We start from the raw sequence: 115,343 nt of genomic DNA on the forward strand, positions 1-115,343 counted from the left end.
TGACTTCAGGATTGCCTTCACCTCAGCTATGTTGATCACAGGTAAGAACTTAGCAAACAAGAAGAAACAAGTAAAGAAGAATCCGAATGTATACAGATAATCCAGTACGTCAACTTTTGTAGGAGCAAACATAGCCCAGCTTGAAGGCAGATAATCACGGTGCAGAGATGTCACGATGATTACAAAACGTTCAAACCACATACCGATATTTACTACTATAGACAGGATAAAAGTAGCAACAACACTTGTACGAATTTTCTTAATCCAGAATAACTGAGGTGAAATTACGTTACAACTCATCATTGACCAGTATGCCCACCAGTAAGGCCCCATCATACGGTTAATAAATGCATAACGCTCATATTGTACACCTGAATACCAGGCAATAACGAACTCAGTAATATAAGCAACACCTACAATCGAACCTGTCAACATAATGATTTTGTTCATTGACTCGATGTGTCCGATTGTGATATAATCTTTCAGACCGAATACTTCTCTGGTAATTAACATCAGCGTTAATACCATCGCAAATCCGGAGAAGATCGCACCGGCAACGAAATATGGAGGGAAGATAGTAGTGTGCCAGCCTGGAATAACTGAAGTCGCAAAGTCAAAACTCACAATGGTGTGTACAGAAAGTACAAGTGGGGTAGACAAACCAGCAAGAACTAAACTCACGTTCTCATAATGTTGCCATGTCTTAGCAGCACCATCCCACCCAAAACTCAAAATACCATATACAACTTTAGATACTTTATTTTTAGCGCGGTCACGGATAGTACCTAGATCAGGAATCAAACCGATATACCAGAATACTAAGGATACAGTCAGATATGTACTGATCGCAAATACGTCCCATACCAGTGGAGAATTAAAGTTTACCCACAGAGGGCCAAATGTATTAGGAAGAGGCAATGCCCAGTATGCTAACCAGGTTCTTCCCATGTGCATCAGAATGTAACTACCTGCACAAAGAACGGCAAAGATAGTCATCGCTTCCGCAGCACGGTTAATAGATGTTCTCCATTTCTGACGGAAAAGCAAAAGGATAGCAGAGATCAATGTACCTGCGTGACCAATACCTACCCACCATACGAAGTTGGTAATATCCCATGCCCAACCTACTGTTTTATTTAAACCCCACTCTCCAATACCGAACCAAAAAACCCGATACAAGCCGTAACCTCCAATACCTAAGACAATCAACGAAATCAGGAAGGCGATATTCCATAACGTCGTAGGCTTGCCTTCTACCTGGCGGCAGATGTCTTCAGTAACATCGCCGTAGGTTTTACCACCGGTTACTAGAGGCGGTCTTACGGATGAAGTAACATGACTCATAGTATATATTTTGAAAATTATAATTACAGTGAAAAATAGTCAACTATCAAGAAACCTCCATATAATGGAGTTTATGCTTTATTTCTGATTTTTGTCAGATAAGAAATCTGAGGACGAGTATTGATTTCTTCCAATACCTGGAACATACGTCCTTCTGTCTCTTCAGCAATCAGCTTACTGATACGGCTTTCAGGATCATTCATATCTCCAAAAAGAATCGCACCAGTAGAACATGCGCTTTCGCAAGCCATAGCAATCTCTCCATCTACCGGACGGCGGCGTTCTTTTTTAGCATTTAATTTTCCTTCCTGAATGCGTTGCACACACATTGAACATTTTTCCATTACACCACGTGTACGAACTGTTACATCTGGATTCAATACCATTTTACCCAGATCAGTTTGTGACATATAGTTTACATCAGAGAAACGCTCATCGTTAGTGTAATTAAACCAGTTGAAACGACGCACTTTATATGGACAGTTGTTTGCACAGTAACGTGTACCGAAACAACGGTTATATGTCATCTGGTTTAAGCCTTCAGAACTATGTGTTGTTGCCAGTACCGGACATACTGTCTCACATGGCGCATTATTACAATGCTGGCAAAGCATTGGTTGGAATACAACTTCAGGATTTGCAGAAGCTTCTTCCAATGCTTTCACATCGTCTTTAGGAGCATCGCTGCTGTAGTAACGGTCAATACGTAACCAGTGCATTTCGCGACGATTGATTACTTCCTGACGACCTACAACAGGAACGTTATTTTCAACTGTACATGCTACTACACAAGATCCACAACCTGTACAGGAATTAAGGTCAATAACCATACCCCATGAATGGTTTTGGTATTTATGACCATGCCATAATGAAATATCTGTTGCTTTTTTCTTTCCTTCAGAAGTTGCCACTTTAGGCATAAATCTTCCGGCATTAGCTTTCTTCTGGTATTCAGAAAGTTTGGCCTCCTGCACAATAGGACGAGCCATAATTGTATGGTGCGTCTGAACCTGAGCAATTTTTCTTTTCTCTCCAGCCTTAGTTACTTTTACTCCATTCACTACATATCCTACACCTAAAGCACTTACAGAAGCGAATGGATACGCATTTACACCTACATTGTTAGCAGCTTTGCCAGCCTTTTCACGTCCATAACCCAATGCCAGACCCACTGTACCTTCAGCCTGACCAGGTTGAATTAATGCAGGCAATGTAATCGCAGGCTTTCCAGGAATTTCAATAGTAACCAGATCGTTACCATCTTCTTCACTTTGGGTCAGACCTAATTCTGAAGCCATTTTATGGCTAACAGTCAGGTAGTTATCCCAACAAGCACGGCTGATAGGGTCAGGTAATTCCTGTAACCATGGGTTGTTAGCCATAGCACCATTACCGATACCGATTTTTTGGTAAAGAACCAATTCGATACCATTGTTACCTGTTTTACCAACAGCCGCTGCAGCAGCATTTACATCTCCTGCAAAACTGACAGCTGCAACAGGTGCATTTTTAGGTTCAAAAACGCCATCATGCAATACATGTATCCAAAACTCTTTGAAAGAAGAATACTTAGATTGCAAAGAGAACAGATTTGTACGCCAGTAGCTTTGAATAAATTTATCGTATTCAACAGTATTTCCAGCCCAAGCCAGCAAGCTTTGCTGAGCAGCACGAGTTTGGAAGATAGGGTTGATAGTTGGCTGACCTAAGCTGAAATAACCTGTACGAGGCTCAGCATCATTCCATGCTTCGAGGAAGTTATGGTCAGGACAAACGTAATCACATAGAGAAGTTGTTTCATCCATTCGGTCAGAGAATGAAACTTTCAGAGAAGCTTTCTTCAAATCTTCACCAAATTGCTTTCCTGTAGGATAATCATATACAGGGTTTGCATTGTAGAAGAAAACAGCACCAACTTGTCCCTGAGATAGCTCTTTTGCAAAGTTAGCCATTGCTGTATCATCGCCGGCTTTCAATGTAAGAGGAGCATTTAGATCAATGATAGTACTATAGGACCCTAACAGATTATTAATTGCATTGACAATAGTCTGTACATTCGGATCGTTAGAACCTGCTACTACCACACCAGCAGATTTTGCACTTGCTAATTCATTGGCAGCATCATCTAATCCTTTCACATCCAAAGCAGGAGCACTTACAGGAGCCGCGCCTAATTTCTTAGCAATTTTATTATATAGATTAGCAGCTACTAATCCCTCCTGAGAAGATTTGATTGGAGTACGGTAGTCTGCATTTGCACCAGTTGAAGATAAAGTACTCTCAAACTGATAGTGACGAGACATTTTTTTCTTATCCTTACCCAGTTTACGAGTTTTTGCATACAAAGCGCTGTACGTTGTACTTCCAGGAGAAGTACCCAGGAAATCGGCATTACCAATACCTACAATAACTTCTGCTTTATCAAAATTATAGAATGGAAGTACAGCTTTACCAAATGATGTCTGGTTTGCGTTTAATATTCCAGCAGAAGAGTTTGCATCATACGTTACATGTTGAGCTGTTGGATATTTTGCAATAAACTCTCTGATAGCAGCCTTTGTAGAAGGACTAATAATAGTAGAAGAAACAATACGGATTGCTTTTCCGGAAGAAGCTACCTGCTGTAATTGCTGACCAATAGCAGCATCTACACTTTTCCAGTCTGTCGCCTTTTTCTCTTTTCCGTTGAATGGCCCTTTCAAACGCTCCAGATCGTACAAACTCAATAGAGAAGCTTGTGCACGTGCACTTGTACCAGCAGGAGTTACACCAGAAAGAGGATTGGGTTCAATTTTTATAGGACGACCTTCACGTGTCTTTACCAGAACACTATTGTAATCACCATCTGTATCTACATAAGTAGATGCATAATAATTTGCAATAGACGCTTCAATTTCTTCAGGTTTATTCAGATATGGAATAGCTTTTTTTACCGGAGCTTCACAGGCAGCCAATGTCACAGCAGCCATCCCAAAACCCATCACCTTCAGAAAGTCACGACGCGAAGCAGGCATAATGTCGGCATTAGCAGCAGCCTCAGTACCTGGCAGTGGCGTTCCTTCCGGAAATTCTCTCTCTGCGTTTTTGACAAAATGAATATCGTTACTTAGCTCTTCAAGACCTTTCCAATATACTTTGTTATTGCCTTCCATAATATATATAGAAACGGATATATTTACGTATGTGAATAATATGAATGAAAGGCAGAGTGACCTGCCTTATATATTGTTAAATTAATAGTGACATTTAGAACACTCGATACCACCAATAGTAGCCACTTTCATAGGCTCCTTGCTGGCATGAATAGCCACTAATTTATCATAATAAGCATTACCTTTGGTATTAACCTCAGTTTTACGGTGGCAATCGATACACCATCCCATAGTCAGAGGAGCAACTTGCTCAACTACTTCCATCTTCTCAATATCTCCATGACAGTTCTGACAGGCTAATCCACCCACATTGGTATGTTGAGAGTGATTGAAATACGCATGATCAGGAAGGTTGTGAACACGAATCCACTCGATCGGCTGATTATTTTCAATAGCAGTGTAGAGTTTCTTAATTTCCGGAGAGGAGTTTTTAATGACACTATGGCAATTCATACAAATATTAGCGGAAGGAATACTTGCATTTTTACCTTTATATACAGAAGTATGACAATATGCACAGTTAATTTTATATTCTCCGGCATGCAATTTGTGAGAATATGCAATAGGCTGCTTTGGAGCATAACCTTGTGCTATACCAATACGCATTACACTATCCAACCCTATTTTACCTAATAATAATACAGCTATGATCAATACTGCGCCTTTTACTACAGCACTTTGCAGTATTTTACCAATGTCAGTACGTTGCTCCAGCAATTCACGATCATCATCAGATAAATCTTTGCGATTGCTTAAGAACTTAGTCAACAATGTAATAATCATTATTAATACAAGCAGCACTAAGGCCAGAACAACCAGCAACGCAACCAGGATGATAGTAAAATATTGTGTTGACAAACCGCTTTCTGCCGGAGCAGCAGTTGCACCACCTTGTCCGTCAGCTTTTGCCTGATCAGCAGTAGGTGCAGCAGTAGCAGCAGATTCCACGTAAGCCAGAATATTGTCAATATCTGCATTTTGCAAATCCGGAAAGGATTGCATTTGCAGCTTATTATATTTGTTAAAAATCTGGTTTCCGTACGCATCTCCACTTGCTATAACAGCAGAAGAATTTTTCACCCACTTGTAAACCCAGTCTTTATTAGGAACTCTTGTCATTACTCCTTTTAATCCTGGACCTACAACTACTTCATCACTGGCAGCATGACATGCAGCACAGTTATTTTTAAAAAGGGCCTCGCCAGCGGCAGCGTCTCCACCCCCAGATGCAGCAGGTGCAGCACCTTGCGCCCATACTGTGCTACAAGTAAGTGCAGCCAGCAATAGTACCATGGAACAACCACGCCAAATAGGGCGTAAATACTTGACTATGTGCATATTAAATTTACTTGGTCTAAGAAGTTTCACTATGAGGTCTTATAATAGGCGTACAAAGGTAGTATCGGTTTTTTTTTTAGCAAATATATTTTTATTACAAAAACAGGTAGATATTACCTCCTTATTACACACCCGCCAAATGTATCTAATAATCAACTACTTGTAAATTATTTTTTCATATAAAATCAATAATTTAGAATCATTTTAAATAAATTCCTACCCAATTAACTACCTAGAATCTACTCCTTTTTTTCATTATTTACCTTCCATACATTAAAAGTGAATATTTATATAATATAAAAGATCTTTTCAGTTGAAAAATCCTTAAAATCTGCTTAGATTTTCAAAGTCTGTAACAAATTCTCTTCCTCTTTAAATAATCCTATTTTTACTAAAATAAAACCAGAAATGCGGTATATACTCGGCATTTGGTGAGGTATACCTATTTTATTTCGTATGTAAGATTTATACACATACTACTCAGTTTTCGGAGGTTACCAATAGGGTTCAATTTCGGATGTAGAGTAACTAAAATCCAGATTGACTATGAATCCGTTTACTGATACATTCAAAACTATGTTTGCAACTGGCAATGCATATGTAAATAAGTCCCAACCCAGTAACGATACAACTAAAGTGAGAACGAATAAAGGTACTTATAATCAGAGAGTAAGCTCTACTACTGTGCGTGTAACGCTGGGAAATGAGATTACTGACTATCATTTGGACTATCGCGAAGGAGAGAAACTGGCTGAGATGGATTTCAATGGATGGACACCACTACATAAGTATTTCGGACGTTTTCAGGAAGAGGTATTCACAGGGATCAAATACAATTACGGAATTACACTAGGCAAAGAGAAGGTAGGAAAATATGTCGAATCTATTATTGAGTACCGGAATGGGAAAATGGTAGGAGAACAAATTTATTTTAATACAGAGGGAGATGTTGTCCGAAAAATATATATTGAGGATATACAGATTAAATTAGAATCTAAAATAGCGGGATAGCCCCCGTTTACAAGATAACGAGTATAATATTGAGCAACCCATAAGTGTCTGAGCAAAAGTAAACTCTCTTCAGCATCCTCTTTGAAGTAATTCAAAGGGGATTTTTTATTTTCAAATCATCCGGTTGATTATAATTTCTGAAAGCAGGATAAGAATCGGATGTAATAGGCAGAAAACAGGGATGACTTTTCTCTATAAAATATTTCATGCTTTGAGAAGGTAATTGGCCTTGTTTTGCTAATATAAGGAACTTCTCCAGAGCTATCTTTGTATAAATTGCACACAGAGGCTCCCATTTTCCTTCCTGCTCAAAAACGAAACAATCATATTTCTCTGAATATTGATAGGCGTCTATTACTTGTTTCAACACAGATTGAGTCATATCAATCATATCACAGGCTACTACAAGCCAATCTCGCTCAGGAAAGCATTGATGGGCAGTAAGTAACCCAGCCAAAGGTCCTTGAACAGATACTGCATCTGTAAGAAGTTTGTCGGAAGAGAGTATAGAGCTGTAGATAGTTTGTTGTTCCTCCCGAACAGAGACCCATACAGAAAATCCCAGAGATTCCAGCTTATCAATGGCTTTCTGTACCCAATACCCATCCGTATGCAACAAAAGTCCTTTGTCAGAGCCCATCCGGGAACTGTATCCTCCACATAATATTAATCCAGCCAGATCTCTGTTTATCATATAGTTACACTATAATATAATTCTAACAATACTGTTACACAAAAATCATACTTCGCTCTTTTCTGATAAATTCTGTTTTTCCAGCTTCACATAGTGGACAACAGTAGGATTCTGGTAATGTGTCAAATGACGTTAAAGCCAGGATGTTAGACTCTGGTTCACCAACCAACGGATCATATACAGAATAACAATGCTTACACTGATACACAAAATCTGGTATAGAAGTTTCACCTGACAGCATGGTTTCTTCAACAGGTTGTGCAAATAAATCTTCGTTTTGCTGGCCGATACGGGTACGTAAATAGGTTTTGCAAAATCGTCTTACCTGTTCTCCAAGGTAAGATTTTAAAAGATTTTTCTCAAAAACGTATAATTTTCGACTATTGGGATTAAAATCATCTGTGTAGAGAATATCATACAAACTTAGTATTGTATAATCGCCAAAACGTAATACCGGCTTTTTACGAATAATTACACAGCCAAACAATTCCGACTTAGGCCGTGTCTGAATAGCAAAACTCAGTCCGAAAGTACGCAGATCATTTGCATCCAGATGTTTTACTAGTTGCTGCTTCAACTCTAATCCTTCTATACTTTCATCTTCTATTTGCCAGTTGAGTTCATTGGCAGCATGACGTACATTAATCTGATGTCGGGTTAGTACTTTATCCCAAACCAATCGGTATTTGGCTTCAATCCCTTTAATAATTAGCGACTTCCAGCTTGTTACACATACCTGCCCTATCTTTGTCTGGTTACAGGCTTTGCATATATCCATCAGAAAGTTTACTGGAAACGATTCATCTCTCCGGTAAATTCCCAACCAGGTTTTATCACCATAGCGATTAAATCCCTCATAATAAGGCAATCGGAATGGTGATAATTCTAAAGGTTCTTTTGCAGGTTTGGCAATGTATTCACATTGTTGTTTTACCAATATGGCTAATTTATCTCCTTCAGCCTGATCGTTTGCATAGAAAGCCACTTTATCCTCCCAGATTATTTTTTCAATTGTTTTGGATACTTGCGGAATATCATTGCTGTAAATCAACTCTTTCCAGGCAAAAATAGAATTGGTTTTAGGAAATCGGACATACAGGTACCAGAAGTGAGCATGAGAAGAGGCTATCCAGTTTATATTACCTGTAAAGAAAGGAGAGAAACTCTGGTTGTTATCTGAGATATTGATTTTTAACTGAGGTCTATAGTCAAATAAATCAAAAATGTCTTTATAGATACCTTCACCCAGCCAGTTATCTGCGCTAAAAATTTCCTCAGCAGGATAAGAACTCACAATATTAGGATACTGTCCGGTGTCAAACTCATAGACAATGTTGTGTTGCTTTAATAAAGTATCAAGCGTCTCATATTCTTCAGCAACAACTTCTATTAATAATTGCTGGCGCAAACCAAAACGGACATGACGCACCCGGGCATGCTCCAGAATCCCCAGAATCTGCTGCAATTGTCCGGCAGGTACGATACCTCCTGTAAAATTGATTTTTACAATATAGGAATGGCGCATAATTTCTTTTCCATTAAAATTTACAATATCAAACTTCCGCTGCTACCTGTAGATGCTTCTCCAGAATAGCCTGTACTTCCGGTCGGCAGGAACCACAACCAAGCCCAGCTCCGGAAGCCTGACACAACTGCTTGAGTTCTGTACATCCTTCCCGAATCTTATTCTGAATATTTCCCTCTCCTACTCCACCACAGGAACAAACGAGTTTTCCCTGAATAGGCTCCGCCTTTTTCCCTGAACGCAATAGCTCCAGTCTCTTTTCGGATAGCTCCATCTTTTTCTGTATGAGATCCTTGAACTCCATAAACTCTGTTTTATCTCCAATCAGAATAGCACCTACCAGCCGATCATTGAGAATGATGCATTTTTTATAATACCGCTTGGCTTTATCAATAAATACGACTTCTTCGTATTCCGGATTATCTGCAGGAGCTTCTGCCATACCCAGGGAACAGAGGTCCGTACCCTGCATTTTCAGAATATTCATCAATAATGATCCTTCATAGTAGGAGGCAATATCTCCATTCAGATAGCGGGCTACCACCTCTGCCTGTTGTTCAGCGGCTGAGGTAACACCATATAAATTCCCTTGAAATTCAGCTATCTCGCCAATGGCATATATAGAAGGATCAGAAGTTTGCAGGTATTCGTTTACCACTACACCTCGTTTACAATGAAGCTCTGCAGCTTTGGCTATCTCAATATTTGGAGAAGTTCCAATTGCAGCCACTAACGCCTGGCATTGAATAACGCGACCACTTTTCATCCGTAATCCTTCAATGGTATCTCTCCCCAAAAACGCCTGAATCTCATCGTTGTAGTAGACATCAATCCCTTTATCTACTAGTTCTTCATGTAATAACTGACTTCCCAAGACATCCAGTTGTTTGCCCATTAACCTGGAGACACGATGCACAACAGTTACAGAGAAATTGATCTCCCGTAAAGAAGCAGCCAGTTCAATTCCTAGTAGCCCACCTCCTACTATTACTACATGTGAACCAGGTTGAAGATGCTTCTTAAAGCTATCAGCATCATACCGGCTTCGCATAGTAAAGATACCTTTCAGCGGAGGTACATCTCGTAATGTAGCAGCTCTGCTACCTGTTGCCAGAATTAACAGATCATAGGAATGCCAGTTTCCATTACTATCCAATACTCTTTTACTACTCCTGTCAATCTGTTCAATGCTTACACCCCGATGCAGCCGGATACGGAGATCATCTTCTTCCTCATCTTTCATCTTTACCAGTTGTTCCCATTTCTGGTGTCCACTGATATAATCCGGAAGCATTACCCGGTTATAAAACGGAAAATTTTCTTTGCTGAAAGTCGTGATCTCATCTTCAGTATTCAAGGCCCTGTACGATTTCACAAATCCAAAGGAACCGGCTCCTGCGCCGACTACGATAATCTTCTGTCTGATTTTCTGGTATTTCTCTACCTGAACGGCACAAAATTTAAAATCAGGCTCTTTGGATTTCGGATCAACCAGATTGTTTGTGAGATTATTGGCTCGATTCAGATCACTATTCAGGACTTTTCCCCAATGCATGGGTAGAAATACAACACCTCTTTTAATATCTTCCGAAAACTTTGCTTTTACACGTACTTGTCCTCTTCTGGTAGTGACATCCACCAGATTTCCATCTTCGATTCCTCTCAGAGCTGCATCGTCCGGATGAATTTCCAGAAATGCTTCTGCAATATGCTGATTCAGTTTATTTACCTTTCCTGTTTTACTACGGGTATGCCATTGATCGCGGATTCTTCCTGTGGTAAGTATCAGAGGAAAATCAGCATCCGGGAGTTCTGATTGATTCTCATCGGGAACTGTATGAATGACAGCCTTTTGGGTAGCTGTGTAAAATTTTTTATCTGTAAATAGTCCAGTCCCTTTTGTCTCATTTATGGAAGTCAAAGGCCACTGAACCGTTTTTTCTTTCAGAATAGTGTAATTTAGCCCATGAATGTCAATGTGTGTACCTTTGGTAAGGGCACAATGCTCCAGATAGATTTCCTCTGCATTTTTATAGTCAAATCCTTTGTAGCCCATTTTGCGGGCAAACCGACAGATAATTTCAGCATCTGGTAGTGCTTCTCCCGGGGCTTCTGTTAGTTTATGCAGATAGGAAATACGACGCTCTGCATTGGTCATTGTGCCTTCTTTTTCTGTCCAGGCAGCAGCAGGAAACACTACATCGGCATATTTGAGTGTTTCGACCTTGTTGGAAATGTCCTGTACTACAACAAATTTTGCCTTTTTAAGTGCTTCTTCTGCTATTCGTACATCCGGCAAACTAATCAATGGATTGGTACATATAATCCAGACAGCTTTTAGCTTGCCTTCGTTAAGAGCCGAAAACATTTCAGTAGCTGTTAGGCCGGGTTTGGGAGAGATCTGCGTTCCGCCCCAGAACTTCTGCACTTCTTCCCGATGAGCAGGATTTAGTAAATCCCGGTGAGCAGGCAACAGATTTGATAGCCCACCTACTTCCCGGCCTCCCATTGCATTGGGTTGACCAGTTAGTGAAAAAGGTCCGGAACCAGGCTCTCCAATGTGTCCGGTGATCAGGTTAAGGTTGATCAGACTCAGGTTTTTATTCACGCCAATCACACTCTGATTCAGTCCCATTGTCCACATAGTCAGAAAGCCTTTGGCATCTCCTATATAGCCTGCTGCTTTACGAAGCTCTTCTTCTTCTATTCCACATAATTCTGCTGCTTCTTGAATACTACGACGCATCACTGACTCCCTATACACCTCATAGCCTTCGGTATGGTTTTTCACAAAATCAGCATCAATATCTCCCTGTTCGATCAGGAGTCGTCCCAGAGCATGATTCAGAATTACATCTGTGCCCGGATTGATTTGCAGATGCACATCCGCAATGGCACATGTTTGAGTCCGACGAGGGTCAGCAACAATAATCTTTACATGTGGATTAGCTGCTTTATGGGCTTCTACCCTACGCCAGATAATCGGGTGACACCAGGCAGGGTTAGCTCCTGTTACATAAATACAATCTGATAACTCAATATCATCATAGCAAACCGGAACACTATCTTCACCCAATGACATTTTATAACCTACCACAGCCGAACTCATACACAAACGGGAGTTTGTATCAATATTATTGCTCCCGATAAATCCCTTGATCAGCTTATTGATTACATAGTATTCCTCTGTAAGACATTGTCCGGAAGCATAAAAGGCAACAGAATCAGGTCCATATTTGTCAATCAACGTACGAAATACCGCTGCGGTACGTTCCATAGCATCGTCCCAGCTTACCCGCTGACGTGGCATATTTTTGTTAAACCGCATTTCCGGATAGAACAGTCTGTCTGACTTATCCATCACGGTATAATGCAGATTCATCCCTTTGGAACATAACATCCCACGGTTTACCGGATGGTCAGGATCTCCCTCTACAGTTAGCTTGCCCATTTTGTCTTTCCGGACAATGACGCCACACCCTGTACCACAATAACAGCACGTCGATTTGTATTCCATGTATATAGGGATTTTGCTCGTAGAATCTATAAAGTCAGAAAAACCTGCGAGAAAAGTAAGTCAAACCTTTGGGAGGCACGACTTACTCTCACAGAAACAGCTTCATGAATGGCTATACATAGAGTTATAGCGTTGGCATCATATAGCACCAGCCGTTTGTGCGGCAGTTTCGGGCTGAGCTACTTTATCAAAACGGGTAAGAAAAACAATTAATGCAACTACGGTTACAATGGCACCTATATACATAAATGCCTGAGCATAGGTAATGGATTCAGCCTTGAACAGGAAACCAAATAACATCCCTCCTACATTTCCTCCTGCTCCTACTATTCCAGCTACAGTACCAACATGCTTTTGATTAATAAAAGGGACAATCGCATAGGTGGTTCCGTTAGCCATTTTCAGAAACATAGCAAATGTCAGCATGGCTACAATAGCGAAGCCTAATGTATTGGCTTGTGAAAATAATACCAGTCCCAAACCTTCCAGAGCCAGCACAATCCCCAATAACCAACCTTTGCCTTTCATACCATATTTATTTCCTACTTTATCAGCAATGATACCTCCTACAGCTCTGGCAAACAGGTTCATGCCACCAAATACACCAGCCCAGAAACCGGCAGAGGACTGATCCAACTTAAATGAATCGACAAAATGCAGTGTGGCGACTCCATCAAATGTAATTTCCATACCAAAGCAAACAGCATACGCAAAAGCCAGTGCCCATACCCTCCAGTCAGCCAACACTGCCCATGAGAACTTCTTACTTTCCCGTTTACGGTTGATTTCTGAAAAATTTCCGGCAGGAGTATCTTGTGTAAAGAAATAGTAAATCACTGCCATAACCAGCAACATCACTCCCGGAACAATCATAGCATATCGCCAGGCATCATGTTTGGTATAGCCTGCCCCTACAATGGCAGCAAAAATCAACGGCATTACCATCAACGTCACACCACCACCCAGATTGCCCCATCCACCAGCAACAGCATTGGCAGTTCCTTTTATCTTAGGGGCAAACATGGTGGTTGTATGGTACTGAGTAATAACAAACGAGGCTCCGATGATGCCAATGGCTAACCGAAACAACAGAAAAGAAGTATAGTCATTGGCAAGTCCAACCAGCATGACCGGAATGGATCCTATCACCAGTAAAGCTGTATAGGTTTTTCGGGGCCCCCAGATATCACACAAACGTCCGATAAGAAGCCGGGCAAAAATAGTAGCAGAAACAGCGGCAATTACGGTGTTTCCAACTTGTGCTTTGGTTAAACCTAAATCTTCGCGAATAGTGGGCATCAATGGCGCCAATCCAAACCATCCGAAAAAACAGGCAAAGAATGTAAGCCATGTAATGTGGAAGGTACGCATCTGTACCCCTTTAAAGCTGAGGACATTTAGTTTCTCCAGAGGTTTATTACTTAAATTCATCATAGTTTTGTTTTAGCTTATTAAGTATTTTATACTATTCAAAAACGACTCTATATTTAAACCTACATTTTCAAAACATATCTACTTTTTAAAAAATACATAGCAAAAACAAACGATATTAGACTAAAAAATTATATTTTCTCAAATAATGGCTTTATTTTTTAACCTAACCAAATTTAAAAACATACTTTATTTGCACAAAATTTTATTGAGTATTTTTAACTAAAATTTTGCACTTTATTTAAAACACACAATCGAAAATCAGTTTTATTATATTTATCAAAATAAAACACTATGAACCTGTATTTGATTAGAATATTATATGCCAGAAAAAGCAAATCTCTCTGCAGGCATTTCAGTGTCTGAAACAAATGAAAGAGGCCACACAAAGAGATTTTTCACTTATTATTTTAAGAAGATATGAGCAGTAGATTGGCATGATAGCCTTATTCCACCTCATCCTCAATCGAAAACTTATCCAGCAATAAGCTTAGCAGCTTGTCATGTGTCTCCATATAGAGAGGATAATGTACAATTTCTTTCTTATTTCGGGGACGCTCCAGAGGCACATCGACAATTTCTTTGATAGTAGCTGCAGGTCCATTGTTCATCACTACTACACGATCTGCCAGGAATATCGCTTCCTCAATATCATGTGTTACCATAATAATGGTCTTGTTGCGATTATCCAGATTCCATAATTTTAATAGTTCTACATGCATATTGCTTTTGGTCAGTGCATCCAACGCACCAAAAGGCTCATCCAGCAACAGAATACTCGGATTTATGGCAAATGCCCGTGCAATAGCCACTCGTTGTTTCATACCACCTGAAAGCTGACCTGGCAACTTGTCTTTATGCTCATAGAGGTGAACCATCTTCAGATTTTGCTCTACATGGTCCTTCTTTTCGGCACTGGACATATCTTTCATTACCGAGTCAACTGCTTCATAGATATTCCGATATACAGATAGCCAGGGCAACAAGGAATAGTTCTGAAAAACAATGCCTCTGTCAGGACCGGGTCCTGTTACCCGTTTGCCATTGGCAATTACTTCCCCATTGCTTGGTTTTACCATACCACTGATCGTATTCATCAGGGTAGATTTACCACAGCCTGAATGCCCGATCAGAGCCACAATCTCTCCTTTCCGGATATCCAGGTCTATACTTTTAACAGCTGTATAGATTCCTTTGGGCGTTTTGAATGATACAGTAACATCTTTAATGGAGACACTGGTTTGTGGTTGTGCCACCACTTTATGAAAGGCACTGGCAGAATCAACCATCTTTGCTAATACCTGTTTGTCTGAGTTATCCATAGAAGAACCGGCTTGAGGGGTTGCATAGTTATTTTGCATCATAAGAGAAAGCCTTTTGAAGTGAAGAGAAAAATTTATCGAGTATGAATCCTACAATACCGATGATCAGGATAGCCACAATAATATGTGTTGTCTTGCCTGCATTAAAGCCCTCTTCCCAGACAAAGAACCCTAGTCCATCTCCACCGGAGAGCATTTCCCCAGCCACAATGACCATCCAGGCTACTCCAATACTTAGTTTTAATCCTGTCACAATATGGGGCAGACTATAAGGCAGCAAAATGCGGGTAATATATTTCCAGACAGAAAAGCCAAACGCCTTGCCTACATTCTTGTGATCCTGAGGGATAGAAGCTACTCCAAAGGCAGTATTGATAAGTGTAGGCCACAAAGAGCAGATGAAAATCATAAAAATAGCAGCCTTTGAGGAAGGATTCATCAGTCCGTCGCCGCCTCCGGTAGCAGAAAACACGGCTAGTCCTAATGGATACCATGCCAGAGGAGATACCGGACGCAGAATCTGTACAATAGGATTGATCAGGCTCATCATAAACTTGCTGGAACCTAATAATAATCCCAATGGAATAGCGATTAAACTACCTAATCCGAAGCCAATCCCTACCCGCATCAGCGAACCAATCAGCTTTGTTCCAATACCTTTTACATCCGGATCATTCTGAAAAGGATTAGCAAAAATTTCACTCAATACATCCAGTGTCATCAATGGAGTGGGTAATGGATACCTCTCCACCAGATCGGTTGCTTCGGGATTGCGGTTACACCAGGCTATCAATGTCCATATTCCCAGCAGCAACAATATACTTCCTACAAAATAGAGCACAGGCATCCAGATGCGTAAAGAGAATAATTTGGTCATACAGCAGTCTCCCTCCTGCCTCCCTGATTGGGGAGGGCTTACCGGGAGAATAGTAAGTTTTTTGGTACGTATAGTGAGTTGAATAAAGGATCAGGCTACCTATTTTTTAGCCAGCGACACATACTGTTCCGGATTATTAGGATCAAAAGGTGTAGGATCGATGGTGATCTTAAACGGTTTCATATCATCACCAGGCAAAGTCACATTCATACTTTTTGCTACTTCATTATACAGGTCATCCAGTACCAGCTTTTCGGCAATAGCCTTATATTCAGGATCGGACTTCAGGTAGCCAAAACGTACATATTGTGCCATAAACCAGATGCCATGCGATTTACGGGGGGCATTCACAAAACCATTGTTAAAGAATGTCATGTAGTCATCTTTGTATTTTTGCACACCCAGATCACATCCCAGATCGTTAGATCCTAGCAAACGGGCTTCAATGACAGCCAGAGGTGCATTGACATAATTGGGTTTGGTCAACCATCCGGCAGCTTTTTTGCGGTTACTCATATTGTCTAGCCATTTACAGGCTTCCAGAATTGCTTTCATTACGTTTTTCAGATCTTCTTTGCTGGCTTCTGCAAATTCTTTGTTTACCACCAATGCCTTTTCAGGATGGTGCTTCCAGATATCCTGACTGGCAACATGGGTAAATCCGATATTCTGAGTAGCAGCTACTCCATTCCAGGGTTCACCTACACAAAAACCTTCCATATTGTCGACCTTCATATTGGAAACCATTTGAGGAGGAGGAATTGTGATGATGCCAACTGATTTTTGATTAACTCCACAGGCAGCAAGCCAGTTACGAAGCCAGATATCATGTGTACCACCCGGGAACGTCATGGCAAAAGTCACTTCTTTCTTAGCCTGAACAGCTTTTACTGCCGGGGCTACTTTTTTGTATTCTTTAAAACCAGCTAGTCCGCAAAACTCTTTGGAGAGAGTGATACCCTGACCATTGTTATTCAACACCATAGCGATTTTCATTTCAGCACCCGGCTTTCCTCCTACGCCTGTATAGACTGAAAATGGCATACTAAACAGACAATGCGCTCCCTGTAATTCTCCATTTAGGATTTTGTCACGCACATTGGCCCAGGAAGCCTCTTTGCTTAACTGTACTTCTACTCCATATTTCTGAAAAAATCCCATTTCTTTGGCAACTACCAGTGGGGCACAATCGGTAAGCGGTATAAAACCCAGCTTAATTACCTTTTTAGGCGCATTTGGACCTGCGGCAGAAGAAAGCATCAATACTACCAGAGCAAATACTACTGTTTGGACAACTGTCTTTATTTTTTTCATGATCAGATTCAGTTAAGGTTGAAAAGTTCAGGCAATAGAGTGGTCGGAAAGGTAGAATCTACCCTTAGGCACTACTCAGTATGTAATGAAAGAATAACTTATTGCTTAATGGCAACAGGTTTGGCAAAGAAGAAATCCGGACGGATATTGATCATCAGATAGGCCCATTGCGGACTTTGGTCAGCCTTATCTACAGATCCCAGTTTGGCATACTCCAGTGTGTTAGTTGCTTTCATAAAGCAATATCCCAGCTCCAGATTAGTAAACTTACTGAGGTTATAGTTTACAATCAGATCCACTTCGCTTCCCATACCATTGCTAAAGCGGGTGCTGGCTTTGCCATCTGTTCCTTTCAGGTATTGGGACTTAACCAGCGAAAAATGATGGTAGTCTAATGCGATAAAGAAATCTTTGGCAGTATACTTTGTTTTGAAGTAGATGTTATTCAGGCCACCAACTGCAGAACCTGTTCCTACATAGAAATAATCCATATATCCCCAGAACTTGTGTGGTGTACCATACAGCGGATCAAAACGATTGTCAGTAGTAGATATAGAAGCAGCACCTGTACCTCCTCCAACAGCTTCATTGCCGGACAGATAATCCCAACCAGGGCCAAAGCTGAATTTACCTCTCTGGAATGTCAGCGCTACTGTATAGTGACTGGCTTTCAGATTTCTTCCATCTTTATTCTTTCCACTTTGCCAGTAGGCAGCCGCTGTTATATTGGTTTTAAAGCCAGAAGCATTGCCAATAGTCTTATTAATCATCAGTCCATAGGTGATACGGCTGTTTACACCTGTCTGATCATATCGGCGTCCATATACATAGCCTGTATCAGCTCCGGAAATATTGCGGATAGAGTCAGAACGATACTTACTAAAATCATCTTTGAAGAGCAGTCCGGAAACTTTTGTCTGACCAAACTTACGACTCACATACAGAAACTGCATGGACTTGTACATCTGATTCATGCCATTGGTACTAGGATTGTTAGCCAGACGCAGGCTCCCTCCTTTTCCATTAGTAGGGATAAAGCCACCAGGCACAGCGACAAGATTTCCTTTGGTATCTGTAGTGTAAGCAGGTACATTGGCCGCTACATAGTTTGTCCCCGTAACGCCAAAAGCATCGGTATTCTGATTAAAACCAGCCCCCAGATCAACCTGCCAGCCTTTGTGTTGCGCTTTGAGTAAGGCAGCATCATGGCGACGAGCCTGCTGCAACCAGTCCAGGTCACCGAGCAACCGCACATCATCATAGATAAGCGTCTGACGGCCAATTTTAAAAGAGAGATTTTCTACCAGTTTAAATTTAATGGTAGTATCAGCACTATTAGCCAGTGTTACTTCTCCCCAGGCTTCATGAACCATAAAGCGGCTCCCATCCGCATTACTAATAGAAGAGGCATCCTGTCCCCATACCCGCACATCCTGTACAGAAAAATTGAACAGCAGCCGATCCCATTTATAGCCAAATGCCAGACGAGCGCGTTGAGAGGTAAAAAATGCAGGTTTTGCACCTTTCAGATTCAGGGTACCTAACCCATCCCGTAACTCAGTGCGAGTACGTAATTGCCCTGAAAGTGTAAACTGCGCCGAAGCCTGACTGAGTGAGCAGAACGTTACAAAAAGGGCAATCAAGCCTTGAAAATGTAACTTTTTTGACATACCTTTGTGTGGTTTTAAGTTAGAACTAATTTTAAAACTATCGTTTGCCTTGTAGAGACCGCCATCCCTGCAAGGCTTTTTTATTTTTACCTATCAGGCCGCCACCTGATAGACAAAACATAGCCGTTACCATTTTTCTATATGGAAAAATGAGTCCAATACTATTTTACAAAGACACAGAAAATCTTCCTCTCCAGGAGAGTTACTTTTGACAACTTTCAGCTGCGGCTCTAGCTTATGTTGTCGATTTCAAAGGGGCTAAAGTATACTAAGTAATACTACCTACTATCTGCGATTAAAAATACGGCATTTCATATATAACACAAAATTTTAACACTGTTTTTTTAACAAAAAACACATAAAAAATAAGTATAAAGACTTAAATCAATATTAAATTGTGATTAACCATAGTTAAATATAACTATTTTCATATTTTTAAAAAATAGGTTTGTTTTTAACCCATTAATTACCAAAATTTTAGTTAACAATCATTTTACACTATTAAAACTAAAGTGCAAGATCAATATAAAACAGTATATCTTACTTTTAACGTTCATTTTTTAACCTTGTCACAACATAAAATACATTATCTATAGCTTTCTGACATAAGTATATATTACAACTCCTTTCACATACCTAGCACATACACTTATGATAGTAAGTAATTATCGCTATTCTCCTTTATCAGTCATCTGAAAACAGCATGTCCCACTCGGTCCTTCTGAAAGAATCTCTCTCACCGTTGTCGGGACACGTGTGTCCCATAGAGCCTTCTTTGGTTTATAAGAGAAAAACACTCCAATCGGAAAGGTCGCCGGTCTTGCCACGAGGTTCTTTCAGAAGGACAGGAAGGGAAAGTTGATTTGAGGAGGACAGGAAAAGAATTTCAGAATCGCAGATTAAAAAGATTACTCGAATTTCACGAATTGAGCACTCTCCTAGGTTGTGTATTACTCCTAACCTAAATGAAGGGAAACAGGTCATTGGTAAGCACACAATGACAGAAAAAACACTTTATCCATGAAAATCCTATAATCTGTGTCATTTATGATTTAAGACAACAGTTTACATGATAAAGGATTGATAGTGAGCTCTGTTACAGTTGTTACAGTATGTTACAGTATGCGTTACAGTTGTAAGCACCTGTAAATGAAGCATGTTACAGTTGTTACAGTAAACTCTCACGTGTATATTATATTATATAGTAATATATAAGAGAAAAGGGCTTTTGTGTTCTTCTAGAAAGTTTGACAATGTATAAAATACCGTAACAACTGTAACATCGTTGATTATCAAACAATTGAACTGTAATTTTCAACTGTAACAACTTGCAACAACTGTAACAGCACAATGGCTTCATTCATTAAAAAGAAAAGACCATCAATTCTGCTGACTCTTAAAATGACTTTTACATATACCTGCTTCGATGTATAGTAAGAGTATGACTTGAATTATACGTACGAGACTTTTTGCATTGAATTCTGCTCAAAGAGATCTCTTGCGGTTTATTCTATGCAAAAACTTTTCTGCGGTTTATTCGACGCATCAGCAATTTTGCGGTGAATTCCAGGCAAAACTATTTTCTTACAAGCAAATCGGACAGACTTTTCACTAAATGTCTTGCGTTAAATTCACCGCAAGACGTCGAACTGCATATTATTCCGCTCAAGGAACTGATATGCCTCTAATTATGCGCACAATAAAATAATGAATAAGGGTTTAACTCTTCATAGTAAAGTAGTTCTCTCAATAGTAAAGTAGCAGCCAATTACACAACGGGAGTTACAGGGGTAGTTGACCGGATTTCATCCAATCCCCACAGTACCATCACTTCATTGGTAAACAAACGCATGCTTTCCGGGTCTTGCATCAGCGTATTACGTGCCTGTATCCAGTTGTCAATCTTTTCCTCGCCATACATATTCCGGATTCGTGTGTGATCCAGACGCAATACTTTTCCCCAATGAAATGAGTGAGGTATATGCTGTCGCTCTAATTCATCCCATACCTTGTTATAAAACCGATATGTCTCATCTGACATAACACTGTCCAGCTCTACTACACAGGTAATAGTAAAATGAGTAAAACCCAGTGTAGCCTGTGTACCTTTCACAAAACGGAAAGCCAGCACTCCGGCAAAAGGCCCATAGTGAGTATTTAGGTCAATGAGTAGCTCCCTTACCTGATTCAGAGCAGAAAGAGGTATGCCAATGGCAGCACTTAATACTTTACCATGTAGGTCAGTATTACTAAACATTTCCGCATGGGTGCCAAATACCTTACTATAGGGCTTATAAGATCCTCCAATGACCGCATTCACCAAAATAGGTACCACAGCAGGCAATGCCTGAGAGATTGTTCCTATAAATGAAGGTGCATCATCTCCAGGGCCTATACCCGGCACTGCCATGGATGGTGGAATATAATTGTCCTCATAGTCTCGCTTATACATAACCGTCACATAGGCTTTGTGGTTGGGGTCATACTGGTTGACAAGTACCTGAAAATGATACGGACGTTCACTCCCGTATGGCAAAAAGGAATTGGCAAAAGAGAGCGACTCCATCAAGGTGTACAGTGTATTATCCATGGGTACGCTGAGCCGATAGGATTCATACAGAAAGAGTGGCACGGTCTCTATCATTACTCCATGAATAAATCCAAAACAGCCGAAGCTAACCAGAGCTGCATTGAATAAGGCATCGTCTTGTACTCTCTCAGCATGCAGATTTGCCACAAAAGCATCTGACACAACCGGATACGAACGTCTTTCCAGCCAGATATGCCGTGTAGGGCTTACAATCAGATGCAGGCCAACAACATAGTCTGCCACCCCACCTATATCAATAGCCGACCCATGTGTCCCTGTAGATAAGGCTCCGGCAATGGTTTGGCCATTACTGGCTCCGGATGTTTTCAGTGACCGTTTTCGTCGTCGGAGGCGTGTACTTAACTCCTGTATTGAAACCCCACATTGCGCAAAATAGAGGTCATCCGGTGATTTGGCATAGGCAGATGATACATTGTTAAGGCTGATTCGAAAGGTCAGGTTCAGCGGTTTGGTATTCAATAAAATGCCATCACTGGCCGCAATTTTGGTCCATGACCATTCTCCACCCAGCACACGGGTTCGTTTGCCATTTGCAATAAACTGCTTCATCAGTTGCTGTATACCTGCTGTTACATCATTGTAATCAGCCAGTATATCCATAGTACTTTCATCAGCCAGATCATAGAGATCCTCTATATTCTGGGTAAAGGTTTCGTGCCGGTTTACCCATTTCCTGGCACCTGTGCGACTGATAATCATAGATTGGAATAAGTTAAGTTAGGGAACGTCTCCTTCGCGGGGACAGGGTTTGGCACACTTCCATTCAATCTTCACCGGAGACCATATCCCCAGCGAAGCAACCGTAATCAGCGAATACCCAAAACTGGTAGTAACCCGGACCTCGTCCAGGCTATGAATAGTGAGGCTATCACAATTAGTGGCCACTACATCAATGCCGTTAGTGCGTTTCTGTACAGCTCCCCAAAAGAAGGAATGAACCGTTTTGTGATGGTAATTGGTAGCAGGATCATAATGAGCAGAGGCTATCCGATAGTGATAGCAACTTTGCAGGGAATAGCAAAGCAGTACACATAGTGCTATTCGCACTACGTAAGAGGTGATTTTTTTCATATCTGGTTAGATTAAAAATCCCTATACTACACCCGCCCAGGTATGTATAACCTAAGGCTGGGTATTTCCGAAAGTCTGCTCCATAGCATCGTTAATGGCGAGTAAGTCAAATACTTTGGCAGGATTAGATGCCTTACGTAACTGTACATGTGGTATATCCGGAAAACTTTTCCAGAAATACCCAGCATCCAGCCCCAGCTTTTTAGCTTCGCCAGCATAGATCATATATCCATTGATACCATTGACTACCTCTGTGGCACTCCATACAGCCTCATTGTTCACTACCCAGAAGCAATCCATCGCTTCCCCCCACTGATGCCACGACAAACCTGGAATAGCATTGGTTACATGATCCCCATGCTGAGGTCCAACGACCTCCAGGCAATGTGCCAGAAACAAGGCATTTTTCTGCTTTAACTCGTTTATTTTTTTTCGGATTTCTTCGATGGTTCGGGACTGTCTCCAATATCTTGCCTGCACAAAAGGAGAACGCAGGGTTTCATTGGGACGCATGACTACTCCGCGAAGTTTACAGTTCTCAAGTAGTGCCTGCGCTTTTTCTTTAAACTCAGGAGTGAGCACATCCAGACTGGCTGCCATAAAAATTGTTGCTTAGATCAAAAACGGTGTTACAAATATTCTCTTTACTCTTAGCAAACCTAGCACAAAGACTGACTACCTGAAAGGTAACAATAAATAAATACAATACACACATTTACAGGAAGTTATTTAAGAGAACATACAAGCATTAGATAGAATCCATCAACATAACACAACTAGTAGCACATATCAAAGCCTTTCAAACAAAACTTCTGGGGTAAGCGGGGATTAATGGGGTCAGATATGGGGTATGTTTAACTAGTTGATACAGAGACGGGGTAAGAGGGGTGCCATTTTCTGACAAAAACTCTCCCGGACAAACGGGAATAGAGGGGTATGTATATACTATATATAGTGTTTTTTATATTATTCTCTATATACATATATAAGGGAATCCTACCCCGCTTACCCCCGCCTCTGTATCAACTAGTTAAATATACCCCAAATTCTACCCCTATCCTACCCCATCTTACCCCACTTACCTAAAATACAGCACATCGTATAAAGTATTACAAAGCCTTACGCATATATGGTCATTCGTTTTTTATTTCTGATAATACTCATTAGTACAACTATACAATGTACATCTCATACAGAAACCCAGTCTCAGGTTGCCATTCCAGAAACGAAGCAAACTACTGACACAATAGCAACACCAAAAAAGAAAGTAAGACCGATAACACCTCTCAAACAAATAGAGATACCAAGACAAGATACACTAGCATTCTTCAAAAACTTATTTCCAGAAATTCCCCTGCCCTACTCGTTAGATCAGCAACAGATTGAAAATTCGATATCTTATACAAATGCTATTGATACATTTCTAGTTAAGAAATATTTCATAGACTCAGTAGCTGATAACGACAATGGTCTATTTATCAGGTATAGATACTATCCTGTAGGATTATTCAATCTAAAAAATGGCAAATTTGCGGTGATTATCCTAAGCAGAGGTGGAGCTGGAGGGCAAGAAGATCGTTATTACTTTTTGTCATTCCTTTCTACAGGCAAAAAAACAGATCAGTTACTGATTGGTCAAGCAATAGCTGATTGTTCTTTTGAAGACCTAATTACAAGTCGGATAGATACCAATGCAAACATATATCTCCTGCATCAGAGATACACTATAAACTGTGAAACAGAAAAGGCTAAACTGACTTTGTCTCAAAATGAATCCGTAATTCCAAAAATCATTTCTTCAGACTAACAAATACATTTCATCAAAGTGCTTTAAACCCCCACAGGCTTTTTATTACCTACAGTATTTATATTAGAAATACTCTTTATCTGATACAAGTGTAAGAAATAGCAGAAACACGGGATTTTTTTACTGTACAAACCCACTACCTTTACTGCACAGTTTATTTTTCAGGTATTCTCAGAAAAATTAACAGAATAACCGGCTCTGAGCCTCCTATTCGACCCGTTACTGCCAAATCAAATCATAGGACCAGATTACTGTATTACATATTTTGTTTATTCATGAGATTCTATTCCCTACTTCTGTATATAGCAATTACAACTCTCTGCATTGGCAATTCATTTGCTCAAAAGTCTGAGAAAGAAGACCCTAAGTTAGGCCCTAACCCTGTATATTTCCTGGATAATGCAGAAGTGATGCCAGATACGTTGAGTTTGCCTAGCCTGGGTAATATTATCAATGTTTTTGTATATTATGATCATGATGCAATAAAACGCGCAGGAGCAAAGGCAAAAGATGGTGTGGTGTATATTGAAACAATGGCGTATGTGCGAAACCGGTTTGTAAAGCTGCTTCGTAACTATTCCAGTGCTTATGACAAATTATATGCACAATCAGGTAGCGATAGCTCATTTCAGTACATACTGAATGGAAAGGCGCTGAAAAAATATGATGAAGGGGATCTGGACATTAAAAACAAACACCTGATTCAAAGTTTAGAGGTTATTACAGCAGATCAGCTACGTACCAGATATAATATCACAGATAAACAGGCGGGTGTTGTCCTTACAACTCAGAAAGACAAACCTGTCCGCTCTGGCCATAAAAAAAAGTAAAAGACCCAATTTACCCTTCATAAAAAACTCCTTCCCATACAGGAAGGAGTTTTCTTTTAACCAGTAAGTTCTTCTCTAAAATACAGCCTCTTCCAGTTAGTTGCCAACAGGGCTAATTATCTCTATTGCTTTCTCCAAAATTTCATCTCTACCTGTTCTTATTCCTTGAATTGTCGGTTTAATTTCCATATCAGGTACAATTCCAATCCTTTGAGTTTCCTTTCCGTCAGGATAATACACCCCAATGCCACTAATCATTGTACTTATTCCACCAGGCAAGTAGAATTGTGACACATTACCGTCTGCCCCTGCTGTTGTCGAACCAATAACGGTTGCATTTGGATGAACCCGATAAGCCATGGCATGAAACTCTGCAGAGCTTTGTGAAACTTCATTGAGGAGAATAACTACCTTCCCTTTGTAAGGAGTTTTGTTTTTCGTTCCTGTATTTAACGGCTTGGCAAAAGTAAAAAGACCTGGACTTTCACTACTCCCATGTGTAAATTTAACAAACGGAGTACTTTTTGACAGCAAATAACCGCTTAAATCATGAATAGGGAAATCTGAAGGATAATTTCTCAGGTCGATAATTAACCCTTTGGTATTTTCTATTTGCTTCCAGATTTCAGGAAGATATTTTCTTTTAAGAGAGCCGTTGTTTATATATGAGATATCCTTATTTATGAGCTTAAAACAAGTGTCTGTAACCTGATATTTACTGTAAATGTTAATATCCTTCAAAGTATAGGTTTTTACTATTTTGGACTCTGTTTTTCCATCTCTTATAAATTCTATGCTAATAATAGAGTCATTAGTCCTTAGTAGTTTTGAGGCAATATCTCTTAACTTGGTTGGGTAATTTGAAGCAGGGGAATAGTTTACCCTCTCTTTTACTAGTTGCTCAACAGGTCTATTATTTATAGCTAAAATCACATCACCAGGTAGTAATTGTGTTTCTTTTCCTAGTTTCTCATCATAAAAGCCTGTAACAACAGGTTTACTTTCAACAAAGGTTAGTTCAGCAGCAGCATAACGAAGCCCGAAATAATGATTTAATGCTTCATTGCGACCCCAAACATTTGCATGAGTGTCATGAACCCGACCGATCAGTTCCAGAACAGTAAGCGTGTAGTGTGTTTCTTCTTTTGCTTCAAGAAATTTAGGTATAAATTCTTCTAATACATTTTTCCAATCTTCTTCGATTAAATTTCTATAAGGGAAATAATAGTGAATAATATTCCAATATCTATACAAAGCCAAAAGACGAAAACCTGCATCAGGGTACTTTATTGATGAATAAGCATTCTCATGCGTAAAGTCAGGATTACCCACTTGCGTTTGTAAATCTATATAGTAATGTTCCTTCGTTCTATTCGCATTTTTAACTTTTACCAGTAAGGAAGTAAGGTCATCTGAAAAACTGGAATTCCTAATCCAAGCTAAATCAGGTGCAATTTTTACTTCTGATAACTTACCTATTGTTTCTTTGCCTTGTGAAAACTCACCCAAACTTTCTATCCATTTTACCAGGATGTCATCACGAGTATGTTCGTTGTCAGAATTCAGAACTTTCGGAAGAATTCTAAAAAGTTCATAATCCCAATTGTATTCTCCTTTTGCAATAGCAGGATGATAGTATTTTAAAAAGCCCCAAATTAAACCAAGGGTCTTTAGATTCTTGATTTGGCCTTTCTCAACAGAAATGTTTGTAATCGGCGATCCCTTGTCAAACTCTTTATCTTTTTCGGCACGAAACACTTTTCTTTCAAAGGGTTTGAGGTCGTTGACATCTTTCCCATCAATAGTTATACTCAGATTATCTAACCACATTTTGCCTTTTCCTACTAATAATCCCCCAACAACAATTTGTTTTGTTTTTTCAGGATTCATATCAAGGGTTATTTCATATTTTTTCCAGTCAGTTGTTCCTTTTACACCATTTTTTTTCATATTGTCAAAAGCAATAGAGGGATCAATTCTCATCCAAAGACCAGCATATCCATCTGTCACATTCTCGGTTTTAATATACCCCGTAAGGGTTATTTTCTTACCTGGGTAGTTATCGGGAAGTGTAAAAGCCCAAGCCTTGAAGTCTTTATCTCCGTCTTTAAACTCAATAGAGACAGCATATTTTCCGCTTTTTAGAGTAAGGGAATCGAGGGAAATAGTATAATTTGGACTCCCAAAATTGTTCCAGCCGATGGGAATTCCATTTTTAATACCTTCAAAGTCAAAATTAAATTTTGAAGAAATTTCTTTCGTCTGGCAATACGAAGCTATTGAAACTAATAAGATTAAAAATGTCAGGGATGTTTTTTTCATTGTTGTCCATGTTTTAAACTGTTAACTTATGTTTCATTTCGATGTGTATAATCATGTCTTTATAAAGCCACAATCTATAGTAGAATATACTTACATCTTGAAGAGGGACCAGTTACATACTTTACAAACAACCAGACCTAATAAAAGACGCTAAACATATTTTACAGAAGTAACTAATCGAAAGAGCTATCCAGACAAGTAGCAATTCACCCAATAAATTTTAAAGAAAATACTCATAAAAATAGCACTCTCTTCTACTAATTAACGGTTTGTAATTTATTTTTATACAGAATCCCAGAACAATAATCTAGCAGAATGATTAAATACTACATTTAACAAGCATGAGTGGAGAGGATAAGTAACAAAAGATGTACACCAGTGTACAGTAATAGCCAATTAACTAAATCTGCTTCTTTGTACAATCAAACAAAGTCATTGATGGAAACAAAGAATAAATGGAGGAAAAGACTTACCAGCCAATACACTGCCTGATGTGTCGAAGCCAATGCAACTGGTTTATAAGTAGAAATAGCCTCTAGTAGGCTAATAGAACAAGATTTGTATCTATCAAGTGGAGATGAATCAATGAATGCACTTTTAGCTGGGTCAATTTCTTTCGAAATCATTCAAGAGATTATGAGAAAACAACTAAAAGTGCACAAGCCTGAAGTGTATGGACTAACCATCAAAGTAGTCTTAATCGTTTCCAATTTTTAGCGAATGTAATTTTCAAAGATATCCTTCATTAAAAACACACGCCGTCAGACCAACAACCTATTTCCCCGTAATTTTCTTCCGGTGTGCAATCCCCCATTCGGTAAGATTAGTAATAATAGTCTGCAATGACTTTCCGTGTTCAGTGAGTTCATACTGAACTGTTATAGGCTGTGTATCTAAAACTGTTCTCTTAATCAATTCGTTGAGTTCCAATTCTTTCAACTCCTTGCTTAACATTTTATTAGAAATACCAGCTACATCATTCAGGATATCAGAAAACCGCCTTTTGTTGTAATAACAAATAGAGGATATAATCGCTATTTTCCACTTCCCATTCAGCACATCCATAGAATCCTGAACAGCCATCATTTCCTTTTTGTGTTGCTGTTCTTCTCGTACTTTACATTCCATCATAGGTTACTTGGTTACTTCAAGGTTACAGTTACTTTTCGTAACAAAGTTACCAAAATAAATTCGCATGTGCTAACATTGCAGCTCAATCATTCAATACTAAACACATGAGCAAATTAAAAAACAAGGTAGCTATAGTTACAGGTGCGTCAAAGGGTATAGGTGCTTCTATTGCCGAATACTTTGCAGCAGAAGGTGCAAAAGTCGTGGTAAACTATGCATCAAGCAAAGAAGGTGCAGATAAGGTTGTAAAAGCCATAACTGATAATGGAGGAACGGCAGTTTCCATACAAGGTGACGTATCGAAAGAGGCAGATGTAGCCCGATTGTTTGAAGAAACCAAAAATACGTTTGGCACATTGGATATTCTGGTAAACAATGCAGGCATTTATCTGTACGAGCCTATTGAACAAATCTCAGAAGAGACTTTTCATCAGCAGTTCAACATTAACGTTCTAGGCTCTTTGCTTACCATTCAGGCAGCAGTAAAACTGTTTGGCGATAAAAAAGGCAACATTATAAACATCAGTTCAGAAGCTGGTAAAATGCCTTTGCCAACGGGTTCAATCTATTCTGCGACCAAAGCAGCCCTGGATGCTGTTACCATTTCTCTCTCAAAAGAGTTTAGTGGACGAAACATTCGCATCAACTCTATTTTACCAGGCGTTGTAGAAACCGAAGGTTCACGTAGTGCAGGTTTTATCGGTAGTGAAGCAGAAACAAAATTAGTTGCCAATACCCCACTTGGTCGCTCTGGTAAACCGGATGATATCGCGAAAGTAGCTGTATTTCTGGCTTCCGATGACTCGGGATGGATTACAGGCGAAAAAATCTCAGTTTCAGGTGGTATCTATGGTTTGTAACAGGACAGTCCCATCATAAAAGCCTTATCACTGGTTACTTGTAATCAGGAGAAGGCATTTCTTCTCAAGTTTTGATAAGTCGAACAATAAAATGTAAAGATAGTGGAAAAGACTAATTATAATGGAGCACTACAAACACCGCTAGGCTCTGGGTTTAGTAAGACTTCAACCTCAACAGATGTCATCAAAGGCATTGATCTGACAGGCAAAATTGCTATCGTAACAGGCGGTTATACAGGTATTGGTTTGGAAACTACAAAGACACTGGCAACTGCAGGAGCTACAGTAATTGTACCTGCCAGAAGCCTGGAAAAAGCACAGCAAAATCTGGCAGGTATTACCCATGTAGAACTGGAAGAAATGGACTTAATGGACCATACTTCCATAGATCGTTTTGCTGAAAAATTTTTGGCGTCAGGCAGGGCATTGCATCTGCTTATCCATAATGCAGGGATTATGTTCGTTCCTTTACGCAGGGATAGCAGAGGCATAGAATCCCAATTAGTAACAAATTATCTAGCACCCTTTCAACTCACGGCACGACTTTGGAGTGCACTGAAAAAAGCCAATGGGGCAAGAGTAGTGAATGTATCTTCTCTGGGACACCAGTTTGCACCGTTCAACTTTGAAGACCCAAATTTTGAAAACCGTACATATGAAACGTTAGCTGGGTATGGACAATCAAAAACAGCATTAAATCTATTTTCTCTTGAATTAGACAACCGTGCCAGAACACATAATGTAAGAGCCTATGCATTGCACCCAGGCAATATTATGGGAACAGAACTGGCAAGAGAGGCATCGGTGGAAACATTTCAGCAGCTTGGCTTAGTTGATGAAAAAGGCGAATTTTTGCCTGAATTTGCAGCTTCACTCAAAACCATTCCGCAAGGTACAGCAACAACCATCTGGTGTGCTACAAGTCCATTATTACATACGATAGGCGGTGTATATTGTGAGGATGCAGATATTGCTGAGTTAGCATCAAACCAGGAAGTATCCGCAGGTGTAAAACGTTATTCATTAGACGAAACCAACGCAAAAAACTTATGGACATTAAGCGAAAAGCTAACAGGCATTACATTTGACATTAATTGAGTCTATTGGGTCAAGTTAGGTATTTTATCCTGTCTTATCTTTCTCTCATTTTTGAGACTTCTAAAAGCGTCCGCCAGCACTTTGTTTACTTCCAAAAAATTATGAGATATGATAAGAGCTGATCCCTGTAAAAGAAAACTCCTTCCTGTATGGGAAGGAGTTTTCTTTTATGTTCGAAATAAACTGCCAGTGTTATGGATATTTCTGACAGACAAAAAATAAGCTGGTTGAAGGAAGACAGTTTAGCTTTCGAACATATGTCTATTCATTATTGTGGATACAGGATTTGTACAGCAGAGACATCTCCTGTTGTAAATCCATTCCAGTTTAATACATATGAATTCATTACCGAATTAGGATCTGTAGTTGGGGTGCCTGTGATAAAGGTACCACTGGTTTGATCTGTATGAAGCAAACCAAAAGTATGTCCTAATTCATGCACCATAGCAAAAAGTTTTTGTCCACTAGGCAATGAATTATAGTAGGTATTGATTTCTACTGGAGTGCCAGGCCTTCCATTGTATGTAGGAAGATAAGCTCTGGCTACCCAGGAAGCTGCCTCATATCCTGTTATCACCCTAATGTTGGCAGAAGTGCTGCTGGTGACCTCTGAAAAGAAGAGCTTAGTCCCGTTTATATTATTCCACTGGGTCAGTGCATTGCGGGTAGCTGTTTGCCACGCACTGGGTACAGCTGGATTGATATATACTTTAATGTTGGTTACATACGTATTGCTCACCAGATAGTTATATCGCCAGTGTTCCGTACGACCACCTTTACTAGCCTTCAGACGATCTTCTGCATCCTGACGGGTCACCAAAACATCTCCATTTAAAACAAAGTGTTTTTTGGTAGCATCATACACAATCTTACTTTTCTCAACACCTGTGGATGTACTAATAAACCCAATCAGATCGTCATCAGAAGTAGCACTGGGTTTAACATTATCTTCTTCCCGGGCACAGGAAATCAGTAGCACAGCTCCAAAAAGAGCTGCTAAAAATGCGTTTTTCATAAGACCGAAGTTTAAAGAGTTTGTGATACTATGAGATAATCAGAAATACCCATAACAGAATAAAAATAAAGATCTATTCTATAAATTACAAAATATACCTTCTTTATTTTGTTACTTTTCACCAAATAAACAACAATAATTTATCTACATAGCAGCTGTATAACAATTAAAAAAACGTCAAACCTTATATAACCCAGTTAGGTAGGCTTTGTTTTACCAATAAAAACACACCTATTCATAGTGAGTATTTTATTTATCTGATGTAGCCTCAATTTTACGTAGTATAGTATAATCAATATAGAATGTCCCAAAAGGGATCAAGCAAGCTATCAATACCTTCCAGGTTATGGAACTGAACTTCCATCGTTGCTCTACCCCTACACTGAGCGTATTTAACACAAACCACAGAAACAACATACCATGTACAGGCCCTATAGCTTTCACCAGAGCAGGATTGCCATAGATATGTTTGGCAGGCACAGCAATCCCCATCAGAAGCAATAATGAGATACCTTCCAGCAAACCGGCCAGTCGCAGTCTGCCTACTTTTGAGTTACTAAATAATGTCATGATTAAAAAGATCTGAAATAAGGTCTGTGAGCGAAAGGAGAAAACGGCCAGGGAATAGCTATAAAAATGATAAACAGGCCTGCCAGAAACCAAAGCAGCATAGTCTGAAATTTCTCTCTGTCTGTTTGGCGACGTTTAGACAAAGCTGAACCAATCGTAATAACGACCACAGCCACCAGCATACACGCTATATGTACCATGCCAAAGAAAGCGAGTTCCATAGAATGCATTCCTCCCCCTGCCCGAAACGCCTGTACGAGAGGACTCACAAAATACAAGGTAAAGCCCACCATAAGCTGAACATGGGCAATGGTAGCTGTCCAATGCCTTGTGGCATTATCAGTTCCAGAGAATGGTCTGGCCGAACGCCAACCTGTAAATGCCCGAAAAATACTATATAAAAGGCTCAACAATACCAGCCACCGGAAAACCGAATGAAAGAATAACAGAAAAGGATACATGTAAAATGATAATTAGTGAATTAGTATTTCCAGCTCTACAGGCTGGCGAAGCATGAATAACATAAAAGCTATTGGACACAACATATATATCCATAGACTTTTCGCATTTGCACGCAAAGGTCTGTAGAAGCACGAAATTTCGTTAGGACGAAGGAAGCTAATTACAGGACTTTTCAATCATTTTACGAAACTGCCCCGGAGCCATACCAGCGTATCGCTTAAAGAGGCGGCTGAAATAGGAAGCATCCAATAAGCCTACCTCTGCAGCTACTTCGTTTACAGAAAGGTCGCTCTGACTTAGCAATGCTTTTGCTTCCAGTACAATGGCTTCATCAATCCACCGGGAAGGAGACTTGCCTGTAATTAGCTTTACTGCCTTATTCAGATGATTGGGAGATATATTTAACAGAGAGGCATAGTCTGTGACTAACTGCATTGTCTTCAGATGCACAAACAGCAATTCACGGAATTCGTGTGTCAGTGAAAGCGCTGCTGTGTGTATGCTACTGAATACAGGCTGATAGGATCGATTTAACTCACAGAGGAGAGCAATAAAGTAAGGTTGTAGAATGTCAATCCGATTCAATCCATACGCTATATACTCTGTAAATATGCGCTTGCACAAAAAATGTACATAGTCAGAAACCTGTGAGTCAAGCTGTATACGAGGATTGCCCCATACTCTTAGAAATTCAAAATCTTTCAGCAAGTCTTTCCGGCTAAATCTACCCACAATAAAGTCATCCGGAAAGTGACACAGATACCCCTTGTTCACATCCGGATTAGAAAACGAAAATATCTGTCCTGCTGCCACAACCAGACATTCACCAGCTCGTATAGTATAGAGTTCACTGCCAATAGTCATAGTAGCCTCACCTTCGGTAAGATAAAGCAATGAATGGGCGACTGCCTTGGTAGGTGGTATGGGTAGTTTCATTCGCTGAAACATACTCTCTACCTTCACCATGAAGAATTTTGTAAAATCAGGTTGCAGGAGCAAATCTGATTCCTCTTCAGGCTGCATAAATTTATTCAGAAAGGTTTCTGAATTATAGGTTTTTATAGAATCACTATGCCTTTCCACTTCGTTAAACTGAGCAGATAGTTACAAGGTCAGAAAATCAAATATAGTCTAAAACAGAAATCTTCCAGCAATTTTTTAAGTAGAAAGTATATTCATAACAATAATGTAATACTCCATCACTTTAAAAATCTGTCAGTTGTAGTTCTCTGGGCAATTCAATGACCTTACAATAAAAATAGCCTGTCAGTTTTATCCGACAGGCTATTTTCGAAACAATACTTTCTATACCAAACAAAGGTTACAAACCAGAGCCATCACTTTTACCACGATTTACAGCATATTCGCCAATCCGCTTGCCACACCGTAATCCTACTTCACAATCAATACGGTAGTGAATACCACCGTAAATACGGGAAACAGAAGCTTCAGTTGCCATTGTCTGTAACTCCTGTTCTTTATCAGGGAATATATATGATAATACTGTAGCAGCAGCACCTGAAAAAGTAGAGTGCCCGGATGTATAACTAGGGAAGTTAGGAATACCTGTTGAAGTCTTTACACTGGGATCTACTTCTGAAGGACGCTGTGTCAGATAATAGAATTTTGTATCCCAGCAACACACGCCAGCATCCATTACTGCTGTGTTTAATAAGGCCATTGTACGTGCAGCCCGGAGTTCATTGAACTTGCTGTCATAAATAAGTGCAGCCGCTTTACGATTCCAGTGTCCTGGAGGAGTATAGCTCCCAACCCCATCAGCCCAATAGGCAGCAATACGGGTTTGTTCACGGGTTCTGTTTTTTGAAAGGTTGCGCAATTCATCCAGATCTTTCTTAAACTCAGCACTGTTTAATGCATAGGGTGCTTCCGGACGAAGTGATACCTTGGTAGCCTCATCAAAGTTCCAGGTTTTTACATTTCCATAGAATGGTAGCATAGGCGGACGAGCCGGAATATCCCGACTAGTCCATTGAGCTGTAATACCACGAGCAGTGGCATCTTCTCTCATCAAATGAAAATTAGCCTGAGCATTGGCCCCACTCATACCATCTTTACCAGCGATCTTACTCATTACCATTTCACCAATTGCTTTTCCCAGTGCTTCTCCTGCATCAATATCACTTTGTACATTAGTCCCCGCCCACAAACGGCTATTTTTGTGCTCTTCTGCTTTTTGTATAATTTTCTCTGCTTCACCAGGAAATAATCTCTTGAGTACTTCACGTGATGCAGCAGCAATTACGGCATCTTCTGAAGGATAAGAAGGTAGATCAGACAATGGCAATAATGTCTCGATAGACGAATCATTTTTAGAAGGAGCCTGACGGTTATATTTAAACTTGTAATTCCAAGTAGCAACCAATGCATCATACTGAGCTACACTCAATAGAGCGAATGCCCGTGCTGTATAGGGAGGATTGGCAAACGGAAAGCGGGGCAACTCGGTTGGTTTGGTAGGATCAGGTACAGGATACGTGCCATCCGGGTTGTAATTAGGAGGAACATTATATTGAGCAGCGAGTTCACGTGCAATTTCGTTCCAGCGCAACACAGCACCACCACCCCAGTATTGTACAGTATTTTTCTGAGAACCTGTTAATGTTCCCTGAAGGGTTTTTAAGCTTTGTAATTCTGCTTTGTAAGCATCAGAGCTTGCATCTGTAGGTTCAGCTACAGCAACTTCTTCACCATCTGCAATCACAAATGTTTTCCAATTACCTCCGTTTGGATCTGTTGTTGAAGCAGAATAAGCCTTTATATCAGAAGTGTCTAATGATTTGTCGCAAGCATTGCTAACCAAAAACAGCAATGCAACTGCTAGTGTCTTTATAAAAGAGAGATGTGTATTCTTTTTCATAGGGGTCAATTATAAATAGAGGATAATACTAAATTAGTGTGTGTCGTTTTCTACAGCTGATTCCATTCCCAGGGGCTTTCCACATTTGCCACCATGGCCAAACACACGAACAGCATACAATACACCGACAGAGAAGCCAGTGCTTTGCCCTACATTCCTACCATCCAGTACTTTACTAAGGCCAGCAGTAATACCAAACTGCTCAATATTGAGTCGACCATACCAGCCTATTGTAGTTGCCTTCATTGCATTGGTAGGAAAAGGCATATCATTGTACCGGATGTCATCACCTGACAAAGCAGCCATACGCTCCAGGTATACATCTGTTTGAAAACGTCCATTACGGAAACCTATACGAACATTTCCATCTGCCATATTCGGAACCTTTACTTCATTAGTATTATACAGTTCGTGATTATATAGATAAGAATCCCGGTCAATATGAATATTGCTGCGACCTGTATATCCAGCTTCAGCCGTCAAATAAAATCCCGGCTTGGAACGATAGTCTATCACTAGTCTTGCAGAAGCAGTTTTGCTATGCAGCCCCAGGCTCAGAGGAAGATAATCCGGATTGTAGTTATTGGTAGGAGTAGAAACGCCTCCTGTTACAAAAGCACGAAAGGTACCAAACAAAATATCCTGTTGTACAAGACGATATTTTAACCAGAGAGATACATCCTGAAACCCTTTCTGACCTGTCAGATAACTGGCGCTGGCTTTGGTTTGGATATATGGTAAGCCAGCAATAACATTCAGGCGATCTGTGATTCCCAGTGCCCCCATTATCATATAGGTTTGCGTACTTACTGTTCCCAGATTGGTATTGCTTCGCTTATGTGTACCTTCCCAGTAATCAGTCCAACTGGTTTTAGAATAGGAAAGGGCTGTACAATACGTTCCGCGGGCCATCATCAGACCATCTGTGGGTGTTTGCGCGAAAATAGACTGTGTGGTTAAAAGCAGGAAAGCCAGTAAGCCTCCTGTAGAGAGTAAAGTTTTTCTCATAAGATCAGAATCAAATCAAAATAGTAGTAATGGACAGGACACATCTGTTTTGTGCCTGTGTTTTATTGTGGTTTCACTGTAAAGGTTTTGATCTCTGTAGGAAGATAGTAAGTATGCATACATTCTAAGCATAAACCCAGACATACACCAGACTTCTTTCTCTGCGTTAACAGAGAAAGAAGTTTAGAAGTAGTTTACCTGCATTAATGGATCTCAGAACTCGTATTAATTAGTCTGAATTACCAATAATACATGCACAACATACTGGTGCATTTGTACGAATACATAAACTATTTATGAATTATAAGAGACCTCCGGAGGGGGTGTAAGAACCGGAAGTACAAGAGACGAAAAAAATAGGGAATACTGTGTTTTATGAGAGTATGTTATCAAGGATAGAGGTCTTTCCTGTAGCAGATGCCCTACAGAAAAAGGCAAATAGGCTTTTCCCCACTGATTCAGCAGGCGGATTACCTGTGCAAGTGGATTTTTTTGACTAGTTGCTTTTGTAGCTTCCTTATCCAGGCTCTGTTTAATTTCGTCAGCCAGTGCAAAAAATCGTTCACGAGCCGTAATATTGGTCTTCAGTACCGTATATAACGTATCGTTCTGATACATCTGATCTGTTACATTATAAAACTGATCCTCCATACGGATCAATCCTTCGTGTCCAGTTTGATTTTGCCATGCTGCGGTATATGGCAGTGAAATTGGCATCTTTACCATGACCCATTCATCATCCTTCATAATAGGCGAAGAGGCAGGATAGTATTGGTTAAAATACAACAATACAACTCCTACTCTGCCAGTATGATAGAGCAACAACACTAACAATGATATGGAAAAGACGGCACGCAAGATTTAAAAGAGGGGTACACCTGTAAAGGTAAATAAATTCTTACTAAAATTCAAAACAAACAATCCAATATAAAAAAACCTATGGTTACCAACCACAGGTTTTTCAGCAGAAATAATAATGATATATACAAGATCGATTTACACCCTTAGTAATTACTATACTATATCATTCATTTTCTATCCCTAGTATTATAAAGAGGCAACATTAATATAGACAAATCCATCTTCAACTTTTACCGGATAAGTCGTTATGGTACAATCATCCCCTGAAAGGCATTCTCCGGTTTTAAGAGAAAACGTTTTCTTATGAAACGGACAAGCTACCTTAGGCTCATCCCCCTGAGTACCAATCATCCCACGAGAAAGCACCATCTGTTGTCTGTGAGGGCACAGATTATCCGTAGCAAACCATTCGTTTCGCCGGGAGAAATTAAATACAGCAATCTGCTTGTCATTGTATTTCACACAAGCTCCTCCATCCTGAGGAATGTCTCCTGCCGAACAAGCTAGAAACCATTGTTGAACATCTGTTTCTGTTTCCTTTGCGTACATAGTCATGTATGAGTTAAGATGGAATTAATCATGAGTTACACTATACTACCAGTCCAGCCAGTCCTACTTCCATTCAGCAGCCTTTACCTGATCCCGCATTGGTTCAAACTTCACGTTAGGATCTTTCTCTGCCGGCGCATTCACAAAGTGTGCAAAGCGTTTCCTTATCTCAGGGTTCTCTACAGCTTCTTTCCATTCGCAGGTATAGCTGTCTACCAGTTGCTCCATTTCTGCTTCCCACTGTGCACCCATACCCAAGCTATCATTTACCACCACATTACGCAGGTAATCCATTCCTCCCTCCAACTTATCCAGCCAGGTAGCAGTACGTGTCAATGGGTCAGCCGTTTTGATATAAAACATCAGGAAACGATCTATGTATCGGATACATGTTTCTTTATCTACATCCTGAGCCAGCAAATCTGCGTGACGAGGCTTGCTACCCCCATTGCCACATACATACAGGTTCCACCCCTTTTCTGTGGCAATAATGCCAAAGTCCTTACTCTGAGCCTCTGCACATTCACGAATACAACCAGAAACGGCTGATTTCAATTTATGAGGCGAACGCAGACCGCGATATCTTTCTTCTACTTCAATCGCAAATGAAACCGAGTCATGCAATCCAAAACGACACCAGGTACTTCCCACACAACTTTTCACCGTACGCAGGGATTTGGCATACGCATGTCCACTTTCAAAGCCAGCCGCAATCAATTCTTCCCAGATCAAAGGCAGATCTGACAGGTGGGCGCCAAACATATCAATTCGTTGTCCACCTGTAATCTTCGTATACAGACCATATTTTTTAGCCACCTCACCAATAACAATCAGCTTATCGGGTGTAATCTCCCCTCCCGGAATACGTGGTACTACCGAATAAGTCCCACCTTTCTGAATGTTAGCCAGAAAGCGGTCATTGGAATCCTGAGCAACCGGCTTTTTATTGGCAGTCTCAGCATATAAACTAGCCAGGATAGAAGAAACAACAGGTTTACAAATCTCGCAGCCATCCCCTTTACCATGTTTATCAAGCACCTGATCATATGTCTCCAGCTTCTCAAGCCGGATAAAGTCCAGCAGTTCCTGACGTGAATACTGAAAATGTTCGCAGACCACATTACGCACATACTTGCCTTGCGCCTTCATTGTACCTGCAATCAAATCTTTCACCATAGGTACACATCCACCACAACCTGTACCAGCCTTTGTACACTTCTTGATCCCATCCAGTGTTTCAGTGCCTCCAATAACAGCTTCACAAATAGAAGCTTTACTTACAGCCTCACAGGAACAGATCAGTGCATCATCAGGCAAACTCATTACACCTGAACCTTCAGAAGCAGCTCCACCTCTAGCGCCCAGTATAAGATCTTCCGGGTTAGGTGGTAGTACAATCTTATTATTTACAGTTTGCAAAAGCATATTGTAAGCCTCTGCATCCCCTATCAGAATACCACCCAATAGATGTTTTCCATCATTGGAAATATTGACTCTCTTATAAATACTCTTTACGGTATCTTCAAATACAATAGTCCGACACTCGGGAGTCGTAGAGAACGCATTACCAAAACTGGCTACATCTACTCCTATCAGCTTTAGCTTGGTACTCATATCGTAGCCTGTAAACGACTTATCTCCACCACAAAGATTCGAAGCTACCACATCAGCCATTTCGTATCCAGGCGCAACCAGTCCATAGATCATTCCGTTGTGCAAAGCGCACTCTCCTACAGCAAATATCTCCGGATCGGTAGTCTGGAGTTTAGAGTTAACAACAATTCCACCTCGTGTGCCTACTTCCAGTCCACTTAGTTTGGCAAGTTCATCACGCGGTTTTATACCTGCGGAAATCACCAGCATATCCACATCCAGATAAGAGTCATCGGCAAAACGCATGGCTTTTATACAATCATCACCTAAAATCTCACTGGTATTTTTATTCAGATGTATTTCAAGTCCCAGTTCTTGTAACTTGCTTCTCAGCATAGCTGACCCCTGATCATCAATCTGGCGAGGCATCAGACGGGGAGCAAATTCAATGACATGTGTTTCTTCTATTCCAAGATCCAGCATAGCCTTAGCCGCTTCCAAACCGAGCAGCCCTCCTCCTATTACAGCTCCTTTGCGTGCTTTTTTAGCATATGACTGCATCATATCCAGATCTTCAATAGTACGATATACAAAAACACCATCCTTCTCTACTCCCGGGATCGGTGGAACAAAAGGAGCAGATCCGGTAGCTAGTACCAGATAATCATACGATTCGGTGATACCGTGAAAAGAATGTACTGTTTTTTCGTTCCGGTCAATTTGTTGTACCGGATCAGACAGATGCAATCTGATATTTTTCTCAGCATACCACTCTAATGTAGACATACTCAGATCATCAGCCGTTTTACCTGCAAAATATTCACTCAGATGCACACGATCATAAGCATGTCGTGGCTCTTCCCCAAAAACAACAATCTCAAACTGATCAGGCTGCATTCTGGCAGTTAGTTTTTCGCAAAACTTATAACCTACCATACCATTGCCAACTACGACGATTTTTTTACGGGTGTTCATATGGTCTGACATCTAGGTGGATAAATAGGGTAATACTGAACTAAAAAACAGAGGATTCGTTGAATGTATACTAACTATATAGATTATTTACTATCTGAGTAGGAGTTACGTTGAGTAAATCCCACCCTCTTTAAACAAAAATCATCACTTAATAAAGTGGCCTTATTTTTAACAGCACTTTCAAAATAAAATACATAAAAATATAAAATAGCCATAAAAAATAAACCTATAAACAGATATTTAACAACAATCCCAGCAAAACAGGTTTAAATTTCTACTCAACAAACTTAAAAATCATTCCTGTATTTGTCAATACATACCTAAGTATTTATAACTAAAATTTTACATTTTATTCAAAACACACAATCATTAAAAGGTTTAATCATATTTCATGAAATAAAATACTGTTATTTAAAAAATATATAGAATAATATATATACAAAAAGAAAATAATCAGTACTTTTGAAAGAGACACACAAAGACAGAAAAACAGGTATTTTTACTCAATTAACCTTCAATTTCAGGGTCTATTATCGAAACTATTCGCATTTGAGAAAAAGAACCGTTATTTTGCCAACCCATTACAAATATTAGTATGATACATCCCAAATTAACTTTAGTAGGTGCAGGTCCGGGAGCGGCAGACCTGATCACACTAAGAGGTATAAAGGCTATTGCGGAGGCAGATGTCATCTTATATGATGCGTTAATTGATGATAGCCTGTTATCCTATGCTAAACCAGAGGCGATTAAACAGTTTGCTGGTAAGAAATTTGGCTGTACATCCTTGTCACAGGAAGAAATCAATGAATTAATTGTAAAATATGCACTGGAGAAAGGGCATGTAGTTCGGTTAAAGGGAGGAGATCCTTTTGTTTTTGGTCGTGCTACAGAAGAAATCGATATGGCCAGAGCTTATGGCATTGAAGTAGAAGTAGTACCAGGCATCTCCAGTTCTATTGCAGTTCCTGCATCACAAATGATCCCTGTAACCTCACGTGGAATTAGTGAAAGTTTCTGGGTAACTACCGGAACCACCAAAACCGGAGAGGTATCCAAAGACATAACTCTGGCAGCGCAATCTACAGCAACTGTAGTGATCCTTATGGCAATGAGTAAATTGACTGAGATTGTACAGATATTTACTGAAAATGGCCGTGGAGAAACTCCGATGATGATTGTACAGGAAGGCTGTACGCCTAATGAAAAATATGTAATAGGCACTGTCAATGATATTGCACCAAAAGCACAGGCTGCTGGTCTAGGCAATCCTGCCGTTATAGTAATAGGCGAAGTAGTTGGACTACATGTAGAATATGCAGGGCGTATTGCTAATAAATATGCAAAAGTAAAACAGAAGTGATATACCTCTGTTTTACTGCTTCTTACAAAGCTCTGTTTATTTACAGATTATCCTTTCTTCACTAACACTTTGTTTAATTCTTCCAGCATAGCAGGTCTGTGGGAGAAATTTTTCTTTTAATGCCAGATCTAGTGCATTAATCGATGTCTCACTATCAGGAAGCTCTTTCTTCCCATTTCGCATAATGGTTGTGTGAGTCTGCATGAATTGAAAGATAAATGTATGACATATTTTATATCATAGTAAACGTCAACACCATCTATCTCCTTTATAAGCTATTTATACCAAAAAACGTTTTCCTATTCATAAGAACATGAACAGGAAAACGTTTTCCAGAACACTTGTTTTCGCAATTACTGCAGTATTATCTTCTTCCGATAGGTATTACCATTTCGTTCATCTATAATGCTCATAATATACATGCCTCTGGCCTGGCCTATCAATGAAAGATTGGTATTTGGCCTATCTATTACATAGTGAGAAACCACTCTTCCGGTCAAATCTGTTATCACCAACTGGCTGTTTCTAACAAATACATCAGGTACTGTCAGAGAGAAATTTCCAGTCGACGGATTGGGATATACCAGAATATGACTTTCCAATTCTCCGGGGACACCAAGCGGAGGCTCAACAACAACTGTTGTATCACTACCCGAACCTGGCTCTTCCGGATTGACTACTGCTCCTTCTATTATAAATACTTTACCACTACTTCCGGCAAGGTTCATAGATAATGTTCCTCCTGCGGCTATTACAAATGTATCTTTCCGGATAGAAGAATTCTTATCCTCATAGGAAGTAACCTTATATGAACTTGCGCCTTCCAGAAAATCTAAAGGAACGGTTACAGTCCGGGAAGTCAATCCATTCATCACTCCAACAAACCACTTGTTACCAGATCGTCTGGCTACTGTGATATATTTTCCAATCTCACCATTCAAATAGCGGGTATCGTCCCACACAGTAGGTAGTTCTTTAAAAAACTCAATCTCTGTTGGATTATTGTAATGATCAGGCACTCCATACCATAATACATGCTGCCAGGGACTAAAGAAAACCATACTTAATGCCAGCTGATGTGCTTTGGATGTTTGTAAGGTGGTTAAGGGAGGATTCTGTTTGTCTGGATCCGGATAACATACTGTATGATCAGCAGCGCCAGTTAAAAAACGAGTAAAAGGTAAGGTAGTTGTATGCAATGCAGTGTTCGTTCTATATTCATTCCCTCTCACTCCTTCTACTGTCATCAGGTTAGGATAGGTCTGTGATGTACCTGAGGGACGATACTGATCATGAATATTCAACATAAATTTATAATCTGCAGCCTTTTTAATCATCTTTTGCAAAAAAGTAATCCCCTTCTGCGTTCGTCCTTCCACAAATCCCATTTTAATTCCTTTGATACCCCAGCTTTTATACAATGTAAAAAACTCATCTATATTATAATTATCAAAGGCCACCTGATTTACATATAGCAATACACCCACACCTTTTGAATTGGCATAACTAATAACAGCTGGCATATCAATAGTAGAAATCACCTTACGAGGATCGGAAGCAGAATTATGCTCCTGTGAATATCCCAACCCATACCAACCGGCATCAAACAAAATATATTGAAGGTTATTAGATGCTGCAAAGTTTATGCAACTCAAAGCATGTTGTGTGTCCAATGTCATTACCCGTATTACTTTACCTGGCTTTATCCAGCTAATATCACTTAACTGATTATCATCATTCAATTTATACAACATATATTTACGGTCAGCCAATTCTACTGCTGTTTTGGCAAAAACAATATAACGCCATGGAGTTCTGTACACACCAGAAAAAGAGACACTACCACTAACCAACTGTGTATTTAAAGTATTATTTCTGTTTCTATATACTCTTACACGAGAATAGCTTTGATTATTTGCCTCATTGATAGAGCAATAAAAACCACTTCCTTTTAATGTAACCGGAATTTCATTATACGAACCTAACCCATTGAGTGCCATTTCGGTATATCCACTTTCAGTGGCAGTCTCCATAAATATGTTCAGATCAGATCTTACAAAAGAGAACTCTGTTGTCTCAGCATTGATACTACTAGTCAGACCTGCCATAGGGAGATAGTATTGAAAAGCAATACCTTCTTCATACAATCTAAAAATTAGCTGAAGCTTTCTTTTAGCATCTGTTTTCTTTTCCAGCTCAATAGTTATCTCAGTAAAATTGTTCTCAACAGCCTTTTTCTCATTAAATGTTAGAGTTGTTGTAGATTTAATAATGCGTGTTGTCGAATTGGCAATTTTCATATTCTGATACAGATCAGAACCATCACTCAATCGGATACCTAGATTAGAGTTGGCAATTATATTTTCACCATCTACAAAAACCTGGTATTGAAGCGCGTTATCATATACATCGAAGGCTAATCTTACATGTTTCTCAGGAGATTCATAAAACGTACTTGTAATGCGAGCTCCCCTTTTTATATGAGGTGTCGCTGTAGAATCAGCAGGAGGAGGAATTTGTAAAGTATCTTGCTTAACAACTTGAGCATTGATAATGAAATAGTTAAACAATAGTACAATAATAGTAATATACTTGGTAGTAAAATTTTTAATCATAAAACAACATTACAATGGAAGATTTTCGCCTGGTTTTATACAGATCAAAACTATGGATTACCGTAGGATAGAATGTATAGTTTCATTCTGCGATATTACACATGTAGTGCTTCAGGTGAAAAATCACAACATAGGTAACACATGTAAAATCACGTACAAAACACTATCATATATACAGACACCAATTTCTGTATAGATGTTGCCTACAAAAAGTAAAACCTGGCATAAGCCAGGCTCTTCCATTAGTAACTGTCCAGATACTAATACATTAGTGTAATATCTCTTCAATCTGTTTTAACTCCTCATCCGAAAATGGGAGGTTTTTCAGACAGGTGACACAATCGTCAATCTGTTTTGTAGAACTTGCGCCAATCAGAACTGTAGTAACACGATTATCACGCAGTACCCAGGCTAATGCCATCTGTGCCAGTGTCTGCCCCCGTTTCACAGCCAGTTCATTCAACCTCTGTACTTTTGCAATCTTTTCATCTGTTATAAACTCAGGTTTTAAAGACACAGCTCGAGTAGCACGTGAATGTTCTGGGATACCCTTCAGGTATTTGTTTGTCAGTAAACCCTGAGCCAATGGCGAGAATGGAATACAACCTACCCCATTCTGACCCAATACATCGAGCAGTCCTTTCTCCGGAGTTCGTTCAAACATGGAGTATTTCGGTTGATGAATCAGTAAAGGTGTACCCAATTGTTTCAGAATATCAATAGCACGTTGTGTATGTGCAGGACCATAGTTGGAAATACCTACATACAGAGCCTTTCCTTGACGTACTACCTGATCCAATGCCATTATGGTTTCTTCCAGTGGTGTATTAGGATCATATCGATGGGAATAAAAAATATCGACATACTCCAATCCCATACGTTTCAGACTCTGGTCTAAGCTCGATATCAGGTATTTCCGGGAGCCCCAGTCACCATAAGGTCCGTCCCACATGGTATAACCCGCCTTTGAGGAAATAATCAGTTCGTCGCGATAGCCAGCCAGCTCATTTTTAAGAATTTTTCCAAAATTTATCTCTGCCGAACCAGGCGAAGGGCCATAGTTATTCGCCAGATCAAAATGGGTAATACCCAGATCAAAAGCATGGGTGATCATAGCCGTTGCATTGGCAAAATCATCTACATCTCCGAAGTTTTGCCACAGTCCCAGAGACACAGCAGGCAACAATAAACCACTAGTACCACAACGCTTATAAGGCATTGATTGATAACGTGCAGAAGAAGGTGTATAAGCCATAGGTTTGTTTTTTGGCTTAAAGCTAACCAATCACCTGTTGTTTTGCAGCAGATACTATCAGAAATCTGGGAAGTATGTATGAAAACAAAAAAGGATTATTTACCAACCTGATAAACAATCCTTTTAAAACTACTAATTCATTTTTCTACTATTAAAACTTGCCATTCGTATTCTTCCAGTCAGCTTTGACAGGAATGGCTTCGATAGTATCCCAGTGTTCGGCAATTTTTCCATGTTCTACTCTAAACAGATCATAGAAAGAACTATGTACATTAGCCATATTTCCTTCACTTACCACCAGCACATAGTTTCCCTGTCCCAATACCTTATGAATCCTATCATACTTAAACCCAATGCCTTTTTCAGCAAAGTATTTCAAGGCAGCCTGTAATCCTTCGATTCCATCGGCAATATGAGGGTTGTGTTGTACATATCCTTTGGCTACAATATATTCTGGCACTACAGACGCATCTCCATTTACCAGAAACTTCTCTACAAAACTTGTTACCAGCTTTTTATTTACCTCTGTTTTATCCAGATCCTTCACTTCAGTTGCACCATCAATCATTGTATGACCGTTAGCAGTCTGAGTTACCGTTTCCTGCAAATTGTCCCAATGTTCTACAATCTTTCCATCTTCAAACCGGAAAATGTCGAAACCGATTTTAGGTCCGAAGAAGTTATACTCTGTATGAGCAAAGACAAATTCTCCTTCTTCAAATACTCTCACAGTATTCACTTTTGCAGAGTTAGGAGGCAACTGTTGTAGCAATGAACCAAAACCAGCTAATCCATCAGCTACAGCCAGATTGTGCTGAATATATTTGTTTGGATTAATATACCCCACCGGAGCAGCATCACCTGTTTCTATGCTTTTAAGCAATGCAACGACTTTTTCTTTGTTGTTCATTTTCCTGGATTTTTTTGTTTGTGAATAGATAGACTGAAAGGATACAATTCCCCCTATCATAAGGGTTAGTAAGGCTTTTAGTGTGAACTTCATATGCATTGTCTGATTGGTCTTTTGGTTTAATGACAATGCAAAGTTCTTCCATTATACCCTTTGGAGAAAGGCACTTTTCAGTATAAACATGACACTTTTCAGAATATCTATCTACCTATATAGCTCCCTTTAAACTCTATAGGCGTTTTCCCTGTATGTTTTCGAAAATATCTGTTAAAGTAAGTTGGCTCCTCAAATCCGAGTTGGAAACCTATTTCTTTGATGGAAAGATGGGTATGCACCAGCAGGCGTTTCGCTTCCAGTAGAATTCGTTCATCAATGAGCTCTTTAGGAGATTTACCCAAAATACGGGTAGTAGCCTGATGCAAACGCCTCTCGGAGATAGAAAGGTTGGTAGCATATTCATTTACAGCTAAATGTGTAATAAAATGTTTTTCTATGAGTTGTGTAAACTGAAATGTGTAATCCAGATCGGCACCCTTAGGAATTTGCGTAAAATCACGCTTTTGACGTTCTCGTTCTGCGACAAGCAGAAAATTGTGCAGGAAGTTTTGAAGTATATCATAGTGAAGAGCATCAGCAGGCAAGTTTAACTCAGTATCTATCTGCGAAAAAATACGAGGCAATTCCGGAGAAGATTCATTTAAATCAATAACAGGAATATCCAATAAATCATTAAACAAAATGGTATTTGTTAAAAATTTCGTATCCAGATCTGTTCTGTTAAAAAACTGATCTGTAAATAACAATCCGAGACCTTCATATCCTCCTGCCGGATCAAACTGATGAACTCTTTGCTTTTTTATAAAAAGAAGGGAATTAGGTTTTAACTCTACTGATCGAAAATCAACAATGTGGATAGGATTGCCTTTTTGAAACCAGAATACCTGATAAAAATCTGTTCGGTGAGGTTTGGTAGTTTCTGCCAGTCCTTTCAGAAAAGTATCGCCAATGGAAATAATTTCGATTTCCAGTGGGAGTCCAGGTTTGAATGCATACTGTTTGATCTTGCTTGCCATACAACAAAGATGTGCAATGATTGTACATCCTGTTTTATCTCTATGTATTTTCTAAAGAAACGTTATCAAAAAATAGGCTTTGCGAGGGAAAGTATACTGTAAGTGTGGTTCTGATTTGACTAGATATAAAAGTAAAATCCCTCACGATCTAATGGCCATGAGGGATTTTACTTTTATATCTAGTCTAAACTTTCAGTAACATGTCCGCAAAGTAATGTTTACTATCTGTAAAATAATGTATGGGCTTTAATCCAGCCTGTGTACACAGTTGTTTCATTTGTGACAATGTATATTTACGGGAAGTTTCTGTATGTACGGCTTCTCCTTCCTCAAAATATACCCACTCATCCAGTTTTTCGAGATAAACCTGTTGCTTTAATAAACTAACCAGATAACTTCTCGCTTCTCCCGTGGCAGGATCATATATCGGATAATGGACAAAACGATCTGTTCTGAAGTCTGCTCCCAATTCACGATTCATGCGGTCCAGCAGGTTCATGTTAAAATCACGGGTTATCCCCTGTGTATCATTGTAAGCAGACAAAATAGTAAATGGATTTTTCTGCAAATCAAAACCTATCATAATCATGTCTCCAGGATTGAGGCAGTTTTTAAGCTGATTCAAAAACTGTAGACTTCTTTCCTCTGAAAAATTACCAATGTTGGAGCCTAGAAAGAAGACAATTCGCTTGGTGTATTGGCTATATGTCATCTGTCCATTCAATGCTTTGAAATAATCATCATTGACAGGTTGCATAGACAGATCTGGAATTTCCCTTGATAGATTTGCAGTCAGTTCATCCAATGCTTTCTCTGAAATATCAATAGGAATATAGGTAAACGGAACATTTCGCTCTGAAAAATGACTCAGGAGAACCTTAGTTTTCAATCCATCTCCAGCGCCTAGCTCTATCAGTTCAAAACCTTCCTGATCTGAATTAAACAAAGACAACATAGCTTCCTTGTGCTTTGTAAAGATCTCCAGTTCACTACGAGTCAGGTAATACTCCGGAAGGTGCATAATCCGCTGAAACAGACGGCTACCTTCGTCATCATAAAAATATTTGGAAGAGAGAGATTTGGGATTTTTCTGTAATCCGTTGAGCACATCATGTTCAAATTCAGATAATGCCAGGCTGGTGCTAGTTTGCATAGGTCAGAACAAAAGACGAAAATAATTGTAACATTAAAGGATAAAAGTCACCAGGACTACTCTGCTCTTTTTTACTATTCTGTGAATAATTAATTACTAAAAATTCTGTACCAGGCGAATACCTGTGAACTGCCAGCGTTTATCAGTCTGGAAAAAATTGCGGTAAGTAATCCGGGAATGTTGGGGAGGAGTAGCAGCAGAGGCACCCCGCAACACCATCTGATTGATCATGAATTTACCATTATACTCACCCACCGCACCTTCTGCCTTAGTAAATCCAGGATAAGCCAGATAGGCAGAATTAGTCCACTCCCATCGTTGTCCCCACACAAACTGCTGAGCAGCAATCTCCCATTCAAATTCAGTAAGTAATCGCTGACCTTTCCAGCGGGCAAAGGCATCCGCCTCATAAAAACTCACATGACACACTGCCTTATCAGGATTAACAGGCTGAAGGCCTTCAAATGTATAGTTCCACCAACTTCCTTCTATTTTATGCCAGTACAGAGGTGCCTGAATCTGATGTTGTTTCACCCAATCCCATCCTTCTGCCAGCCAGTGATTAAAGTTCTGATAGCCCCCCGACTCCATAAACTCCATAAATTCGGCATTGGTAATCAGTTTTGGAGAGACACTTACTGACGGAAGATAGACTTTATGGCGCCCCAGTTCATTGTCAAAACTAAATCCATTCCCCCGATGGCCAATCTCATAAACTCCTTCTTCTATATAGACCTTCTGATTGGATGTGTTAAATTCATTATAGAGATACAGCTCATCCGGAATCACTTTTACAGCAGGGAATAATGGATTATGCCCCAGAATATATTTCAAATCTGTAACCAATAGCTCCTGGTGTTGCTCTTCATGATTGAATCCAATCTCCAGTAATTCTGTAAACTCTTCTCTTTGCTCAAAGTCAGATGTAGTGATTGTGAGCAACAGTTCTTCCAGATGTGTATCTACATACGTCCGATAGGCATATACCTCTTCCACTGTTGGACGCGTCAGATTTCCCCGGTCTGTCCGTAAAACTCGCTTGCCAACTGTTTCATAGTAGCTGTTGAAAACAAAACTAAAGTCCGGATGGAACACTTGATAGCCTTTCAGATAAGGAACCAGCAGGAAAGTCTCAAAAAACCAGGTAGTATGCCCCAGGTGCCATTTAGCGGGACTTACATCTGCAATTGGTTGTACTACATAATCTTCTGTAGTAAGGTTCTGGCAAATGGCGGCTGTACGCTGACGTATATTTTTGAAACGGGCAAGCCAGGAGGTCTGCACCAGATCTGAGACAGTATTCATATTTTTCAGGGATGTTTAGCAAAAAATCAAAAAAATTATTCCTTCGCCTATCTTCTTTTAATAATATGGCAGAGTAACAGATTCACTCATCTGCTACCTATCAGCTAATGACAAAATACTATCTCTCTAAATATAAGGAAGAATTCTATGCTGCTGTCTCATTGTCTTTGTATATACTACATTTTCTACCAATCAGACAATAGTTATAATTTGTTAACCAGCAAATCAGAAATATAGTTTCTTAGCTACAGCAAAAGGATACTATAGTAGTTTTTGGTAGAAACTGTTTGACGTACTTTCAAAAAAGAAATCCAAACTCACGCAAAGCATGTGGAAAGTTTTTGCTCTCATGGCTGGGTTTACTCAACTTTATCAGAGCAAAGCGTTGCAAAGGAGTTAATGCACGCCATTGATCCAATGATATTTGCGTATGTAAAGCCTCTGCTTTTTCCTGTAAACTTTCGGGGACTTGTGTACTATCCAGCCAGGCAGGCTGAGTCTCTACAGCCAGATCATCTGGTAAAGATTGAGTATATTTCTGGACAAGTTTCTGCAGATATTCCCGATATGCCTGTATATCGTTTTCTTCAAAACAAGGTAGTTCAAACAGTTGATCCCGTTCTTCTTTTGTAAAATCACTCCACTCAGACAATTTTAGCTTTATACCACAAGTGTCCAGCTTACAACGAACACCCATAGGGATACATCGCATGGATTCAATAAAGTCAGCTTCAAACCGAAAATAATCGTTCATGATGAATCATTCAGAAATACAGTGTAAAAGTACAGTCTTTTCGTAAGTATATTTTCCTATACTAACATTTTTTAACAGCCTGTTGTTTTTATTTTCACGCCTTCTGAAAAACAATATCTTTGAACAACAAATTCTTCTCATAAAGCTGTACAATACATAAAAAAATGTAACGGGTATACATTTTTATACGTATCCTGTCTAAAAATATCCTATTCACAAGCAGCATACCTTGTTTTGATATGCCTCATATTTTATACAAACCCTAAACACTTAACAAAATGTTTCGATCAGGCAAAGTTCGCATCTTTCTTGCATTAGGCATTGCCCTTTTTTCGCTGATAAGCTACTATATGAAAAGACAGGATAATCCTGTCACAGGCGAAACCCAACATGTAGATATGACTGTGGACCAGGAAATTGCTCTGGGTTTACAATCTGCACCCGAAATGATTCAGCAATATGGAGGGGAATACCGCAATCAGCAGGACCAGGATCGGGTAGAGCGCATCGGGCAAAAACTGGTAGCCTCTTCTCTACCTGAAAATCAGCCTTATAAATTTGACTTCCACCTTTTGGCAGATCCACAAACTATCAATGCCTTTGCACTTCCTGGAGGCCAGATATTTATTACCTATGCGCTGTATAGCAAATTACAAAGTGATGATCAGCTGGCAGGAGTACTGGGACATGAAATTGGACATGTGGTAGAACGACACTCAGCTCAGCAAATTGCACAACAACAATTGACTCAAGGACTTACAGGAGCAGCAGTCATTGCCAGTTACGATCCGGATAACCCGACAGGAAGTATTGGTAAGGCAGCAATGGCAGCATTGATTGCCAATCTGGTAAATATGAAATATGGTCGTGGCGATGAACTGGAATCAGATAGAAATGGAGTGTTTTATATGGCAAAAACAGGCTATAATCCAGAAGGAATGATAGGCGTGATGGAAATCCTGGCGTCTTCAGGGGGAGGACGTCAGCCAGAATTTTTCAGTACACATCCTAATCCTGAAAATCGGGTTACCCATATTAGAGAAGCCATTGAAGAACTTAATCAAAAGGCTGTAATGCCTTAGATATAGTTTGTGAAACATAAGTCATCCCGAATGTTGGATATGAATAAACCCAAGCCTATGATTTTAAAAATAGTATGGGCTTGGGTTTACTTTTGAGAGATGTTGTTCTCTTCGTTTCTTTATTGCCCCTTACATGAGTCTACTTGTAGCATCCTACTTTTTTGCTTGTCCAAAAAAGTAGGCCAAAAAGTACCCTTTTCTCCGATCCTTCCACCCGCAAGGCCAAAGGCCAACCTCGCGGAGAAAAGACTCCCTACGCACCTACACGGCCTTTCGCGATTTAAGTCAACACGACTCTCTTTTCCTTTGTTTCTCTTCTTCTAAAGGATGTGATATCCTTTTACTTAAAATTCGGGATGAATCATGTTGAGTCTGCGGTGAACTCCGATCACTTTCTCTCATTGTGGTGATTTAAGCACAAAGAAAAAAATGATCGAAATTTCAATCGTCAGTAAAAATGATCAGTGCTCTGGTCAAAAACAGTTATAATTACAAGTCTGTGTTGTCCCTCCTATAAATATATCCTGTCTTGAATTCGGCGCAAACCTACTTTCAAAAATTATACTTATATAGGTAGTAAATTCATTCTTGCTATCCGGAATAGCAGAAAATATGCTTAAAGCGCCACATAGTCTATAAAAAATAGTATCTTTCCTCTACATCAAACCCTACCAAACATTTTCGAAAACTTCTACTGTTTATCTTCATGCGTACACGTCGTGATTTTCTCAGAAAAGTAGGCGCAGCTACAGGTGCCGCTACACTATTGCCAACCTTCAACCCATTAAAAGCACAAGATATTCTTCTGGCAGGTGAACAAATTGCCCATCTCTCACCTATTCAGGTAGCTTCTGACGAAGATTACTGGGCCTCTATTCAACAAGCCTACACTACATCAACAACTATCATCAATCTCAATAATGGTGGAGTAAGCCCTCAGCCTACTATTGTGCAGGAAGCTCAGGATCGTTACACCAGAATAGCTAATGAAGCTCCATCTTATTATATGTGGCGTATTATGGATCAGGGAAGAGAGCCTATACGTAGCAAATTAGCTGATCTGGCAGGTTGCTCCCCGGAAGAAATCGCAGTGAATCGCAATGCTACGGAAGCATTGGCAACTATTATTTTTGGTCTTACACTTCGTAAAGGCGACGAAGTAGTACTTACCAAACAAGATTATCCCAATATGATACAAGCATGGAAGCAGCGGGAGATACGGGATGAAATTAAACTTAAATGGATCAATCTGGATTTACCTATTGAAAGTGATGAGGTGTTTGTACAGAAATTTACAGAACAATTCACTGCCAAAACAAAAGTTGTCTATATCACCCATATGATTAACTGGACAGGTCAGATACTACCTGTACGTAAGATTGCTGATGCTGCTCATGCCCGTGGTATCGAAGTAGTGGTAGATGCAGCCCATACATTTGCCCATCTGGATTATAAACTACCTGATCTGGGAGCAGACTATGCAGGTACCAGTTTACACAAATGGCTCTGTGCTCCCTTTGGATCAGGTATGTTGTATGTTAAAAAAGAGAAAGTCAAAGGTCTATATCCTCTTTTCCCAAATGTCGATCCCAGAATAGATGATATCCGAAAGTTTGAAGTATTAGGTACCCGTTCCTTTGCGATTGAACAAGCTATTGGTCAGGCTATCAATTTTCACAATGCGATTGGTACCAAACGCAAGGAAGAAAGATTGCGTTACCTGAAAAACTACTGGTGTGATAAAGTAAAAGATCTGCCACGCATCAAACTGAATACATCATTGAAACCAGACTATTCCTGTGCATTAGCTAATTTTACAGTAGAAGGGATGGAACCCGGAGCTATTGAAGCCTTCTTATTCAATAAATATAAAATTCACACTAGTCCTATTGTATGGGAAAACATCAAAGGGGTTCGGGTTACTCCTCATGTGTATACAACGTTGAAAGACCTTGATAGATTGATAGATGCAGTTACGTATCTTTCAAAGAATAAGATTTCATAGACATAAAAAGAGGCTTCGCTTACAATGAGGCCTCTTTTTTCACTTTAACAACTTATCGCTTACTGCTATCGTCCATATTCAGATCATTGTCAAAAGGACTTTTGGTAAAGGGGTAAACCAGTTGACGCAGATAACCTTTTGGATAATTTCCTTCTTTTACTCCTGTAGTCTCAGGCCATACATTTCCAGGCAGGTAGTAGGTGCCAAATATTCGGTCGATCAACGGAAAGTGAATAGCAAAGTTTTTTCCATAATGTGCGGGATCTTCACAATGATGCCAGTGATGGAACTGCGGTGTTACGAAAATGTATTTCAGAAATCCGAAATTGATACTTGTATTGGCATGGATTAATACAGCATGAATAGACACAAAGATGATATAGGTATTGAAGACTATTTCTGAAAATCCACAAATGTATAGAGGTAAAAAAGAAATAGAACGTGTTACAAAGATATCTACAAAGTGAGTGCGTGACCCTGCCAGCCAGTCCATAGCCCGTGTGGAATGGTGTACTGAATGGAAACGCCACAGATACACATGTGAATGAAAAATACGGTGTGCCCAATACTGAAACAAATCGGTTACAAATAAGGCCAGCAAAAACTCCACTGCAAAAGGCAAGCTCTGCACCCAGGCATGTATCTGATCTAACCCTACTCTACCAAACAATAACTTGGCAGGAGCCTGAGTAATGACTCCAAAGAATTGAACAAACAAGTGGCTGATTACAAAATAAACCAGGTCGGTACGCCATTCCTCATGAAAGCGGGACTGGTTCTTATTTTTAGGAAATGCCATTTCAATAGGCACAAAAATAATCGACAATAGAAGCAGATCGATCAGTAACCAGTCGAGACCAATATGCCAGAGGGTTTTGTCTACAGATCGGGGTTGAACATTAAATCCTCCTAATGCAATAGCTAAAGCAGATAATAAAATACCAATCACAGCCAATTGCTTTTTATTACTCAACAAGAAACTGAGTGTAGCAAAGAAAAAAGAAGCGATAATCACTCCCATTAGAATGGCTTTCATCATTTCGCCGGTATAGACCTCACGAAACTCAGGTGTCGTAAAAAATTCAGGATAATGGAAACAGAAGACTGCCAGAATAGAAAGTACTCCCAAAAAGATAGAGATGTAGCCGCTGATGAAGCCTTCTCCAATCACCAGCCGTTTGTTAGTTGACATAATTAGATGTAGAATAGAAGTGGGTTGTATTGAGAAAATAGTATTTATACACTGATGTACAAATAGTTACCAATCTGTTACATTAGTAACAATTTGGTAAACAGGTAAACTCAATCGTACCTACTTCTTAAAAGGAAACTGAAACAGGTGCATGTATATTCTCAGCACAATCACTAAAACTGAATAAGGTCTTACTGAATGACTGAGTAAGCAATAATGGAATATCTTCGTAATTGGCCCCCTGTAGCTGATTACCTTTAAAATAGGGAACCTGATAGCCAGGTAATTGATCTACACAAGTCATCAACAGATTTTTTTTCAGCCCATACGAGTAATTAGTATCACATTGTAAGGCATAATTCAACAAATCAATATCCAGTGGACTGACCCGAAATACTCCCTGATGTTCATTGTATTGATTAGTTTCATTCTCATTATTAATCAATGAAAGAGAGATTTCTTCATGAGTCATAGGCCCTTGTCCATGGCGTGTCTGATAAGCACGAGTAATATAAAATAACTCAAGATCAGAAAGTTGTGGCTTCAGGTACTGGTCTACGAGAGCTAATGCATTTTTAGAACAGGTATTGCTACGGGTCACATGCGGAAAGAATCCGAAGTCCATATCCAGCAATAAGCCTTGTGCTCCTTCAAATACAAATGTCTGCCACGGAGTATTTTCTGTAAAAACCTCGGCAGTGGTCACAAACCGGACAGCATGCTGCTTTTGCAAGCGCAGCAGATCTGTCACTGTCTGAATAAAATGGTCATCGGCAGCATCATGTTCCAACGCATCAAAATCAAAGCTAGGCTGGCTTTGCAACTTCTGTCGGTAGTGTTCCCGAATGGTTTTTAACTTAATCTTACAAAATTCCGGAAAAAGCAGATCCTGTGCAAATAACTTTACAGGTGATAACTGATGCCGTTCTATGGTTGCACCAAATCCCATCCCACAGCTACCATGGCGGGAATTGCCTCTGGCAGTTTCCAGCACCCGATTATACAAGACATCGTAGTGAGTTGTCACTGCACATAGATTATCGACAAGCAACTCAGGTTGTACACCTAATTTTCGCAGGGCTGCATATTCTTTCAGCATAGATCCGGGGGAAAATGTACAATAGGCTGACCAGTAAGTTGGCACCCCACGCAATGTTCCCGATCCAAAATTGGAAAAAACATGTCGTTTTCCATCTGATGTTGCCACTGTATGGCCTGCCTGTTGTCCTCCATTAAACCGGATCACCAATGGAGAAGGATGTTGTAGACACAACATATCTGTTGCCAAACCCTTTCCTTCATCTCCAAATCCCGAACCAATAACAATAAATGCTTTTTTGGGCAGTGTTTTCATAGTTGTATATATTTCACTTCCAGCCCTCAAAATGTTTCAGACTGGAAGCGTATGTTATTGGAGAAACGATATTACAGCTTAAATATTCTGTTTACCAATCCTCCACTGTTATTTTTAACCAATGCATCTGCTTTTACATTAACCAATGCCTTAGCTACTGTTTTGGAAGTAGATGCATCAAAAGAATGCAAAATCTTGCTTAACTCTACCCCGTGAATCACGGCAACCGTAGACGCAATGGTCTCAGCAATAGCATTGTAGTCATCCAGTACAATCAGACGTTCGCCTAACAATTTCTTCCAATATCCTAAAACGGTTGGATCATCACGATAAGAGGCCTCATTGATGTGAATATGGAAAACATTGTAACTACGTTGTACCTCTTCCAGTAATTGCTTATCTGTCAAATCCGTAGACTCTGTATATCCCATGATATATTTCAGACGGGCAGCATCCAGTTTACTCCAGGCAGCTTCGTCACCAATGGTAAATAAGAAGCCTTTCTGTCCACGTTTCTCAAAACAGTCGCAAGAGGTATGTCGTGCACAGAATAACCACCCAAGCGTATACGACTCCATACACTGTCCACCGCCACCACCTTCAATATAAATTTCGGTCAGCCATTTGTCCAGTTCATCTGTACCACTTTCAAACTGAGCAACCTGCAATGGATAACTATCTGTAACGTGGTCCCCGATAGCTCCAAACATAATCTGAGGGTGCTCAATACCGTGACTGATTAGTGTATTCATCAGAGATCCTAGTTTTTCACGAACCAGAATTTCAGGAATACGTCCCATACTTCCGGTTACATCCAAAAATACTGCAATTGATAATGAATCAGGGTGTATGTCCGAGTCACGGCTTTCCCGGAATTTAACTCCCATCGGTGACATCAGTGAACTAGCTTTACCTGTTTTATTATTTGCAAAAATGTCATCTGTACTCAAGTTTGCTTTTGAACTTTTTAGATGCTCATAGGCATCATCAGACCAACGTGTGTATCCCATAGTTGTAGTTAATTAAGTTAGTAATAGATTGATTATTAGTTACATAACAAGCTTCTAAGGAAGCATGGACTTATATATTTAATTCATGATACTGAGGTTTTCCAAATATGGATCGTAATAATTGTCTGTAATCATCATATGTCTGATAAGCTTCATAGTGAGGTGCAATCAAAAAGTTAATCAGATGCTCGTTACATGTTTTTTTCAACTTCACCCCATTTCCAGACTTGTCACCTAGTAAGTAGAGAGCTGTACGTTGTGCCAGACTTACATCTACATACGCGATAGCCTGCTTTTTATCAAATACAATCTGAGGATACCAATCCAGATATTTTCCTGAGACAGTGTTCAACTTACTCTTCATTGGTCTCATATGATAGAATGACAGACAGACAATTCCGTGTGTTTCAGGAACCACACAAAATACCTCTGGATTAAACCCAGCATGGCAATACCCTATCTGATGCAACCAGGCTGTAAATTCCAACATACGGCTCAAAATCCAGCTTACATGTTCCTGAGGCAATGTCAGATGAGAAAAAGAAACCATACGGTGACTGTAACTAATCCGCAGATACTCTCCTTCCATCTTCATAGAGGTAGGCAGATATTTCTGAAAGTGTCTGGAAGAATCGTCAGTCAACTTCATCAATCGGCTATAATTTTCCAGAGACCTTAACAGCTGCTCTTTCTCACCTTTGCACAAAAAGGTTTTATCATCTGTCTGTTGCACAAGACCTGCATCATCTTCGATCTTGTTAAGTTGTTCCATCTCCTCCTTATATGCATTGAGCTTTTCAACTGCATCATTTGCACCTGCCAGTGAGCATACATCCGGGTGAATCAATTTTACATAGTTCACATACTCTTTTCGATAGTTGTTTCTGGTCAGCAGATCTTCCGCTTTGCTTGCAGTCATTATTCTAACCAGTAAATCTTCAGCATTCATTTTTATCTTATTGTAATTTGTACACCAAAGTTAGTGTATAAAAAACACTATTCCAAATTTTAGGTAAAAAATTTTCACACATTAAATAACGAAGAGGATAAACAATTAAAGATCAACCAGATGAATGTAACACATATTAAAACAAACTACCTACATTGTGAACTGATCGTCATTGGAATAGGCAATTCAAGCCCATATAGCAAATAGTTACGTTCAACAAAGAAATAGACCAGATAGTAGGAGTAATCGAGCAGGAAGGAAGACAGTTGTAATACCCTAGCTAAAGATAAAAAGGGCCCTGAAATTAAATTTCAGTAATTGTAATGACTGGCAATAGATGTAAACTTTAAGAATGTATCTTGAGTGGGCATACATTCATCAGCAGCAATTGAGCTTCACAATTTGTTAAGAAATAAACAATATACTAAATACAAAACCTGTATTCGACCCCTAGTAGCATTACTTTGATCACAAATACAGGTTTTATCCTTTTCTTTTAATAAACTATAATTATTACATATCAACTTCCTCACAATAAAACAAATACCACTGCCCTTTAACTAGTTTAAAACGAGTCTCAAAATGAAAACCGCTATCAACTAACCAAAGTTTTTCTATTATGACTCCTTGTGACCATAAGCGGGTTGTTTTATATTGAGTCATTCCAACAGTATCATTCTTTATGATCGTAAACTTAGGCAGTGTATCTATCTTATCAATTGGAATCTTTAGAATTACCCAGTTTGAAACTGTCCACTTCTCTTTTACTGTCCGACCTGTAAGATCTTCTGAAACTTTATACCCTTGTATGGGGAATAAAAGCCTTTTCTTCTGAAAAATAGAATCCTGATGAAATTGGATATAAAAATCATCAAAGCTTTCTTGTTGTATGCTTTTTATATCAGTTATTAACTCATTAGCATTTTTCTCTATAAAACCTACCATAAAAAGTACAAAAGAGCAACAGAAAAATTCGATGTGGAGAAAACGCATAAAAGAATATAATACAAATTTTATAAGAGAAACAGGCAGTCTACTTTCTACCAAAATCGGCAGGGTTTTCACCCCACACCTTTGTCTCCCACTTTAAAATAGGATTAGGGTAGGTATTTTCAGCCAGCCATTTTTCTGCCCGATCCAGTAATTCAAATAATTTATCATTATTATCTGTAGGCTCCAGTTTGGTCCGATGTTTCTTGGCCTGTACCCACTTAATGGCATTGACACTATCTGAATAAATAGGCAATCGGCTTCCTAGTTTCTGAAGATAGGCCAGTCCATGTACAATTGCCAAAAACTCTCCAATATTATTGGTCCCATCTTTAAACGGTCCCTGGTGAAAAAGCTGTTCTTTTGTCTTTGTATTAACACCTCTGTATTCCATATCTCCGGAAGCCGTATTCCAGGCAGCATCTACCGAAATACTTTCCAGGATAGGCTTGCCAATCTTTGCTTTTTCTAATGGAGACAAATCCGAACTACTCTTCTGGTTTGCATTTTTAAAAATATGCTTTTTGCTATTTTCACCAAACGCCTGTTCTGCCAGTTCCTTTGTTTCGAAGGACTTATATTCAGCACCTGCAAATCCATCAATTTGTTTTTTACATTCGTCCCAGCTGGTATACACTCCAGCTTCACGACCTTTCCAGACTACATAATATTTTTGTTTTGCCATAAGTAGATAAAAAGAAAGTTCAGACAAACGCCTGAACTTACAATATAATCAACTAATATTTTCTTTAATGATTGTACTTATTCGGACGCGTTTTAAAACTTTTCTGAATTTCCTGCACCGCAGCTTTAAAATCCTTGTCTGTCTTTAACATGTCATTCACAGACTGAATGGCATGGATAACCGTGCTATGATCACGTCCTCCAAAGTGGTATCCAATAGACTTCAGAGAGAAATCGGTATATTCTTTTGCAAAATAGATAGCTACCTGACGAGGTACTACCAGTTCTTTTTTACGGCTTTTGTCTTTCAGATCATCTACCGTTACCCCAAAATGTTCCGCTACCCTCTTTTGTATTACCTCAATATTTACCTCTTTGTCTACATGTTGCACAATATTCTGAATAGTCCGTTTGGCCAGATCCAGATCAATCTCCCGCCGATTCAGCGAAGCTTGTGCCATTAAAGAAACAATTACCCCTTCCAGTTCACGGACATTGGTATCAATGCTATGCGCAATGTACTCAATCACGTCTATATCCATGGCAATTCCTTCAGCCTGCAGTTTTTTCTGAATAATCGCGATACGTGTTTCCAGATCAGGTTGTTGTAAATCTGCACTCAATCCCCATTTAAATCGGGAAAGCAAACGATCTTCAAAACCTACCAGCTCCCGAGGAGAACGGTCAGTGGTCATGATAATCTGTTTTCCGGCCTGATGCAGGTGATTAAAGATATGGAAGAAACATTCCTGAGTCTTTTCTTTTCCTGACAAAAACTGCACATCATCCAATACCAGTACATCTACCTGTAAGTAGAAATTCATGAAGCCTTGCATATTGTTATTTCGTACAGCTTCAATGAATTGATTGGTAAACTTCTCACAAGATACATACAAAACAAACCGACCTACATCGTGCTGTTTGATGTAATTACCAATTGCCTGTACAAGGTGCGTCTTTCCCAATCCCACACCACCATACAATAACAATGGATTGAAAGATGTAATACCAGGCTTTTGCGCTACAGCCATACCAGCTGAACGTGCCAGACGATTACAGTCACCTTCAATGAAATTGTCAAAGTTATAGATCGGATTCAGATAGGATGCATATCCATTGCCTTCCAATTCATACAAATCAAATGGGCTTTTGTATTTATCGGCGTGGATATCAACCTTCGGATCTTTGTTCTGTGGTGTTTTATTGGTGGGAATATTGATCACATAGGCTCGATTCTTCTCATTTCCCTTATCAATCACAACCTGGTACTCCAAACGGCCTTCCGGTCCAAGCTCTGAATCAATAGCTTTACGTAATAAATACACAAAGTTGTTTTCCAGATGCTCATGCACATATAGAGTAGGTACCTGTATGGTGAGGACATTGTTGGCGAGTCGTAATGGAACAATGGGTTCAAACCATGTCCTAAAATCCTTTTCGGAGACACTTTCTCCTATGATTTTAAGACAGTTATTCCATACTGTTTTGCTGTCCTTTAGCATCCCTATGATCACGTCGTTAAGTGGTTACTCTGTGTATTTTCTAAAACAAGGACGACAAATTTGATAAAAAAAGCCTTAACAAAAAAATAAAAATCTGAACTTTTAATGGAAAAAAAATTTAGAATGGCAGGCTTCTTTAAAACGTATCAAAACTCTGAAAAAGAACAATTTACCTCGAAAAACACACACTTTCGTCAGAGTAAATTACACAAAATTCTTTCTTTTGACAAATAAAGTTAAATTTTATCCTTCGGTGTGACTTTATTCTTTGACAATATATTCTTTACAATGAAAATATCTCCTACTAAAAAAAATCAATTATAATATTCTGGAACAGACAAACTATTCAAAATATTCATAGTTATAATTTTTCATTTTCCATCAAGTACCTTTTTCTTTTATTCCTGGTCGCCTTTCAGTTGAGAGTCAAAAGAAATATGAAAATTCAGGAAAAGATTTGAAACTTAGCGATTGAATCCACAACTTTGATAACCACAATTCACTAAACTTAATTTGTCTTCCGATGCAATTCGATGATTTCGCTGGTATTACTCAAGAAGAATGGAAACAACTCATTCTAAAAACAATAAAAGCTGAAACTCAGGAAGAGAAATTACATTTCTATGCACAAAAGCTTATTCAGCACCCAGAGCCAGGTATTGAGATCCAGCCGTTCTATATGAAGGAAGACCTGGCAGGACTAGAGTATCTTCAGGGCTTCCATCAGTTGTGGGCTCAGAGCCGACAAACTACTGGCTGGATAAATGTAGAGAATATTGCGGTTTACGATGAGGCAACTGCGAATCAACAGGCCAAAGATGCATTAACTAAAGGTACTACAGGTATCAGGTTTAACTTATTAAATCGTCCGGGAGGTAAACCTATGCTGACTGGAGGTATGACTACAGAGCATCTTTTCGACTTTTCTGTCCTACTTGAAGGCATTTCGCTTTCCCGAATACCTGTCTATTTTCATCTGAGACATACACAATTAGAAAATCTCAGTAATTACTTACAGGAAGTTGAGAAAGATATTTCCACACTCATGGGGGGTATTATATTTGAAGAAATTGCTCTGTCAGCAATTTTACCAGATGAATTTACGAACGAAGCCTTATTAAAATCTCTACAAGTCAGTTCCTTGTTCACTACACACACTCCCTATTTTAAGCTATTGCTTATAGAACCTGTTGGTGAACCTCTTGATGACAATGCAGAAATGGAAACCTTTGCATTGCCTGTGGTTAGCCTCATTAGCTATCAATTGCAGGCAATAGTCAAACTGATAGACGATTTGGAGACCATTCTTCCAATTACTGATATTCTCCCTAAAGTAGGCTTTATAGTAGATATAGGAGACTATTACTTTATGGAAATAGCCAAACTGCGAGCTTTACGGTTAATATGGTGGCAAATAGGCAGAACATATCATCCAGAATCAAATCTGATTGATGTCTTTATTTATGCACAAACAGCTATACTCGTTCCTCCGGCTGATGAGCCATATCAGAGCCTGTTGACTAATACCACTCAGGCAATGTCTGCCATTATAGGTGGATGTGATGCATTAGCTGTTCAACCAGCTGCATTTACGAATCCCCAGGATAGTATTTTAGGGAAACAGATTGCCCGAAATGTATCTGCCATTTTGCAGGAAGAATCGTATTTTGATAAAGTGACAGATATAGGGGCAGGTTCTTACTTGATTGAGAATCTGACTCACCAGATAGCCCAATCTATATGGGAAAAGTTATCGACCTAACTTATCTTTTATTTATCTGTTCTCCTTATTCATTAATTATATATGCGACCAGACTTCTCACAGATAACCTATTCTGACATAGAAAATGCACTCTCTGCTATTCATGTCACAAACTTAACAGAAAAAGTAGTCACAGAATCTGCCGAAGGGATTTCTGTTCCAACCGCTTTTCAGGCGCAGAAAAGTCAATTTCCTCATCTGATTTTTGGAGCAGGTAAGGCCCCTTTTTTACGAGGTCCCTATGCTCCCATGTATACAACCCAACCTTGGACAGTACGACAATATGCAGGCTTCAGTACAGCAGAAGAATCCAATGCTTTTTACCGACGTAATTTAGCGGCAGGACAAACCGGACTTTCTGTAGCTTTTGACTTAGCTACTCACCGTGGCTATGATTCGGATCATCCTCGTGTAGTAGGCGATGTAGGCAAAGCCGGAGTTGCGATAGACTCTGTGGAAGACATGAAGATTCTGTTTGATCAGATTCCATTGGACAAGATGTCTGTATCGATGACGATGAATGGAGCAGTAATTCCGATTCTGGCATTTTATATAATAGCAGCAGAAGAACAAGGTGTAAAACCAGAACAATTGAGCGGAACCATTCAAAATGATATTTTGAAGGAGTTCATGGTTCGTAACACCTATATCTATCCACCAGAATTTAGTATGCGTATTGTGGCAGATATATTTGCCTATACTTCAAAGCATATGCCAAAGTTCAACTCCATCTCTATTTCTGGTTATCATATGCAAGAGGCCGGAGCAACAGCAGATCTGGAACTAGCCTATACTCTGGCAGATGGTTTGGAATACATTCGTACCGGACTGGCAGCAGGCATAGCTATTGATGATTTTGCTCCCCGATTGTCATTTTTCTGGGCTATAGGCATGAATCATTTTATGGAAATAGCCAAAATGCGTGCAGCCCGAATGCTTTGGGCTAAAATAGTAAAGCAATTTAATCCTAAAAACGAAAAGTCACTGGCTTTACGAACACATTGTCAAACCTCAGGATGGAGTCTTACAGAGCAAGATCCCTTTAATAATGTAGCTCGTACCTGTATTGAAGCCATGGCAGCTGTACTGGGAGGTACTCAGTCCCTGCATACCAATGCCTTGGATGAAGCACTGGCTCTACCCTCTGATTTCTCAGCACGAATTGCACGAAATACACAACTTTTCATTCGGGATCAAACAGGAGTAACCAAAACTATTGATCCTTGGGGAGGTAGTTATTATATAGAATACCTGACGAATGAACTGGCAGAAAAAGCCTGGAAGCTGATTCAGGAGGTGGAAGCAATGGGAGGCATGACAAAAGCCATTGCAGAAGGACTACCCAAATTACGTATTGAGGAAGCTGCAGCCAGAAAACAAGCCCGCATTGATTCCGGCAAAGATAAAATTATTGGGGTCAATTACTTAAAACCCGATACGGAGACATCCATTGAATTATTAGAAGTAGATAATACAGCAGTTCGAAATGCTCAGATAACACATTTGACTCAGATTAAAACTAGCAGGAATCAGCAGGCTGTAGATCAGGCATTAACTACCCTTACTAGTGTAACAGAAACCGGACAGGGAAATCTGTTGGAGGCAGCGATTGAAGCAGCTCGCCAGAGAGCAACTCTGGGTGAAATATCGATGGCGATGGAAAAGATAGTTGGCAGATACAAAGCAGTTACCAAATCTATTACAGGAGTGTATATGCGTGAAGCATCTCAGGATGATAATTTTCAGAAGGCACGTAAATTATCTGATCAGTTCGCTGAGTTAGAAGGTAGACGTCCCCGTATCCTGATAGCCAAAATGGGACAGGATGGACATGATCGGGGAGCAAAAGTTATTGCCACTTCGTTTGCTGACCTGGGATTTGATGTTGACATTGGCCCATTATTCCAGACGCCAGAAGAAACAGCTCGTCAGGCAGCAGAAAATGATGTGCATATAGTAGGAGTCTCCTCACTGGCCGCCGGACACAAAACGTTGATACCTCAATTAATTAATGAATTGAAAAAACTAGGACGGGAGGATATTAAAGTTGTTGCAGGAGGAGTTATTCCTCCCCAGGATTATACCTTTCTGTATGATGCTGGTGTACAGGATATATTTGGGCCTGGTACTGTCATTGCCATAGCGGCACAAAATATTTTACAAAAATTAATCTCTGATATGACAACCTAGTAAAAGAAAAGAGACAGATACAACTACCTGTCTCTTTTTCCCTAATATATTTAATTCACTCTTAGTGAGTTGAATCTGCTTTTGATTCAATGCTATCCTTTGCAGCATCAGAAACTGAATCGATAGTTTCTGTAGCAGCTTCTTGTACAGAATCAACAGCCTCAGTAGCTTCTGTTTCAGCAGCTGGCTTCGAATCACATGCAGAGAAAGCAATTGTTCCCAGAACAATAGCAGCAGCAGCAAATAAATTTTTCATTTCTTTGTCTTTTGGTTTAAGGTTAAAGAACAAAATCTGCCTTTTATTCCTGAAAGACTAGAAGGTAACCCAAATAAAAAATAAAAAAATGTGTGGGTTACGTTTTGTTTTTTCAGGTATTAAATACGCCTTGCATGAACAAAGTCCACTTTCAATCGGAAGAACAATTAGTAATGGCTATTCGCCAAGGTGATGAACGTGCATTAGAAATGGTTTATAAGACTTATTTCCCTATGATTTTGCACTTTATCACCCACAATACGGGTACAGAACAGGAGGCTAAAGATATATATCAGGAAGCCATGATGATTTTCTATGAAAACATACAGAATCCTGATTTTGAACTTTCCTGTAAAGTAAAGACCTATGTATATTCTGTTAGCAGACGTCTTTGGCTCAAAAAGCTGAATCAAAAAAACAAATATGTAGGTAAGATTGATGACTTTGAGAGTTTTATTCCATTTGTCAAAGATGAAATAGACCCTGAAGAGCAAGATGCGCAGTTCAAAGCTATGAATGAGGCATTATCACAATTGGGAGAACCCTGTCGTACTATTCTGGAAGACTTTTTTATCAATGAGTTTTCCATGCAACAGATTACAGAAAAGATGGGTTATACTAATACAGATAATGCAAAGAATCAGAAGTATAAATGCTTAATGCGATTGAAAAAGATATTTTTCTCAAAATATCAAATCTGATCCAAGTCTTGTTGTTAAAACTATGATTACCCAGGAAATACAAGAACAGATTGAAAGCTATGTAGCCGGAAAAATGCCTGCAGCAGAGAGAGGATCATTTGAAAAAATGATTCAACAGGATAAACATCTGGCAGAGGCAGTTCGTCAACATCAGTTGATGGCGGATAGCTTTGCAACATTTAGCCGCCGGACTAAACTCAAAAAGCAGTTTGATTCCTTCCATAAAGAATGGAAAGAGGAAAGCAAAGAGCAACCTTTTATCTATACCTATGGTGTAAGGGCATTCTGGCGAAATCATATGACTACAGTAGCAGTAGCTGCCTCTGTAGCAGTTATTACGGTGTTCAGTACTATCTTTATGACTAACTATCTGCGTTCACTGGAACATCAGCAGGTGAGTAATTATGCGGAGTTAAAGAAAGAGAACAATCACATTAAGAAAAGATTAAGTGATATTTCGGCGTCTCTGCAACAGGATGTAACTACAGCAGCTGACTATGCAGCCAGCGCAACAGGTTTCATGATTTCACCTAATGGTTATATTGTTACCAACCGACATGTAGTGAGTGGAGCAGATGAGGTGTATGTAGAATCTACAAATTATGAGAATATTCGCCAACGCTATAAAGCCAAAGTGATTCATAAAGATCAAAAGCTAGATCTGGCACTACTCAAAATATCAGATTCTACTTTTAAACCGTTGACCTATATGCCTTATGCGTTAAACACACGTGAGACAGATCTGGGAGAATCGGTTTATACATTAGCCTATCCGCGGGAAGATATCGTATACGGGGATGGAGCAATTAGTGCCCATACAGGAAATGATGGAGATACTTCTAAATATCAGATATCTGTTCCAGTAAATCCTGGAAACAGTGGAGCACCATTATTGGATGCCAAAGGGAATCTGGTAGGGATTGTGACAGGTAAAAACCCGAATGAAGATGGGGCAGCTTTTGCAATCAAGTCCAAGCATTTGTTCACGCTGGTTCAGGAGATACCTGCTGATTCATTAACAGAGCCTCTGACCTTACCCAGAAAAAATTATATGCATTATCTGCGTCGTCCCGATCAGATTAAGAAATTGCAGGGACTCGTTTTTAATGTGAAGGTGTATAAAAAATAAAAAAACGTGTTTGTATTCAAGCCGTTAAAATCCGGAACTGCCCAGCAATGAGCAGTTCTTTTTTTTTATAGATACTTTCTAAAATTCCACAAAGGCCGATAAAGCAGATAATCCAGATCATACTGTCTGTCATAAGCCTCTTTCTCAAAGCTTATATTATAGTAAGCCTCTTTGTGTTTCATCCCCTTAACACGAAGCCAAGCATACTCAAGCAGATACCAGATGTAAAATGGAATAATTCCCAACTCCAGCTGCTGACGTAGGTGAATCTGTTCGTGATTCAGCAGGCGTTCATTTGAAGCATAATGTTTGTATTTTATCAACACAAATGGAAAAAGGGCCATTCCATGCACCCACAGAAAAGGAACGTGTATCAGAATCAAAGGCTTACCCGATAAAATAGAACAAATGTTATCTCCTAGTATGTCACAAAAATCCAGCCAACCTACCAAGAGATTATACACTTCGAACAGGTTTATTTTAATACAGATTCAATATGTCCATAATGATGGTTACAATGCCAGACATATAGTGACACTACCTGTTTTAATGGATACGTCCTTTTGCTTTCAGGATGAAAATATGTCCGTTCAAAATCGGACTCTGTCATAGAACGCAGCAAAATAGCCCATCGTTTATGCAGGGCAGATATCCATTGCAAGGACACCTCTACAGGTGTTGTTTTACCATCCGCAAGCTCTGCCCAAAGATTTTCATGGTAAGGCTTTATGACAGGGTTTTCTTCTGTTAATGCAAGCTTAAAGCGTATTAATGCATTACTATGGCTATCCGCCAGATGGTGTACTACCTGCAAGGCAGTCCAACCATCAGGTCTATAAGGTGTTTGTAATTGCTCAGGAGTAAGTTTGTTTACTAATTCAGACAATTTCACAGGAAATGATTCGATGATCTGAATCCCTTCCGGTACGTTTGTAAAGGATACTGACTTAAAATGATCAAATTTTCCAATAGGATATTTTAGCTTTTCTAAATCCATGTGTTGTTTTAGTGTTAAGATGTTTTGTAATTCAAGAAGTACCATGTTAAAGAATCAATATGTATTCTTATCTCTTAGGTCTCTGTAAGCTTTGTAGACAAACCAGCCCATTTACCGGTTGGAGTTTTGCCTACAATATAGGCTTCTATCTCCTTACGGCCCAGCTTATATACCTGTACATTGCTAAGATTTGAAATAATCTTTTCTTTAAGGATCTTAAACTTATCAACCAGTTTTATTTCTTCTTCGTGATACCATTCCTTTACTTCTGTTACACGCTTAAAGAAATCGTCTACAGATTGTATCTCAACAGGAGTTTGACGTGTCTGCTGAGCAAACCGTTTCACATCTATCTCATTCAAAGGTTTGGTTCCATTAAAATCCCATTCAAAGTAAGCGAATGGCTCATCGGATTCGCTTGGGTAATACAGGTCTTCAGCAGCCTGCAGCAATACCTGTTTCAAACTATTTTCGCTGTTTTCCCCAGTGTTCATAAGTAAATGGTAATGTTTTAGTCAAGTATAGGATTTGTTCAGGATGAAGTCAACTCATAAAAACATTTTGTAAAATTATTTCCATTCCCTCACTCGGAATTCGTAAGTTTGTGACCCTTTTTCGTGAAGGTAGAATCTATATAAATCATAGATTAATTAATTTAATTATAACCAATGTAATTCCCATGACTGCAGAAATTCATACTGACAAAGGAGTAATGAAGGCCATGTTCTTCGAAGAAGATGCTCCTGGTACTGTTGCTAACTTTGTTAAACTGGCAAAACAAGGTTATTATGATGGCGTATTGTTTCATCGTGTAGTGCCAAACTTTGTAATACAAACCGGAGACCCAACAGGTACTGGAGCAGGTGGACCTGGTTACAGTATTCCTTGCGAACTGACAGGTAACAATCAATACCATGACCGTGGTGTGATCTCTATGGCTCATCGTGGCCGTGATACTGGAGGCTCTCAATTCTTTATTTGTCATAACCGTATGAACACCAAAGGCCTGGATCGTCACCATACAGTTTTTGGTAAAGTTATTGAAGGTCTGGATATTATTGACGAGATCCGTCAGGGAGATCGTATTACAAAAATCGTAATCAACGAAGACTAAATCTATTTTACAATATTCTGACAGAAAAGCTGTTATACAAGATTGCCCAAACTTATAAAACCCTAACTATCAAACGTTTAACTTATAAGTTATTTTTTCTGTCATCCTATATTAATTTATTGTAAATTTGTTTGAAACCTCCCACCCTTATCCGTGGGAGGTTTTATATCGCCAAGATGGTATTTTATAACAAACCACTATACTATCTTCTCATTCATCTACATCTATGTTAGAACGTCCTGGAAAACCTGTGAAAAAAGCCTTTTCTGAGAGTCCTCGCAATACTCGCCTTGGAGCACCACGCTTTTTGGATGCTGATCTTGGTAAATTACCTCCACAGGCTCCTGAACTGGAAGAAGCTGTACTAGGTGCCCTAATGCTGGAAAAAGATGCACTGACAACAGTCATTGACATGCTGAAACCAGATAGCTTTTATAAGGATTCCCACCAGGAAATCTATAGAGCTATTCTGGATCTGTTTGCACAATCAGAGCCTGTTGACTTGTTGACAGTGACAGAGAAACTTCGGGAAATGGGCAAAATTGAAATGGTTGGTGGGGTGGCTTATATTGCCCAGTTAACCAATAGAGTCAACTCTGCTGCCAACATTGAAGCGCATGCCCGTATTATTGGTGAAAAAGCGATCAAGCGTGAATTGATTTCTCAGGCATCTGAAATATTGAAACATGCCTACGAAGACACTACAGATGTCTTTAATCTGATGGACTTTGCCGAACAGGGACTCTTTCAAATCTCAGAATCTAATATCCGTAAAAAAGTAGCAGGTATGCGAGACCTGATGCAAATTGCGATTAAAGAACTGGAAGCCAAAAAAGACCGTAAAGATGGTCTGACAGGTATCCCTTCTGGCTTTAGCGCACTGGATCGGGTAACCTCAGGCTGGCAGCGTTCTGACTTGATTATTCTGGCAGCTCGTCCGGCAATGGGAAAGACGGCCTTTGTACTTTCTGCATTACGAAATGCAGCGGTTATGTTTAATATGCCAGTTGCTATTTTCTCCCTGGAGATGTCCGCGGTTCAATTAGTGAATCGTCTGATTTCAGGGGAAGCAGAACTGGAAAGTGAGAAAATAAAGAAAGGAAATCTTGCTGCGTATGAATGGGAACAACTACATGCCAAGATTCGCAATCTTGAAGCTGCTCCTATTTATATTGATGATACGCCGGCACTCTCTATTCTTGAGTTACGTGCCAAATGTCGCCGTCTGAAAGCACAACATGATATTCAATGTATTATCATTGACTACTTGCAGCTAATGAGCGGTGATTCCGGAGGGAAAGGTGGAGGAAACCGTGAACAGGAGGTTGCTCAGATTTCCCGGGCTCTCAAAGGTCTGGCGAAGGAACTGAACGTACCGGTTATCGCTCTTTCTCAGTTGAGTCGTGCGGTTGAGACACGGGGTGGAGATAAACGACCACAACTTTCTGACTTACGGGAATCAGGTTCTATCGAGCAGGATGCCGATATGGTGGCCTTCCTGTATCGTCCTGAATACTATGGTATTACTCAGGATGAAAATGGAAATCCAACTACCAACATGGGTGAAGTAATTATTGCCAAACACCGAAATGGATCACTGGAAAACGTACCATTGAAATTTATAGGTAAATACACCAAGTTTTCTGACTGGGATGGTGCTGAATCATTTACTAATCTAGCGTCATTGCCTAGTTCTGGAATAATTCCGAATGAATTTGATGAAGACCTGCCAAATGGCACCATTCGTCTGGGTAGTAAGGCAAACAGTCTGCCACCACAAATGCCACCAGAATCATTGGGAGACGAACCTCCGTTTTAATTTTATCTATAACAACTCGTCATATTCAAAAGCCTCAGCCATCTATGCTGGGGCTTTTTTTGTATAGGAGTTGCTGAAATAGTAATTACAGATAAATAAAACTTCTCCTATAAGAAAAAGTAAATACACATATAGCATCCGAATTCTTTCAAGGTTCCAGAAGATTCCATCTGTCATCACAGGAATTGAAACACTTACAATATATACTGCACCTAGAAAGAAAATACCTAAATGCCAATAGACAAATGATTTTTTTACTCTTTGCCTATTTAATGATATCATTTGATATAAAATAGCAATCAAACCAAAGAAAACCAAAAACTGCCATCCATAGTCAGACTTAAATGAAAGAGTTATATATAAATACTTCAACACACAATCCATCCCAAGAACAACGATTGCAGAAATTGCAAAGATGACACTCTTCTTACTATAGCGTTTTTCAGAATAAAGACAAACCAATGTTATAATCCAGATAATTATATAGGGTATATACTTAAAAATAGATTCAGTCATATAACTCCAGAAACCTATGGAAGTGTTAGAAGAGTTTTCAGGCTGATTAACAATATAAATATCCGACAGTGAAAAGCTCGTTTTGAAAATTAGAGCAAACAAAAGAAATATAAATCCAACGGAGAGAAATACAATTACAATAAATGTAGGAAAAGCAAGGAAAAGTAATAGATAAGAGATCCATTTTATACTATTCAATCGATCTTTCTTCCAACGAATGAAAATGGTCCTCATAAGGTTAATCAACTGTAAACCCATACTAATAGCCAACAAAAACATGGAGAGTACTTCAATTTCCAATCTAGACAGAGCAGATGATCTTGCAAAACCCAGATTGGAAAGCAATCCATGTAAAGGAGGATATACCGTCCATCCATTATCATATTTGATAGGATAGAATAGTAATATGATCTTGCATCCCCAAAATAAAACCAATAAACTATAACAAACCCGCCAGATTATTCTAAAGCTTTTTTGCCGTCCTATATCCACCATAGGTTGTATATACCATAACCAAAGCACTCCCACCAGATAAGGAGTAAAGAATAAAATAGTTGTATTAAGGAAATCGGTCCGAATAAATACAAATTGCTCAGGAGAACCATTCCAGTATAATCCTATATTAACCAGTATTCCTGTGAGAACAGATATAATCCCTAACCAGATATAAGCAGTAAAGTAGCGTTGAATCATTAATGAAATCAGTATACTAGAAACAATGCCAAAATAGACAAAGAATGAGTTTCTGGAAGGTAGATGGATAAATTTATTGTGTCTATAGAAGACTTGTATTAGAATTCACATATCTTATCTTTGCATGATACAATAATAAATACAGAGAAGACAATTTTATATATAAAGTTCTTCTCATTATCCATACCACTGTATCTGTTGTTGGGTCATTCATCTAACTCTACTAACTGACTTTCTAAGCCAATCATGAATCAGAAACAACGTATTTTCTTTTGGTCTATTACTGCAGCCTTGGGAGGCTTCCTTTTTGGTTTTGATACTGCCGTTATCTCCGGCGTAGAGCAATCCCTCCAATCTCTATGGCAACTTGATGTATGGGAACATGGGCTAACGGTATCCATCGCCTTAATTGGGACTGTAATTGGCTCCATGCTAGGTGGTATTCCAGCTCAACAATTAGGCCGAAAAAAAACGCTTTTCTGGATTGCAGTTCTTTATCTGATCTCTTCTATTGGAACAGCTCTTGCTGTTAACTGGGAAATGTTTTTGATCTTTCGCTTCCTGGGTGGCTTAGGAGTAGGTGCATCTTCAGTAGCTGCACCTATGTATATCACTGAAATCTCTCCAGCTAAATCCAGAGGAAGATTGGTTGCTCTTTTTCAATTCAATATTGTGTTAGGAATTCTGGTTGCCTATCTGTCTAACTATCTTCTGGCCGAATTTATGACCAATGAATCCTGGAGATGGATGTTGGGAGTTCAGGCTTTTCCTTCAATAATCTTTCTGGTAGCTGTCTTAAATATTCCAGAAAGCCCACGCTGGCTACTTTTAGCGAAAGGACAAACTACTCAGGCTCGGGAAGTACTACAACTGATTGATCCGGAAACGGCAGAAGAGACTTTTATAGCCATACAAAAACATGTAGATCAACCTCAAACAACAAAGCTCTTTTCTGGTTCTTATAGTACACCTATTATGCTGGCAGTGTTATTTGCAGTATTTAATCAGGTATCAGGCATTAATGCAATCATCTACTATGCACCACGTATTTTTGAAATGACAGGTCTGGGTAAAAACTCTGCTTTATTATCTTCTACAGGTGTGGGTGTAGTCAATCTGGTATTTACCATGATCTCCTTGAATTTGATTGATCGATATGGACGCAAAACATTGATGAAAATAGGTTCTGTTGGTTTAATCATCACATTGGCTTTAGTAGCCCGAGCTTTTTATGCCCAGGACTTTAGTGGATTAACTGTTCCTTTACTGTTGTTTGTGTATATAGCCTTTTTTGCATTCTCACAGGGAGCCGTTATATGGGTATTTATATCCGAGATTTTCCCGAATGAAGTACGGGCTAGTGGACAAGCGTTGGGAAGCTTTACGCACTGGATTATGGCAGCTATTATTACATTCACATTTCCTTATCTGGCAGAACGTTTTGGAGGCGGGAACACATTCCTGTTTTTTACAATCATGATGGTGTTGCAATTATTGTTTGTTCTTCGACTTATGCCAGAAACCAAAGGTACCAGCCTGGAACAAATTGAAAGAACATTTATATCTCATTAATCACTCTAACTATGAATCCACTAATCGTTTGTTTTGGAGAGATTCTCTGGGATGTATTGCCCACCAGTAAACAACCTGGAGGTGCGCCAATGAATGTAGCAGCTGACCTTCGGAATTTTGGTGTCAATGCTCAGCTTATAAGTCGGGTAGGAAATGATGAACTGGGTAACGAATTGATAGACTTTCTGAAGCAGAAAGGCATTCCAACCGAACTAGTCCAAACAGGGCAATCACATCTTACAGGTGTAGCCAAAGCCAATGTTTCGGATGCGAATGAAGTGACGTATAAAATTGTTCAGCCTGTAGCATGGGATTATATACAGTTAACTCAAAGCATGGAACAAACTGTAAAACAAAGTAACTTCTTTGTATATGGCAGTCTTGTAGCCCGTAGTCAGCAATCACATGAGACTCTTCTATCACTACTAAAGATAGCTCCACATAAAGTTTTTGATGTAAACTTAAGAGCACCACATTATACACGAGAATTAGTAGAAGATCTATTACATCAGGCTCACATAGCAAAATTGAATGAGCATGAACTGGCAGAATTGGCAGCCTGGTATGGAAACTCAACAAACTTACATGTTACCATGCAGACATTACAAGATCGGTATTCTCTTGATACTGTTTGTGTAACATTAGGTGCTCAGGGAGCAGCGTTGTTAAACAAAGATGGATTCTTTCAGCAATCAGGCTTCATTGTCGAAGTAAAAGATACCATTGGTAGTGGTGATGCTTTTCTGGCTGCCTTTCTCTACAAAACGCTGCAAAATGAGGAGCCTAAGAAAACAATTGAATTTGCTTGTGCAACAGGAGCCTTTCTGGCAACGAAACAAGGGGCCACTCCACAATTTTCTGAAGAAGATATATACTCATTTTTAGCAAAGGCTCAGATACTTTCTTCTTGACTAAAGAACACATCTATAATTTGTTCTACCCTACTCCTATTTATATGTATAAACGGCTGGCTTGTCTTTTCTTATTGATCCAGGTGGTCTATTATTCTGTGGCTCAGAACGAACCTCATCGTCCACAGTTTCATTTCTCCCCTAACAAGCATTGGATGAATGATCCAAATGGAATGGTGTATTATAAGGGGACTTATCATCTGTTTTTTCAACACTATCCGGATGGAACTACCTGGGGACCTATGCACTGGGGACATGCTACCAGTACAGATCTGGTTCATTGGACAGAACAGCCCATCGCATTGTATCCGGATAATCTGGGATATATCTTCTCAGGCAGTGTGGTAGTAGACAAGGATAATACCAGCGGTTTGGGTAAAAGTGGTGTATCACCACTGGTTGCCATTTTCACACACCATAATCCTGATCTGGAAAAACAAAAAAGTGACAAGTACCAATACCAAAGTCTGGCATATAGTATAGACGAAGGAAAAACCTGGAAGAAATATGAAAGCAACCCAGTACTACCTAATCCCGGTATTACTGATTTTCGTGACCCAAAAGTACGCTGGTATGAACCTCAGCAGAAATGGATCATGTCTCTTGCTACTAAAGATCGTATCACCTTTTACTCTTCACCTAATTTAAAGAACTGGACAAAAGAAAGTGAGTTTGGACAGGATGCAGGATCACATGGCGGAGTATGGGAATGTCCTGATTTATTTCCACTAACAGCTAATGGAAAAACAGCTTGGGTATTGTTGGTTAGCATCAATCCTGGCGGGCCAAACGAAGGGTCCGCTACTCAATACTTTATAGGAGACTTTGATGGAAAAACGTTTAAGCCCTATTCTAAAGAAACCAAATGGATTGATTACGGAACAGATAACTATGCAGGTGTAACCATTGCTAATACCAACGAACGAACCCTGTTTCTGGGTTGGATGAGTAACTGGTTATATGGAGAAAAAGTACCCACCAGCCCTTGGCGCAGCGCAATGACGGTACCTCGGGAATTGGGACTTACTCAAATAAAGAAAGAATGGTTTCTAACATCTGTTCCTGTAAAAGAGTTAAACGTTTTGAAAGGGGAAAGCATCTCACTCAAAAAAGAAAATATCAAAGGAGGACGCCCTTTCACGAGTAAGCTAAAAAACGAATCCGGATTATTTAAACTGGATGTGTCAGCACAAAATACAAATGACTTCTCTATTGTACTGGCTAATGATCGGGGAAATGAAGTAATCATCGGATATGAGAAAGCCAGTAATGTATACTATATAGATCGTACCCATTCCGGCCAAACAAACTTTAGAGAAGGATTTGGAAAACGGTATACTGCTCCCCGCCTCTCAGCAGATCAGATCATCTCGCTTACACTAATTGTAGATGTTGCTTCAGTAGAACTGTTTGCAGATAATGGACTAACCGTAATGACTGGGATCTTTTTTCCGGAACAGCCTATGTCTCAACTTTACATCAAATCAGCGAAAGGTATCTTTATTGAAAATTTACTATACACCAAGCTTAAGCCATCCGTTACACAACCCGTCAAAAACTAAGATACTAACTTAGAGTATATCCTTCTATATCAGAGATAAGTTTCAGGCAAAAATCAGTAAATTTGAAGAAACTTATCTCTGATTATTATGTCCTGGCATGCTGAAGATTTGATTATGACCCGTCTGGTCGAAACCATCATAGCCCCTGTAGTTTCTTCTCAGACAGACTTATATGTTGGATTACTGGAATCTGTTATCTCTCAACAACTTTCTGTAAAAGTAGCCGATATTATTTATGCCCGTTTCTGCGGATTATTTGAGAACAATAACCCTCTTGCAGAACAAGTTCTTCTGACAGATACAGAAAAGCTTCGTTCAATAGGTTTATCTGGTCAGAAAGTAAATTATATTCGTAATATAGCCACCTTTCACCAGCAATATCCTATCACAATGGATCGGCTTGCGTCTTTGACAGATGAAGAGATCATTACACATCTTACTCAGATTAAGGGTGTAGGCCGCTGGACTGTACAGATGCTTCTGATGTTTCCAATGAATCGTCCGGATATATTTCCCATAGATGATCTGATAATCAGACAATCGATGGTTGAATTATATAAAGTGAATGAAACCGGGAAAGAGTTACACAAACGTCTTCATGAGATAGCGGAAAGATGGAAGCCTAATCGTACGCTTGCTTGTAAATATTTGTGGCGATCCCGAGACAAAAAGTATTTACTACTAGTTCAACCCACACAGGATGCGATAACCCAGATTGTCTAAAATCGGACAATTGCTGTCCGCTTACGGACAGTTGCTAAACGCTACTCTTTTATAAAAGCCTCAAAACAATCGGTTTTTGAGGCTTTTATTTTTGGCAGACCATTTGTTATACCGAAATAGAAGTAATACAAAACAATCATTATCTCTTTTCTTATGCGCCGAAGTGATCTTGGGGAATTTGAAGAAATTGTGTTATTAACAGTAGCGGTTCTGACACCTAACGCTTACAGTGTAGTGATTGCAGAAGAACTGGAAGCACAGACCGGACATACTGTAACCACAGGTGCAGTTCATGCAGCACTGCAACGTCTGGAAGACAAAGGACTTGTCAATTCTCAAATGGGTGAAGCCACAGCTGAACGAGGTGGCCGTCGCAAACGCCTCTTTACAGTAACAGTTGCAGGCAGTCGGGTACTGCATGAAGTACAAGCCGTTCGGGATAGGCTCTGGCAACGAATACTTCCTAATGCGCTGCCTAAAATAGATCTGGCCTAAAAAAGTACCACAATGTTCACAAAACAAGTATGATCATCGGTAAAAAGAATCATCCTCCATACTGGTTAGACTGGTTACTGGAGCGATTTTGTGCACCTCATCTGTGGGAAGAAGTACAGGGTGATCTGCATGAACGATATCAACTACGTCTTAAGCAGAAAGGAATAAACAAAGCTTATTGGTTTTACTTTACAGATGTGGTGAGTTATCTGCGTCCTGCTTTTTATAAACGAAAACATGCTACACAACTTCTTTATACTGATATGTTTCAACATAACCTCCTTCTGGCCTATCGGACCTTTAAGCGTTTTAAGGGTTCATTTTTTATCAATCTGATTGGGTTATCATTGGGAATAGCCTGTACGCTGTTAATCTATCTGTGGATAAGTAATGAACTTCATATAGATACATTTCATGAAAAAGACCATCGACTTTTCCAGATTATGGAAAACCGAAAAACAGCCAGAGGCATTGAAACCGGAGCTTCAGGACTATTTGCTGAAATTCTGGTGCGTGATATGCCACAAGTTGAATATGGGGTTACGGTAACACCTCCTAACTTTTTCCCAAAATTTACCTTGCGAACAGAAAACCAAAATGTTAAGGCAGTTGGCAAGTATGTAGGCAAAGATTTTCTCTCAGTTTTCTCCTATGATCTTGTACAAGGACAGCAAGACAAAGTATTAATCCAGCCGGATGCTATTGTGCTTTCTGAAAGTACAGCCCTCAGATTATTCAATACAACAAACAACTTAATTGGAAAAACTATTGAATGGCAGGTAGTCAACATGAAAAAGCCATGTGTCATTACAGGCATTATTAAGGATGTCCCTTCTGGCTCATCTGAACAATTTGATTTTCTGTTACCATTTGAAGCATTTCAGAACGTTATGGGCATGGGCAAGGAAATAACATGGAATACCAATAGTCCTTTTCATAATTATGTTGTAGTAAAAGAAAATACTAACCTCGATCAGTTCCAACATACCCTTGATCACTTGCTGAAGACCAGGAACTCAACAGCCAAAGACATTTCTCTTTTCTTAAAACTTTATTCGAAAAACTATTTATATGGCACCTATGAAAATGGAGTACAAGTAGGTGGCAGAATTGTGTATGTACAACTTTTCTCTCTGATTGCATTGTTTATTTTATTGATAGCTGGTATCAACTTCATGAACCTGGCTACGGCAAGAGCTTCTCGGCGAATCAAGGAGATAGGCATCAAAAAGGCCATTGGGGCCAGTCGCTTTATACTTATTCTACAATATCTAAGTGAATCGCTGTTAATGGCATTCTGCTCCCTCCTGCTTGCATTGTTGATGGTAGTGCTTCTTCTTCCCCAGTTCAACCAACTTACAGGAAAACAAATACATCTGGACTGGGATCTACAAATGATAGCATCATTTGTAGGCATTACGTTCTTTACAGGCTTGATTGCAGGGAGCTATCCAGCTTTTTATTTGTCGGGCTTCAAGCCAACTACTATACTTAAGGGGATAGTACCTACCTCATGGAGTGAGATCTGGACACGTAAAGGATTGGTAGTTTTTCAATTTACATTGTCTGTTATCTTTATCGTATCTGTCATTGTTATCTATAAACAAATAGAGTTTGTACAACACAACAATCTGGGATATGACAAAGATCATATTATCTACTTGGAAACTGAAGGAAAAATAGCCAACCAATCTGAAGTTTTTCTCGCCAGACTGAAAAATATTCCTGGAGTTGTGAACGCTTCCAGCCTCTCGGGTTATATCATTAACTCGTATCAGTCCTCAGGTGGCAATACAACAGAACTGGTCTGGAATGGAGAAAACATTCGATATAACAGCCTGGGTATTAACTATGACCTGATTGAAACATTGGGAATTACAATCAAAGAAGGAAGAAGTTTTTCAAATGCATTTCCTTCTGACAGTGCCAAGATCATCGTCAATGAAACCTTTGTTAAACGATTAGGATTGGCAAATCCTGTTGGACAAATTGTAGATGGCAGGGAAATTCTGGGGGTAACAAAAGATTTTCACTTTCAGTCACCACATGAAAAGATTCCACCTACAATTTTCCGGCTTGAACGCCAATATAACTCAACAATAGTAGCAAACATTCAGGCAGGCAAAGAAAAAGCAGTACTGGAACAACTAGCAATATTCTACAAAAATTACAATCCTGGGTTCGTCTTCGATTACCGTTTTCTCAACCAGGACTATCAGACCTTATATGTAGCAGAACAAAGAGTGGCTATACTATCCAGATATTTTGCAGGCTTAGCGATTGTCATTTCCTGTCTGGGTCTGTTTGGGTTGGCGACATTTACAGCCGAACGTAGACGAAAAGAAATTGGTATCCGTAAAGTTTTAGGATCCAGTGAGTGGGGAATTATCTATCTCTTATCTGGAGAATTTACCAGAATAGTGCTTCTCTCTATTACACTGGCTCTTCCTGTGAGCTACGTTATTGCATCAGATTGGTTAAAGGGATTTGCCTATCGAATCAGTCTACATCCCTGGTATTTCATCACAGCAGGATTAGTAGCTCTTGGAACTGCATGGTTAACGGTTGGAATACAAGCTGTAAAAGCTGCGCATATCAATCCATCCCAATGCCTGAAAGATGAGTAAAGAAGATCATATACCACCACGGTGGTTAGATTGGTTACTGGAACGGTTTTGTGCACCTCATCTGTGGGAGGAAGTGCAGGGAGACCTGCATGAACGATATCAACTACGAATCAAACGAACAAGTAAGCAAAAAGCAGATTGGCTTTACTTCAGAGATACAATAAGCTATTTAAGGCTCTCCATTTTTAAACGCAAAGATTCACTCAAACCTATCCTTACAGACATGTTACGAAATTATCTCACCATTGCATTGCGTAATCTGACTCGCAACAAAACGTATTCGGTTATTAATATAGGAGGTCTGGCCGTGGGAATGGTAGTCGCTATGTTGATTGGACTGTGGATATATGATGAACTTTCGTATGACAACTACCATTCGAATTATGAGCACATTGCTCAGGTAATGGATACCCGTACATTCAATGGAGAATCAACTACCAGTGATTTAGGTGCGATTCCTTTAGCGACTGAATTACGCACCAAATATGCCAATCATTTTGAACATGTCTCTCTTGTATGGAAAAACTATACACATGTTCTGGCAGTTGGAGATAAAAAAGTAGCACAGTCAGGTGTATGGACTCAACCTGAATTCCCTGAAATGTTGGGATTACATATGCTCAAAGGAAGCCGGGGTGCATTAAAAGATCCCTCTTCTGTACTAATTACAAACTCTCTGTCAAAAGCCTTATTTGGCGAAAAAGATCCATTAGGCCAGATTATCCGAATAGATAACATGGCAGAAGTAAAGGTAGCTGGCGTATTTGAAGATCTACCAAAGAATTCCACGTTCTATGAAACCAAACTTTTTCTGGCTTGGGACAAAGCTGTCAGCACATTTGGTGGAGGGGTTAAAGAAGCTCAGGCAGATTGGGACTATCGCAACTGGCGGATATTTGTTCAACTAAAAGAAGGAACAGATATTCATACGGTAAATGACATTGTCAAACACATTGCCCAACCACATATAAAAGAAGGGAAAGAAGAAATCCTTTTATATCCCATGCGTCAATGGCATTTATACAATCAGTTTGAAAATGGGCAAGTAGCAGGTGGCAGAATTCAGTTTGTTTGGATGTTTGGTATCATTGGGGTATTTGTGTTATTGCTGGCTTGCATCAACTTTATGAACTTATCCACTGCCCGTAGTGAAAAACGTGCCAAGGAAGTGGGCATCCGAAAAGCCATTGGATCAGTTCGAACACAATTGATAGGGCAGTTTCTCAGTGAGTCTATCCTCATCTCCTTCCTTGCACTGGTTCTGGCATTGGCCTTTTTATGGATTTCGCTTCCTTTCTTTAACCAGATTGCACACAAAGAAATTCACATAACATGGGCTAGTATATCCTTCTGGACCATCATCTTAGGCTTTACATTACTGACAGGTCTATTAGCAGGGAGTTATCCAGCTATCTATCTATCTTCTTTTGAGACTATCAAAGTATTGAAAGGAACCTTACAGATCGGCCGGCTGGCTACATTGCCACGTAAAGTACTGGTAGTAACTCAATTTACGGTTTCTGTAACCTTGATTATCGGAACTATCATTGTTTACCAACAGATCCAGTTTGCTAAAAACAGGCCTGTAGGGTATAACAGGGAAGGACTTATTCTCATTCATATGAACACGCCTGAGCTCTATGATACTCCCTATAATTTTTTACGGAGCCAGCTTCTTCAGACAGGAGCGGTAAAAGACATGGCTCGTTCATCTGATCCCACTACAGACATCTCTTACATTGAGAAAAATATTAGCTGGAAGGGCAAAGACCCCAATCTGGTCCCTCTGTTGGGTTCTTTTGCAGTTACCCACGACTATGGAAATACCCTAGGCTGGCAGATTAAAGAAGGGCGTGATTTTTCCAGAGAGTTTCCAACCGATACAGGCTCCGTGATTATCAACGAAGCCGCAGCAAAGCTTATGGGATTGAAACATCCTGTAGGAGAGCACATTTCCGCTCCAGGTCAACCTGATCGTATCATTACAGGAGTTGTAAAAGATATGATTGTAACATCCCCTTATCAGGCAACAATGCCCATGTTATACATGCTGGAATACAAATGGTCAAATTTCATCATGGTGCGTCTGTCACCTTCCTTATCGGCACACGAAGCCTTGGAAAGAATGGAGCCTGTTTTCAAAAAGATAAATCCTGGAAGCGAGTTTGATTACACATTTGTAGATGAAGAGTATGCACACAAATTCTCAGATGAAGAACGCATAGCTAACCTGGCAACCCTATTTACAACCTTATCCATCTTTCTGTCCTGTCTGGGATTATTTGGGTTAGCGACCTTCATGGCCGAACAACGGATCAAAGAAATAGGCATTCGTAAAGTACTGGGAGCCTCTGTTTTTAGTCTGTGGCAATTGCTTTCCAAAGATTTTGTCATTCTGGTTTCTGTAGCCTTTCTTATTGCAGTTCCTATTAGTTGGTACTTCTCAAATAGTTGGTTACAACAATACGAATATCGGACTAGCATCGCCTGGTGGGTTTTCATTGCATCTGGCGCGGGAGCCTTACTCATTACCTTACTCACGATCAGTTTTCAGACCCTAAAAGCAGCCTCACGCAATCCAATCAAAAGCTTACGGACAGAATAGGCTATTTGTAGAATATAGACATTTTTTAAAATGAGTGCTACACTATGAACAGAAAAGAGAAGAATCATTTTCATCCTCCGCCACGGTGGTTAGACTGGTTACTAGAGCGGTTTTGTGCTCCTCATCTGTATGAAGAGATGCAGGGAGACTTACATGAACGATATCAGCTACGAAGCAAACGGCTTAGTCCTAGAAAAGCTAACTGGCTTTACTTTAGAGATACAATTAGCTATCTGAGGCCATCGATTTTTAAACGCAGACATTCACCCAAACCTGTCCTTACCGATATGTTACGCAATTATTTTCTCATCGCTTTTCGCAATCTGACTCGTCAGAAAGCATTCTCAGTGATTAACATTCTCGGTTTATCTGTTGGTATGGCTTGTAGTATTCTGATTCTACTTTGGGTACAGGATGAACTCAGTTATGATCGTTTTCATACTCATGCCAATCAATTGTATCGTCTTACATCCCATACACCAGATATTCATGCAGCTGTTACTTCAGCTCCAACTGCAGCAGCAATGGTAGATAAAATACCCGAAGTAAAGAATGTAGTAAGGCTATCCGATAATACGCATGTATTAGAGGTAGGAGATCGTAAATTTGAAGAAGAAGGAATTTATTATGCAGACTCCACTTTCTTTGATGTGTTTTCTTTTCCATTGGTTAAAGGGGATGTAAAAACGGCCTTAAATCGTCCGGATGGAATTCTGATTACAGAAAAAATGGCTCAAAAATATTTTGGTCAGGAAGATGCACTAGGCAAAACCATCCGAAAAGATAATCAGGATGAATTTGTTGTAACAGGTGTACTGGCTGATATTCCCAGTAACTCTCACTTACAGTTCAATTTTATTCTGCCCATGTCGTTTCTGGCAAGAACGGACAGAGATCTCAAAGAAAATCGGTGGGGCAATTTCAATTTTTATACATACGTTCTGCTTGATAAAAATGTAGATGCAACCTCTTTAACTCGTCTGAATAAACAGATCAATAACATTGTCCAAAAAAACATAAAGCTTCATGTAGATTTCCAGTTACAACCTGTAGTCAGTATTCATTTGAATTCACATTTACTCAGAGATGTAGCAGGCAATGGTAATATCCAATATGTGCGGATATTTTCAGTAGTGGCTGTGTTCATTCTCGTTGTTGCCTGTATCAACTTTATGAACCTGGCTACTGCCAGATCTGCTAAACGTGCCAAAGAAGTAGGATTACGGAAGGTTGTAGGAGCCAATCGGTTTCAACTCATTGGACAGTTTCTGGCTGAGTCCTCACTGATATCCTTTATATCATTGTTAGTAGCTATTGTTCTGGTATGGCTGCTGATCCCATTCTTTAACATCTTATCAGACAAACAACTTACACTCAATTTTTTAGACACAAGGCTACTCTTAATCATTGGAGCAATCGCCATCACTACTGGATTGCTTTCAGGAAGTTATCCGGCTCTGTTTCTTTCCAGATTTCAACCTGTCAAAGTACTCAAGGGAAATTTGACCATAGCTGGCGGAGGCAGTTGGCTTCGTAATGGGTTAGTAGTCTGTCAGTTTGTAGTTTCCATCATCATGTTAGTTGGAACAGCAGTGGTTTACAATCAACTACAATTCATTAAGCAACGGAATCTGGGATTTGATAAAGAGAACTTACTGTATATACAGATGACAGGGGAGTTATGGAACAAGCAACAAGCCTTCAAAAATGAACTAAAGCAAAATCCACTCACACAAAGTTTTGCTATTGCACAAGACCTGCCAACCAATTTGGGTACAGGAGCAGCTGATGTATCCTGGGAAGGGAAAGATCCTCAAAGCCAGCCCATTTTTCCAACCATGGCCGTAGATGCAGGCTTTATTGATATCTTCAAGATGAAAATACTCAGTGGTCGAAGCTTTTATCCTGATTCGAAAGCTGATTCAGCAAGCTATATTGTCAACGAAAGAGCACTCCAGATTATGGGAATGAGTATATCCAATGCTGTAGGTAAATCCCTTATCTATGGAGGCATGAAAGGAACGATCATTGGTGTAGTACAGGACTTTAACTTTAAGCCCATCCAACAATCTATTGAACCCATACTTATGCATCTCAATACCTGGGGAGGCAAAGTGATCATTCGTACTCAACCTGGTAAAACAGAAGCTACCATTCAGGCATTGGAGGCTATTCACAAAAAGCTCAATCCTGCCTATCCTTTCTCCTATCACTTTGTAGATCAGGATCTGGCTAATCTTTACAAAACGGAAAACAGAATGGGAGATCTGTTCAATGCTTTTGCTGTATTGGCTATCTTCATTTCTTGCCTGGGGTTATATGGTCTATCTGCATTCATAGCCGAGCAACGGACCAAAGAGATTGGGGTACGAAGAGTGCTAGGGGCTTCTGTTGGCAACATCGTTTATCTGCTATCTCAAAACTTTACTCGTTTGATATTACTGGCCATGATTATTGCGACACCACTAGCCTGGTATGCAGCCAATAACTGGCTGGAAGGATTCGCCTATCGAATCAATGTTGACTGGACGATATTTCTAATTTCCTGTTTCACTGCATTGGGTATTGCGGCACTTACAGTAAGTTATGAATCTATCAAAGCTGCGCTGAAAAATCCTGTTAAAGCATTACGTAATGAGTAACTAACAAAGTCATATCGTATAATGAGTATAAAAGATCAACCTCCTCGCTGGCTAGATCGACTATTGGAACGGTTTTGTGCACCTAACCTGTGGGAAGAAGTGCAGGGAGACTTACATGAACGATATCAACTACGAAGCAAACGGGTAAGTAAAACAAAGGTCCAATGGTTATACTTCAGGGATGCACTTAGCTATCTGCGTCCTTCAGTTTTTAAACGTCACTATTCACTTCAACCTTCATTTGCAGATATGATACGCAATTATCTCACAATAGCCTGGAGGAATCTTCTCAAAAATAAAGCATTCTCTTTTATCAATATAACAGGCCTGGCACTTGGAATGACATGTAGCCTGCTCATTATGTTCTGGATACAGGATGAATACAGTGTTGATGCCTTTCACACACATAAAAATCAGCTGTATAGAATTTATGAACGTCAGTTCTTCAGTGGAAAAGCGCAAGGTGTTATATGGACTCAGGGACCACTGGCAGAAGAGCTAAAAAAAGAGATCCCAGAAATTGAGATGGCAACAGCTTTTTCATGGACAAACTACCAGACATTTACAGTTGGAAATAAGACCAATAAGCAAGGTATCAATACAGCAGGTCTGGATTTCTTTAAAATGTTCAGTTTCCCTCTGCTACAGGGGGATGTAGAAACGGCATTAAAGGAAGTAAACAGTCTGGCGATATCCCGAAAAATGGCAGAAGCTTTTTTTGGTTCACCAGAAGCAGCAATGGGTAAAACTATCAGATATGACAACCGGAAAGATCTGATAATAACTGCGGTATTTGAAAATATCCCCCAAAACAGCACGTTACAATTTGATTGTCTCAGATCCTGGGAATCGTATGTACAAGATAACGAGTGGGCAAAAGGATGGGATTCCAACGATCCTTTGACATTTTTTAAGCTCCGTCCTGATGCAGATCCAGCCAAAGTAGAAGCAAAGCTCAAACACTTCACAGACAAATACATTCCAGATCCCAATAAGACATTTCGTACTGAACTGGGTATGCAGCCTTTTCATGAATATTATCTGAACAGCAATTTTGAAAATGCCCAGGTTTCAGGTGGACGTATTAAATATATACATCTATTCACCATTATAGCTGTTTTCATCCTGCTGATTGCCTGTATTAACTTTATGAACCTGGCTACAGCCAGATCTGCCAAGCGAGCTAAAGAGGTAGGCGTACGAAAAGCTATTGGAGCTATACGATCAGCTCTAACTGGCCAGTTTCTCAGTGAGGCAATGCTTCTTACAATCCTTGCAGTTGGACTATCACTTTTACTGGTGTTTGTTTTATTGCCATTATTTAATAGCCTGACCGATAAGCATATGACTATACCTGTAACGAGCATCTCCTTTTGGGGAATAGTCGCAGGTATGACGTTCATGACAGGTTTGCTGGCAGGTAGCTATCCAGCATTTTTTCTATCCTCTCTTAATCCTGTAAATGTACTCAAAGGCACACTTAAGTTTACTTCCGGTTCACTCTGGTTTCGTAAGGGTTTGGTAGTGTTTCAGTTTGCCCTATCTACTATTCTTATTGTGGGTATGCTCATTATTTATCGCCAGATAGAATATGTACAAACCAAAAACCTGGGTTATTCTCGCGAAAACCTGATTTATTTTCCACTGGAAGGAAATATGGACAAAGGTTATGGGATTCTGAAAGAGCAACTCTCTCAGATTTCAGGTGTAAAACAAGTATCACATATTACCGAATCTCCAGCCAGTCTTAATTGGGGAACAGATGGTATTTCCTGGCCTGGTAGTGATCCTACAAATAAAGTTCGCTTTACTCCTGTTGGCGTAGGCTATGACTTTGTAGAAACCATGAATCTGAAAATGAAAGAAGGCCGAGACTTTTCCAGAAAATTCGCCACAGATTCAACAGGTTTTCTGATTAATGAATCAGCACTAAAAGCCATAGGATATAAAAATCCGATCGGAAAATTTCTAAACTGGGGAAATCAGAAAGGCCAGATTATCGGAGTAATCAAAGACTTTCACTTCCAATCCTTACATACACCTATACGCCCTCTGATTGCCTATTTGCGTAATCAGCATCGGGAAGGCAGTGTTATGGTTCGTATAGAAACGGGTAATACCCAACGAACTCTTTCTGAAATAGAAGATATATGCAAAAAGTTGAATCCTGAATATCCATTCACCTACTATTTCACAGATCAAGAGTATGCCCGGCAGTACCAGAGTGAGCAGGTAATTAGCCGTTTGTCTAATTACTTTGCCGGACTGGCTATTTTTATTGCCTGCCTGGGATTATTTGGATTAGCTTCTTTTTCTGCAGAACAGCGGGCCAAAGAGATTGGTATCCGAAAAATAGTAGGTGCATCTGTGGGTCAGATTGTATTACTCTTCTCTGCTGACTTTCTCAAACTGATTGTAGTAGCCATGCTGATTGCGATACCTGTAGCATGGTATGCAGTGAATGAATGGCTTCAGGGATTTGCTTACCGAACTGAAATCAGTTGGTGGATATTTGCATTGGCAGGTGTGGTTACGCTTGTTATTACCATTCTGACAATCAGTTTCCAGTCCATCAAAGCATCTTTACAAAATCCAGTTAAAAGTCTACGAACCGAGTAGATAGCCAGTTGATATCTTATGATGAATGCAAAGAACCAACCACCTCCTTGGCTGGATAGATTGTTAGAAAGGTTTTGTGCCCCTCATCTATATGAAGAGGTGCAGGGAGACTTACATGAACGATATCAATTACGAGTCAAACGGCTTAGTCCTAGAAAAGCTAACTGGCTTTACTTTAGAGATACAATTAGCTATCTGAGGCCATCATTTTTCAGACGCAGACATTCACCCAAACCTGTCCTTACCGATATGTTACGCAATTATTTTCTCATCGCTTTCCGCAACCTGACTCGTCAGAAAGCATTCTCAGTGATTAACATTCTCGGCTTATCTGTAGGTATGGCTTGTAGTATTATGATTTTGCTTTGGGTACAGGATGAACTTAGTTATGATCGTTTTCATACACATGCCGATCAGTTGTATCGCCTTACAATCAATGCCTCTGGTGTTGATGCCGCCATAACACCTGTACCAACAGCAGCTTTATTGGCAGACAAATTACCGGAGATCAAAAATACAGTACGCTTGCATAGTGATACCCATATATTAGGGGTAGGAGATCGTAAATTTGAAGAGGAAGGGATTTATTATGCAGATTCCACTTTCTTTGATGTGTTTTCTTTTCCATTGGTCAAAGGAGATGTAAGAACAGCCTTAAACCGTCCGGATGGAATTCTGATTACAGAAAGAATGGCTCAAAAATACTTTGGACAGGAAGATGCACTAGGCAAAACCATCCGAAAAGATAATCAGGATGAATTTGTTGTAACAGGTGTACTGGCTGATATTCCTAGTACTTCCCACTTACAGTTTGACTTTATTCTACCCATGTCCTTCTTAGCAAGAACTAATTACGATTTGAAAAACAATAACTGGAACAACTTTGATTTCTATACCTATATCCAGCTTGAAGACAAGACTAATACATCCCCTACTTCCTTAGCCAACCTTGAGAAACGCATTGGTAAACTTATCGAGAAAAATATACCACTTCGTGTAGATTTTAAATTACAACCTGTAGTCAGTATTCATTTGAATTCACATTTACTCAGAGATGTAGCAGGCAATGGTAATATCCAATATGTACGGATATTTTCAGTAGTGGCTGTGTTCATTTTGATTGTCGCCTGTATCAACTTTATGAACCTGGCTACTGCCAGATCTGCTAAACGGGCCAAAGAAGTGGGATTACGTAAAGTAGTGGGAGCAGACCGAATTCAACTCATTGGACAGTTTCTAGCGGAGTCCTCACTGATATCCTTTATATCATTGTTAGTAGCTATTGTTCTGGTGTGGCTTCTGATCCCATTCTTTAACGTACTTTCAGACAAACAACTTACACTCAATTTCCTGGATACTAACCTTCTTCTAATAATTGGAGCAATCGCCATCACTACTGGATTGCTTTCAGGAAGTTACCCTGCTTTGTTTCTTTCCAAATTCCAGCCTATAAAAGTACTCAAGGGAAATTTGACCATAGCTGGCGGAGGCAGTTGGCTTCGTAATGGGTTAGTAGTCTGTCAATTTGTAGTATCTATTATTATGCTGGTCGGGACAACAGTGGTTTATAATCAACTACAATTCATTAAGCAACGAAATCTGGGATTTGATAAAGAGAATTTGCTGTATGTACAGATGACAGGGGAGTTATGGAGCAAACAACAAGCCTTTAAAAATGAACTAAAGCAAAATCCGCTCACACAAAACTTTGCCATCTCTCTGGACCTACCCACCAATCTGGCAACTGGTGTTGTTGATGTATTCTGGGAAGGGAAAAACCCTCAAAGTCAACCCCTCTTTCCAACCATGGCTGTAGATGCAGGCTTTATTGATATCTTCAAGATGAAAATACTTAGTGGTCGAAGCTTTTATCCTGATTCAAAAGCTGATTCAGCAAGTTATATTGTCAACGAAAAAGCACTTCAGATTATGGGAATGAATGTATCTAATGCAGTTGGTAAGTCTCTGACCTTTGGGGAAACCAGAGGAACGATCATTGGAGTAGTGCAGGATTTTAATTTCAAACCTCTTCAGCAATCCATTGAACCAGTGCTTATGTATCTCAATACAGGAGGAGGCAAAGTGATTATTCGTACTCAACCCGGCAAAACAGAGGCAACCATTCAGGCACTCGAATCCATTCACAAGAAACTTAATCCTGCCTATCCATTTACTTACCATTTTATAGATCAGGATCTGGCTAACCTTTACAAGACAGAAAACAGAATGGGAGATTTGTTCAATGCTTTTGCCGTATTGGCTATCTTCATTTCCTGTCTGGGATTATATGGTCTGTCAGCATTTATAGCTGAACAGCGTACCAAAGAAATTGGGGTGCGAAGAGTATTAGGTGCTTCTGTCGGCAACATCGTTTATTTGCTATCTCAAAACTTTACTCGTCTACTGTTATTAGCTATGATCATTGCGACCCCACTAGCCTGGTATGCATCTAATAATTGGCTGGAAGGATTCGCGTATCGAATTAATATTGACTGGCCGATATTTCTGATAGCCTGTATCACAGCAGTAGGTATTGCAGCCATCACAGTTAGCTATGAGTCTATTAAAGCTGCTCTGAAAAATCCTGTCAAAGCATTACGTAACGAATAAGAATACAAAAATTAGTATTACCCAATATAGACCCCTATTTGCATCAAACAATAAGAGCCTTGAATATCAAGGCTCTTATTGTTTAAGCATATCCCAACACTTGTATCAAAGCGGACACCTCTTGTCCGTTAACGGACAAACTATATACAATTCTCATTAGCAAAAACTTGCATTAAAGCTTACCAGAAGCGTTTTTCACTTCTGGCAAACCATTTGTTATACATTTACACAACTAATCATTCTTTACATTAACTATCCATGAAAGGAACCTATTTAGGAGAGTTTGAGGAAGTGGTTTTACTGGCAGTTGCCATACGGTCAGGGGATGCTTACGGTGCAGCAGTCACCAGTGAGATTGAACAGCAGATGGGGCGGTCTGTGAATCTGGGAGCTGTCCATTCAGCACTGCATCGATTAGAAGAGAAAGGTCTGGTAAATTCACAGATGGGCGGAGCCACTGCCGAACGTGGTGGCCGTCGCAAACGACTTTATTCTGTAACCATTGCAGGAAAAAGAGCACTGGAAGAAATTCACCAACTACGGAATCAGATGTGGGAATCTATTCCTAAAACAGCCTGGTCTTAAAGTTAAAATTATGGCGACACCTCACCTACCAAGGCCACCCCATTGGGCAACAAGGTTGTTGCATGGATTCTGTGCAGATCATTTAGTTGAGGAAATGGAGGGCGATCTGGAAGAATTGTTTCACCAACGAGTTCAGATTATGGGTGAGAAGCAAGCCCGTATTCGATATGTACTAGATGTTTTAAGTTTGATACGCCTCTTTGTTTTAAAGCAAAAAGTTACTGAGTATTCACTTTTACCAAACTCAATTATGCTCCGAAACTACGCAATGATCGCCTTTCGCAACCTGGTCCGCCAGAAAGGCTATGCTTTTATTAACATTGCAGGGCTTGCTGTAGGTATGACAGTCGCTATGCTTATTGGTCTGTGGGTATATGATGAATTGTCATTCAATCAGTACCATCAGAATTACAATCACATCGCAAGAGTTATGAATCAGGTTACTGATGAACAAGAACTTCACACTGGCAATAGTCTACAATATCCACTTGCAGTAGAATTGAAGAATGCTTATGGAGATCAGTTTACTCATTTGTTAAAAGCTTCATGGACACAATCCTATATTCTTTCTCATAGAGATGCAAAGGTTTCTAAAATAGGAATATACATTGAAGATGGAGCTCCGGAAATGCTGACATTAAAAATGCTCAGAGGTACCTGGACTGGATTAAGAGATCCTCACGCTATCATGTTATCTGAATCCACTGCCAAAGCCTTGTTTGGAGACAAAGAACCACTTAATCAATTGATAAAAATAAATGCATCCATAGATGTAAAGGTAACAGGGGTCTATGAAGATGTGCCTCAAAATACTGAATTTCATGAAATACAGTTCTTTGCCCCCTTTGACCTCTGGGTGTCTATGAACGACTGGATTGAAAAACGAGCTGTCAATGACTGGAATAATCATTTCCTACGCGTTTATGCCCAGATAAAACCCAACACCAGCTTTGAAAAAGTCTCCAATACAATAAAAGACACAGAACTTAATAAGATAAAAAATCTGGAAGGTTTACAGGAACAAGTAGCCCATCATCCACAGATCTTCTTACATCCTATGAGTCAATGGCACCTCTACGGATCTTTTGAAAAAGGTCTACCTGAAAAAGGGCCAATACAAATGGTTTGGCTTGTAGGTATTATTGGTGGCTTTGTGCTCTTACTGGCTTGTATCAACTTTATGAATCTGTCAACGGCTCGCAGTGAAAAACGTGCCAGAGAAGTGGGTATTCGTAAAACCCTTGGTTCTCTCCGAGAGCAGCTGATAAGCCAGTTTCTGGGAGAATCTTATCTGGTTGTCCTTTTTGCCTTTTGCCTCTCACTTTTACTTACTCAGCTTTCACTACCCTGGTTTAATTTGATAGCGAATAAGGATATGCATATGCTTTGGGCCAATCCCTGGTTCTGGCTAACAAGTGTTGGATTCATTGGACTTACGGGTTTACTGGCAGGAAGCTATCCGGCTTTGTATTTATCTTCCTTTCATCCTGTTAAAGTATTAAAGGGCACATTACATATTGGCAGATCTGCCTCAACTCCACGCAGACTATTGGTAGTACTTCAGTTTACAGTATCCGTCACTTTGATCATCTGCACTATTGTTGTGTATCAACAAATTCAGTTCGCTAAAAACCGACCAGTAGGATATGACAGAAAAGGATTGATCACGATGGAAATGAAATCGTCAGATTTCTATGGTAAGTACGATTTGTTACGAACTACTTTACAGAAAACAGGAGTAGTGACAGAAATGTCAGAATCAATGGGTAAAGTCACAGAAGTTGCCTCTGGTAATGGTGGATTCAGCTGGAAAGGTCAGACACAAAATAAGGATAAAGATTTTGGAACCCTGACAGTAACACCCGAACATGGTAAAACAGTAGGCTGGCAGTTTGTAGCAGGAAGAGATTTTTCAAGAGAGCTAGCTAGTGATTCATCAGGGATGGTTATTAACGAAGCAGCAGCCCGATATATGGGATTAAAAAATCCTGTAGGTGAACCGGTATCCTGGACGTGGTCACAAAGTCAGAAAATCAAACAGTACAGGATTCTGGGTGTAATCAAAGATATGGTTATGGACTCACCCTATGAACCTATAAAACCCACCCTATTTTACATTCAGGGCTTTAATGGATCTGTAAGCTGGATCAATATCAGACTTAATCCTAGAGTAAGTACCTCTCAAGCATTGTCTAAGATCGAGGCAGTATTTAAGAAGCTTATTCCTACTGCACCTTTTGATTATCAGTTTGTAGATCAGGATTATGCCAAAAAGTTTGCAGAAGAAGAACGAATCGGGAAGTTAGCCTCTGTGTTTGCACTACTTGCCATATTCATTTCATGCTTAGGCTTATTTGGTTTGGCGTCATTTGTTGCCGAACAACGCACCAAAGAAATTGGCATTCGGAAAGTGTTAGGGGCAACCATACTGAATATCTGGCAGTTATTATCCAAAGATTTTGTTCTGCTGATAACCTTATCTTTTGTCATCTCCACCCCTATAGCCTGGTATTTTCTCAACAACTGGTTACAAACGTATGAATATCGAACCCATATATCCTGGTGGATCTTTGCTGTGACAGGTGCGGGAGCTTTAGTAATTACCTTGTTGACCGTGAGTTTTCAATCGATCAAAGTAGCATTGATGAATCCGGTTAAGTCCTTGCGGAATGAATAAATCAAAAAAGCATCCGGAACCACCCTGATGGGCAACTTACCTGCTGCATTTATTCTGTGCAGATCATCTGGTGGAGGAAATAGAAGGTGATTTAGAGGAATTATTCTTCCAGCGGATTCAACTGTTGGGAGAGAAAAAGGCTCGTATCCGATATGTACTGGATGTAATGAGTCTAATGCGTCCATTTGTTTTCAAAAATAAATCCAGTGATTATATACAACCTTTACCTGGCTCTTCTATGATACGCAATTATCTCACTATTGCTTTGCGGAATCTGCTACGACAAAAGCTAAACAGTTCCTTAAACATCATTGGACTGGCAGCAGGCATTACCTGTAGCCTCTTTATTCTTTTATATGTCAGAGATGAACTTCACTATGATAAACAGTTTACTGGCTCTGACCGTATTTACCGTATTACACTGGAAAATATAGGCGAAAAAACACGTCACTGGGCAGCAACAGCACCTTTGATAGGTGAATCTATGACTCAGGAAATACCAGGTATAACAGAAGTTGCACGTTTTCACCGACCTTATCCTGATCGAATATTCAGTTATACCTCTACAAACGGCACTTCCGAACGCTTTGAAGAGAAGAGTGGATTTTATGCAGATCCTGCTGTAGTACATATGTTCAATATGGAATTGGTGAAAGGAGATCTCACAACCGCACTGAAAGAAGTGAACACGATTATACTTACCACAGCAATGGCCAAGAAGTATTTTGGAGATCAGGACCCTATAGGTAAGGTAATTCAGGATGATATGGACAATATTCCGATGAAAGTTACAGGAGTTGTAAAAGAATTTCCATTCCCCACTCATCTGCAATTCGACTATCTGATATCGATGAGTACCCGTTATCAGACATTAAGCAAAGAAGATCTGCATAACCCAGGATGGAGTAGTTTTTACAATTATGTATTGTTAGATCCATCTCAATCCAAAACAACCGTAGAAGCAAAGTTTCCAGAATTTATGAAGAAGTTCTATGCTCCTACAGGTGAAACCCCACAACAAATTTTTTCCACACGCAAATTACACTTGCAATCTATTCAGGATATTCATCTGCATTCAAAGCTTGAGAAAGAGATGGCACCTAATAGTGACAGTATGTATGTTTATATATTCTCAGTCGCTGCGGCTCTTATTCTACTGCTTGCGGCAGTGAATTTTATCAATATATCTACAGCTCAAGCTTTCAAACGAATGAAAGAAGTAGGTGTACGCAAAGCTATGGGGGCCAGTAAAAGCCAGTTGATCCGACAATTTGTAGGCGAAGCCCTCCTTTTGGCTTTTATAGCAACAAGTCTGGCGTTGTTTCTATTCAGACTGATTATCCCTCTTTACAATACCCTCTCAATCCGACCAATAGAGGTAGATCAACTATTTACACTTCAGAATATAGGTTTTGTATTAGTACTGGTAGTACTAGTAGGCTGGCTGGCTGGTAGCTATCCTGCATGGTTTATTGCAGGGTTCAATTCCATTGAATCGTTGAAAGGAAAGAAAACACCCCGATCATCTATCAAGTGGGTTCGGCAAGGAATGATTGTGTTTCAGTTTGCAGTATCTGTATTTATGATCTTCAGTACACTGATTATTTATCAACAACTTCGCTTCTTTCACAGTAAAGATATTGGATTTGATAAACAACAGGTAATTGCGGTAAAAGTGTATGGCAAAATGTATAATAAAATTGAAACAATCATGCAGACTTTACGCACAAATCCTGCTGTTTCAGATTTTTCCATGACCTCAACACTACCTGGAGACCGGTTTAGTACAGATATGTTTATTCCTGTAAATGATCCTCAAAAAGAATTTCAATTACGCCATATCTGGGTTAATTCCAACTTTCTATCTACGTTGGGTATAGAATTAAAAGAAGGCAATGGTTTTGATCATTTACAACTCCATCAAACAGCTTACATTCTCAATGAGGCAGCCATAAAAGCTATGAATCTGGATTCACCTCTTGGAATGCAGTTTGTTTCTCGTGGTGATACCGGAAAAATAATGGGGATTGTAAAAGATTTTCATTTTGCTTCTCTACACTCTACCATCGAACCACTGGTTATTGTACATAAACCATTTCAGACAAATTATATGCTGATCAATGTTGCAGGCAATCACCTACCTGAAACATTGGAATTACTGAAATCTACCTTTCATGCACTTTCACCAGAAACCTTATTCAGTTATACATTTCTTAATGAGAAGCTGAATATGTTATATGCATCCGAAAACCGAATGAGTCAGGTCTTCCAGTTATTTTCCGGGCTTACTATTCTAATATCCTGTTTGGGATTGTTTAGCCTGGTTATCTATACAGTAGAGTTACGTACCAAGGAAATTGGCATTCGTAAGATACTTGGATCATCTGTTCTGGAAGTAATTATGCTTCTTTTAAAGAACTTTTTACAACCTGTATTGATAGCGACTTTAATTGCCTGGCCTTTTGCATGGTGGGTAGCTACCCAATGGCTTCAAAACTTTGCCTATCACATTGCCATTGACTGGAAAGTATTTGCAGGATCTGCACTGCTTATATGGCTGATAGCTATACTAACAGTAAGTTTTCAATCTATCAGAGCAGCTTTAACCAATCCGGTTAATACGCTACGCAACGAATAAGTATGGAGACTCCACAACCACCTCGCTGGGCAACCCGCCTGTTGCATTTATTCTGTACGGATCATCTAATAGAAGAGATGGAAGGGGATTTAGAAGAACTATTTCTACAACGAGTCAAACTTTTAGGAGAGAAAAAAGCACGCATCCGATATATAATGGATGTACTAAGTCTGATACGTCCAGTTGTTCTTAAAAAGACAAAAAATGAATACTCACAATCTACATTCAGTTCCACTATGTTACGAAATTATCTAACCATCGCGTTTCGGAATCTGACCCGTAATAAAGGATATTCCTTTATCAACATTGCGGGATTGGCTGCAGGAATGGCTGTGGCTATGCTCATTGGCTTATGGATCTATGATGAATTATCCTTTAACCAAAATTATAAAAACTATGACCGTATTGCCAGAGTAATGGAAAACAGAAACTATGATGGAGAAATAGGCACGCTTTGGTCAGCATCACCGCCATTGGGAGATGCATTGAGGAGTCAGTATAGTAGCAATTTCAAACATATCTTAATGGCGTCCAATCCAACACGTGTTATTCTATCAACAGAATCAACTAAGCTAATACAAAATGGATACTATTTTGAACCAGGAGTTGCAGAGATGCTGAGTCTTACTATGCTCTATGGTACACATAAGGGATTGAACGAACCGCATTCTGTTTTGCTATCAGAATCAATGGCTAAAGCCTTTTTTGGTGATAGTAATCCAGTAGGCAAACTGATGAAGATTGAAAATACGCTGGATGTAAAAGTAACTGGAGTATACAAAGATTTACCACGTAATTCAGATTTTAATGATATGGCGTTTATAGCGCCCTGGAGTTTATATCTAAGCAGTAGAAAATGGATACAGAAAGATGCGTGGTGGCAAAATGGCTTTCAAGCCTATGTACAAGTAGCAGATCATGTAAATATGATCGATGTATCAAAGAAAATCAGAGATATTAAATTGAAGCATTGTGATAAAGAAGAAGCATTGGCAAAGCCAGAACTATTCCTTTTCCCAATGTCCCAATGGCGGTTGTATTCTGAATTTAAAAATGGTGTGAGTACAGGTGGGCGCATTCAGTTTGTATGGATATATGCCATGATTGGTATTTTTGTCTTAGTGCTGGCCTGTATCAACTTTATGAACCTATCAACAGCTCGTTCTGAAAAAAGAGCAAAGGAAGTAGGTGTTCGAAAAGCTATTGGATCATTGCAACATCAGTTAATTAGCCAGTTCTTTAGTGAGTCCTTACTGGTAGTGGCATTTTCATTTGCATTATGTATACTACTAGTTCAACTTGTACTCCCTTTCTTTAATGATATTGCAGATAAGAATGTATCCATAGCCTGGAACAACTCCTTATTTTGGTTAGTAAGCATTGCTTTTTGTTTATTCACCGGCTTACTGGCAGGAAGTTATCCGGCTCTTTATCTATCCTCCTTTCAGCCAGTGAATGTGCTCAAAGGCACCTTCGTAGCTGGACGGTTTTCAGCTATACCACGTAAAGTTCTCGTAGTAGGTCAGTTTACCGTCTCTATCGCACTGATTATAAGTACCATTATCATTTTCCAACAGGTTCAATTCTCAAAAGACCGACCTGTAGGATATAGTCGGGATGGGTTGATTATGATTGAAACCCCTACACCTGATATTCATAAACATCTGGACGCCATTCGGTATGAGTTAAAGAAGACAACTACCATAGTGGAGCTATCTGAATCACTCAATCCTATGACGGGAATTAGTTTCACCTCAAATGGTTATGAATGGACAGGAAAAGAAACAGAACAACAGGCAAGCTTTGCTACTGTTTATGTAGATCATGAATTTGGTCAGACAGTAGGTTGGCAATTTAAGGCAGGTCGGGATTTTTCAAGGAAATTCGCAACAGATTCAATGGGTGTTGTTTTGAACAAAACAGCAGCTGACTTTATGGGCTTAAAAGATCCTATCGGGAAAACAATTCGGCAAACTGCTTTTGGTCAAACATCTATATACCATATTGTTGGAGTAATCAATGATATGATCATGGAGTCTCCTTATGAGCCTGTTAAAAAAACAATTTATAAGATTAACAACGGAAAGGGTAATTTTATTAACGCAAGGATAAATCCAGCTCAAAGTACTCGGGATGCGCTACAAACAATAGAGAAAGTCTTAAAAAAGTATGATCCAGATACTCCCTTCGCATACAAATTTGTAAGCAACGAATATGCTCAGAAGTTTGGAGAAGAAGAACGAATGGGTAAGTTGATTACTTTCTTTTCAGTACTCGCTATTTTTATTTCTTGTCTGGGATTATCAGGTCTGGCTTCATACATAGCCGAACAACGTACCAAGGAAATTGGTATTCGGAAAGTTCTGGGGGCGTCTATATTCAATTTATGGGCACTACTCTCCAAAGACTTTGTCTATCTGGTACTTACAGCTTTTATCATTGCTACTCCTATAGCCTGGTATTTCCTCAATGGCTGGTTACAGAGTTATACCTATCGTACAGAAATATCGTGGTGGATTTTTGCAGTGACAGGTCTGGGAGCGTTACTAATCACCTTGTTAACGGTAAGTTTTCAATCCATCAAAGCCGCTTTACTAAATCCAGTTAAGTCACTACGTAACGAATAAGGTACAATAATATAATCTCTCTTTATCTGGTGTTGGGTTATCAATTCAGTCAACCCAACATCAGCGTTTAGTACACTTCGATTACTCTACTATTATCTTCTTTACAGGTTTTTTATTTTTTTATATACAACAGGTAGTTCCTCAACAGCAGACTTTCATTTAACTCCTGCTTAGATATCTCGTTTATTTCATATAGTGGCCAAGAAACTATTTGATAAAGCATTTTCGATCTGCTATCCGGCATTTTTACAAATACACAGGCTTTTACTTCTATCACAAATAAATTTTAGAGTATACATGCAACAACTTCCAATATAATGCATCTATACCTATGTAGTTATAATCTCCCCAGCAACTGATAAGAGTATTATATTTTTTAGAATGTTTTTCGAAAGGCAAGCCGATCTCAAAATCATACCATTACTACACTTTTTTTAATACCTGAAACTATGCTATCCAACTACCTTACTATTGCCTGGAGAAACCTGTCAAAGAATAAGGGTTTCTCATTTATTAACATTCTGGGTCTTTCGCTGGGGATGGCCTGCAGTCTGTTTATCTTTCTCTGGATACAGGATGAAGTAGGTACAGATGCTTTTCATAAAAATGGAGAACGACTCTATCAGTTACGTGAAGTGCAGTATTACGATAATGATAAAACATTGGATACCTATTCTACCCCTGGCATTCTGGCTGAGTATATCAGAAAAGAGGTTCCGGAAGTTACACATTCACTTGCTATTACCTGGGAACACGATTTATTATTCCGTGCAGGCGAAAAGTCTGGCAAAGAAAAAGGGCGTTATGCCAGTTCGGATATATTTGAAATGCTAAGCTTTCCATTGATCGAGGGCAATTCCAAAACAGTTTTATCATCTCCGGATCAGGTCGTAATTTCACGCAGAGTAGCTGAAAAGTATTTTGGTCAGCAAAATCCTATTAATAAGATCATCCATATAGATAACCGAAAAGATTTCAAAGTCAGTGGTGTATTTGAGAATATACAAGAGAATTCATCCTTAAAATTCGATTACCTACTTCCCTATCAGGATTTTGAACAGCAAAATGCATGGACCAAGGAATGGACCAGCAACGGTCCTCATACACTGATTCTACTTCATCCGGATGCATCATGGGAAAAAGTAGATCAAAAACTTAGAAATTACCTGATCAGCAAACGTGAAAAGGAAGCTAGCAAAATTGAACTCTTTTTACAACCTTATTCTGAACGGTATCTTCACTCCCGCTTTGAAAATGGTAAGCCAACAGGCGGTCGTATTGAGTATGTTCGCCTATTCTCCATTGTTACTATTTTTATTTTGCTCATTGCCTGTGTCAACTTTATGAATCTGGCTACTGCCCGTTCAGTCAAACGTTCAAAGGAAGTAGGTATTCGTAAAGTAGTAGGAGCTGACAAACGCTTCCTGATTGGACAATTTATGGGAGAGGCGATTATGACTACTTTTATCTCTCTGGCTGTAGCTTTGCTGATGGTTGTGCTTTTTCTTCCTACTTTTAATTCACTTACAGAAAAACACATCTCCCTACAAATTGCCAGTCCTTCGTTCTGGTTTACTTTACTGGCCTTAGCACTATTGACTGGATTGATTTCAGGAAGCTATCCAGCTTTGTTTCTGTCCTCTCTCAATCCGATAACTATCCTGAAAGGCTCTCTTAAGTTTAAACCAGAAGCATTGCTTTTCCGTAAAGCACTGGTTGTCTTTCAGTTTACCTTATCCATCATCCTTATTGTAGGAACAACTATCGTATACAGGCAAATACAGTACATTCAAAACAAAAATCTGGGATTAGATCGTGAAAATGTGATTTATGTACCTATTGAGGGAACTGTTGCCAAAAACTTTGAAACATTTAAGACAAATCTTCTTCAATCTTCTGCTATTCAGTCTGTATCAACATCTACCCAGATTCCAACTGAGATGAGGAGTTCTACATCTGGAGTAGAATGGGCAGGAAAAAATCCAAAAGACAATATTCCATTTGCAAATACAGATATCTCATACGACTTCATCAAAACGATGAAAATTAAACTAAAGGATGGTAGAGATTTCTCTAAGGAATTTGGAACCGACACTGCCAATTATCTTATCAACGAAGAAGCTGCGAAACGAATGGGAATGAAAAATCCGGTAGGACAAGACCTGACTATGTGGGATCGCAAAGGAAAGATCGTTGGTCTAATGGAAAACTTTCATTTACAATCACTCCATGTAGCCATTGAACCACTCATTTTCAGACTAGATGCCCATCCTGCCTTTGGACAGATTGTTGTTCGTACTCAACCCGGTAAAACTCAACAGGCATTGGTAGAACTTGAAAGAATTTCAAAGGTCTATAATCCGGAATATCCATTCTCCTATGAGTTTGCGGATGCTACTTTTCAGAAGCAATATAAAAGTGAAATGGTAATTGGAAAGCTTGCTAACTGCTTTGCATTTCTGGGTGTATTTATTTCCTGCCTGGGGTTATTTGGACTAGCAATGTTTACAGCCGAACAACGTACCAAAGAAATTGGTATTCGAAAAGTATTGGGAGCTTCTGTTACCAACATTGTATCGATGTTATCACAGGACTTTTTGAAGCTGGTACTACTGGCTTTTGTGATTGCTACACCTTTGGCATGGTGGTCATTAAGTCAGTGGCTACAAAACTTTGTGTATCGTACAGATCTGCATTGGTGGATTTTTGCACTGGCAGGTATCCTGGCTTTATGCATTGCTTTACTAACCATCAGTTTCCAATCTATTAAAGCAGCCATAGCTAATCCTGTGAAGTCTTTGCGATCAGAATAGTAAATTATTGGCATACAACAGCCCTGCCCTGACAGGGCTGTTTTGTTATCTACCCAAAGAAGAAAATTCTTTAATCAGTATATGATCTATACTATTGGCACTAATTTTATAGCAAAATAAAAATCAACTATTTACCGATTCTTGTTCTTTTACCACCTTCCGGCTTTTTTGCAGAGTAAAGAAACCAGCGGTAGTCATAAATCCAAGCAAAGCTATAAAAGACTGGGTATCAATCCGATTAAGCACCCAAAGCAAATACCCGCTAAAGGTAAAAACCCCTAAAAGCAACGACTTCCAATTGCGCATTATTCTTCGGTTAATGGTCATAGCTGTAGTACATTAGTGTGAGAAAAAAGCATCAGTCAAAAAGTATATCAAACAGTTCCGGACCTGGCTGAATCTTGCTGACCAATTGCACTCAATAGAACAAATTTCAGCATTTTGGAAGGTTCAGTCAATTTCAATAACTGATAATCTGAATGTCTGATAATAGTATAGATAAAAATGCATTCAGTCTCTAAAATACAGTATTCTTTATGTATACTTGAAGACGAAATCTACACTATTCATGTTCAATCTTTCCATCCTTCGCAAAGACTATTTCGTTTTTCTTATCCTTCTCTCAATTGCATATTGTGTTAATATACTCTTGTTATTTATTCTCAAAACAGGAGGTCTAGACTTAAGTAAGTCTAGTGTAGACATATTATTATTCAGTAGTGAGTTTTTATTCATTGCCCTACTTTTTTCCCTAGTTGTTGTAATGAGCAATTATAAGGAGTACAAACTTCGGAACAGCTTTCTCGCGTATATTCTGATTCAGTCTTTTACTCCATTCACACATTCCATTATATCCGAACTTGAAGAAAATACGGGACTATATTTTATGATAATATTCGGGATTAGTATGATGTGTATTATTACCTATCTTCTTATACAGTCCTTTCGAATTGAGAAGAAATCAATAAAAATGAATATACGATTCATCGGCTTAGGCATATTTTTATCCCATATAATATCTATTCTCTTAATCCCTTTCTATACAATCAAAGGTCCTACATTTGATAGAACAAAAATACACATGCTAATTAATCTGTTACCAGGCATTGCTATTATGGCCTTTTATGTAAAGCTTGCTAAAAAACCTGCATTCGAATAAATAATGTTAAGTAGATATAAAAACAGTCTCTATAAAGCAACAACACTATCATTTCAAGCATGTTGACATTAGCAGATCTTTACTCAAAATATCCTAAACTGCCACTAATTCTTTCCTGTATATATTGCCTGCTCAGAATAGTTTCGATAGCTATTTATAGTGATACTATTCAAGCAAATGATGTTATGATCTCGTTTCTATTCTATATCAGGGAACTAGTATTCGTATCAACTATCGCTTTTTTGATAGTCACATTAAGTAAATACGGAAACCTTAAAATCAAAAGAACATTTAGTATATATCTACTGATTCGTGTAATTACAATCATTGGACCTGTAATAATATCTGTGATTCAACCCAATGCAATCTCATACTACACAGCAATTTTAGGAATTAGTATAGCATTTGTGACTATTTCTCTTTTTTTACAATCTCTCAAGGTTCCCCAAGCAGGACTGCAACTAATTACCATCAGTATTTTATTCATGCATATGGCTGCTCCAGCCCTTATACTTCTACAAACATTTTTACTAGACAAATTTCCTATACATCACTTTATTAGGATAGAACAACTGGTAGAGCCCATCGCATTATTTCCAGGCATAGCAATTACACTGTTCTATTTAAAAGAAGAAAAACTGCTTTTTGGACAACCTTTTCATGAAGAAGATGCAAGATATACTAGTGAAGACTAGCATATTCAGAAAAAATGCAAAAGAAGACTCTGAAGTAGAGTTTAACATTACTTTTGTACAGGATTATCCTTTGATTCTTAGGAAACAAGCATAACTCTATTTGTCACAGTTCCCTTTCAGGAAGACAGGAAGGGAGTTTTTAAGGCCGTTTTTCTTAAGTTGACAGCCTTGAATCTCCACTTCTGTATTCTAAAAACAAATATATACTTTCCCGCTAAAATGAATATATTTGAATGACACCTATTCAACTATATTTACCCTCTATGAAAGCTATTCAGATTGTACTTTGTATTACAATACTTGCGATTTGGGCGTGTTCATCTGATGAAAAGAAAGAACAATCTATTTCAAAACCACCTGTAGTTATTGAAAAACGAGTAGATTTTTCTCCGTCACCAGCTGATTCACTTTTAACTCAATTACGTCCAGCCAAACAAAGGTTCCAGGTTAAAGCAGATACTGATCAGGTTATAACGGGTAAGTACGGCACATTTATTTTTATACCTGAAAACAGCTTTGTAGATGCCAGCGGACAACTTGTAACAGGACAGGTAGATCTTGAGCTAGTAGAAGTTCTTTCTACAGGGGATTTTGTTAGTTCCCGCTTACAAACTATCTCCAATGGAAAGCTACTACAATCTGAAGGGATGCTTTATATAGATGCAAAAGCCAACGGCCAATCCGTTACATTGGCTCCAGATAAACAACTACGTATTGAACTACCCATTCTGGCTAAAGCATCTGGTACTTCACAGACAAAAATATTCTCAGGAACTTATGACAAGAGAGGGAATATAAATTGGGAGGAAACCGGCAAGCTGGATAATAAACTTATTCCTCTGCCACTTAAGGAATTTACCTATAGATACTGGACATCCTATATTGTTGATAAGCCTAGTACAAATGGATTTGTCAGTTCTAAACTTATTAGTTATGAAATTGACTCTACCACATTCCTCAATCCTAAACTACAAAATACATTTATTGCAACGAGAGAATTTGAAGAACGATTCTGGTATATAATATGGGAAGATTTGTCTCATTATAGTTATCCAGAAGTTGAAACACAGAAAGTAAAAAACAGGAATTATCTTCCTATTTTAAATATTTACTTGAGTAATCTTAATAAAAATCTTTGGTACTGCGATTCATTAGCATGCCATACAATAAAGTTGTGGCACAAAAAGGATAGTTTGTATAACCATAGATACCTGGATATGACCTCAACTCAAATTGAAGACCAATTTGAGATCTTTTATAAACAACGTCTCACAAAGGTTATAGATTTTGCGGGAGTTGATCTTAGCAAAAAAGATGCACGACAACGTCTTAGGAAGAAGGGTAAAACCCTAAAAGAGATTGATGAAATTATGAATGCATATATACGTCAACAACAACTGATAACAATACGCAAAAACAAACAAGAAGCCCAACAAATAACACAGAACTCTTTTGCAGTGGCTAAACTTGGCTGGATAAACTGTGATCAGTTTTATGATGCCCCCAAAGCAAAAGAAGCTAATATCCTGGCCTCCATCCATACTCCAATATCTTTAAGCACTGCAACATCTGTAGTATTAATTCTCAATAATCGGCGAATTGCTATTAACGGCGAATCAGACAAAGATTCTTCTTATCATTTTACAGGATCATCAGCCCCGTATACCAAACTTCCAATAGGGGAAAAAGCGACTATTGTTGCATTAGCGTATCAGGACAATCAACCCTATATAGGACTGAAGTCTATTACGATATCCGAAGCTGGAACGTATGAGATTAATCTGAAGAAGAGTTCTACAAAAGAGATACAAGAAACACTGAAAAACCTGAAATGAAATGGTATACAAGCAGGGAGGACAGAAACAAAACACCTCCCTGCGTATACGTTACATCCAGATACTTTACATCCAGATAAACGGATCTCCAGATGCCAGATGAGTAACTTTAATCCCTATCAATTTGGGTTGTAACCACTCAGCAAACCACTGCATTCCAGGTTCCTCACTCACAGCATGACCTAACACAATCAAAGCCGTTTTAGATCCCAGTAATCGACCGTCCCGTATATATTCGGCAGTTTCCCACTCGGATAGTTCACCTACAATCAACACATCCGGTTTCTCTGACTCAACAGTCGATACTTGTCTTGGGCCACCCCATGCACCAGGTAGCAAGGCAATACGGGAGCAGGATTGATCCAGATTTCCGATTACACGTACATGTCCAATGCCAAGAGATGTTTTCAGATGTTGCACCAACTGTTTTAAGGAAAGTGCAGGAATAGTTAACATCCTTTCTCCTGTCTTATAATAAGATAACCAGTTTGCTTTTTTAGCAACTCCATAACTTACTGCATCAGGCTTCATAGAGTGGCAATAGTCATGAAACCGCCAGATAGCAATCTTATGCTTTTCCAATAACTGTTGCTTTTGTTTAACCACCATATTGTTAGGTACCCACGTGGAATCATCTTTGTGATTATAAAAGGATGGTTCATGAGCAATGATAAAGTTAGCCTTACGCTTTGCCGCCTCTTCGATAATTGTAATGGTAGGAAACATAGTGGTTACAATTCCTGTAACTACCTGATCAGCTAGACCAGCTTTTAGTGTGTCTACCGTATCTGACAGAGGTGTCAATCCACCTTCTTTCAAAATGAGATCCATGATTTCCTGTACTGTAAGCTGCTTTGCACTACCTGCTGCAAAAGAGGGGTTTACTCCTAGCAAAGCCAGACTACCCGCAGATTTTAGCGTATTAGACAGAAAGGATCGTCTACTTACAACAGATGATCGAAATAAAGAATGTAGATTGTTCATGGTGCAGGGAATTATAAGTAGTTCTATAACTTAGTGCGTCTTTGCAATTTATCATTTGTCTGCATAATAAATCTTCACTTTTTTCCAAACAATAACAATTTTGATAGATTACCTTGTTCATCCATTCATCTCATAGTACCATCCACTTGTCAAGTATTTGACACACTTCATATAGGACAGAAATAAAACCCTTGAGAATTGTCTATTTTACCGAATCACCGTATTTTTAAATACAAGCAAACCCCAATACATGGCACTACGCTTAGGACCTTCCTTTACAGATGAAACAACTGGCATATACTAAACCAAAACAGCATTGGTTTTTCAAATACAAGATTCACCATATCTTATTTTGGTGTGGATATCAATATGTTTGGTGGGTGATTGCGATAGGCAATCCTATTAAAGCAGCCGAAAGTATATTTCTGACATCTTTTTTTCCAAAGTATATCTTCTATGTCATTGTACAAACACTGGCAGTTTGTTTCAATCTCTATTTTCTTATTCCCAGATATCTTGAAAAAAACAAGCTTACAGAATATATTATCTATCTGGCACTCACAATTATATGTGCCTCTTTATTGATTGTTCCTGGTTACTATTTAACAGCCTTTTTGTCTCATAAGACAGTTGCAGATCTATTCGGAAATGATAAAAACTGCTTTTATTTCTTCATTACGAATACATTCCCATCCACCCTAGCCAGTATGACGTTAGGTATGAGTATCAAACTTACTAAAAAGTGGATTCAAACAGAAAGGAGACAACGTTTACTGGAAAAGGAAAAACTGGAAACAGAGTTAAAATTTCTCAAATATCAGATCAATCCTCATTTTCTATTCAATACGATTAATTCTATCTTCTTTCTGATCCATAAAAACCCTCATATGGCATCAGATTCTCTGGCAAAGTTTTCCGAATTCCTCAGACATCAACTATATGAAAGTAATGACAAACTGATTTCATTGGATAAAGAGATCTCATACCTCAAAAACTTTATTGAACTCGAAAAACTTAGACAAAATACACAAGTAGAACTTACCATTCAGGCAGATAATTCTGATACCCAGGATTTAGGTATAGCACCATTTGTATTAATGACATTTGTAGAGAATGCATTTAAACATGTATCAAAACACACAGATCAACCTAACTGGATACAGATTGACTTGAACTTACATCAGAGAGAGTTAAACATTGTTATTGCTAACAGTAAATCATCTGATACATCTGTACAGGTAGTTCATTATGGAGGTATTGGTCTGGAAAATGTAAAAAGAAGACTGGACTTACTCTATCCTGGTCAATATACACTTGATATACAGGATGAAACGGATTGCTTTACAGTAAAACTACACTTGCAGTTATCAGAACTTACTCGACAAAGCGCTATCACCCCTGCTACTGTACTTACAGAACTTTGAATATAAGACATATATTATTAAATCTAGCAAATAATGATCAACTGTGTTATTATCGACGATGAGCCACTGGCAAGAGAAGGAATAGCCAGTTATGTACAGGAAATTGATTTTCTGAATCTGGTCGAAACAGGTGAGAATCCTATGGCACTCATTCAGTTATTGGATGAACATCCAATAGATCTGATATTCCTTGACATACAAATGCCTAAGATGAATGGCATTGACTTTTTAAAGATTGTACAAAAACCGCCAATGGTGATCATCACGACAGCATTCCCCACCTATGCGTTAGAAAGTTTCCAGCTAAATGTGATGGACTACCTGTTAAAACCTATCACATTTGAACGTTTTGTAAAAGCGGCCAGTAAAGCCCGGGATTATCATCAACTGCTCCTCAAATCTGTGAGTCAGGATTCTCCTAAAATTGAGAAAGAAACAGACTACTTTTTTATTAAGTGTGGAAACAAGTATGAGAAAATTTACTTTAATGACATCCTGTATATACAGGGTATGCAGAATTATGTGGTTATCTATACATCAAAAGGTAAATATATGACTCTTTTGTATCTGAAAAATCTGGAACAAAATCTCGATAGTCGTTCATTTATCCGGGTACACAAATCCTATATCGTTGCCATTGATAAAATAGATGCTATAGAAGGCAACGAAATTAGCCTGCAATCACATCATATTCCCATTAGTCGTATTTATCGGGAACAAGTATTAAAACAAGTGGTACAAAATAAGTTATGGATAAAATAGAAAAACAAATAATGTCCTCTATTTTATCCAAACTTCATCAGAATTTCAGTCTTTATTCTGTTGATAGCTAGCAAAGCAAAGCAAAATAAACCAGCAACTACTTTATAAATTTTAAATTACATTACCATTTCTCCTTCTCCGGTTAATAACCAATTAAGATTGATGCGCCAGATAGTATGTATCCAGTATAAAAGCATAATACTGGGCAGATAATGGCATTGCTCAATCATTGATAGGTTACTTTGTGTCATACACACAGAAGCAGCAAAACTCTCCTGTGACTGTTTTGCGATCCGGGTTCGTACCATTCGAATACGCTCTCCAATAGTTGTCAATTTCATAGTTGTAGTAGAAAAAATCATAATGCACTTCAGTTTAAATCACTCTATCCATTCAATACAATGGGTATATTTCAGGCTGCATGGGAAGTAGTGAGCAAGGAAAAGGCATGAGCAAAGGCAGCACTTTCTGCATCAGCACGAGCAAGATATCCATATCCCATAATCCCGTTAAGGTTTCCATCCTGCTGAATTTCATATACATACTCAGCCACATTTCCCCACATACAGCCCATAACATTCACAATAATTCCCTGTTTCTCGAAGAAGCGGTATAATAAAGGAGTTAGATGATCCTCTGTCTTTGGGGGAGAAACAAAATGAGGTTCATAGGAATCAATTAACCATTGCTGAAACTGTTCATAAGCAAATGGATTAACAGATTTTATTAATTGCCAGTTTAACATAGTGGTAGTAATAATAAGGTTAAACAAATAATTTCTCTATTTTCTGCTGAGTACCCTATTTATAAAAATTAGTTTCTCAAAAACTGGTAAACATATTTAGTTATCAATTTCCCTGTCACTTGGAGCATCTTTTTGTCTTGCAACGATCGCTTCTTTAATCAATTGGGCACATATGACAGCAATTGAGCGCTTAAAGCCCTTGGTACTTTCAATATCTCTTTGAATATCCTGAACCGGCCAATAATCCTCCAGATCTAATTCAATAGTTATCATTTTTGTTTTCTTTGGGTTATTTGCTGGTCTCTCCATAATTTGCTATTTTTGATTCTTATACCTTTTAAGAAAAAAAGCCATATAAGCACAAAAATATACTTTAAAAACCTAAAAGTCAACAATCTGACATATATTATTTATATATTTACAACCAATTAAATCAGTTACTATATTTACTATAACTATGGAAAATTTACACGCTCGCCTAAAGCATTGCAGGGTAAAGTTAGGATTAAACCAGCAAACACTTTCTCAGAGGGTAAAAATAAATCAGAAAGATGTAAGTCTGATTGAAGCAGGTAAGCGGAAGTATATACCAGAGGAGTATTTCCTCTATTTATCCTCAGAAGGAATAGACCTAAACTGGCTATATACAGGTAAAGGCGAAATGTATTTGAAAGACACATTACAAAAATACAATTCTAAGCAGGAGGGCATACCCGCTATGTCAAGTACCGCCTTATCAGCACCATTATTAGGTAAAAGTACGTTACAACTAGTTACCGTGGATAAGCAGGGTGATAGTGTTATAGCAATGGTCCCGATTAAAGCAGCGGCAGGTTATATTATGTACTGCCACCGAAGTGACTATCTTGAAGAGCTAAGTGTATTCAGCTTGCCAGATTTTCGTAGTGGCAATTATCGGGCTTTTGAGATCTGGGGAGATTCTATGGAACATACAATCTATTCACAGGATTGGGTAATTGGCGAAAGGCTGGAGATGGCATCTCAGTTGCGTGATGGAGCAATCTATATAATTGTAACATCTGGCAATATTGTCTGCAAACGTGTTGTTAATCGACTAGACAGGTTAGGACATTTGGTACTTCGGTCAGATAACACAGAATATGAAGATCAGATTCTTGAACCCAATGACATCATTGAGGTTTGGTTGGTTAAAGCCCGAATCACCCGTGATTTTCGAAGTGCTCGTGCAGCATTGGTGTATTTCAGAGAAGAAGTGAATCGCCTGGATAGCTTACTCAATGGAATGGTGCACAAACAATAAAGTTTTCACTCTATGAACTACTCTGTTCTAACAGATAAAATCTTCACAATTGAAGACTTTTTGTTGCCATCAGAATGTCATACATATATAACACTAAGCGAAAATCTTGGTTATGAACCCGCCAAAGTAACTACAGAGAAAGGGGAAAGTGTTTTGGAGGAAGTGCGAAACAATAATCGTACATTTTATAAAAGTGAAGATCTGGCAGAGATTCTATGGCATAAAGTACAATCTTTTGCTCCTGCTAAGATTGGTAACAGTTATGCAATTGGTCTGAATGAGTTATTTCGTTTTTATAAATATCAGCCTGGACATCGGTTTAAAAGACATCAGGATCAAAGTTATATACGTAATGCAACAGAAGCCAGCTACTTTACATTTATGATTTACCTGAATGATAATTTTTCAGGTGGCGATACTCTATTTACTAATCTGAAGGTTCAACCTAAAGAAGGCATGGCTTTGATATTCCTACATAGTTTGTATCATGAAGGTAGTGAAGTCACCCAGGGTATGAAGTATGTATTGCGAAGTGATATCATGTACAGATTTGAAGAAGATTGAAAAAAATAACCTACTAGTAAAAGATGAAAGTTATATTATGATAAAAATCATTCATCCCTTACTTATCCATCCTAGTATGGAAACAGACTATTCTTTAGCATTCTCCTATTCTTCCTGAATTACTTTTCACACCTATATCTGCCAGCCTATTTATCCTCCTTTTTGCAAAATAAAATAACCTGTTTTACACAGTTCCAATTTTCCTGTATGCCCAGTAAGCATACAGGAAAATCTGTTATTTTATTACTGATATAGCTCACAACAAACTCTTTATCAATAGACACAGGCAAAAAACAATAATTTATCCGCATTATTTACATGTTCTCAAATTAAATAGTACACCTATAATAAAGCTTACAATTAAATCATATCATCTTGATAGATAAGCAACTATTTTTACACCGTCATTTCAACAGTCTAAAAACATCTAAATACATGATAGTATTTAGGTTTCACCCCAAATGATGAAAAATATACTAGCCTATCTTCTGGTACTCCTGGGTATGAACATATCGTTTGGACAAGCCTCCTATCCAACGTCTTCCAATGTAACCGAATCAATTACCTGCATTGCATGTTCTGTTACCTCTGCCAGCCAAGCCTTGAATAATAATCCAACAGATTATGCTACGGTCCATGTTGGTATTAGTGTTATTTCAGTTATTAATCTGGATCTGGTATTTTCACCTTCGCAACCAGGAGGGTCAACTATAGCTATTGTTGTAGAAGATCCTACTGCAACACTGGATCTCTTGAGTGGTGTTACCTATACCCTTCGAAATGGAGGTAGTACAGTTAGTAATTCAGGATGGGGAATGATGCCTTACAATGGTTCTTCTACTCAGAAATTGCTCTATACAACAGCTTCCGCAGCTTTTAACACTATTCGAATAAGCCTTTTTGGTGTATTATCTGTTGATAAAACATTACGAGTATATTCTGCCGCCTCTGCTAGCGGATACATTCCGCTCCCTGTTAACTTTATACAGTTTGCAGGAGTTGCACATACGAATGAAGTTCAGTTAACATGGACAACTGCCAGTGAAAAGAACAATCAATATTTTGAGATGATGAGAAGCTCAGATGGTGCCAATTGGCAAACCATTGGCACTATTGATGGTGGAGGTAATTCACAGAGCCCACTACAATATGAATATACAGATGAAAATCCGTTGAAGGGCAAAAACTACTACAAACTCAAACAGGTGGATTATGATGAAAAGCATAGTTTTTCAAAGATAATCTCTGTAACAGTAACTTCCGGGCAGGAAAGCAGTATTTTATTATCTCCAAATCCAATAGTAAAGCAATCTACAATCTGGCTACAGTTACCTGACACCCAAAGTCAGCAGGAGAGTATAACTGTTTATTTATCTGATCTACAAGGCAGATCTTTAAGCAAACAAATTGTACCTCTAAATGGCAATTCAGGTCAGCTTACAATAAATCCACAATGGGAACCAGGAGTATACATTTTACGAATAGACACTCCTGGTGCTACTGAACAAAAAAGAATTGTGATACATTGATTATCTCCTCCATCTATTTTTATTACTCAAAATAGATGGAGGAATCTGAGAACTTTCAGCTATCCTTGCCTAGGCACAAAAAGGACTGCATCTGCAATAATAGAGCCATTGGCATTAGCGTTAGAGATCTCTACATAACTGCTTTTGCCTTTGGGAAAAGAATACTCTCCAAGCAATACCCATTCTCCGGCAGTTTGCCCTTCTACACGAATATCAGCCTCCTTTATTGTCAATGCTTTCACTTCTTTGCCATTGGTAATGGTAATAGTTGTTTCACTAGCCGCATTTTTTACTTTAGGAAAATACATATACACAGCATACTTTCCGGCCGTAATCACTTCCGGTACAAATCGCACCGCCTTTTTCTCCTTTCCCTGGCTATCATCTGCCAGCCATGAAGGTCCATAACTTCCACCAGGATTATGCTCGCTTTTCCAATTTCCTGTTAATACCGTGTGGACTTTATCCTGATCATCTACTAAAATATCTGCGGGACTATTATCCATCAGAGGATTTGTCTTCAACCATTGCTGAAGCTTCTGGACGTCAATCTTTTGCACAGTCTGCTTACTATCTATAGCCAAACTGGCTGCTAATGCAGATGATTGAGCTAATACCATAAAAACAGGCTCCATTCGGATAGATCCATAGGCAATGTGAGTTGCGGATAAACATACAGGAACCAACAAATTACCACATTCGCTCTCTTTGGGAATCAATGACCGATAGGCTATCGGATAAGGAGGAAAACCACCAATCTGTACATCCCCTTCATTTTTGACCATTTTAACACCATCTTTTTCGATAACTATACGTTGACAATTATGTGAGTCCATAGTATAGGCAGCCATACCCACCCCATCCTTTACAGTCTCTTTGCCCTGACAGTTAGCCTGAGTCATTACATACGCTCCAATCATCCGGCGAGCTTCCCGTACATACATCTGAGGAGACCAGTTTCCATTGTCTGTGTATTCATCTTTAGGATATCCCCATCGTTTCATTTCTGTACGGAGATGCTCAGGTACACGAGGATCATTGCCTACAAAATACAAGAATCCTTTGGTGTACAATTCATGTTCTTTCTGAATCTGAGCTCTGCGGGTATAGTCAGCCTCAGGATAGTCATAGTTCATTCCAATCATATCTGTCGAGAAAGGTCCATTGTTGTTGATATCTGTTTTGTTATTGGGCATAAGATCGGGTTTCATAATCAGATTAAATGGCCGATTCGGCTCTTTCTCCATCACCCGCAACAATAGCTCATACTTTTCAGGATCATATCCTTCCGGTTTAGTAATTGGGATCTGATTAGAAGGATCACTTGTCAAACAAATCCGAAAATTATAGGTCTGTACTTTTTTATCACCTGAACCTGTTGGAGGTAGAGCAGCAGGACTAATCCCCCAAAGTAATCCGCTTTCCGGCTTTCCGGGTATTTTATAA

The 115,343-nt window shown here is 39.2% G+C and carries 87 protein-coding genes (2 of these 87 cut by a window edge); 36 read left to right on the plus strand and 51 right to left on the minus strand.

All coding sequences use genetic code 11. The annotated features are described in order from the left end of the window. The 3 genes from nrfD to QNI15_RS01715 form a co-directional block, all read right to left on the minus strand. Window positions 1–1,344: the 5' portion of an NrfD/PsrC family molybdoenzyme membrane anchor subunit gene (gene nrfD, locus QNI15_RS01705; RefSeq protein ID WP_313975148.1), read on the minus strand. It extends 90 nt beyond the left edge of the window; 1,344 of the gene's 1,434 nt are visible here — the first part of the coding sequence; its start codon is at window positions 1,342–1,344; its stop codon lies off the left edge, out of view. A gap of 71 nt (window positions 1,345–1,415) precedes the next feature. Then, window positions 1,416–4,496, minus strand: coding sequence for a TAT-variant-translocated molybdopterin oxidoreductase (locus QNI15_RS01710; protein WP_314030221.1), 3,081 nt, complete (start codon window positions 4,494–4,496; stop codon window positions 1,416–1,418). 81 nt (window positions 4,497–4,577) lie between these two features. Further along, window positions 4,578–5,834 (minus strand): cytochrome c3 family protein, encoded by a 1,257-nt coding sequence (locus QNI15_RS01715; protein WP_313993481.1) that lies wholly within the window; start codon window positions 5,832–5,834, stop codon window positions 4,578–4,580. Between the two features lie 546 nt (window positions 5,835–6,380). On the opposite strand from QNI15_RS01715, the gene QNI15_RS01720 reads away from it, so the two are divergent. Then, the gene (locus QNI15_RS01720; RefSeq protein WP_313975154.1) at window positions 6,381–6,845 is read left to right on the plus strand and encodes a hypothetical protein; all 465 of its coding nucleotides are present in this window, start codon (window positions 6,381–6,383) and stop codon (window positions 6,843–6,845) included. A 91-nt stretch (window positions 6,846–6,936) separates the two neighbouring features. On the opposite strand, the gene QNI15_RS01725 is transcribed toward QNI15_RS01720, so the two are convergent. From QNI15_RS01725 to QNI15_RS01775, 11 genes are all read right to left on the minus strand, one after another. Then, the gene (locus tag QNI15_RS01725; RefSeq protein WP_314030223.1) at window positions 6,937–7,539 is read right to left on the minus strand and encodes a molybdenum cofactor guanylyltransferase; all 603 of its coding nucleotides are present in this window, start codon (window positions 7,537–7,539) and stop codon (window positions 6,937–6,939) included. Window positions 7,540–7,573: 34 nt separating this feature from the next. Continuing rightward, the gene (locus QNI15_RS01730) at window positions 7,574–9,064 is read right to left on the minus strand and encodes a rubredoxin (RefSeq protein ID WP_314030224.1); all 1,491 of its coding nucleotides are present in this window, start codon (window positions 9,062–9,064) and stop codon (window positions 7,574–7,576) included. 28 nt (window positions 9,065–9,092) lie between these two features. After that, on the minus strand, window positions 9,093–12,581 hold the full coding sequence (locus tag QNI15_RS01735) for a molybdopterin-dependent oxidoreductase (RefSeq protein ID WP_314030226.1): 3,489 nt from the start codon (window positions 12,579–12,581) through the stop codon (window positions 9,093–9,095). A gap of 138 nt (window positions 12,582–12,719) precedes the next feature. Next, on the minus strand, window positions 12,720–14,012 hold the full coding sequence (locus QNI15_RS01740; protein ID WP_314030385.1) for a NarK family nitrate/nitrite MFS transporter: 1,293 nt from the start codon (window positions 14,010–14,012) through the stop codon (window positions 12,720–12,722). A 446-nt stretch (window positions 14,013–14,458) separates the two neighbouring features. Beyond that, the gene (locus QNI15_RS01745) at window positions 14,459–15,376 is read right to left on the minus strand and encodes an ABC transporter ATP-binding protein (protein WP_314030227.1); all 918 of its coding nucleotides are present in this window, start codon (window positions 15,374–15,376) and stop codon (window positions 14,459–14,461) included. Next, window positions 15,363–16,211 carry an ABC transporter permease gene (locus QNI15_RS01750; protein WP_314030229.1) on the minus strand — a complete coding sequence of 283 codons (849 nt, stop codon included), beginning with the start codon at window positions 16,209–16,211 and terminating at the stop codon, window positions 15,363–15,365. Before QNI15_RS01750 ends, QNI15_RS01745 begins: the two co-directional genes overlap by 14 nt. A gap of 99 nt (window positions 16,212–16,310) precedes the next feature. After that, complete coding sequence (locus tag QNI15_RS01755; protein WP_314030231.1) at window positions 16,311–17,525, minus strand: CmpA/NrtA family ABC transporter substrate-binding protein; 1,215 nt, start codon at window positions 17,523–17,525, stop codon at window positions 16,311–16,313. Between the two features lie 98 nt (window positions 17,526–17,623). Beyond that, entirely contained in the window at window positions 17,624–19,195 is a 1,572-nt protein-coding gene (locus QNI15_RS01760) for an alginate export family protein (RefSeq protein ID WP_314030232.1), read from the minus strand. Between the two features lie 1,768 nt (window positions 19,196–20,963). Beyond that, window positions 20,964–22,505, minus strand: a complete 1,542-nt coding sequence (locus QNI15_RS01765; protein ID WP_314030234.1) for an FAD-binding protein — start codon at window positions 22,503–22,505, stop codon at window positions 20,964–20,966. 18 nt (window positions 22,506–22,523) lie between these two features. After that, window positions 22,524–22,877, minus strand: a complete 354-nt coding sequence (locus QNI15_RS01770; RefSeq protein ID WP_313993508.1) for a hypothetical protein — start codon at window positions 22,875–22,877, stop codon at window positions 22,524–22,526. Between the two features lie 51 nt (window positions 22,878–22,928). Further along, window positions 22,929–23,477: a M15 family metallopeptidase gene (locus tag QNI15_RS01775; RefSeq protein WP_313975174.1), complete on the minus strand. Its 549-nt coding sequence runs from the start codon at window positions 23,475–23,477 to the stop codon at window positions 22,929–22,931. Between the two features lie 529 nt (window positions 23,478–24,006). Here QNI15_RS01775 and QNI15_RS01780 point away from each other — a divergent pair. Together QNI15_RS01780 and QNI15_RS01785 are read left to right on the plus strand one after the other, a co-directional pair. Next, window positions 24,007–24,684, plus strand: a complete 678-nt coding sequence (locus QNI15_RS01780; RefSeq protein ID WP_313993511.1) for a hypothetical protein — start codon at window positions 24,007–24,009, stop codon at window positions 24,682–24,684. Window positions 24,685–24,959: 275 nt separating this feature from the next. Continuing rightward, complete coding sequence (locus QNI15_RS01785) at window positions 24,960–25,514, plus strand: hypothetical protein (protein ID WP_313993514.1); 555 nt, start codon at window positions 24,960–24,962, stop codon at window positions 25,512–25,514. A gap of 96 nt (window positions 25,515–25,610) precedes the next feature. Here the strand turns inward: QNI15_RS01785 and QNI15_RS01790 are convergent, their stop codons facing one another. Both QNI15_RS01790 and QNI15_RS01795 read right to left on the minus strand, forming a co-directional pair. Continuing rightward, the gene (locus QNI15_RS01790; protein ID WP_314030236.1) at window positions 25,611–27,836 is read right to left on the minus strand and encodes a S41 family peptidase; all 2,226 of its coding nucleotides are present in this window, start codon (window positions 27,834–27,836) and stop codon (window positions 25,611–25,613) included. Window positions 27,837–28,610: 774 nt separating this feature from the next. Continuing rightward, the gene (locus QNI15_RS01795) at window positions 28,611–28,967 is read right to left on the minus strand and encodes a winged helix-turn-helix transcriptional regulator (RefSeq protein ID WP_313975180.1); all 357 of its coding nucleotides are present in this window, start codon (window positions 28,965–28,967) and stop codon (window positions 28,611–28,613) included. 104 nt (window positions 28,968–29,071) lie between these two features. Here QNI15_RS01795 and QNI15_RS01800 point away from each other — a divergent pair, with 104 nt between their 5' ends. Both QNI15_RS01800 and QNI15_RS01805 read left to right on the plus strand, forming a co-directional pair. Then, on the plus strand, window positions 29,072–29,827 hold the full coding sequence (locus QNI15_RS01800) for an SDR family NAD(P)-dependent oxidoreductase (RefSeq protein ID WP_313993520.1): 756 nt from the start codon (window positions 29,072–29,074) through the stop codon (window positions 29,825–29,827). A gap of 102 nt (window positions 29,828–29,929) precedes the next feature. Beyond that, complete coding sequence (locus tag QNI15_RS01805; protein WP_313993523.1) at window positions 29,930–30,925, plus strand: SDR family NAD(P)-dependent oxidoreductase; 996 nt, start codon at window positions 29,930–29,932, stop codon at window positions 30,923–30,925. A 268-nt stretch (window positions 30,926–31,193) separates the two neighbouring features. On the opposite strand, the gene QNI15_RS01810 is transcribed toward QNI15_RS01805, so the two are convergent. The 9 genes from QNI15_RS01810 to nirB form a co-directional block, all read right to left on the minus strand. Then, window positions 31,194–31,940, minus strand: coding sequence for a M57 family metalloprotease (locus tag QNI15_RS01810; RefSeq protein ID WP_313993526.1), 747 nt, complete (start codon window positions 31,938–31,940; stop codon window positions 31,194–31,196). Window positions 31,941–32,189: 249 nt separating this feature from the next. Then, on the minus strand, window positions 32,190–32,510 hold the full coding sequence (locus QNI15_RS01815) for a DUF3817 domain-containing protein (RefSeq protein WP_313993529.1): 321 nt from the start codon (window positions 32,508–32,510) through the stop codon (window positions 32,190–32,192). 2 nt (window positions 32,511–32,512) lie between these two features. Then, window positions 32,513–32,971 (minus strand): hypothetical protein, encoded by a 459-nt coding sequence (locus tag QNI15_RS01820; RefSeq protein WP_313993532.1) that lies wholly within the window; start codon window positions 32,969–32,971, stop codon window positions 32,513–32,515. A gap of 157 nt (window positions 32,972–33,128) precedes the next feature. After that, complete coding sequence (locus tag QNI15_RS01825; RefSeq protein ID WP_313993535.1) at window positions 33,129–33,995, minus strand: helix-turn-helix domain-containing protein; 867 nt, start codon at window positions 33,993–33,995, stop codon at window positions 33,129–33,131. Window positions 33,996–34,293: 298 nt separating this feature from the next. Next, a complete protein-coding gene (locus tag QNI15_RS01830; RefSeq protein ID WP_314030238.1) occupies window positions 34,294–35,853 on the minus strand; it encodes a vanadium-dependent haloperoxidase in 1,560 nt (519 codons plus the stop codon). A 33-nt stretch (window positions 35,854–35,886) separates the two neighbouring features. Then, entirely contained in the window at window positions 35,887–36,861 is a 975-nt protein-coding gene (locus QNI15_RS01835; protein ID WP_314030240.1) for a transporter, read from the minus strand. A 294-nt stretch (window positions 36,862–37,155) separates the two neighbouring features. After that, window positions 37,156–37,719, minus strand: coding sequence for a hypothetical protein (locus tag QNI15_RS01840; protein WP_314030242.1), 564 nt, complete (start codon window positions 37,717–37,719; stop codon window positions 37,156–37,158). Between the two features lie 189 nt (window positions 37,720–37,908). Next, entirely contained in the window at window positions 37,909–38,271 is a 363-nt protein-coding gene (nirD, locus tag QNI15_RS01845) for a nitrite reductase small subunit NirD (protein WP_390902152.1), read from the minus strand. Between the two features lie 63 nt (window positions 38,272–38,334). Next, the gene (gene nirB, locus QNI15_RS01850) at window positions 38,335–40,839 is read right to left on the minus strand and encodes a nitrite reductase large subunit NirB (protein ID WP_314030246.1); all 2,505 of its coding nucleotides are present in this window, start codon (window positions 40,837–40,839) and stop codon (window positions 38,335–38,337) included. Window positions 40,840–41,434: 595 nt separating this feature from the next. Between nirB and cobA the strand changes: the two genes are divergently transcribed. Further along, complete coding sequence (cobA, locus tag QNI15_RS01855; RefSeq protein ID WP_314030248.1) at window positions 41,435–42,202, plus strand: uroporphyrinogen-III C-methyltransferase; 768 nt, start codon at window positions 41,435–41,437, stop codon at window positions 42,200–42,202. 36 nt (window positions 42,203–42,238) lie between these two features. Here cobA and QNI15_RS01860 read toward each other — a convergent pair whose 3' ends face one another. The 8 genes from QNI15_RS01860 to QNI15_RS01895 all read right to left on the minus strand — a co-directional run bounded on the left by QNI15_RS01860 (window position 42,239) and on the right by QNI15_RS01895 (window position 51,267). After that, window positions 42,239–42,406, minus strand: coding sequence for a hypothetical protein (locus QNI15_RS01860; RefSeq protein WP_313993558.1), 168 nt, complete (start codon window positions 42,404–42,406; stop codon window positions 42,239–42,241). A 149-nt stretch (window positions 42,407–42,555) separates the two neighbouring features. After that, entirely contained in the window at window positions 42,556–44,817 is a 2,262-nt protein-coding gene (locus QNI15_RS01865) for a glycoside hydrolase family 97 catalytic domain-containing protein (RefSeq protein ID WP_313993561.1), read from the minus strand. 268 nt (window positions 44,818–45,085) lie between these two features. Continuing rightward, window positions 45,086–46,072, minus strand: coding sequence for an L-glyceraldehyde 3-phosphate reductase (mgrA, locus tag QNI15_RS01870; RefSeq protein ID WP_313993564.1), 987 nt, complete (start codon window positions 46,070–46,072; stop codon window positions 45,086–45,088). Window positions 46,073–46,223: 151 nt separating this feature from the next. Continuing rightward, window positions 46,224–47,075: a nuclear transport factor 2 family protein gene (locus QNI15_RS01875; RefSeq protein WP_314030250.1), complete on the minus strand. Its 852-nt coding sequence runs from the start codon at window positions 47,073–47,075 to the stop codon at window positions 46,224–46,226. A 107-nt stretch (window positions 47,076–47,182) separates the two neighbouring features. Further along, window positions 47,183–48,055 (minus strand): AraC family transcriptional regulator, encoded by an 873-nt coding sequence (locus tag QNI15_RS01880; protein ID WP_314030252.1) that lies wholly within the window; start codon window positions 48,053–48,055, stop codon window positions 47,183–47,185. A 184-nt stretch (window positions 48,056–48,239) separates the two neighbouring features. After that, complete coding sequence (gene egtD, locus QNI15_RS01885) at window positions 48,240–49,208, minus strand: L-histidine N(alpha)-methyltransferase (protein ID WP_313993572.1); 969 nt, start codon at window positions 49,206–49,208, stop codon at window positions 48,240–48,242. 96 nt (window positions 49,209–49,304) lie between these two features. Continuing rightward, window positions 49,305–50,513 (minus strand): ergothioneine biosynthesis protein EgtB, encoded by a 1,209-nt coding sequence (gene egtB, locus QNI15_RS01890; RefSeq protein ID WP_314030254.1) that lies wholly within the window; start codon window positions 50,511–50,513, stop codon window positions 49,305–49,307. Between the two features lie 298 nt (window positions 50,514–50,811). Beyond that, window positions 50,812–51,267 carry a nitrate reductase associated protein gene (locus QNI15_RS01895; protein WP_314030256.1) on the minus strand — a complete coding sequence of 152 codons (456 nt, stop codon included), beginning with the start codon at window positions 51,265–51,267 and terminating at the stop codon, window positions 50,812–50,814. A gap of 278 nt (window positions 51,268–51,545) precedes the next feature. Between QNI15_RS01895 and QNI15_RS01900 the strand changes: the two genes are divergently transcribed. Further along, window positions 51,546–52,349, plus strand: coding sequence for a M48 family metalloprotease (locus tag QNI15_RS01900; protein ID WP_313993581.1), 804 nt, complete (start codon window positions 51,546–51,548; stop codon window positions 52,347–52,349). Between the two features lie 706 nt (window positions 52,350–53,055). Continuing rightward, window positions 53,056–54,354, plus strand: coding sequence for an aminotransferase class V-fold PLP-dependent enzyme (locus QNI15_RS01905; RefSeq protein ID WP_313993583.1), 1,299 nt, complete (start codon window positions 53,056–53,058; stop codon window positions 54,352–54,354). Between the two features lie 52 nt (window positions 54,355–54,406). On the opposite strand, the gene QNI15_RS01910 is transcribed toward QNI15_RS01905, so the two are convergent. The 7 genes from QNI15_RS01910 to dnaA all read right to left on the minus strand — a co-directional run bounded on the left by QNI15_RS01910 (window position 54,407) and on the right by dnaA (window position 62,035). Then, window positions 54,407–55,546, minus strand: coding sequence for a sterol desaturase family protein (locus QNI15_RS01910; RefSeq protein WP_313975211.1), 1,140 nt, complete (start codon window positions 55,544–55,546; stop codon window positions 54,407–54,409). A 127-nt stretch (window positions 55,547–55,673) separates the two neighbouring features. After that, on the minus strand, window positions 55,674–56,900 hold the full coding sequence (locus tag QNI15_RS01915; protein WP_314030258.1) for an adenylosuccinate synthetase: 1,227 nt from the start codon (window positions 56,898–56,900) through the stop codon (window positions 55,674–55,676). A 71-nt stretch (window positions 56,901–56,971) separates the two neighbouring features. Then, window positions 56,972–57,910, minus strand: a complete 939-nt coding sequence (locus QNI15_RS01920; RefSeq protein WP_313993590.1) for a hypothetical protein — start codon at window positions 57,908–57,910, stop codon at window positions 56,972–56,974. A gap of 70 nt (window positions 57,911–57,980) precedes the next feature. Next, window positions 57,981–58,859, minus strand: coding sequence for a hypothetical protein (locus QNI15_RS01925; protein ID WP_313993592.1), 879 nt, complete (start codon window positions 58,857–58,859; stop codon window positions 57,981–57,983). Window positions 58,860–59,372: 513 nt separating this feature from the next. Continuing rightward, on the minus strand, window positions 59,373–59,804 hold the full coding sequence (locus QNI15_RS01930; protein ID WP_313993596.1) for a DUF4348 domain-containing protein: 432 nt from the start codon (window positions 59,802–59,804) through the stop codon (window positions 59,373–59,375). Window positions 59,805–59,892: 88 nt separating this feature from the next. Next, a complete protein-coding gene (locus QNI15_RS01935; RefSeq protein ID WP_313975219.1) occupies window positions 59,893–60,534 on the minus strand; it encodes a ribonuclease H family protein in 642 nt (213 codons plus the stop codon). Between the two features lie 64 nt (window positions 60,535–60,598). After that, window positions 60,599–62,035 carry a chromosomal replication initiator protein DnaA gene (gene dnaA, locus QNI15_RS01940; RefSeq protein ID WP_313975221.1) on the minus strand — a complete coding sequence of 479 codons (1,437 nt, stop codon included), beginning with the start codon at window positions 62,033–62,035 and terminating at the stop codon, window positions 60,599–60,601. 523 nt (window positions 62,036–62,558) lie between these two features. Between dnaA and QNI15_RS01945 the strand changes: the two genes are divergently transcribed. Together QNI15_RS01945 and scpA are read left to right on the plus strand one after the other, a co-directional pair. Continuing rightward, entirely contained in the window at window positions 62,559–63,797 is a 1,239-nt protein-coding gene (locus tag QNI15_RS01945) for a methylmalonyl-CoA mutase family protein (RefSeq protein WP_313993598.1), read from the plus strand. Window positions 63,798–63,839: 42 nt separating this feature from the next. Continuing rightward, entirely contained in the window at window positions 63,840–65,987 is a 2,148-nt protein-coding gene (gene scpA, locus QNI15_RS01950; RefSeq protein ID WP_314030260.1) for a methylmalonyl-CoA mutase, read from the plus strand. A 61-nt stretch (window positions 65,988–66,048) separates the two neighbouring features. Here the strand turns inward: scpA and QNI15_RS01955 are convergent, their stop codons facing one another. Then, a complete protein-coding gene (locus QNI15_RS01955; protein ID WP_313993604.1) occupies window positions 66,049–66,243 on the minus strand; it encodes a hypothetical protein in 195 nt (64 codons plus the stop codon). A 134-nt stretch (window positions 66,244–66,377) separates the two neighbouring features. Between QNI15_RS01955 and QNI15_RS01960 the strand changes: the two genes are divergently transcribed. Together QNI15_RS01960 and QNI15_RS01965 are read left to right on the plus strand one after the other, a co-directional pair. After that, window positions 66,378–66,944: an RNA polymerase sigma factor gene (locus QNI15_RS01960; protein ID WP_313975229.1), complete on the plus strand. Its 567-nt coding sequence runs from the start codon at window positions 66,378–66,380 to the stop codon at window positions 66,942–66,944. Window positions 66,945–66,966: 22 nt separating this feature from the next. After that, the gene (locus QNI15_RS01965; protein ID WP_313993607.1) at window positions 66,967–68,073 is read left to right on the plus strand and encodes a S1C family serine protease; all 1,107 of its coding nucleotides are present in this window, start codon (window positions 66,967–66,969) and stop codon (window positions 68,071–68,073) included. 65 nt (window positions 68,074–68,138) lie between these two features. Here QNI15_RS01965 and QNI15_RS01970 read toward each other — a convergent pair whose 3' ends face one another. The 3 genes from QNI15_RS01970 to QNI15_RS01980 form a co-directional block, all read right to left on the minus strand. Beyond that, the gene (locus tag QNI15_RS01970) at window positions 68,139–68,537 is read right to left on the minus strand and encodes a hypothetical protein (protein WP_313975233.1); all 399 of its coding nucleotides are present in this window, start codon (window positions 68,535–68,537) and stop codon (window positions 68,139–68,141) included. An 11-nt stretch (window positions 68,538–68,548) separates the two neighbouring features. Beyond that, complete coding sequence (locus QNI15_RS01975) at window positions 68,549–69,070, minus strand: YfiT family bacillithiol transferase (RefSeq protein WP_313993609.1); 522 nt, start codon at window positions 69,068–69,070, stop codon at window positions 68,549–68,551. Window positions 69,071–69,144: 74 nt separating this feature from the next. Further along, window positions 69,145–69,564: a nuclease A inhibitor family protein gene (locus tag QNI15_RS01980; protein ID WP_313975237.1), complete on the minus strand. Its 420-nt coding sequence runs from the start codon at window positions 69,562–69,564 to the stop codon at window positions 69,145–69,147. A gap of 185 nt (window positions 69,565–69,749) precedes the next feature. On the opposite strand from QNI15_RS01980, the gene QNI15_RS01985 reads away from it, so the two are divergent. Together QNI15_RS01985 and dnaB are read left to right on the plus strand one after the other, a co-directional pair. Further along, window positions 69,750–70,184 (plus strand): peptidylprolyl isomerase, encoded by a 435-nt coding sequence (locus QNI15_RS01985; protein WP_313975238.1) that lies wholly within the window; start codon window positions 69,750–69,752, stop codon window positions 70,182–70,184. Between the two features lie 226 nt (window positions 70,185–70,410). Further along, on the plus strand, window positions 70,411–72,003 hold the full coding sequence (dnaB, locus tag QNI15_RS01990; protein WP_313975239.1) for a replicative DNA helicase: 1,593 nt from the start codon (window positions 70,411–70,413) through the stop codon (window positions 72,001–72,003). Between the two features lie 42 nt (window positions 72,004–72,045). On the opposite strand, the gene QNI15_RS01995 is transcribed toward dnaB, so the two are convergent. After that, the gene (locus QNI15_RS01995; RefSeq protein WP_313993611.1) at window positions 72,046–73,212 is read right to left on the minus strand and encodes a cbb3-type cytochrome c oxidase subunit I; all 1,167 of its coding nucleotides are present in this window, start codon (window positions 73,210–73,212) and stop codon (window positions 72,046–72,048) included. 246 nt (window positions 73,213–73,458) lie between these two features. Between QNI15_RS01995 and QNI15_RS02000 the strand changes: the two genes are divergently transcribed. From QNI15_RS02000 to QNI15_RS02070, 15 genes are all read left to right on the plus strand, one after another. Then, complete coding sequence (locus QNI15_RS02000; RefSeq protein ID WP_314030261.1) at window positions 73,459–74,784, plus strand: sugar porter family MFS transporter; 1,326 nt, start codon at window positions 73,459–73,461, stop codon at window positions 74,782–74,784. An 11-nt stretch (window positions 74,785–74,795) separates the two neighbouring features. After that, window positions 74,796–75,695, plus strand: a complete 900-nt coding sequence (locus tag QNI15_RS02005; protein ID WP_314030263.1) for a carbohydrate kinase family protein — start codon at window positions 74,796–74,798, stop codon at window positions 75,693–75,695. Window positions 75,696–75,739: 44 nt separating this feature from the next. Beyond that, complete coding sequence (locus tag QNI15_RS02010) at window positions 75,740–77,257, plus strand: glycoside hydrolase family 32 protein (protein ID WP_314030264.1); 1,518 nt, start codon at window positions 75,740–75,742, stop codon at window positions 77,255–77,257. A gap of 87 nt (window positions 77,258–77,344) precedes the next feature. Continuing rightward, the gene (locus QNI15_RS02015) at window positions 77,345–77,980 is read left to right on the plus strand and encodes a DNA-3-methyladenine glycosylase family protein (protein WP_314030265.1); all 636 of its coding nucleotides are present in this window, start codon (window positions 77,345–77,347) and stop codon (window positions 77,978–77,980) included. 153 nt (window positions 77,981–78,133) lie between these two features. Then, the gene (locus QNI15_RS02020) at window positions 78,134–78,475 is read left to right on the plus strand and encodes a PadR family transcriptional regulator (protein ID WP_313975250.1); all 342 of its coding nucleotides are present in this window, start codon (window positions 78,134–78,136) and stop codon (window positions 78,473–78,475) included. A 29-nt stretch (window positions 78,476–78,504) separates the two neighbouring features. Then, the gene (locus QNI15_RS02025; RefSeq protein ID WP_314030266.1) at window positions 78,505–81,102 is read left to right on the plus strand and encodes an ABC transporter permease; all 2,598 of its coding nucleotides are present in this window, start codon (window positions 78,505–78,507) and stop codon (window positions 81,100–81,102) included. Beyond that, window positions 81,095–83,707 carry an ABC transporter permease gene (locus QNI15_RS02030; protein WP_314030267.1) on the plus strand — a complete coding sequence of 871 codons (2,613 nt, stop codon included), beginning with the start codon at window positions 81,095–81,097 and terminating at the stop codon, window positions 83,705–83,707. The genes QNI15_RS02025 and QNI15_RS02030 overlap by 8 nt, the downstream gene beginning before the upstream one ends. 44 nt (window positions 83,708–83,751) lie before the next feature. After that, window positions 83,752–86,349 (plus strand): ABC transporter permease, encoded by a 2,598-nt coding sequence (locus QNI15_RS02035; protein ID WP_314030269.1) that lies wholly within the window; start codon window positions 83,752–83,754, stop codon window positions 86,347–86,349. A gap of 21 nt (window positions 86,350–86,370) precedes the next feature. After that, window positions 86,371–88,968 carry an ABC transporter permease gene (locus QNI15_RS02040; protein ID WP_314030271.1) on the plus strand — a complete coding sequence of 866 codons (2,598 nt, stop codon included), beginning with the start codon at window positions 86,371–86,373 and terminating at the stop codon, window positions 88,966–88,968. An 18-nt stretch (window positions 88,969–88,986) separates the two neighbouring features. Then, entirely contained in the window at window positions 88,987–91,578 is a 2,592-nt protein-coding gene (locus tag QNI15_RS02045) for an ABC transporter permease (RefSeq protein ID WP_314030273.1), read from the plus strand. Between the two features lie 258 nt (window positions 91,579–91,836). Further along, entirely contained in the window at window positions 91,837–92,163 is a 327-nt protein-coding gene (locus QNI15_RS02050; protein ID WP_313975260.1) for a PadR family transcriptional regulator, read from the plus strand. Between the two features lie 10 nt (window positions 92,164–92,173). Next, window positions 92,174–94,840, plus strand: a complete 2,667-nt coding sequence (locus QNI15_RS02055; RefSeq protein ID WP_314030275.1) for an ABC transporter permease — start codon at window positions 92,174–92,176, stop codon at window positions 94,838–94,840. Window positions 94,841–94,880: 40 nt separating this feature from the next. Next, window positions 94,881–97,478 (plus strand): FtsX-like permease family protein, encoded by a 2,598-nt coding sequence (locus QNI15_RS02060; RefSeq protein ID WP_314030387.1) that lies wholly within the window; start codon window positions 94,881–94,883, stop codon window positions 97,476–97,478. Window positions 97,479–97,480: 2 nt separating this feature from the next. After that, on the plus strand, window positions 97,481–100,105 hold the full coding sequence (locus QNI15_RS02065) for an ABC transporter permease (RefSeq protein WP_314030277.1): 2,625 nt from the start codon (window positions 97,481–97,483) through the stop codon (window positions 100,103–100,105). A gap of 449 nt (window positions 100,106–100,554) precedes the next feature. Continuing rightward, window positions 100,555–102,918 (plus strand): ABC transporter permease, encoded by a 2,364-nt coding sequence (locus QNI15_RS02070; RefSeq protein ID WP_314030278.1) that lies wholly within the window; start codon window positions 100,555–100,557, stop codon window positions 102,916–102,918. Window positions 102,919–103,041: 123 nt separating this feature from the next. Here the strand turns inward: QNI15_RS02070 and QNI15_RS02075 are convergent, their stop codons facing one another. Next, window positions 103,042–103,245, minus strand: coding sequence for a hypothetical protein (locus tag QNI15_RS02075; protein WP_313993642.1), 204 nt, complete (start codon window positions 103,243–103,245; stop codon window positions 103,042–103,044). An 891-nt stretch (window positions 103,246–104,136) separates the two neighbouring features. On the opposite strand from QNI15_RS02075, the gene QNI15_RS02080 reads away from it, so the two are divergent. Both QNI15_RS02080 and QNI15_RS02085 read left to right on the plus strand, forming a co-directional pair. Continuing rightward, window positions 104,137–104,772 (plus strand): hypothetical protein, encoded by a 636-nt coding sequence (locus QNI15_RS02080; protein ID WP_314030280.1) that lies wholly within the window; start codon window positions 104,137–104,139, stop codon window positions 104,770–104,772. Window positions 104,773–105,035: 263 nt separating this feature from the next. Then, the gene (locus QNI15_RS02085; protein ID WP_314030282.1) at window positions 105,036–106,607 is read left to right on the plus strand and encodes a hypothetical protein; all 1,572 of its coding nucleotides are present in this window, start codon (window positions 105,036–105,038) and stop codon (window positions 106,605–106,607) included. Window positions 106,608–106,673: 66 nt separating this feature from the next. Here the strand turns inward: QNI15_RS02085 and QNI15_RS02090 are convergent, their stop codons facing one another. Further along, window positions 106,674–107,591 (minus strand): Nif3-like dinuclear metal center hexameric protein, encoded by a 918-nt coding sequence (locus QNI15_RS02090; RefSeq protein ID WP_314030284.1) that lies wholly within the window; start codon window positions 107,589–107,591, stop codon window positions 106,674–106,676. Between the two features lie 281 nt (window positions 107,592–107,872). Between QNI15_RS02090 and QNI15_RS02095 the strand changes: the two genes are divergently transcribed. Beyond that, complete coding sequence (locus QNI15_RS02095) at window positions 107,873–109,015, plus strand: sensor histidine kinase (RefSeq protein WP_314030285.1); 1,143 nt, start codon at window positions 107,873–107,875, stop codon at window positions 109,013–109,015. Window positions 109,016–109,048: 33 nt separating this feature from the next. Beyond that, window positions 109,049–109,777, plus strand: a complete 729-nt coding sequence (locus QNI15_RS02100; RefSeq protein ID WP_314030287.1) for a LytR/AlgR family response regulator transcription factor — start codon at window positions 109,049–109,051, stop codon at window positions 109,775–109,777. 116 nt (window positions 109,778–109,893) lie between these two features. Here the strand turns inward: QNI15_RS02100 and QNI15_RS02105 are convergent, their stop codons facing one another. From QNI15_RS02105 to QNI15_RS02115, 3 genes are all read right to left on the minus strand, one after another. Further along, complete coding sequence (locus tag QNI15_RS02105; RefSeq protein ID WP_313975282.1) at window positions 109,894–110,118, minus strand: helix-turn-helix domain-containing protein; 225 nt, start codon at window positions 110,116–110,118, stop codon at window positions 109,894–109,896. 71 nt (window positions 110,119–110,189) lie between these two features. Beyond that, window positions 110,190–110,522 carry a hypothetical protein gene (locus tag QNI15_RS02110; RefSeq protein WP_314030289.1) on the minus strand — a complete coding sequence of 111 codons (333 nt, stop codon included), beginning with the start codon at window positions 110,520–110,522 and terminating at the stop codon, window positions 110,190–110,192. Between the two features lie 96 nt (window positions 110,523–110,618). Continuing rightward, window positions 110,619–110,831, minus strand: a complete 213-nt coding sequence (locus QNI15_RS02115) for a hypothetical protein (protein WP_314030291.1) — start codon at window positions 110,829–110,831, stop codon at window positions 110,619–110,621. Between the two features lie 148 nt (window positions 110,832–110,979). Here QNI15_RS02115 and QNI15_RS02120 point away from each other — a divergent pair, with 148 nt between their 5' ends. From QNI15_RS02120 to QNI15_RS02130, 3 genes are all read left to right on the plus strand, one after another. Further along, window positions 110,980–111,804: a S24 family peptidase gene (locus tag QNI15_RS02120; RefSeq protein WP_314030293.1), complete on the plus strand. Its 825-nt coding sequence runs from the start codon at window positions 110,980–110,982 to the stop codon at window positions 111,802–111,804. Window positions 111,805–111,816: 12 nt separating this feature from the next. Then, on the plus strand, window positions 111,817–112,368 hold the full coding sequence (locus tag QNI15_RS02125) for a prolyl hydroxylase family protein (protein ID WP_314030295.1): 552 nt from the start codon (window positions 111,817–111,819) through the stop codon (window positions 112,366–112,368). A gap of 461 nt (window positions 112,369–112,829) precedes the next feature. Next, on the plus strand, window positions 112,830–113,897 hold the full coding sequence (locus QNI15_RS02130; protein WP_314030297.1) for a T9SS type A sorting domain-containing protein: 1,068 nt from the start codon (window positions 112,830–112,832) through the stop codon (window positions 113,895–113,897). Between the two features lie 59 nt (window positions 113,898–113,956). On the opposite strand, the gene QNI15_RS02135 is transcribed toward QNI15_RS02130, so the two are convergent. Then, window positions 113,957–115,343, minus strand: partial view of an FAD-dependent oxidoreductase gene (locus tag QNI15_RS02135; protein ID WP_314030299.1) — the 3' portion only. Its footprint extends 632 nt past the window's final position; 1,387 of the gene's 2,019 nt are visible here — the last part of the coding sequence; its start codon lies off the right edge, out of view; it ends in the stop codon at window positions 113,957–113,959.

Source organism: Xanthocytophaga flava (assembly GCF_030068545.1).
In the GTDB taxonomy this organism is placed as follows: Bacteria; Bacteroidota; Bacteroidia; order Cytophagales; family 172606-1; genus Xanthocytophaga; species Xanthocytophaga flava.

Coding starts and splice junctions, on each gene's coding strand:
- QNI15_RS01710 (WP_314030221.1), bottom strand. CDS start 4,496: ATGGAAGGCAATAACAAAGTATATTGGAAAGGTCTTGAAGAGCTAAGT.
- QNI15_RS01715 (WP_313993481.1), bottom strand. CDS start 5,834: ATGCACATAGTCAAGTATTTACGCCCTATTTGGCGTGGTTGTTCCATG.
- QNI15_RS01720 (WP_313975154.1), top strand. CDS start 6,381: ATGAATCCGTTTACTGATACATTCAAAACTATGTTTGCAACTGGCAAT.
- QNI15_RS01725 (WP_314030223.1), bottom strand. CDS start 7,539: ATGATAAACAGAGATCTGGCTGGATTAATATTATGTGGAGGATACAGT.
- QNI15_RS01730 (WP_314030224.1), bottom strand. CDS start 9,064: ATGCGCCATTCCTATATTGTAAAAATCAATTTTACAGGAGGTATCGTA.
- QNI15_RS01735 (WP_314030226.1), bottom strand. CDS start 12,581: ATGGAATACAAATCGACGTGCTGTTATTGTGGTACAGGGTGTGGCGTC.
- QNI15_RS01740 (WP_314030385.1), bottom strand. CDS start 14,012: ATGAATTTAAGTAATAAACCTCTGGAGAAACTAAATGTCCTCAGCTTT.
- QNI15_RS01745 (WP_314030227.1), bottom strand. CDS start 15,376: ATGATGCAAAATAACTATGCAACCCCTCAAGCCGGTTCTTCTATGGAT.
- QNI15_RS01750 (WP_314030229.1), bottom strand. CDS start 16,211: ATGACCAAATTATTCTCTTTACGCATCTGGATGCCTGTGCTCTATTTT.
- QNI15_RS01755 (WP_314030231.1), bottom strand. CDS start 17,525: ATGAAAAAAATAAAGACAGTTGTCCAAACAGTAGTATTTGCTCTGGTA.
- QNI15_RS01760 (WP_314030232.1), bottom strand. CDS start 19,195: ATGTCAAAAAAGTTACATTTTCAAGGCTTGATTGCCCTTTTTGTAACG.
- QNI15_RS01765 (WP_314030234.1), bottom strand. CDS start 22,505: ATGATTATCAGTCGCACAGGTGCCAGGAAATGGGTAAACCGGCACGAA.
- QNI15_RS01770 (WP_313993508.1), bottom strand. CDS start 22,877: ATGAAAAAAATCACCTCTTACGTAGTGCGAATAGCACTATGTGTACTG.
- QNI15_RS01775 (WP_313975174.1), bottom strand. CDS start 23,477: ATGGCAGCCAGTCTGGATGTGCTCACTCCTGAGTTTAAAGAAAAAGCG.
- QNI15_RS01780 (WP_313993511.1), top strand. CDS start 24,007: ATGGTCATTCGTTTTTTATTTCTGATAATACTCATTAGTACAACTATA.
- QNI15_RS01785 (WP_313993514.1), top strand. CDS start 24,960: ATGAGATTCTATTCCCTACTTCTGTATATAGCAATTACAACTCTCTGC.
- QNI15_RS01790 (WP_314030236.1), bottom strand. CDS start 27,836: ATGAAAAAAACATCCCTGACATTTTTAATCTTATTAGTTTCAATAGCT.
- QNI15_RS01795 (WP_313975180.1), bottom strand. CDS start 28,967: ATGATGGAATGTAAAGTACGAGAAGAACAGCAACACAAAAAGGAAATG.
- QNI15_RS01800 (WP_313993520.1), top strand. CDS start 29,072: ATGAGCAAATTAAAAAACAAGGTAGCTATAGTTACAGGTGCGTCAAAG.
- QNI15_RS01810 (WP_313993526.1), bottom strand. CDS start 31,940: ATGAAAAACGCATTTTTAGCAGCTCTTTTTGGAGCTGTGCTACTGATT.
- QNI15_RS01815 (WP_313993529.1), bottom strand. CDS start 32,510: ATGACATTATTTAGTAACTCAAAAGTAGGCAGACTGCGACTGGCCGGT.
- QNI15_RS01820 (WP_313993532.1), bottom strand. CDS start 32,971: ATGTATCCTTTTCTGTTATTCTTTCATTCGGTTTTCCGGTGGCTGGTA.
- QNI15_RS01825 (WP_313993535.1), bottom strand. CDS start 33,995: ATGCAGCCTGAAGAGGAATCAGATTTGCTCCTGCAACCTGATTTTACA.
- QNI15_RS01830 (WP_314030238.1), bottom strand. CDS start 35,853: ATGAAAAAGAATACACATCTCTCTTTTATAAAGACACTAGCAGTTGCA.
- QNI15_RS01835 (WP_314030240.1), bottom strand. CDS start 36,861: ATGAGAAAAACTTTACTCTCTACAGGAGGCTTACTGGCTTTCCTGCTT.
- nirD (WP_390902152.1), bottom strand. CDS start 38,271: ATGTACGCAAAGGAAACAGAAACAGATGTTCAACAATGGTTTCTAGCT.
- nirB (WP_314030246.1), bottom strand. CDS start 40,839: ATGAACACCCGTAAAAAAATCGTCGTAGTTGGCAATGGTATGGTAGGT.
- cobA (WP_314030248.1), top strand. CDS start 41,435: ATGATACATCCCAAATTAACTTTAGTAGGTGCAGGTCCGGGAGCGGCA.
- QNI15_RS01860 (WP_313993558.1), bottom strand. CDS start 42,406: ATGCAGACTCACACAACCATTATGCGAAATGGGAAGAAAGAGCTTCCT.
- QNI15_RS01865 (WP_313993561.1), bottom strand. CDS start 44,817: ATGATTAAAAATTTTACTACCAAGTATATTACTATTATTGTACTATTG.
- mgrA (WP_313993564.1), bottom strand. CDS start 46,072: ATGGCTTATACACCTTCTTCTGCACGTTATCAATCAATGCCTTATAAG.
- QNI15_RS01875 (WP_314030250.1), bottom strand. CDS start 47,075: ATGAAGTTCACACTAAAAGCCTTACTAACCCTTATGATAGGGGGAATT.
- QNI15_RS01880 (WP_314030252.1), bottom strand. CDS start 48,055: ATGGCAAGCAAGATCAAACAGTATGCATTCAAACCTGGACTCCCACTG.
- egtD (WP_313993572.1), bottom strand. CDS start 49,208: ATGCAAACTAGCACCAGCCTGGCATTATCTGAATTTGAACATGATGTG.
- egtB (WP_314030254.1), bottom strand. CDS start 50,513: ATGAATACTGTCTCAGATCTGGTGCAGACCTCCTGGCTTGCCCGTTTC.
- QNI15_RS01895 (WP_314030256.1), bottom strand. CDS start 51,267: ATGAACGATTATTTTCGGTTTGAAGCTGACTTTATTGAATCCATGCGA.
- QNI15_RS01900 (WP_313993581.1), top strand. CDS start 51,546: ATGTTTCGATCAGGCAAAGTTCGCATCTTTCTTGCATTAGGCATTGCC.
- QNI15_RS01905 (WP_313993583.1), top strand. CDS start 53,056: ATGCGTACACGTCGTGATTTTCTCAGAAAAGTAGGCGCAGCTACAGGT.
- QNI15_RS01910 (WP_313975211.1), bottom strand. CDS start 55,546: ATGTCAACTAACAAACGGCTGGTGATTGGAGAAGGCTTCATCAGCGGC.
- QNI15_RS01915 (WP_314030258.1), bottom strand. CDS start 56,900: ATGAAAACACTGCCCAAAAAAGCATTTATTGTTATTGGTTCGGGATTT.
- QNI15_RS01920 (WP_313993590.1), bottom strand. CDS start 57,910: ATGGGATACACACGTTGGTCTGATGATGCCTATGAGCATCTAAAAAGT.
- QNI15_RS01925 (WP_313993592.1), bottom strand. CDS start 58,859: ATGAATGCTGAAGATTTACTGGTTAGAATAATGACTGCAAGCAAAGCG.
- QNI15_RS01930 (WP_313993596.1), bottom strand. CDS start 59,804: ATGGTAGGTTTTATAGAGAAAAATGCTAATGAGTTAATAACTGATATA.
- QNI15_RS01935 (WP_313975219.1), bottom strand. CDS start 60,534: ATGGCAAAACAAAAATATTATGTAGTCTGGAAAGGTCGTGAAGCTGGA.
- dnaA (WP_313975221.1), bottom strand. CDS start 62,035: ATGCTAAAGGACAGCAAAACAGTATGGAATAACTGTCTTAAAATCATA.
- QNI15_RS01945 (WP_313993598.1), top strand. CDS start 62,559: ATGCAATTCGATGATTTCGCTGGTATTACTCAAGAAGAATGGAAACAA.
- scpA (WP_314030260.1), top strand. CDS start 63,840: ATGCGACCAGACTTCTCACAGATAACCTATTCTGACATAGAAAATGCA.
- QNI15_RS01955 (WP_313993604.1), bottom strand. CDS start 66,243: ATGAAAAATTTATTTGCTGCTGCTGCTATTGTTCTGGGAACAATTGCT.
- QNI15_RS01960 (WP_313975229.1), top strand. CDS start 66,378: ATGAACAAAGTCCACTTTCAATCGGAAGAACAATTAGTAATGGCTATT.
- QNI15_RS01965 (WP_313993607.1), top strand. CDS start 66,967: ATGATTACCCAGGAAATACAAGAACAGATTGAAAGCTATGTAGCCGGA.
- QNI15_RS01975 (WP_313993609.1), bottom strand. CDS start 69,070: ATGGATTTAGAAAAGCTAAAATATCCTATTGGAAAATTTGATCATTTT.
- QNI15_RS01980 (WP_313975237.1), bottom strand. CDS start 69,564: ATGAACACTGGGGAAAACAGCGAAAATAGTTTGAAACAGGTATTGCTG.
- QNI15_RS01985 (WP_313975238.1), top strand. CDS start 69,750: ATGACTGCAGAAATTCATACTGACAAAGGAGTAATGAAGGCCATGTTC.
- dnaB (WP_313975239.1), top strand. CDS start 70,411: ATGTTAGAACGTCCTGGAAAACCTGTGAAAAAAGCCTTTTCTGAGAGT.
- QNI15_RS01995 (WP_313993611.1), bottom strand. CDS start 73,212: ATGATTCAACGCTACTTTACTGCTTATATCTGGTTAGGGATTATATCT.
- QNI15_RS02000 (WP_314030261.1), top strand. CDS start 73,459: ATGAATCAGAAACAACGTATTTTCTTTTGGTCTATTACTGCAGCCTTG.
- QNI15_RS02005 (WP_314030263.1), top strand. CDS start 74,796: ATGAATCCACTAATCGTTTGTTTTGGAGAGATTCTCTGGGATGTATTG.
- QNI15_RS02010 (WP_314030264.1), top strand. CDS start 75,740: ATGTATAAACGGCTGGCTTGTCTTTTCTTATTGATCCAGGTGGTCTAT.
- QNI15_RS02015 (WP_314030265.1), top strand. CDS start 77,345: ATGTCCTGGCATGCTGAAGATTTGATTATGACCCGTCTGGTCGAAACC.
- QNI15_RS02020 (WP_313975250.1), top strand. CDS start 78,134: ATGCGCCGAAGTGATCTTGGGGAATTTGAAGAAATTGTGTTATTAACA.
- QNI15_RS02025 (WP_314030266.1), top strand. CDS start 78,505: ATGATCATCGGTAAAAAGAATCATCCTCCATACTGGTTAGACTGGTTA.
- QNI15_RS02030 (WP_314030267.1), top strand. CDS start 81,095: ATGAGTAAAGAAGATCATATACCACCACGGTGGTTAGATTGGTTACTG.
- QNI15_RS02035 (WP_314030269.1), top strand. CDS start 83,752: ATGAACAGAAAAGAGAAGAATCATTTTCATCCTCCGCCACGGTGGTTA.
- QNI15_RS02040 (WP_314030271.1), top strand. CDS start 86,371: ATGAGTATAAAAGATCAACCTCCTCGCTGGCTAGATCGACTATTGGAA.
- QNI15_RS02045 (WP_314030273.1), top strand. CDS start 88,987: ATGATGAATGCAAAGAACCAACCACCTCCTTGGCTGGATAGATTGTTA.
- QNI15_RS02050 (WP_313975260.1), top strand. CDS start 91,837: ATGAAAGGAACCTATTTAGGAGAGTTTGAGGAAGTGGTTTTACTGGCA.
- QNI15_RS02055 (WP_314030275.1), top strand. CDS start 92,174: ATGGCGACACCTCACCTACCAAGGCCACCCCATTGGGCAACAAGGTTG.
- QNI15_RS02065 (WP_314030277.1), top strand. CDS start 97,481: ATGGAGACTCCACAACCACCTCGCTGGGCAACCCGCCTGTTGCATTTA.
- QNI15_RS02070 (WP_314030278.1), top strand. CDS start 100,555: ATGCTATCCAACTACCTTACTATTGCCTGGAGAAACCTGTCAAAGAAT.
- QNI15_RS02075 (WP_313993642.1), bottom strand. CDS start 103,245: ATGACCATTAACCGAAGAATAATGCGCAATTGGAAGTCGTTGCTTTTA.
- QNI15_RS02080 (WP_314030280.1), top strand. CDS start 104,137: ATGTTGACATTAGCAGATCTTTACTCAAAATATCCTAAACTGCCACTA.
- QNI15_RS02085 (WP_314030282.1), top strand. CDS start 105,036: ATGAAAGCTATTCAGATTGTACTTTGTATTACAATACTTGCGATTTGG.
- QNI15_RS02090 (WP_314030284.1), bottom strand. CDS start 107,591: ATGAACAATCTACATTCTTTATTTCGATCATCTGTTGTAAGTAGACGA.
- QNI15_RS02095 (WP_314030285.1), top strand. CDS start 107,873: ATGAAACAACTGGCATATACTAAACCAAAACAGCATTGGTTTTTCAAA.
- QNI15_RS02100 (WP_314030287.1), top strand. CDS start 109,049: ATGATCAACTGTGTTATTATCGACGATGAGCCACTGGCAAGAGAAGGA.
- QNI15_RS02105 (WP_313975282.1), bottom strand. CDS start 110,118: ATGAAATTGACAACTATTGGAGAGCGTATTCGAATGGTACGAACCCGG.
- QNI15_RS02110 (WP_314030289.1), bottom strand. CDS start 110,522: ATGTTAAACTGGCAATTAATAAAATCTGTTAATCCATTTGCTTATGAA.
- QNI15_RS02115 (WP_314030291.1), bottom strand. CDS start 110,831: ATGGAGAGACCAGCAAATAACCCAAAGAAAACAAAAATGATAACTATT.
- QNI15_RS02120 (WP_314030293.1), top strand. CDS start 110,980: ATGGAAAATTTACACGCTCGCCTAAAGCATTGCAGGGTAAAGTTAGGA.
- QNI15_RS02125 (WP_314030295.1), top strand. CDS start 111,817: ATGAACTACTCTGTTCTAACAGATAAAATCTTCACAATTGAAGACTTT.
- QNI15_RS02130 (WP_314030297.1), top strand. CDS start 112,830: ATGATGAAAAATATACTAGCCTATCTTCTGGTACTCCTGGGTATGAAC.